Origin of the sequence: Flavobacterium sp. W1B, assembly GCF_047344965.1 — a bacterium.
Classification (GTDB): Bacteria; Bacteroidota; Bacteroidia; order Flavobacteriales; family Flavobacteriaceae; genus Flavobacterium.
In genome coordinates, this window is record NZ_CP178845.1 from 1,845,489 (window position 1) to 1,960,831 (window position 115,343).

General features: G+C 33.9%; 112 protein-coding genes (1 of these 112 only partly in view). 33 read left to right on the forward strand and 79 right to left on the reverse strand.

Translation table 11 applies throughout. The annotated features are described in order from the left end of the window. The 7 genes from ccoN to ACMDB5_RS08050 all read left to right on the forward strand — a co-directional run. Window positions 1-1,434 carry the 3' portion of a cytochrome-c oxidase, cbb3-type subunit I gene (gene ccoN, locus ACMDB5_RS08020; protein ID WP_413997737.1) on the forward strand. It extends 750 nt beyond the left edge of the window, so 1,434 of the gene's 2,184 nt are visible here — the last part of the coding sequence; the start codon falls outside the window, past its left edge; it ends in the stop codon at window positions 1,432-1,434. 11 nt (window positions 1,435-1,445) lie between these two features. Continuing rightward, window positions 1,446-1,616, forward strand: coding sequence for a CcoQ/FixQ family Cbb3-type cytochrome c oxidase assembly chaperone (locus tag ACMDB5_RS08025; protein ID WP_413997738.1), 171 nt, complete (start codon window positions 1,446-1,448; stop codon window positions 1,614-1,616). A 24-nt stretch (window positions 1,617-1,640) separates the two neighbouring features. Further along, window positions 1,641-2,525, forward strand: a complete 885-nt coding sequence (locus tag ACMDB5_RS08030) for a cbb3-type cytochrome c oxidase N-terminal domain-containing protein (protein ID WP_413997739.1) — start codon at window positions 1,641-1,643, stop codon at window positions 2,523-2,525. A gap of 38 nt (window positions 2,526-2,563) precedes the next feature. Continuing rightward, window positions 2,564-3,982: a cytochrome c oxidase accessory protein CcoG gene (gene ccoG / locus ACMDB5_RS08035; protein WP_413997740.1), complete on the forward strand. Its 1,419-nt coding sequence runs from the start codon at window positions 2,564-2,566 to the stop codon at window positions 3,980-3,982. A 49-nt stretch (window positions 3,983-4,031) separates the two neighbouring features. Beyond that, window positions 4,032-4,481, forward strand: a complete 450-nt coding sequence (locus ACMDB5_RS08040) for a FixH family protein (RefSeq protein WP_413997741.1) — start codon at window positions 4,032-4,034, stop codon at window positions 4,479-4,481. A 66-nt stretch (window positions 4,482-4,547) separates the two neighbouring features. Continuing rightward, the gene (locus ACMDB5_RS08045) at window positions 4,548-5,249 is read left to right on the forward strand and encodes a sulfite exporter TauE/SafE family protein (RefSeq protein ID WP_413997742.1); all 702 of its coding nucleotides are present in this window, start codon (window positions 4,548-4,550) and stop codon (window positions 5,247-5,249) included. 39 nt (window positions 5,250-5,288) lie between these two features. Then, the gene (locus ACMDB5_RS08050; RefSeq protein ID WP_413997743.1) at window positions 5,289-5,522 is read left to right on the forward strand and encodes a YdcH family protein; all 234 of its coding nucleotides are present in this window, start codon (window positions 5,289-5,291) and stop codon (window positions 5,520-5,522) included. A 113-nt stretch (window positions 5,523-5,635) separates the two neighbouring features. Here ACMDB5_RS08050 and hemN read toward each other — a convergent pair whose 3' ends face one another. Continuing rightward, window positions 5,636-7,003 carry an oxygen-independent coproporphyrinogen III oxidase gene (gene hemN, locus ACMDB5_RS08055; RefSeq protein WP_413997744.1) on the reverse strand — a complete coding sequence of 456 codons (1,368 nt, stop codon included), beginning with the start codon at window positions 7,001-7,003 and terminating at the stop codon, window positions 5,636-5,638. Between the two features lie 138 nt (window positions 7,004-7,141). Then, on the reverse strand, window positions 7,142-9,154 hold the full coding sequence (locus tag ACMDB5_RS08060) for a DUF349 domain-containing protein (protein WP_413997745.1): 2,013 nt from the start codon (window positions 9,152-9,154) through the stop codon (window positions 7,142-7,144). A 459-nt stretch (window positions 9,155-9,613) separates the two neighbouring features. Here ACMDB5_RS08060 and ACMDB5_RS08065 point away from each other — a divergent pair, with 459 nt between their 5' ends. Next, a complete protein-coding gene (locus ACMDB5_RS08065; protein ID WP_413997746.1) occupies window positions 9,614-10,048 on the forward strand; it encodes a WxcM-like domain-containing protein in 435 nt (144 codons plus the stop codon). A gap of 130 nt (window positions 10,049-10,178) precedes the next feature. Here the strand turns inward: ACMDB5_RS08065 and ACMDB5_RS08070 are convergent, their stop codons facing one another. The 11 genes from ACMDB5_RS08070 to rsfS form a co-directional block, all read right to left on the reverse strand. After that, on the reverse strand, window positions 10,179-10,928 hold the full coding sequence (locus ACMDB5_RS08070) for a shikimate dehydrogenase family protein (RefSeq protein WP_413997747.1): 750 nt from the start codon (window positions 10,926-10,928) through the stop codon (window positions 10,179-10,181). Next, window positions 10,928-12,325, reverse strand: a complete 1,398-nt coding sequence (locus ACMDB5_RS08075) for a tetratricopeptide repeat protein (protein WP_413997748.1) — start codon at window positions 12,323-12,325, stop codon at window positions 10,928-10,930. The genes ACMDB5_RS08070 and ACMDB5_RS08075 overlap by 1 nt, the downstream gene beginning before the upstream one ends. Window positions 12,326-12,454: 129 nt before the next feature. Then, the gene (locus tag ACMDB5_RS08080) at window positions 12,455-13,651 is read right to left on the reverse strand and encodes an aspartate aminotransferase family protein (protein WP_413997749.1); all 1,197 of its coding nucleotides are present in this window, start codon (window positions 13,649-13,651) and stop codon (window positions 12,455-12,457) included. Window positions 13,652-13,712: 61 nt separating this feature from the next. Then, window positions 13,713-15,350: an OstA-like protein gene (locus ACMDB5_RS08085; protein ID WP_413997750.1), complete on the reverse strand. Its 1,638-nt coding sequence runs from the start codon at window positions 15,348-15,350 to the stop codon at window positions 13,713-13,715. Window positions 15,351-15,596: 246 nt separating this feature from the next. Further along, on the reverse strand, window positions 15,597-16,373 hold the full coding sequence (locus ACMDB5_RS08090) for a superoxide dismutase (protein WP_413997751.1): 777 nt from the start codon (window positions 16,371-16,373) through the stop codon (window positions 15,597-15,599). Window positions 16,374-16,378: 5 nt separating this feature from the next. Beyond that, entirely contained in the window at window positions 16,379-16,651 is a 273-nt protein-coding gene (locus tag ACMDB5_RS08095) for an acyl-CoA-binding protein (RefSeq protein WP_413997752.1), read from the reverse strand. Beyond that, window positions 16,651-17,304, reverse strand: a complete 654-nt coding sequence (locus ACMDB5_RS08100) for a phosphatidylserine decarboxylase family protein (RefSeq protein ID WP_413997753.1) — start codon at window positions 17,302-17,304, stop codon at window positions 16,651-16,653. Before ACMDB5_RS08100 ends, ACMDB5_RS08095 begins: the two co-directional genes overlap by 1 nt. Beyond that, entirely contained in the window at window positions 17,294-18,184 is an 891-nt protein-coding gene (locus tag ACMDB5_RS08105) for a phosphatidate cytidylyltransferase (RefSeq protein WP_413997754.1), read from the reverse strand. Before ACMDB5_RS08105 ends, ACMDB5_RS08100 begins: the two co-directional genes overlap by 11 nt. 1 nt (window position 18,185) lies before the next feature. Next, window positions 18,186-18,788 (reverse strand): lactate utilization protein B/C, encoded by a 603-nt coding sequence (locus tag ACMDB5_RS08110; protein WP_413997755.1) that lies wholly within the window; start codon window positions 18,786-18,788, stop codon window positions 18,186-18,188. 112 nt (window positions 18,789-18,900) lie between these two features. Next, complete coding sequence (gene ftsH / locus ACMDB5_RS08115) at window positions 18,901-20,826, reverse strand: ATP-dependent zinc metalloprotease FtsH (protein WP_413997756.1); 1,926 nt, start codon at window positions 20,824-20,826, stop codon at window positions 18,901-18,903. Window positions 20,827-20,841: 15 nt separating this feature from the next. Beyond that, window positions 20,842-21,213, reverse strand: a complete 372-nt coding sequence (gene rsfS / locus ACMDB5_RS08120; protein WP_413997757.1) for a ribosome silencing factor — start codon at window positions 21,211-21,213, stop codon at window positions 20,842-20,844. A gap of 95 nt (window positions 21,214-21,308) precedes the next feature. On the opposite strand from rsfS, the gene ACMDB5_RS08125 reads away from it, so the two are divergent. Continuing rightward, on the forward strand, window positions 21,309-22,037 hold the full coding sequence (locus ACMDB5_RS08125; protein WP_413997758.1) for a biotin--[acetyl-CoA-carboxylase] ligase: 729 nt from the start codon (window positions 21,309-21,311) through the stop codon (window positions 22,035-22,037). 91 nt (window positions 22,038-22,128) lie between these two features. On the opposite strand, the gene ACMDB5_RS08130 is transcribed toward ACMDB5_RS08125, so the two are convergent. Both ACMDB5_RS08130 and pyrE read right to left on the reverse strand, forming a co-directional pair. Continuing rightward, complete coding sequence (locus ACMDB5_RS08130) at window positions 22,129-22,521, reverse strand: SRPBCC family protein (protein WP_413997759.1); 393 nt, start codon at window positions 22,519-22,521, stop codon at window positions 22,129-22,131. A 20-nt stretch (window positions 22,522-22,541) separates the two neighbouring features. Further along, the gene (pyrE, locus tag ACMDB5_RS08135; RefSeq protein WP_413997760.1) at window positions 22,542-23,186 is read right to left on the reverse strand and encodes an orotate phosphoribosyltransferase; all 645 of its coding nucleotides are present in this window, start codon (window positions 23,184-23,186) and stop codon (window positions 22,542-22,544) included. A 7-nt stretch (window positions 23,187-23,193) separates the two neighbouring features. Between pyrE and ACMDB5_RS08140 the strand changes: the two genes are divergently transcribed. Beyond that, window positions 23,194-23,796, forward strand: a complete 603-nt coding sequence (locus tag ACMDB5_RS08140) for an NUDIX hydrolase (RefSeq protein ID WP_413997761.1) — start codon at window positions 23,194-23,196, stop codon at window positions 23,794-23,796. Between the two features lie 54 nt (window positions 23,797-23,850). Next, complete coding sequence (locus ACMDB5_RS08145) at window positions 23,851-25,197, forward strand: DEAD/DEAH box helicase (protein WP_413997762.1); 1,347 nt, start codon at window positions 23,851-23,853, stop codon at window positions 25,195-25,197. A gap of 162 nt (window positions 25,198-25,359) precedes the next feature. Here the strand turns inward: ACMDB5_RS08145 and ACMDB5_RS08150 are convergent, their stop codons facing one another. The 3 genes from ACMDB5_RS08150 to ACMDB5_RS08160 all read right to left on the reverse strand — a co-directional run bounded on the left by ACMDB5_RS08150 (window position 25,360) and on the right by ACMDB5_RS08160 (window position 27,513). Beyond that, window positions 25,360-25,938 carry a PhnA domain-containing protein gene (locus ACMDB5_RS08150; RefSeq protein ID WP_413997763.1) on the reverse strand — a complete coding sequence of 193 codons (579 nt, stop codon included), beginning with the start codon at window positions 25,936-25,938 and terminating at the stop codon, window positions 25,360-25,362. Window positions 25,939-26,074: 136 nt separating this feature from the next. After that, a complete protein-coding gene (coaD, locus tag ACMDB5_RS08155) occupies window positions 26,075-26,530 on the reverse strand; it encodes a pantetheine-phosphate adenylyltransferase (protein ID WP_413997764.1) in 456 nt (151 codons plus the stop codon). A gap of 11 nt (window positions 26,531-26,541) precedes the next feature. Next, window positions 26,542-27,513 (reverse strand): D-alanine--D-alanine ligase, encoded by a 972-nt coding sequence (locus tag ACMDB5_RS08160; RefSeq protein WP_413997765.1) that lies wholly within the window; start codon window positions 27,511-27,513, stop codon window positions 26,542-26,544. Between the two features lie 291 nt (window positions 27,514-27,804). Between ACMDB5_RS08160 and ACMDB5_RS08165 the strand changes: the two genes are divergently transcribed. Continuing rightward, complete coding sequence (locus ACMDB5_RS08165) at window positions 27,805-28,422, forward strand: PASTA domain-containing protein (RefSeq protein WP_413997766.1); 618 nt, start codon at window positions 27,805-27,807, stop codon at window positions 28,420-28,422. After that, window positions 28,412-29,458, forward strand: coding sequence for an RluA family pseudouridine synthase (locus ACMDB5_RS08170; RefSeq protein WP_413997767.1), 1,047 nt, complete (start codon window positions 28,412-28,414; stop codon window positions 29,456-29,458). The genes ACMDB5_RS08165 and ACMDB5_RS08170 overlap by 11 nt, the downstream gene beginning before the upstream one ends. Before the next feature lie 190 nt (window positions 29,459-29,648). On the opposite strand, the gene ACMDB5_RS08175 is transcribed toward ACMDB5_RS08170, so the two are convergent. From ACMDB5_RS08175 to mgrA, 4 genes are all read right to left on the reverse strand, one after another. After that, window positions 29,649-30,053, reverse strand: a complete 405-nt coding sequence (locus ACMDB5_RS08175) for a hypothetical protein (protein WP_413997768.1) — start codon at window positions 30,051-30,053, stop codon at window positions 29,649-29,651. Between the two features lie 239 nt (window positions 30,054-30,292). Beyond that, entirely contained in the window at window positions 30,293-34,156 is a 3,864-nt protein-coding gene (locus ACMDB5_RS08180; protein WP_413997769.1) for a TIM-barrel domain-containing protein, read from the reverse strand. 225 nt (window positions 34,157-34,381) lie between these two features. After that, window positions 34,382-34,915, reverse strand: a complete 534-nt coding sequence (locus tag ACMDB5_RS08185; protein WP_413997770.1) for a hypothetical protein — start codon at window positions 34,913-34,915, stop codon at window positions 34,382-34,384. Between the two features lie 14 nt (window positions 34,916-34,929). Continuing rightward, on the reverse strand, window positions 34,930-35,919 hold the full coding sequence (mgrA, locus tag ACMDB5_RS08190) for an L-glyceraldehyde 3-phosphate reductase (protein WP_413997771.1): 990 nt from the start codon (window positions 35,917-35,919) through the stop codon (window positions 34,930-34,932). Window positions 35,920-36,118: 199 nt separating this feature from the next. Between mgrA and ACMDB5_RS08195 the strand changes: the two genes are divergently transcribed. Further along, on the forward strand, window positions 36,119-38,590 hold the full coding sequence (locus ACMDB5_RS08195; protein ID WP_413997772.1) for a zinc-dependent metalloprotease: 2,472 nt from the start codon (window positions 36,119-36,121) through the stop codon (window positions 38,588-38,590). Between the two features lie 74 nt (window positions 38,591-38,664). On the opposite strand, the gene ACMDB5_RS08200 is transcribed toward ACMDB5_RS08195, so the two are convergent. From ACMDB5_RS08200 to nhaA, 3 genes are all read right to left on the reverse strand, one after another. Then, a complete protein-coding gene (locus ACMDB5_RS08200; RefSeq protein WP_413997773.1) occupies window positions 38,665-39,474 on the reverse strand; it encodes a hypothetical protein in 810 nt (269 codons plus the stop codon). A gap of 162 nt (window positions 39,475-39,636) precedes the next feature. Beyond that, complete coding sequence (locus ACMDB5_RS08205) at window positions 39,637-40,944, reverse strand: TIGR00341 family protein (RefSeq protein ID WP_413997774.1); 1,308 nt, start codon at window positions 40,942-40,944, stop codon at window positions 39,637-39,639. Beyond that, entirely contained in the window at window positions 40,925-42,103 is a 1,179-nt protein-coding gene (nhaA, locus tag ACMDB5_RS08210) for a Na+/H+ antiporter NhaA (protein WP_413997775.1), read from the reverse strand. Before nhaA ends, ACMDB5_RS08205 begins: the two co-directional genes overlap by 20 nt. A 376-nt stretch (window positions 42,104-42,479) precedes the next feature. Here nhaA and yaaA point away from each other — a divergent pair, with 376 nt between their 5' ends. Next, a complete protein-coding gene (yaaA, locus tag ACMDB5_RS08215; RefSeq protein WP_413997776.1) occupies window positions 42,480-43,238 on the forward strand; it encodes a peroxide stress protein YaaA in 759 nt (252 codons plus the stop codon). A gap of 68 nt (window positions 43,239-43,306) precedes the next feature. Here the strand turns inward: yaaA and ACMDB5_RS08220 are convergent, their stop codons facing one another. The 5 genes from ACMDB5_RS08220 to ACMDB5_RS08240 all read right to left on the reverse strand — a co-directional run bounded on the left by ACMDB5_RS08220 (window position 43,307) and on the right by ACMDB5_RS08240 (window position 49,270). Then, window positions 43,307-44,887: an MDR family MFS transporter gene (locus ACMDB5_RS08220; protein WP_413997777.1), complete on the reverse strand. Its 1,581-nt coding sequence runs from the start codon at window positions 44,885-44,887 to the stop codon at window positions 43,307-43,309. A gap of 1 nt (window position 44,888) precedes the next feature. Then, complete coding sequence (locus tag ACMDB5_RS08225; RefSeq protein WP_413997778.1) at window positions 44,889-45,968, reverse strand: HlyD family secretion protein; 1,080 nt, start codon at window positions 45,966-45,968, stop codon at window positions 44,889-44,891. Between the two features lie 11 nt (window positions 45,969-45,979). Beyond that, on the reverse strand, window positions 45,980-47,308 hold the full coding sequence (locus ACMDB5_RS08230; RefSeq protein WP_413997779.1) for a TolC family protein: 1,329 nt from the start codon (window positions 47,306-47,308) through the stop codon (window positions 45,980-45,982). Then, window positions 47,298-47,924: a TetR/AcrR family transcriptional regulator gene (locus ACMDB5_RS08235; RefSeq protein ID WP_413997780.1), complete on the reverse strand. Its 627-nt coding sequence runs from the start codon at window positions 47,922-47,924 to the stop codon at window positions 47,298-47,300. The genes ACMDB5_RS08230 and ACMDB5_RS08235 overlap by 11 nt, the downstream gene beginning before the upstream one ends. A gap of 371 nt (window positions 47,925-48,295) precedes the next feature. After that, window positions 48,296-49,270 (reverse strand): bile acid:sodium symporter family protein, encoded by a 975-nt coding sequence (locus tag ACMDB5_RS08240; protein WP_413997781.1) that lies wholly within the window; start codon window positions 49,268-49,270, stop codon window positions 48,296-48,298. A gap of 240 nt (window positions 49,271-49,510) precedes the next feature. Here ACMDB5_RS08240 and ACMDB5_RS08245 point away from each other — a divergent pair, with 240 nt between their 5' ends. Beyond that, the gene (locus ACMDB5_RS08245) at window positions 49,511-50,062 is read left to right on the forward strand and encodes a DUF4494 domain-containing protein (RefSeq protein ID WP_413997782.1); all 552 of its coding nucleotides are present in this window, start codon (window positions 49,511-49,513) and stop codon (window positions 50,060-50,062) included. A 108-nt stretch (window positions 50,063-50,170) separates the two neighbouring features. On the opposite strand, the gene trpA is transcribed toward ACMDB5_RS08245, so the two are convergent. From trpA to ACMDB5_RS08350, 21 genes are all read right to left on the reverse strand, one after another. Beyond that, window positions 50,171-50,932 (reverse strand): tryptophan synthase subunit alpha, encoded by a 762-nt coding sequence (gene trpA / locus ACMDB5_RS08250; protein WP_413997783.1) that lies wholly within the window; start codon window positions 50,930-50,932, stop codon window positions 50,171-50,173. A gap of 64 nt (window positions 50,933-50,996) precedes the next feature. Beyond that, window positions 50,997-51,365, reverse strand: coding sequence for a four helix bundle protein (locus ACMDB5_RS08255; protein ID WP_413997784.1), 369 nt, complete (start codon window positions 51,363-51,365; stop codon window positions 50,997-50,999). An 89-nt stretch (window positions 51,366-51,454) separates the two neighbouring features. Beyond that, on the reverse strand, window positions 51,455-52,636 hold the full coding sequence (trpB, locus tag ACMDB5_RS08260) for a tryptophan synthase subunit beta (RefSeq protein ID WP_413997785.1): 1,182 nt from the start codon (window positions 52,634-52,636) through the stop codon (window positions 51,455-51,457). 12 nt (window positions 52,637-52,648) lie between these two features. Continuing rightward, complete coding sequence (locus tag ACMDB5_RS08265; RefSeq protein ID WP_413997786.1) at window positions 52,649-53,281, reverse strand: phosphoribosylanthranilate isomerase; 633 nt, start codon at window positions 53,279-53,281, stop codon at window positions 52,649-52,651. A 56-nt stretch (window positions 53,282-53,337) separates the two neighbouring features. Further along, a complete protein-coding gene (gene trpC / locus ACMDB5_RS08270) occupies window positions 53,338-54,117 on the reverse strand; it encodes an indole-3-glycerol phosphate synthase TrpC (protein ID WP_413997787.1) in 780 nt (259 codons plus the stop codon). Between the two features lie 66 nt (window positions 54,118-54,183). Continuing rightward, entirely contained in the window at window positions 54,184-55,179 is a 996-nt protein-coding gene (trpD, locus tag ACMDB5_RS08275; RefSeq protein ID WP_413997788.1) for an anthranilate phosphoribosyltransferase, read from the reverse strand. Window positions 55,180-55,246: 67 nt separating this feature from the next. After that, a complete protein-coding gene (locus ACMDB5_RS08280; RefSeq protein WP_413997789.1) occupies window positions 55,247-55,813 on the reverse strand; it encodes an anthranilate synthase component II in 567 nt (188 codons plus the stop codon). A 10-nt stretch (window positions 55,814-55,823) separates the two neighbouring features. After that, entirely contained in the window at window positions 55,824-56,285 is a 462-nt protein-coding gene (locus ACMDB5_RS08285; RefSeq protein ID WP_413997790.1) for a hypothetical protein, read from the reverse strand. 12 nt (window positions 56,286-56,297) lie between these two features. After that, on the reverse strand, window positions 56,298-57,698 hold the full coding sequence (locus tag ACMDB5_RS08290) for an anthranilate synthase component I family protein (RefSeq protein ID WP_413997791.1): 1,401 nt from the start codon (window positions 57,696-57,698) through the stop codon (window positions 56,298-56,300). 318 nt (window positions 57,699-58,016) lie between these two features. Then, window positions 58,017-59,294 (reverse strand): hypothetical protein, encoded by a 1,278-nt coding sequence (locus ACMDB5_RS08295; RefSeq protein WP_413997792.1) that lies wholly within the window; start codon window positions 59,292-59,294, stop codon window positions 58,017-58,019. Window positions 59,295-59,579: 285 nt separating this feature from the next. After that, on the reverse strand, window positions 59,580-60,146 hold the full coding sequence (locus tag ACMDB5_RS08300) for a YceI family protein (RefSeq protein ID WP_413997793.1): 567 nt from the start codon (window positions 60,144-60,146) through the stop codon (window positions 59,580-59,582). Between the two features lie 295 nt (window positions 60,147-60,441). Then, on the reverse strand, window positions 60,442-61,008 hold the full coding sequence (locus tag ACMDB5_RS08305; protein WP_413997794.1) for a YceI family protein: 567 nt from the start codon (window positions 61,006-61,008) through the stop codon (window positions 60,442-60,444). A 28-nt stretch (window positions 61,009-61,036) separates the two neighbouring features. Next, a complete protein-coding gene (locus ACMDB5_RS08310; protein WP_413997795.1) occupies window positions 61,037-61,669 on the reverse strand; it encodes an NAD(P)H-dependent oxidoreductase in 633 nt (210 codons plus the stop codon). 16 nt (window positions 61,670-61,685) lie between these two features. After that, entirely contained in the window at window positions 61,686-62,138 is a 453-nt protein-coding gene (locus ACMDB5_RS08315; protein WP_413997796.1) for a MarR family winged helix-turn-helix transcriptional regulator, read from the reverse strand. A gap of 206 nt (window positions 62,139-62,344) precedes the next feature. Beyond that, on the reverse strand, window positions 62,345-62,539 hold the full coding sequence (locus ACMDB5_RS08320; protein ID WP_413997797.1) for a DUF6132 family protein: 195 nt from the start codon (window positions 62,537-62,539) through the stop codon (window positions 62,345-62,347). Then, complete coding sequence (gene trxA / locus ACMDB5_RS08325; protein ID WP_413997798.1) at window positions 62,536-62,841, reverse strand: thioredoxin; 306 nt, start codon at window positions 62,839-62,841, stop codon at window positions 62,536-62,538. The genes ACMDB5_RS08320 and trxA overlap by 4 nt, the downstream gene beginning before the upstream one ends. Before the next feature lie 205 nt (window positions 62,842-63,046). After that, a complete protein-coding gene (locus tag ACMDB5_RS08330; RefSeq protein ID WP_413997799.1) occupies window positions 63,047-63,238 on the reverse strand; it encodes a hypothetical protein in 192 nt (63 codons plus the stop codon). An 11-nt stretch (window positions 63,239-63,249) separates the two neighbouring features. After that, window positions 63,250-64,080 carry a thiopurine S-methyltransferase gene (locus ACMDB5_RS08335; protein ID WP_413997800.1) on the reverse strand — a complete coding sequence of 277 codons (831 nt, stop codon included), beginning with the start codon at window positions 64,078-64,080 and terminating at the stop codon, window positions 63,250-63,252. A 34-nt stretch (window positions 64,081-64,114) separates the two neighbouring features. Next, window positions 64,115-65,530, reverse strand: coding sequence for an MBL fold metallo-hydrolase (locus tag ACMDB5_RS08340; RefSeq protein ID WP_413997801.1), 1,416 nt, complete (start codon window positions 65,528-65,530; stop codon window positions 64,115-64,117). Between the two features lie 82 nt (window positions 65,531-65,612). Then, window positions 65,613-66,398 (reverse strand): sulfite exporter TauE/SafE family protein, encoded by a 786-nt coding sequence (locus ACMDB5_RS08345; RefSeq protein WP_413997802.1) that lies wholly within the window; start codon window positions 66,396-66,398, stop codon window positions 65,613-65,615. A 71-nt stretch (window positions 66,399-66,469) separates the two neighbouring features. Further along, the gene (locus tag ACMDB5_RS08350; protein ID WP_413997803.1) at window positions 66,470-67,096 is read right to left on the reverse strand and encodes a Crp/Fnr family transcriptional regulator; all 627 of its coding nucleotides are present in this window, start codon (window positions 67,094-67,096) and stop codon (window positions 66,470-66,472) included. A gap of 299 nt (window positions 67,097-67,395) precedes the next feature. Between ACMDB5_RS08350 and ACMDB5_RS08355 the strand changes: the two genes are divergently transcribed. The 4 genes from ACMDB5_RS08355 to ACMDB5_RS08370 all read left to right on the forward strand — a co-directional run bounded on the left by ACMDB5_RS08355 (window position 67,396) and on the right by ACMDB5_RS08370 (window position 71,146). Then, window positions 67,396-67,707 (forward strand): rhodanese-like domain-containing protein, encoded by a 312-nt coding sequence (locus ACMDB5_RS08355; RefSeq protein WP_413997804.1) that lies wholly within the window; start codon window positions 67,396-67,398, stop codon window positions 67,705-67,707. Between the two features lie 63 nt (window positions 67,708-67,770). Continuing rightward, complete coding sequence (locus ACMDB5_RS08360) at window positions 67,771-69,351, forward strand: NADP-dependent glyceraldehyde-3-phosphate dehydrogenase (RefSeq protein WP_413997805.1); 1,581 nt, start codon at window positions 67,771-67,773, stop codon at window positions 69,349-69,351. Between the two features lie 160 nt (window positions 69,352-69,511). Further along, window positions 69,512-70,228, forward strand: a complete 717-nt coding sequence (locus ACMDB5_RS08365; protein ID WP_413997806.1) for a hypothetical protein — start codon at window positions 69,512-69,514, stop codon at window positions 70,226-70,228. 747 nt (window positions 70,229-70,975) lie between these two features. Then, window positions 70,976-71,146: a hypothetical protein gene (locus tag ACMDB5_RS08370; protein ID WP_413997807.1), complete on the forward strand. Its 171-nt coding sequence runs from the start codon at window positions 70,976-70,978 to the stop codon at window positions 71,144-71,146. A gap of 261 nt (window positions 71,147-71,407) precedes the next feature. Here ACMDB5_RS08370 and ACMDB5_RS08375 read toward each other — a convergent pair whose 3' ends face one another. The 8 genes from ACMDB5_RS08375 to truA all read right to left on the reverse strand — a co-directional run bounded on the left by ACMDB5_RS08375 (window position 71,408) and on the right by truA (window position 79,952). Next, the gene (locus ACMDB5_RS08375) at window positions 71,408-71,590 is read right to left on the reverse strand and encodes a hypothetical protein (protein WP_413997808.1); all 183 of its coding nucleotides are present in this window, start codon (window positions 71,588-71,590) and stop codon (window positions 71,408-71,410) included. 589 nt (window positions 71,591-72,179) lie between these two features. Further along, on the reverse strand, window positions 72,180-72,398 hold the full coding sequence (locus ACMDB5_RS08380; RefSeq protein ID WP_413997809.1) for a hypothetical protein: 219 nt from the start codon (window positions 72,396-72,398) through the stop codon (window positions 72,180-72,182). 192 nt (window positions 72,399-72,590) lie between these two features. Continuing rightward, window positions 72,591-73,616 carry a hypothetical protein gene (locus ACMDB5_RS08385; RefSeq protein ID WP_413997810.1) on the reverse strand — a complete coding sequence of 342 codons (1,026 nt, stop codon included), beginning with the start codon at window positions 73,614-73,616 and terminating at the stop codon, window positions 72,591-72,593. A gap of 322 nt (window positions 73,617-73,938) precedes the next feature. Further along, on the reverse strand, window positions 73,939-75,018 hold the full coding sequence (locus tag ACMDB5_RS08390; protein ID WP_413997811.1) for an acyltransferase family protein: 1,080 nt from the start codon (window positions 75,016-75,018) through the stop codon (window positions 73,939-73,941). A gap of 204 nt (window positions 75,019-75,222) precedes the next feature. Continuing rightward, the gene (locus ACMDB5_RS08395) at window positions 75,223-75,555 is read right to left on the reverse strand and encodes a DMT family transporter (RefSeq protein ID WP_413997812.1); all 333 of its coding nucleotides are present in this window, start codon (window positions 75,553-75,555) and stop codon (window positions 75,223-75,225) included. Window positions 75,556-75,716: 161 nt separating this feature from the next. Further along, window positions 75,717-77,105, reverse strand: coding sequence for a dihydrolipoyl dehydrogenase (gene lpdA, locus ACMDB5_RS08400; protein ID WP_413997813.1), 1,389 nt, complete (start codon window positions 77,103-77,105; stop codon window positions 75,717-75,719). Between the two features lie 254 nt (window positions 77,106-77,359). After that, window positions 77,360-79,114 carry an ABC transporter ATP-binding protein gene (locus tag ACMDB5_RS08405; RefSeq protein WP_413997814.1) on the reverse strand — a complete coding sequence of 585 codons (1,755 nt, stop codon included), beginning with the start codon at window positions 79,112-79,114 and terminating at the stop codon, window positions 77,360-77,362. Window positions 79,115-79,217: 103 nt separating this feature from the next. Next, window positions 79,218-79,952, reverse strand: a complete 735-nt coding sequence (gene truA / locus ACMDB5_RS08410; protein ID WP_413997815.1) for a tRNA pseudouridine(38-40) synthase TruA — start codon at window positions 79,950-79,952, stop codon at window positions 79,218-79,220. Between the two features lie 297 nt (window positions 79,953-80,249). Between truA and ACMDB5_RS08415 the strand changes: the two genes are divergently transcribed. Continuing rightward, window positions 80,250-80,750: a metallophosphoesterase family protein gene (locus ACMDB5_RS08415; protein WP_413997816.1), complete on the forward strand. Its 501-nt coding sequence runs from the start codon at window positions 80,250-80,252 to the stop codon at window positions 80,748-80,750. Window positions 80,751-80,760: 10 nt separating this feature from the next. Here the strand turns inward: ACMDB5_RS08415 and ACMDB5_RS08420 are convergent, their stop codons facing one another. The 3 genes from ACMDB5_RS08420 to ACMDB5_RS08430 form a co-directional block, all read right to left on the reverse strand. Continuing rightward, window positions 80,761-82,452 (reverse strand): ATP-binding protein, encoded by a 1,692-nt coding sequence (locus ACMDB5_RS08420; RefSeq protein WP_413997817.1) that lies wholly within the window; start codon window positions 82,450-82,452, stop codon window positions 80,761-80,763. Between the two features lie 96 nt (window positions 82,453-82,548). After that, on the reverse strand, window positions 82,549-83,211 hold the full coding sequence (locus tag ACMDB5_RS08425) for a response regulator (RefSeq protein WP_413997818.1): 663 nt from the start codon (window positions 83,209-83,211) through the stop codon (window positions 82,549-82,551). 131 nt (window positions 83,212-83,342) lie between these two features. Further along, window positions 83,343-83,756: a DUF4293 domain-containing protein gene (locus ACMDB5_RS08430; protein ID WP_413997819.1), complete on the reverse strand. Its 414-nt coding sequence runs from the start codon at window positions 83,754-83,756 to the stop codon at window positions 83,343-83,345. A 180-nt stretch (window positions 83,757-83,936) separates the two neighbouring features. On the opposite strand from ACMDB5_RS08430, the gene rho reads away from it, so the two are divergent. Continuing rightward, the gene (rho, locus tag ACMDB5_RS08435) at window positions 83,937-85,706 is read left to right on the forward strand and encodes a transcription termination factor Rho (protein WP_413997820.1); all 1,770 of its coding nucleotides are present in this window, start codon (window positions 83,937-83,939) and stop codon (window positions 85,704-85,706) included. Between the two features lie 120 nt (window positions 85,707-85,826). Here the strand turns inward: rho and ACMDB5_RS08440 are convergent, their stop codons facing one another. The 3 genes from ACMDB5_RS08440 to ACMDB5_RS08450 form a co-directional block, all read right to left on the reverse strand. After that, complete coding sequence (locus ACMDB5_RS08440) at window positions 85,827-87,071, reverse strand: RsmB/NOP family class I SAM-dependent RNA methyltransferase (RefSeq protein WP_413997821.1); 1,245 nt, start codon at window positions 87,069-87,071, stop codon at window positions 85,827-85,829. Between the two features lie 129 nt (window positions 87,072-87,200). Continuing rightward, the gene (locus ACMDB5_RS08445; protein WP_413997822.1) at window positions 87,201-89,162 is read right to left on the reverse strand and encodes a KUP/HAK/KT family potassium transporter; all 1,962 of its coding nucleotides are present in this window, start codon (window positions 89,160-89,162) and stop codon (window positions 87,201-87,203) included. A gap of 128 nt (window positions 89,163-89,290) precedes the next feature. Continuing rightward, window positions 89,291-90,562, reverse strand: coding sequence for a hypothetical protein (locus ACMDB5_RS08450; RefSeq protein ID WP_413997823.1), 1,272 nt, complete (start codon window positions 90,560-90,562; stop codon window positions 89,291-89,293). 371 nt (window positions 90,563-90,933) lie between these two features. On the opposite strand from ACMDB5_RS08450, the gene ACMDB5_RS08455 reads away from it, so the two are divergent. Next, entirely contained in the window at window positions 90,934-91,743 is an 810-nt protein-coding gene (locus ACMDB5_RS08455) for a WD40/YVTN/BNR-like repeat-containing protein (protein WP_413997824.1), read from the forward strand. Window positions 91,744-91,801: 58 nt separating this feature from the next. On the opposite strand, the gene ACMDB5_RS08460 is transcribed toward ACMDB5_RS08455, so the two are convergent. The 4 genes from ACMDB5_RS08460 to ACMDB5_RS08475 all read right to left on the reverse strand — a co-directional run bounded on the left by ACMDB5_RS08460 (window position 91,802) and on the right by ACMDB5_RS08475 (window position 94,566). Then, entirely contained in the window at window positions 91,802-92,263 is a 462-nt protein-coding gene (locus tag ACMDB5_RS08460; RefSeq protein WP_413997825.1) for a sensor of ECF-type sigma factor, read from the reverse strand. 53 nt (window positions 92,264-92,316) lie between these two features. Next, on the reverse strand, window positions 92,317-92,730 hold the full coding sequence (locus tag ACMDB5_RS08465) for a hypothetical protein (RefSeq protein WP_413997826.1): 414 nt from the start codon (window positions 92,728-92,730) through the stop codon (window positions 92,317-92,319). Between the two features lie 33 nt (window positions 92,731-92,763). Continuing rightward, window positions 92,764-93,306, reverse strand: a complete 543-nt coding sequence (locus tag ACMDB5_RS08470; RefSeq protein ID WP_413997827.1) for an RNA polymerase sigma factor — start codon at window positions 93,304-93,306, stop codon at window positions 92,764-92,766. Window positions 93,307-93,369: 63 nt separating this feature from the next. After that, complete coding sequence (locus tag ACMDB5_RS08475) at window positions 93,370-94,566, reverse strand: SRPBCC family protein (protein WP_413997828.1); 1,197 nt, start codon at window positions 94,564-94,566, stop codon at window positions 93,370-93,372. Window positions 94,567-95,324: 758 nt separating this feature from the next. Between ACMDB5_RS08475 and ACMDB5_RS08480 the strand changes: the two genes are divergently transcribed. Then, on the forward strand, window positions 95,325-95,711 hold the full coding sequence (locus tag ACMDB5_RS08480) for a hypothetical protein (RefSeq protein ID WP_413997829.1): 387 nt from the start codon (window positions 95,325-95,327) through the stop codon (window positions 95,709-95,711). Window positions 95,712-95,781: 70 nt separating this feature from the next. On the opposite strand, the gene ACMDB5_RS08485 is transcribed toward ACMDB5_RS08480, so the two are convergent. Beyond that, complete coding sequence (locus tag ACMDB5_RS08485) at window positions 95,782-96,849, reverse strand: branched-chain amino acid aminotransferase (RefSeq protein ID WP_413997830.1); 1,068 nt, start codon at window positions 96,847-96,849, stop codon at window positions 95,782-95,784. Window positions 96,850-97,151: 302 nt separating this feature from the next. On the opposite strand from ACMDB5_RS08485, the gene mnmD reads away from it, so the two are divergent. Next, on the forward strand, window positions 97,152-97,817 hold the full coding sequence (gene mnmD / locus ACMDB5_RS08490) for a tRNA (5-methylaminomethyl-2-thiouridine)(34)-methyltransferase MnmD (protein WP_413997831.1): 666 nt from the start codon (window positions 97,152-97,154) through the stop codon (window positions 97,815-97,817). 154 nt (window positions 97,818-97,971) lie between these two features. Then, a complete protein-coding gene (locus tag ACMDB5_RS08495; protein ID WP_413997832.1) occupies window positions 97,972-98,172 on the forward strand; it encodes a hypothetical protein in 201 nt (66 codons plus the stop codon). Window positions 98,173-98,207: 35 nt separating this feature from the next. Here ACMDB5_RS08495 and ACMDB5_RS08500 read toward each other — a convergent pair whose 3' ends face one another. Next, complete coding sequence (locus ACMDB5_RS08500; RefSeq protein ID WP_413997833.1) at window positions 98,208-99,149, reverse strand: LysR substrate-binding domain-containing protein; 942 nt, start codon at window positions 99,147-99,149, stop codon at window positions 98,208-98,210. Between the two features lie 94 nt (window positions 99,150-99,243). Between ACMDB5_RS08500 and ACMDB5_RS08505 the strand changes: the two genes are divergently transcribed. The 4 genes from ACMDB5_RS08505 to can all read left to right on the forward strand — a co-directional run bounded on the left by ACMDB5_RS08505 (window position 99,244) and on the right by can (window position 102,630). Further along, window positions 99,244-99,723: a Dps family protein gene (locus ACMDB5_RS08505; protein ID WP_413997834.1), complete on the forward strand. Its 480-nt coding sequence runs from the start codon at window positions 99,244-99,246 to the stop codon at window positions 99,721-99,723. A gap of 136 nt (window positions 99,724-99,859) precedes the next feature. Further along, a complete protein-coding gene (locus ACMDB5_RS08510) occupies window positions 99,860-100,150 on the forward strand; it encodes a hypothetical protein (protein ID WP_413997835.1) in 291 nt (96 codons plus the stop codon). Window positions 100,151-100,231: 81 nt separating this feature from the next. Continuing rightward, the gene (locus ACMDB5_RS08515; RefSeq protein WP_413997836.1) at window positions 100,232-101,887 is read left to right on the forward strand and encodes a SulP family inorganic anion transporter; all 1,656 of its coding nucleotides are present in this window, start codon (window positions 100,232-100,234) and stop codon (window positions 101,885-101,887) included. 107 nt (window positions 101,888-101,994) lie between these two features. Continuing rightward, window positions 101,995-102,630 carry a carbonate dehydratase gene (gene can, locus ACMDB5_RS08520; RefSeq protein WP_413997837.1) on the forward strand — a complete coding sequence of 212 codons (636 nt, stop codon included), beginning with the start codon at window positions 101,995-101,997 and terminating at the stop codon, window positions 102,628-102,630. Window positions 102,631-102,661: 31 nt separating this feature from the next. Here can and ACMDB5_RS08525 read toward each other — a convergent pair whose 3' ends face one another. Together ACMDB5_RS08525 and ACMDB5_RS08530 are read right to left on the reverse strand one after the other, a co-directional pair. Further along, window positions 102,662-103,864 (reverse strand): LETM1-related biofilm-associated protein, encoded by a 1,203-nt coding sequence (locus ACMDB5_RS08525; protein WP_413997838.1) that lies wholly within the window; start codon window positions 103,862-103,864, stop codon window positions 102,662-102,664. A 103-nt stretch (window positions 103,865-103,967) separates the two neighbouring features. Beyond that, on the reverse strand, window positions 103,968-104,495 hold the full coding sequence (locus ACMDB5_RS08530; RefSeq protein ID WP_413997839.1) for a superoxide dismutase family protein: 528 nt from the start codon (window positions 104,493-104,495) through the stop codon (window positions 103,968-103,970). 199 nt (window positions 104,496-104,694) lie between these two features. On the opposite strand from ACMDB5_RS08530, the gene ACMDB5_RS08535 reads away from it, so the two are divergent. The 3 genes from ACMDB5_RS08535 (at window position 104,695) to ACMDB5_RS08545 (ending at window position 106,219) form a co-directional block, all read left to right on the forward strand. Further along, window positions 104,695-105,126 (forward strand): META domain-containing protein, encoded by a 432-nt coding sequence (locus tag ACMDB5_RS08535; protein ID WP_413997840.1) that lies wholly within the window; start codon window positions 104,695-104,697, stop codon window positions 105,124-105,126. Between the two features lie 83 nt (window positions 105,127-105,209). Then, window positions 105,210-105,731, forward strand: coding sequence for a DUF4251 domain-containing protein (locus ACMDB5_RS08540; protein WP_413997841.1), 522 nt, complete (start codon window positions 105,210-105,212; stop codon window positions 105,729-105,731). 35 nt (window positions 105,732-105,766) lie between these two features. Beyond that, entirely contained in the window at window positions 105,767-106,219 is a 453-nt protein-coding gene (locus ACMDB5_RS08545) for a copper resistance protein NlpE (protein ID WP_413997842.1), read from the forward strand. Between the two features lie 88 nt (window positions 106,220-106,307). On the opposite strand, the gene ACMDB5_RS08550 is transcribed toward ACMDB5_RS08545, so the two are convergent. The 6 genes from ACMDB5_RS08550 to ACMDB5_RS08575 all read right to left on the reverse strand — a co-directional run bounded on the left by ACMDB5_RS08550 (window position 106,308) and on the right by ACMDB5_RS08575 (window position 114,694). Then, on the reverse strand, window positions 106,308-108,113 hold the full coding sequence (locus tag ACMDB5_RS08550; RefSeq protein WP_413997843.1) for an acyl-CoA dehydrogenase family protein: 1,806 nt from the start codon (window positions 108,111-108,113) through the stop codon (window positions 106,308-106,310). A 30-nt stretch (window positions 108,114-108,143) separates the two neighbouring features. After that, on the reverse strand, window positions 108,144-108,509 hold the full coding sequence (locus ACMDB5_RS08555) for a four helix bundle protein (protein WP_413997844.1): 366 nt from the start codon (window positions 108,507-108,509) through the stop codon (window positions 108,144-108,146). Between the two features lie 42 nt (window positions 108,510-108,551). Beyond that, the gene (locus ACMDB5_RS08560) at window positions 108,552-109,733 is read right to left on the reverse strand and encodes a thiolase family protein (RefSeq protein WP_413997845.1); all 1,182 of its coding nucleotides are present in this window, start codon (window positions 109,731-109,733) and stop codon (window positions 108,552-108,554) included. A 79-nt stretch (window positions 109,734-109,812) separates the two neighbouring features. After that, the gene (locus tag ACMDB5_RS08565; protein ID WP_413997846.1) at window positions 109,813-112,203 is read right to left on the reverse strand and encodes a 3-hydroxyacyl-CoA dehydrogenase NAD-binding domain-containing protein; all 2,391 of its coding nucleotides are present in this window, start codon (window positions 112,201-112,203) and stop codon (window positions 109,813-109,815) included. 40 nt (window positions 112,204-112,243) lie between these two features. Next, entirely contained in the window at window positions 112,244-112,723 is a 480-nt protein-coding gene (locus tag ACMDB5_RS08570) for a MarR family winged helix-turn-helix transcriptional regulator (protein ID WP_413997847.1), read from the reverse strand. A gap of 195 nt (window positions 112,724-112,918) precedes the next feature. Beyond that, the gene (locus tag ACMDB5_RS08575; RefSeq protein ID WP_413997848.1) at window positions 112,919-114,694 is read right to left on the reverse strand and encodes an AMP-dependent synthetase/ligase; all 1,776 of its coding nucleotides are present in this window, start codon (window positions 114,692-114,694) and stop codon (window positions 112,919-112,921) included. Window positions 114,695-115,343: the final 649 nt, after the last annotated feature.

The following is a 115,343-nucleotide window of genomic DNA, read 5'->3' on the forward strand; positions in this document are numbered from 1 at the left end:
ATCTGGGCTGGTCCACACCATTTATTATATTCTGCTTTGCCAAATTGGGCTCAGAACTTAGGTGTAGTTTTCTCTGTAATGTTAATTGCTCCATCTTGGGGAGGTATGATTAATGGTTTGTTGACATTGCGTGGTGCTTGGGATAAAGTTCGTGTAGAGCCAGTATTGAAGTTTTTTGTAGTTGCAATTACAGGTTATGGTATGGCAACGTTTGAAGGACCGATGTTGTCTTTGAAAAATGTAAACGCTATAGCGCACTTTACGGATTGGATTATTGCTCACGTTCACGTTGGGGCATTAGCTTGGAATGGATTTATGGCTTTTGGTTTGATTTATTGGTTGGTCCCAAGAATGTCAAAAGGACCATTGTACTCACTTAAATTAGCAAATTTCCACTTCTGGATTGGAACTTTAGGAATTATACTTTATACGCTTCCTATGTATGTGGCTGGGTTTTTACAAGCTTCTATGTGGAAACAATTTAATCCTGACGGAACATTAACATACGGTAATTTCCTTGAAACGGTAACGCAAATTATGCCAATGTATTGGATGCGCGCCGCCGGAGGTACTTTGTATATCATAGGAATGTTTGTCTTGGTTTATAATATTGTAAAAACGGTTAAGGCAAATGCAACTATCGAAGACGAATTGGCAGAAGCTCCTGAATTGCAAAAAATCAGTAGCGGTAGAGTAGCGGGAGAAAAATTCCATCCTTGGCTAGAAAGAAAACCAATTCAATTGACAATTTTGGCAACTGTAGCTATTCTGATTGGAGGAATTATTCAAATTGTTCCTACGATTATGGTGAAATCTAATATTCCTACCATTGCTAGTGTAAAACCGTATTCTCCTTTAGAATTAGAAGGTCGTGATTTGTACATCCGTGAAGGTTGTGTGGGTTGTCACTCTCAAATGGTGCGTCCTTTTAGAAGTGAAGTAGAACGTTACGGACCACAATCAAAAGCAGGAGAGTTTGTTTATGATCATCCTTTCCTTTGGGGATCAAAACGTACCGGACCCGATTTATTGAGAGTTGGTGGTAAATATAATGACAACTGGCATTTTAATCATATGTGGAATCCGCAAAGTACTTCGCCAGGATCAATCATGCCGGGTTACAAATGGTTGTTTGATAATAGCGCTTTAGATATTTCGGATATTGAGACTAAAATGAAAGTGATGAGAGACCTAGGGGTACCTTATTCTGATACTGAAATTGCCAATGCTAAAAATACAATCAAGGAGCAATCTCAAATGATTGAAGACAACCTTCATTCAGATCCGGACTTTGTAAAAAGTTATGAAAACAGCAAGAAAAAAGCAGAGGCCAAAGGAGAAAAATTTGTCCCTATGCATGAAAGAGAAATCATTGCATTAATTGCTTACATACAAAGGTTAGGAACCGATATTAAAGTAAAAGACAACAAGTAAAAACTAAAGTCATGTTCGAACAAATAAAACATAACATGGAAACAATCGCAGGTGTTGCGATTTATCCGATACTATCATTATTAATTTTCTTTTTCTTCTTTGTGGGACTAGGTCTATGGGTTGCATTCTATAAGAAGGACAAAATTAATGAATTGAGTCAAATTCCATTGAACGATAATTAATAGTATAATTTCAAAATAATTAAAATGAAAAAATTAATTCCAGCATATCTAAGAGTACTGTTGATTTTCTTCGCCATATTTGGTGCTATGGAATATTTTATTGACTCGGGTGATCGTCCGGCATTTTTAAAATACCCAATGGTATCGTTGTTTTTATTTGTATTTCTTTTTCTTTTGATAGCGATAGAAATTACAATAGGTGCTATTGATAATATTACTTATCAGTTGCTTACTGATGATCAGAAAGCAAAATTAGAGGAAGAAAATAATTTGAGCTATAGGGAAAAGGAATGGTATAAGAAATTAATGCGAAGCTTAACCAAAACGGAACCTATCGAAAATGAAGCCAGCCTATTGTTGAATCATGATTACGACGGTATCAAGGAATTAGATAATAATTTGCCGCCTTGGTGGGTTTATTTGTTCTACGGTTGCATTATTTTCTCGGCTGTTTACCTTGTTAAGTTTGAAATATTAGATGGTGATAACCAAGAAATGGAACTTAAAAAAGAGTTGGCTCAAGCCAAGATTGATGTTGCGGAATATATGAAAACCGCTCCCGATTTGATGGATGAAAAAACAGTGACCTTATTGACAGATCCAGCAGAATTCGCTTCAGGCGAAACAATATACGCAACGAATTGTGCTGCTTGTCATAGAGCAGATGGAGGAGGGCAAATAGGACCAAACTTAACTGATGAAAATTGGATTTTAGGTGGAGGAATTAAAGAAGTTTTCCATACTATTTCAAATGGTGGCCGTGACGGAAAAGGGATGATTGCCTGGAAAGGGAATTTAAAGCCAAAAGAAATTCAGGCTGTAGCCAGTTATATATTGTCCTTGAAAGGAAGCAACCCAAAAGATCCAAAAGCCGCAGAAGGTGAGGTTTGGGTCGAAGAAAATAAATAGCAGATAGTATTGCTTAATATAAGTTAAAACATTCAAAAATGTCAAAATTACCGGATCAAACATTTAGAGATACCATAGGTACAATTGATGGAGAAGGGAAAAGGAAATTTATTTTTCCAAAAAAACCTTCGGGGAAGTTTTATGAATACAGAAAGTGGGTTAGTTATTTTTTACTGATTGTTTTAATTGTTAATCCATTTTTAAAGATTAATGGCAATCAATTCATGATGTTTAACATTCTGGAGCGTCGTTTTAATATTTTTGGATTTCCATTTTGGCCACAGGATTTTTACATTTTCGTTCTTTTTATGATTGTAGGAGTGGTTTTTGTCATTCTTTTTACGGTGATTTTTGGTCGAATCTTTTGCGGTTGGATTTGTCCACAAACAATCTTTCTAGAAATGGTTTTTCGAAGAATCGAGTATTGGATTGAAGGTGACAGAGGCGCACAAATGCGATTGTCTAAACAAGAATGGAATACCGAAAAAATAAGGAAGAAAGGAATTAAATGGACGCTCTTTTTGTTGATTTCTTTTGGTATAGCTAATGTTTTTCTGGCTTATCTTATCGGCAGTGATGCCTTGATAGAAATGATAGAAGAAGGACCAAGGAATCATATTAGCACACTGATTGCTTTGTTCATTTTCACGGGAGTTTTCTATTTCGTTTTTGTATGGTTCAGAGAACAGGTTTGTATTATTGCTTGCCCTTACGGAAGATTGCAAGGAGTTCTTTTAGATAATAAGTCGATTAATGTTGCTTACGACTTCGTTCGAGGAGAAAAAGAATTAGGAAGAGCTAAATTTAATAAAAAAGAGGACAGATTTCTTTCCGGAAAAGGAGATTGTATTGATTGTAAGCAATGCGTCAATGTTTGTCCAACAGGTATAGATATCCGTAACGGAATTCAATTGGAGTGTGTGAATTGCACCGCCTGTATTGATGAATGTGATGTGATAATGGAAAGCGTAGGCTTGCCAAAAGGACTTATACGCTATGCTTCGGAAGATGAAATAGAGAAAAAAGAACCTTTTAAGTTTACGCCCAGAATGAAAGGTTATACCGCAATATTGACCATATTAGTAGGTATTTTGATAGGATTAATGTTTTTACGAACAGATGTCGAAGCAACTATTTTAAGATTACCGGGGCAGCTTTTTCAGCATAAAGGAGAGAGCATTAGTAATGTGTTTACCTATAAAATTATTAACAAGACCAATAATGATTTTAAAGATCTTCATTTCAAATTAATTGGATTGAAAGGAACATTAAAGGTTGTAGGAAACCAAACGCTTGCGGTGCCAAAACAAGGAATGAAAAGCGGGACGTTATTTGTTGAAATCCCCCAATATTTATTGGAAAGTGATAAGACGAAATTAAAAATCGAGGTTTATAATGGTGCAGATAAAGTTGAAACCACTACAACCACTTTTTTAAGTCCGCGAAATTTTGACTAAAAGAAACATTTAATTTGAAGATTTTTACTTCAAACTTTAAACTAGAATTATGAAAATTAATTGGGGAACAGGTATTGTCATTGCAATTGTGTTGTTTATGTCTTTCATTTTATATTTTGTTATTAAAGTACAATCAAATTCAAAATATGATAATGAATTGGTTGTCGAAGAATATTACAAACATGATGCTCGTTTTGACGAAGAGATGATACGAGCGCAAAATGCGCAAGATTTAGCTGAAAAACCTATTATAACAAATACAATAGAAGGAATTACGATTGTGTTTCCGGATGCGTTTGTGCCTAGTAAAATCAAAGGAAAAGTGTCCCTTTATAGACCGTCTAATAAAAAATTTGATTTCGAAATCCCAATTTCGATTTCTAATCCATCTTTGCTCATACCTAAATCAAATTTGGTAGGCGGTCAATGGGACCTTAATATGGAATGGCAATATGAAGGCAAAAAATACCTTAGCAAGAAAACAATTTATATCAATTAGTTTTCTTCCGGTTTTCGAGAATCGGGTTTGGTAAATTTATTTTCGACTTTAAAACTTTTGGCATAAATGCTCTATACAGCTTTAATATTTGGTTTAATCAGTAGTTTTCACTGCATAGGAATGTGCGGTCCAATAGCTATGATGTTGCCGGTTGATAGAAATAATCCTGCTAAAAAAGTTACTCAAATTCTTAGCTATCATATAGGAAGATTAACGGCTTATGCTTCTATAGGTTTAATTTTCGGATTAGTTGGCAAAGGTTTTTTTATGGCTGGAATGCAACAAAAAATGTCAATTTTTATTGGTGTAGCCATGATTTTAATTGTTTTAATTCCAGAGAAGACTTTTGCAAAATATAATTTTTCGAAGCCAGTTTTTCGATTAATTTCTAAAATTAAGCAAACTCTTGGAAGCCAATTTAAAAACAAGAGTTACAAATCATTATTTACAATAGGCCTACTCAATGGTTTTTTGCCCTGCGGTATGGTTTATGTCGCTCTATTTGGCGCTATAGCCATGCAAAGTGTCAGTTTTGGGGTGTTGTATATGATTCTGTTCGGTTTAGGAACCGTTCCCATGATGAGTAGCGTTGTCTATTTAAATTCTTTTTTGACCGTTGCTACCCGAAATAAAATACAAAAGGTGATTCCTTATATTGCGATATTAATTGGCGCTCTATTTATTTTGAGAGGCTTGGGATTAGGAATTCCTTACGTTTCTCCCTCCAATATGAGTTTATTTATACAGCAAACTCCTGATTGTCATTAGATTAAAATTTCTTATATTTAACTTAAATTTTAAGAAAGTATGGAAAGACATAATTTATTGCACGAATTTCCTGAATATCAGGATAAAATTCATCAGTTAAAAATAAGCAATTCTCATTTTAGAGAATTGTTTGATGAATACCATGAACTAGAACATGAGATCCACCAGATAAATAATGGTGAGAAAATTGTTATAGATGAGCATGCTCATGAATTGAAAGCTAAATTACTTTTCATGAAAGATGAGTTATTATCGATATTAGAAATTAAATAATTTTTTCGAAAGTTTTTTAAATTGTATTTTTTAAAGTACTATAATATTTCAAGATTAAAACAAACAAAGCACACTTCTAAAGTGTGCTTTGTTTGTTTTAATCTATTTCATCTCTAAATTGTCATTGAGAATAATTCGGTTTCAGGTGCTTTACGTTTTAAGAGTAAGTCAAATGCCATGCAAATATTACGTACATAAGGCTTTCCGGCTTCGGTGACTTGAATTTTATTTTCTCCAATGATAAGAAGTTTATCTTTTTCCATTTCTTTTAATTGGATCAAAATTTCCGGAATCTCCTCGAAATAAATAGATTTATCCTCCCAGGAAGTTTCAAATCGACACATTAAGTTAAGAATGTGTTTTCGGATGATTAGATCTTCATCAATCAATAAATGGCCTCTAAATATCGGTAATTTATTGGCTTCTAATAATTGGTAATATTCTTCTATTTTTTTTACATTCTGGGCAAAACTATACCAACTATCGCTTATGGAAGAAACGCCCAAGCCAATCATCAATTGGGTTTTTGAAGAACTATAACCCATAAAGTTGCGATGCAATCTTCCATTTTGAAAAGATTCAAATAAGCTGTCAGTTTTTAATGCAAAATGATCCATGCCAATTTCATGATATTCATTTTTGAACAATAATTTTTTTCCTATTTCATATAGCATGCGTTTCTTTTCATCTTTTGGGATGTCTTCATCCTTGAAGCCGCGTTGACCATTTCCTTTGATCCAAGGTACATGTGCGTAGCTGTAAAAGGCTAGTCTGTCTGGTTGTAGAGATTTTGTTTTTTCAATGGTATCTACTACATCTTCAATTTCCTGAAAAGGCAAGCCAAAAATAATGTCGTGACCAATAGAAGTATATCCGATTTCTCTTGCCCAAAAAGTGACTTTGGCAACATTATGAAAGGGTTGCTCCCTATGAATGGCTTTTTGTACTTTTTCAGAATAGTCCTGTACGCCAAAACTAACTCTCCTAAAGCCTAAATCATAGAGTTTTTGTAGATGTTCTCTTGTTGTGTTATTGGGATGACCCTCGAAACTGAATTCGTAGTTGTCAGCTTTATCTGCATATAAAAAAATACCGTTTATTAAAGATTCTAAATTTTCAGGAGAAAAAAAGGTAGGAGTGCCTCCGCCCAGATGAATTTCTTTAATCATTGGTTTTTCGGGCAATATTTTGCAATACAGCTCCCATTCTTTTAAAACAGCTTCAATGTAAGGGTTTTCTACTTCATGATTTTTTGTAATGCGTTTATTGCAACCACAAAAAGTACATAAACTTTCACAAAAAGGTAAGTGAATGTAAAGACTTATTCCGCCTTCCTTCGAATTACTTTCTGTGAATGTTTTTTTTAAGGTATCAATCCAGTTCTGATATAAAAAAGCTTCTTCATTCCAGTATGGAACAGTCGGATAACTGGTGTATCTTGGGCCAGGAACATTGTATTTCTGAATCATTGAACTTTTCATAGCAAAGAAATTAATTAAGTTCAAAAGTAATTTGATTTATGAAATATTAAAATGATAATTATCATGCTCAATACTTTATAAAAAAAGCCTCATGCTATTTCTAGGATGAGGCTTGTGTTTTATTCAGAATTGTTGATTTTATTCTTGGTTTAAATTTCTTAACTGTTTCAGTTTTTCTTTCCAAGTATCAAGGCTTTCTTTGTGAATGGCGATGTTTTTTCGAACTTCTAAAACAATAGAATTTTCTTTTTTGGCATTTCTGGTATTCGTAAAAAATTGAATGTTATTTTCTAATTGGAAGATTTCGTTTTGAACTTCATCTATTTTACGCATGATGAAAATCTTTTCGCCTTCCAGTTTTCGAGCATCATTATTTTCTGACAATGAGTCCATTCTATTGGCAAAACGGATCATATCGGTGTCTTTTTTACTCAAGCTTAGTTTGTCAAAAAGGGCATCTAAAATTTTATTAAACTTGCCTTCGATATGTCTTCTCGGAAAAGGAACTTTACCAAAAGTTTTCCAAGTTTCAATATGTTGTTTTATGGCATCCAAATCTGTTTTATGGTCACCTGTAAGTTGGAATTCTCTGAGCGTTTCTAGATAACTTTTCTTTTTGTCAAAAGCTTCCATCTCTTCGCCACTTTCCTCATTTTTTTGCTCTTTTAGTTTGTCAAAATAATGGTTGCAGGCGTCTTTAAATTCTTTCCAAACTTTATCAGAATACTTTCTAGGAACATGCCCAATTTTTTTCCACTCCTCTTGAATTTGTTTCATGACAGGTGTGGTTTTTTCAAAATCATCGCTGTCCTGCAATTCTTGAGCTTTGGCAACAAGAGCATTTTTTTTGTTCAAATTTTCGTTTTGATCTTTTTTAATGTCTTTGTAAAAAGAATTTTTGAAAGAGTTGAAGTTTCTTACCGCTGTTTTAAAAGCAGCCCAAGTTTCTTCATTAACATCTGAAGGCACTTTTCCGGTAGAGAAAAAGTTGGTTCTTAACGCTTCCACTTTTTCTATTTGAACAAGCCATTGGGAATGAGAATTCACTCTTATCGTTGCTAAAACTTCAATTTCGGCAACTATGTTCTTTTTCTTTTCTAAGTTTTCAAGTTCGCTACCTCTTAATTTTTCAAACAAAACTTCACGTTTATCGTGCATTTTTTTTGTCAAATCACTGAACTGATTCCATATTTGATCACGATTTTCTCTAGAAACAGGACCGATATCTTCTTTCCATATTCTGTGTAAATCTTGTAATTCTCTAAATGCTTTGTTCACATCTGCTTCGTGAAGTAATTCTTCTACACGAGCAACAATTTTTTGCTTTTGCTCTAAATTATGTTTGAAGTCCAAGTCTCTTGCTTCTCGGTCAAGATGCAAATAATCATAGAAATTCTCAACATGGAAATGGTAATTATTCCAAACGTGATTGTATTTGTCTTTAGGTATTGGACCCGCATTTTTCCATCTTTCTCTTAATTCATTAAAATGTTTTAAGGTGTCTTTGATGTTTTCCTGAGGGTTGATAAGCTCTTTCAATTCCTCGACAATAGCCAATCTGTTTTCTAAGTTTGATTTTAAGTTCGTTTGAAGACTCTTAAAATGGTTGTTTTTAGTATCTCTATAAAGAGAGTAATATTGGTCAAATTTTACTTTTAAAGGAGAATGATATTGAAAATCCTCAGTAGAATCAGGATTTTCAGTATGAAATTCTTCTTTTTTCTCTTCGATAAAGTGGTTGTATTTTGCTAAAAATGCTTTTTTTATTTCTTCGATATGATCTTTTATAGACATTACCTTTTCGGTAGAAACTAAATTTTTCAATTCGTCTACCAGTATTTCCATTGATAAAGTATCATAATCTTGCATTGGAATTTCATGGCGGCTTTTTAGCGTCTCATCTTCGCTTTCTTCTGCGTTAGTGTCTGCTATTGCGTCCAGTGCCGTTTGGTTTTCTGATATTGTAGCAGTTTCATTATTCGCCAATTCATCAGATGGAGGAATAACACTATTTTCCTCTGCGGGCACATTATTTGATTCAGTAAATTCTGATGTTTCCAACACTTCTGTATTGGACTGATTTGATTCAATTGAATCTTGAGCTAAATTTCCATCTGCTTCCAGCAGGTTATCATTCTTTTCTTCTAACATTTTTTCAATGTTTAAGGTTTTTACTAAAATCGAATGCGAAAGATAGTAAAGGCGTATTGAAATTCAAAATAAATCCTTTATTTATAGTTAGATTATGTTAAATTATTTTTCTTTTCGAAGCAATTTCTTGCTATTCGCTTTGATAGTTTTATTATTCGAAAAAGGAAAATAAAAATTGGATTGTAATACACGTAAAATTCAACTGAGTTCTATCGGATTAATATTTTGTTATGTATTAAGTGTTTGGTTGTTATGGTTTTAAATTCTAAACAATCAGTTCTCATTAGGATGTAATTTTGCTGATTCTATAATGGCTGCATTTAAATACACTATTTAATTTCTTAATGTTTTTATAAGAGAGAGAAGTATTTTGGTTCAAAGCTTTATTTTTGCTCGGAAGCCCTTTTTTTGGGTGTTCTGGGTTATTAATTAAGTTTTTTTAGATTGCAATTATAGATTATGAGTGAAATTGAAGTGATTAAAGGGGAGATTTTTAATGATCATCGCGGTCAGATCTCTTCCTTGAACAATTTTAAATTTGGAGAAGTGGAGCGTTATTATTTTATCCATCATCCAAATCCTGAGGTTATAAGAGGTTGGCATGCACACCAATTTGAAAAAAAGTGGTTTCAATGTATTAAAGGTTCATTTACGATGGCCTTTGTGAAGATTGATGATTGGGATGAGCCTTCAAAGGATTTAAAAGCTGAAATTTTTAAAATTTCTGAAGAAACAAGTGAGGTTATTTGTTTGCCAATAGGATATGCTAATTGCATTAAGGCACATGAAAAAGATAGTGTTTTGATGGTTTTCTCAGGAAAACGAATCCCAGAGGCTTATGAGGATTCTTGGCGGTATGATGCCAACAATTGGGTTGATTGGTCTAAAATATAGTTTAAAAGGATACGTTTTTAGTGCGTTGGCTTTAGTTCTAAAAAAATCACCGCAGTTTCGCAAGTTTTAATTTGCGAATCTGCGGTGAAAATTTATTATCCAAGCTGCTAGGCTTTCAGTTTATGGTGATTTATTTATTCCAAATAGTCCAAGCTTTTTCTGCCTGTAAAATTAGCATATCGAGACCATTTTTAATTTGAGCTCCCTTTTCTTTAGCCTTTTTAAGGAATTGGGTTTCTGCAGGATTATAGATTAAATCATATGCAATATGTTTCTCCGTAAAGAATTCATAGGGAATTAACGGAAACGATTCGATATTTGGACTGGTTCCCACCGGTGTCGAATTAATAATTATATGATAATCAGTAAAGGTTTTAGCATTAATTTGGCTATAATCAATTGCGTTTTCTGAAGGATTTCGGGATACAAAAACATAATAAATTCCCAGTTCGTCCAGAGCAAAAGCAACTCCTTTTGAAGCGCCTCCGGTTCCTAGAATCAGGGCTTTTTTATGGTGGGCTTGCAATAAAGGTTTTAGCGATTCTTGAAAACCGTAATAATCCGTATTGTAGCCTTTTAATTTTCCTTTTTTTGTTATTTTAATGGTGTTTACAGCACCTATTTTGGCTGCTTTTTTAGACAATTTATCTAAAAAAGGAATTACAGATTCCTTGTAAGGAATGGTAACATTCATTCCCTTTAAATCAGGATTGTTTTTTGTTAGTTCTGTAAAAGCACTGATGTCTTGTATGTCAAAATTCTCGTAAGTACAACTATCAAAATTTTCAGTATTGAATTTATCCGTAAAATATCCTTTTGAAAAAGAATAACTGATGTTACGACCTAATAAGCCAAAGCGTTTTCTTTCTGTTTGAACCATTATTCTTTTTTGTATTTAGCAACGTAATTTTGCACCATTTTTTTGGTCCAAACTACTGGGAATAAATCTTCAAGGAGAATATAATTTTCAAAATTCAATCGCAAGGCATTACTCAAATGGAATTTTGCTTTGGTATTGTCTTGAATCATAAAATACAATCCTGCCAAGCGGTATTCTACTTCGTTTTCTTCGGGATAATATTCTGAGGCCTGCAATAAAGTTTGTACCGCGCTTTCAAATTCACCCAGAAATTGAAGGATATCTACCCAAAATAACCAAGTGTCTAATCCGGTATCACCAAATTCAACGGCTTTTCTATAACCAAATTCGGCTTCTTCAAAGAAGTTCATTTGTTTGTTTATAGTAGCATATCGTTTCCAGTACAAGCGATTTTGATTGTCTATAGCTAATGCTTTGTTTACATAAAACAATGCTTTTTCAAAGTTTTTTTGACGTACATAGAAATCGGTAATGGCGACCCAGCCTTTGTCTAAAAGAGGATCTTCATGTACGGTTTCATTATAATATTTAAGAGCTAAGGCAGTATTTCCTAGTTTTTCGTGACATTTTCCTATGCGGAGTAAAGCATAAGAAGTGGCATCGTCTAATTCGATGGTACGGTTGTAACTTTCAATTGCCTCTTCGTATTTTTTTAAACGTTCAAAAGCTTTGGCTCTTTCCATGAAAGCACCCAAGAATTCATCGTCAATCAGTGTTGCATAATCAAAAGCACGGATTGCATTTTCATAATCTTTTACACCATAATACAAACGACCCATTTGATGCCAGGCGATTTCGCTGTATGGGTTTTTGTCGATGTATTTATTCAGATAAGCAATAGCATCAAGGTTTTGGTCTAAAAACTCGAAACAATAAACCACATTATACAAGGCAGATTGGTCTTCGAGATCTTCTTCCAAGCATTTGATGAAACTCTCTTTTGCTAATTCCAGATTGTCCATAAATAGGTATTCCATTCCTATTAAATTATAGACATCTGCGTAATCATCGGTATATTCTAAAGCTGTGTTTAGGTAAGCAACAGCTTTTTCGTGTTGGTCACGCTTAGAGCAAATATTGGCTTTCTGAATATAAATTTCTTCATTAGTAGGTTCAAAGGCATATAGCTCGTTGAGTAATTTCTCTGCTATATCCAGTTTATCGTCATACACAAGCATTTCTACCTGAACCAACTTCAATCCTGTCGATTTAGGATGTTGATCCAATGCTAGTTTTAATGCTTTTTTTGCCAAATTGGCCTTACCTATATCGAGATAATGAAGTATGATTTCTTCAAATTCTTCGGAGTCAAAAAAGAGCACTTTGTTTGTTTTTAACATTGACTCAAATTTTGACAGAGATAAGCTATAGTCTTCTTCTTCGTTGCTTAATTGCATGCTTTGTTTTTTTGAATTTGGCCTATTTAAAATTAGGCATCCTTACTGTTGTTATGAAGAAAAAGGAGAATTGTTGTGAACAATTTAATTAACAAAAATGAAATCCTGATTTATAATTACAGTTTTATGTTAATCAATTTTATTTGACAATTGAACTTCATTCATTACTTCTAACATTATTGCGCAACCTTCTCGTATTTCCTCTTCAGAAATTGTAAGCGGCGGCGTAATTCGAATCGCACATCCTTCAAATAGTAACCAGAATAAAATAAGTCCTTTGTCTTGACATTTTAATATCACTTCATCCGTTATTGCTGCGCTTTTTGTCATGGCGGCAAGCATTAACCCTTTTCCTCTAACTTCTTGTATCAAAGGATGTACCAAAAGTGATTTAAATAGTTTTTCTTTTTCTAAGGTCTCAGCCATTAGATTAGTTTCGGTAATTTCCTTCAAGGTTGCCAAGCAAGCTGCCGCAATGACAGGGTGGCCACCAAAAGTAGTGATATGTCCCAATTTTGGGTTTTCTGTCAGTAAATCCATCATTGCTGTTGAAGCTGTAAATGCTCCTACTGGCATTCCGGATCCCATTCCTTTTCCCATTACTATTACATCAGGAACTACGTCGTAATTTTGGAAACCAAAAAGTTTTCCTGTTCTTCCAAAACCGGGTTGAATTTCATCTAGAATCATCAAAGCGCCCACTTCGGTGCAGCGTTTCCGTACTTTTTGTAAAAAATCATTGTGAGGCTGAATGAATCCAGCTCCACCTTGAATAGTTTCTAATACTATTCCGGCTGTTTTTGTGGTTATCTTCTCTAAATCAGCTTCGTTATTGAAAGTAATAAAATCAACATCGGGAATAAGCGGGCGAAAAATTTGTTTGCGTTCTTCAAATCCCATGATGCTCATAGAGCCCATGGTGTTTCCATGATAGGCATTGTGACAAGAAATCAATTGGCTTCTTCCGGTAACGCGTCGCGCTAGTTTTAAAGCGCCTTCAATAGCTTCGGTACCAGAATTAACTAAATAAGTTTTGTCTAAAGGAGCGGGAAGGAGCGATGCCATGAGTTTGCAAAACTCTACGGCTGGGCTTTGGGAATATTCTCCGTAAACCATTACATGCGAATATTTGTCCAATTGCTCTTTTATGGCTTGATTTACTCTTTCCGGTTGGTGACCAAGTGTGCAGGCAGAAACACCTGCTACAAAGTCTAAATATTTTTTATTGTTGCTGTCGTATATATATGAACCTTTTGCGTAGGACACTTCCATTCCCAGCGGATGAGGAGAAGTTTGAGCTTGGTATTTTAAAAAATCGGGATTCATGTTTTTGTATTTTGTAAAATGTATTTTAAAGGCTGTTTTTGATTAACCTTTAATCTGAAATCTATTTCATATTCTTAGTTTTCTTCTTGTCGTAGTTCAGAGTTTCCTTTCGTATTTTCATCGGAACATTCTCTTTGGCATCTTCGGCTTTTCCTTCTTTGATTAATTTGTCATTGAGTTCGTTTTCTTCTGGAGGAAAGATATCGTCTTTAGATTTGACCTTTTCGTCTCCACGCCAGACTAATCCTCTTAGTTTTCTTGCGTTTTCTGGTAATTCGTCTTCGGGAAATATTTCGCCATCCACTTGGTTGAAAAAGGTGATTGTTTCAACGGCATTGTTTTCTATAATAAGATTGATTTTGCTACTTACGTTTTTGTTGATGCCGACGAGTTCCTGCGCGTCATTTCGCATATAGTAAATTACTTCGGCATTTTTTACGATATCCACATCATGCAATTTTCCTTCTTTGAATTTGCCATACAGATTCAGCCCTTTTACCTGATTATACCCGGTTCCAAGTGTGTCTTTCGAGACCAGAAAGGTGTTGTTTAAGACCTTCAGGGAATCGAGTTGTTGTGTAGTGTTATTTCCTATGAGATGCATTATATCACCGGTAATCTGGCTTTCTCCGTTCCATAGTACCGGATTGCCAATAAGTTTTGTCAGCGCAGTTTTTGAACTGGAATGAATAGAATCACATTTACCACTCATATCCGTTTTGTAAAACCGAACATTATTAAAGGCTCGGATGATACGGTTGCCTTCTTTACCGGTAACCATCAATTTCTTACCGTGGATGTAAACTGAGTCGTTTTCGACAAAATTGATGGCTACGGCTCTTTTGGTAACAAACATCGAATCTACTTTTTTGAAAACCTCGGCGTAATGCCCTTTAATAATTCCGCGATTGATAGAATCGGTTATTTTTACGTTGCGTGTTGCCGAAGCGAATTCTTTGGTTCGATCATAATACAGGCTGTCTCCTTGTATTAATCGGTCCTCGTATTTTATATAGGATTTTCGAAGAAAATGCCCGAGATTCTTTTTGGTGTCGTAAAATCCTTTTTCGGTATAGATATAATTTTTTTTGCTTGTAATTGTAGAAGGACCAAAAAGATAAGAATGCCCCGAATTACTGAAATAGTCCAGATGATTTGATTTTATGACGTAGGTTGGATTTGTGATAGTAACCGCTGTCAAGAATTGGAACTTTTTCTGGTCAACATAATATTTCCCGGATTTAGAGGTCAAAGTGTTTTCTTTATTGGTAATGACGCCTTTGGTGTTGTAATATACTTCTTGTGTGTTTCTGTTAAAGTTGATTGTGTCTGTTGCTAAAGTAGCATCGGGTGAACTCATAACTGCGTCTCCAGTTGCAAATGCTTGTTTTAGGTTACCATTGTATTCGGCATATTTACTATTCAAATATAAGGTGTCGCCTTGAACCAGTTGTACATTTCCAAAAGCTTTAAGGTAGTTTTCTTTTTGGAAAAAATACGCTTTATTACAAGTTAGCACAATTCCATCATGATTAACACGTACGTTTCCAGAAAGCAAAAAAGCATCAGGAATTTCTGCCTGATTTACATCTGCATAATCAGAATGTTCAATAATTATTTTTTTTGGAGCTTGTGCCAATACACTTTTTGAACAAAGTATCAGTAAACTACAACAGATAAAAAATAGTGATTTATTCAAGGGATTTATTTTTTGTCAAATTTATGAAAAAGGAAACAAACGCAGTTCATATTAGCATTTATTTATAAAATATGGTGGCTGTAGGAGTGTTTTTCTTTATTTCTTTAGCATATTAAAAAGCTATTTCTGGATTCTTGCAGAACGAATAAAATACTTGTAAAATATCCTGAATTTTCAAATAACGAAAAATGCTGATACTATAACAAGGTTATTGGCATCAGCATTTTTTATTATAACGAAAAGGTGTTAGTATTTTCTTCTTATGGCAGCTTCGTAATTCTCACCTACTTTTTTCCAATTGATCACATTAAAAAAAGAATCAATATAGTTTTGTCGTCTGTATTGGTATCCTAAATAATAAGCGTGTTCCCAAAGATCTAATGCCAAAATTGGAGTTCCTGGTACGTTCGCATTTCTCATTAATGGATTGTCTTGATTTTGGGTGCTTGTAATCTGTAGTTTTTTTGATTTGTCAACAACCAGCCAAACCCATGCAGAACCAAATTGTTTTGTGGCTTCGGTTTTAAAAGCAGAAACAAAATTTTCATAAGAACCAAAATCTCTTTTTATAGCAGTGGCTAAAGTGTCTTTAGGAGCGCCTCCTGCATTAGGTGCCATAGACTGCCAGTATAGCGTATGATTGTAATATCCTCCTGCATTATTTCTTAAATCGGCGTTGTTAAGATCAAGTTTTGCTAAGATATTTTCGATAGTTTCATTTTCAAATTCAGTTCCGGCAACCGCATTATTAAGATTGTTGGTGTATGTTAAATAATGTTTGGAATAATGCATTTCCATTGTTAACGGTGATATTGCTGGAGCCAAAGCATCGTAAGCATAAGGTAGTTTTTCCAGTTGAAAAGAGCCTTGACTGGCTCTTACATCATCCGGTAGTCCAATGGTTATCTTTTCTTGTGCTGTGGGTAGAGGTACTTCTACAACTTCAGTAAATTTTTTGTCATTACATGAAACTAAAAAACTAAGAAATAATAGACCTGAAAGTATAAAATTTATTTTTTTCATTTGTACTATTGTTTTTTCAAAAGAGAATTGATGGTTTCTATATACTGTTCTTTTGCTTCCTCGGCCGAAAGATGACTAATTTGCATCCAGGCATTAATTTTAAAAGCATCTCTTAAATGAAATGAGGTCGCCTGTTTTGGTTCTAAATTTCCAAAAGTGGCTTGTTTGTAATAGGCATAAAGACGCAACTGAACATCTTGGGGTAAAGAAGCTTGAGTCATTTTGGAAGCTGTAAAAACAGCTTCCTGAAATCTAGTGTCTAAATCTTTTTCGATCATTATGCTTTTGTTGCAATAACTGTTTTTCCTCCTATCGCCTTTTGATTTAATACAACATTGATAGGTGTGCCTAAAGGTAAGAATAAATCTACTCTAGAGCCAAATTTGATAAAACCAGCATCTGTTCCTTGAATAACTTGCATTCCTTCTTCGGCGTAGTTTACAATTCTTCTTGCCAAAGCACCAGCAATTTGACGGTATAAAACGGCTCCAAAAGTATTGTTTTCAATAACTACGGTTGTTCTTTCGTTTTCCTCGCTAGCTTTTGGATGCCAAGCTACAAGAAACTTACCAGGATGGTATTTGCTAAATTTTACAATACCACTAAGTCCATAACGAGTTACGTGAACATTTATTGGCGACATAAAAATAGAAACCTGTAAACGTTTGTCTTTGAAATATTCACTTTCATAAACTTCTTCAATTACAACCACTTTTCCATCTACTGGAGCCAGAATTTGGTTTTCATTTAAGATTACAGATCTTTTTGGATTTCTGAAAAATTGTAAAATGATTACCAATAACAAGAAAGCACTAATTTGAATTAGTTTTTTTAGCCAAATTGTGTCAATGAAATTGTCAGATAATAATAGTACAATAGATGTGAAAATTATACCTAGTAAAATAGTTTTGGTTCCTTCTTTATGAAACATAATTTAAAATTTGATAAAATAAAAATACAATTGGTGCTACAAAGATAACACTATCTAGTCGATCTAGAACGCCTCCGTGGCCGGGCATTATTTTTCCGCTGTCTTTGACTCCAGCAATACGTTTGAATTTAGATTCGATTAAATCACCTATGGTTCCAAAAACGCCTGCAATTAAGGCTATTGTTGTCCATATTAAAATTGATTTATCGCTAAAATTTGCATTTGGTTTGATGTATAATTTTGAAATTAAGAAACCGGCAAAAATTGCAAAAACAACTCCGCCAACAAAACCTTCAATCGTTTTTTTAGGTGAAATACGTTCCAATAATTTATGTTTTCCAATGGATTTCCCCACTAGATAGGCAAAGGTATCATTAGTCCATATTAGAATGAATAATCCGATAATGATTTTTGGGTTATAATCATTAATTCCAAAAGAGATTTTAATTATAAAAATAAAAGGCAGTATAATGTATCCTAATAAATAAATGTATTTTGATAGTTTACTTATGGATTGAATAGCATCATTAAATAAAAACACAATGGATTTTATAGATATTAATAATGTAATAATAAGTAGTACTACATTTAGATGGTTAATATTAATGATAAGTTGAATATTATCTCCTAAAATTCCATTGATATAGTTTTCCGTTTCAATTTTATAAAAACTAATCAAAATGATAGATGTATAAAAAAGAGAACCAAAGAAAAGTGGGAAAATTTTATTGATTTGAACTAAATTGCAAAACTCATAAGTAGCAATAATTAGAAAAACACCAAATAAGGCAATAAAACTTTCAGTAGAAAATAGGATAGAAGCTAATAACAATGCTATATAAACAGCACCAGATATGGCTCTCTTAAGTGTTTCGTTCATCTTAAAGATCTTCTAAAAGCAATAAATAAAGGTTTTTGGCAGAACTACCATATTGAGTAAAGTCCTCTTCTTTTGCTTTTTCAAAATATTTTATAGCGGTAATGTTTGTTGGAATATCTGTTCCGTATTTCTTTTTTATAGCGCTAAGACCATCGCTTTTCATAGCAAGTATCTGGCTCGTTTTTGCTAGAACTATAATATCAACAGGGAGTTCATTTGGTTTGTGCTGTTTTATTTGTTTCGAAGAAAATAAAATAGATCCTTCTTCGGCAATTAAATTTTCACAGCTAACAAAAAGGAATTTTGGATTCGCAGGTTTCTCATAGCTGAGTTTGTTTTCATCTAATAAGTTGAAAAGATTGGGGTTATAACAAAGTACTTCACTTTCATACCAATCATTTTCTTCTAGAATGTTTTCGAACTGTTCTTTTACTTCTTCTAAATTTTCACAATACAAAAATTTACCTCCATTTTTCTTAAAATTGAAGATAAACTGTTCGTCAATTGACATGGAATTGTCAATTGGTGAGTTGTTATATTCGTTTTCAGTTTCTTCTTCTGAAGCCGAATTAGTAGAACCAAAAAATTTTCTAAAAAGACTCATATTTTTGTTAAGGTGCTTTATATATTATTTGAAAACGTTCAAAGATAAAAAAATCTTAATTCAAAAGTAGCTTTTGAATTAAGATTTTAAAAACAATTAAAAATAGGATACCTTATGAGACTACTTCATCGAGGTTTTTGTCAAACATTCTTTTTCCGAAGATAGTTTCAAGATCATCTTTAAAAATAACTTCTTTTTCGATTAGAATATCAGCAAGCTGATTCAATTTATCTTTATTTTCTTCTAAGATTTGAATTGCTCTTTGATATTGACCTTCAATAAGTGCTGAAATTTCAGTGTCTATAACTTTAGCAGTTTCATCTGAATACGGTTTAGAGAAACTGTATTCACTTTGTCCTGATGAATCATAATAGGTAACATTTCCTATTTTTTCATTCAAACCATAGATGGTAACCATTGCGCGAGCTTGTTTAGTAACTTTCTCTAAATCACTCAAAGCACCAGTTGAAATTCGGTTAAAAGTAACTTTTTCAGCAGCTCTTCCTCCCATAGTAGCACACATTTCGTCTAGCATTTGATCCGGACGTACAATTTGACGCTCTTCAGGTAAATACCAAGCAGCACCCAGACTTTGTCCTCTAGGAACAATAGTTACTTTGATTAATGGTGCAGCATGTTCTAACATCCAACTCACAGTAGCATGTCCTGCTTCGTGAATGGCTATGGCTTTTTTCTCCTCTGGAGTTATGATTTTATTTTTCTTTTCAAGTCCGCCTACAATTCTGTCTACTGCGTCTAAGAAATCTTGTTTGTCAACGGCTGTTTTATTGTATCTGGCCGCGATTAAAGCAGCTTCATTACACACATTGGCAATATCGGCACCTGAGAAACCAGGAGTTTGTTTAGCAAGGAAATCTAAGTCAAGACCTTCTACTTTTTTCAAAGGAGCAAGGTGTACTTGAAAGATTTCGGCGCGTTCGCGAATGTCTGGTAAGTCAACAAAAATTTGTCTGTCAAAACGACCTGCACGCATTAAGGCTTTGTCTAATACATCCGCTCTGTTTGTTGCAGCAAGTACAATTACATTAGAGTTGGTTCCAAAACCGTCCATCTCAGTAAGTAATTGATTTAAGGTGTTTTCTCTTTCATCATTACCGCCTGACATATTGCTTTTTCCTCTGGCTCTACCTACTGCATCAATTTCGTCAATGAAAATAATAGCAGGAGATTTTTCTTTGGCTTGTTTGAATAGGTCACGAACACGTGATGCACCTACACCTACAAACATTTCTACAAAGTCAGAACCTGACAATGAGAAGAAAGGTACTTGCGCTTCACCGGCAACTGCTTTGGCTAATAAGGTTTTTCCTGTTCCAGGAGGACCTACAAGTAAAGCTCCTTTTGGTATTTTACCTCCAAGGTTGGTGTATTTTTCAGGGTTTTTCAAGAATTCAACAATTTCTTGTATTTCTTCTTTTGCACCTTCTAATCCGGCAACATCTTTGAATGTTGTTTTGATATCTGTTTTTTCGTCAAAAAGTTTAGCTTTTGATTTTCCGATATTAAATATTTGACCGCCACCACCAGCACCGCCACCAGACATTTTTCTCATAATAAAAATCCAAACACCAATGATGATGATGATAGGAAGTAAACTAATAAGAATGTCAGACCAGTTGCTTTTTGCCAAGAAATTAAAATCTTTAAGTTTTCCTTCGGCAACTGCTTTTTCTAGTTTGTTTTGGAATATTTGATCATTTCCGATTTCAAAAGTATATTGAGGACCTTTGTTGGGTCTGTCAAAAATGTCTTTTGCTACTTTTTGATGTTCTTTGTCTTTTAGCGCTTCAGCCTTTAAGAAAACTTCGGCTTCGGTTTTATTGTATACAATTACTTTTTCAATTTGTCCTTTTTCTAAATAGATATTGAATTTAGAAGAGGTTAATTGTGCCGGTTCTTGTAAGCTGGAGCTACCAGTTATAAAGCTTATAAAAAGGAAGATAAGTAAAATGGCAGTATAAACTAACCAAGGACTTATTTTAAATTTATTAGGATTTGGATTATTTTCTTTTGCCATTCTGAGTGTCTTTCTTTAATATTTATTAGCTATTGTAGTAATTTTTGCATCTCCCCACAAACTTTCGATATTGTAATATTCTCTGATTTGTTTTTGAAATACATGAACTACGATATGCACATAATCCATAAGTACCCATTCTGCATTAGAGGAACCCTCAACATGCCAAGGTTTATCTTTTAATTCTTTTGAAACTGTTTTTTGGATAGAGTTAACAATTGCATTTACCTGCGTATTTGAGTTACCGTTGCAGATAACATAATAGTCACAAACAGCGCTATCAATTTCTCTTAGATCGAGAATCTCAATGTCATTTCCTTTTACCTCTTCGATTCCTGCAATAATGTTCGCCAATAAAGCATCATTATCTATAGTCTTTTTTGCCATGAAATATTTTTATATAAGTTTGTAAAGTTACCATTTTTTGTGATTATTTTTGAACCTTAACATAATATTAAATTCTGTTACACAAATATTAGCTAATGAAACTAATCAAACTCGATGCCATAGATTCAACAAATGAGTTTCTTAAAGGCTTATCGAATACACAGGAACTAGAAAACTTTACTGTTGTTATTGCCGAAAATCAAACCAAAGGTAAAGGGCAAATGGGTGCTGTTTGGACTTCGGAAACGGGTAAGAATCTAATAATGAGTGTTTTTGTTAAGGATTCTTTGATTGGGATTAATCAGATTTATAACTTGAATATTGCAATGGCACTCGCTGTAGTTCAGGCTTTAGAGACGTTTAAGATTCCTGGATTAAGTATTAAATGGCCAAACGACATTATGTCATATAATTTTAAAATTGCTGGCATTTTGATTGAAAATAGCATAAAAAGTGACGGCACTGTTTGTTCAATTTTGGGTTTAGGGTTAAATGTGAATCAAATGAGTTTTGATAATTTACCAAAAGCTTCTTCTTTGGCGGTCATTTGCAATGCAGAATTTAATAAAGAAGAAATACTTTTTGAGATTATTGACAGAATGAAACATAACATAAAAATTTTACAAGAACAGCCAGATTCTTTGTGGGCAGATTATATTGATAGACTTTTTAAGAAAGGAGTTCCAATGCCATTTAAAGATAATAAGGATCAAAATTTTATGGGGATCATTAAAGGTGTTTCTCCTTTTGGGAAAATCCAGATTCTTCTGGAAGATGATACTGTGTCAGAATTCAATATCAAAGAAGTTCAGATGCTGTATTGATATTAACAGAATAAGAGTAAAAAAAATAGGGGATAAAAACATATCATGTATATATTTTTATCCCCTATTTTTTTATTTAAAATGTTTTTATTTACAATTTTGTCATATTGGTAGCCAAGGTTTCTATGAATTTACCAATTGGACCTTTGATCATCATTGCCATCATAGGATTGAAATCACCTTCGAAATCAAGTTTTACAGCACTTGAATTCTCAGATACTGAATCAATGTTAGCAACTAACGTAAATGGAAGTTTATCGCTTGCAGCACCCAAAACCACTTTATTTGGGGCTACTTTTTCTTTCATTTTTAATTTGATTTCAGGCATGCCTTTTAATCCAAAAATAAAAGCATCATCTCCGATGACTTCAAATTTGGCAATATTTTCAGGCATCAATCTTTCGAAGTTTTTTACATCAGACAATAAATCGAATAATTCTTGAGCTGATTTTCCAACATTAACTTTAGGACTTTCTAAGTTCATATTTTTTTCTTTTTTTATTTCTAAATCACGTCCCAAGTAGATGGAGTAACGCTCCATTCTCTTAAAGTTTGTTCTTCTTTTTCAGTAATATAACTTTTGGCAACAGCTAAATTTAATAAATTCTGATAATTGCTCAAAGTGTATAAATCAAGTTTGGCATTTTTAAAGTTTTGTTCCGCAACATCAAAACCATAGGTAAATATGGCGGCCATTCCTTTTATATTTGCTCCAGCGGCGCGTAAAGCCTCAACGGCCATTAGGCTGCTGTTTCCGGTGCTAATTAAATCTTCTACAACAACAACATTTTGTCCTTTTTGAAGAAAGCCTTCTACTTGGTTTTGACGACCATGTTTTTTGGCTTCAGGACGCACATATACAAATGGCAATCCTAAACTTTCGGCAACCAACATACCAATTCCTATTGCTCCAGTGGCTACACCGGCAATAACATCTGGCTTACCAAATTGTTTTTCAATGTTTTTAGAAAATTCATCACGGACATAATTTCTTATGGCTGGGAATGAGAGAATTAGCCTATTGTCACAATAAATAGGTGATTTCCATCCGGAAGCCCATGTAAAAGGATTTCCTGGATTCAATTTAATTGCATTTATTTGTAAAAGCAATTCGGCTGTTTTTTCGGCAGTATCTTTATTAAAAATCATAGTACAAATGTATAAAGTTTTTGTGAACGACAAACCACTTTTTTTGACAAATAAAATATCAAAAGAGACAGATTTTCAATTATTTTTGTTAGAAAGTGTTGATATAGTTCAGCTTATAGTTAAAATTTTCCAAAATAAAATTCAAAAAGCCTATCTCTATCATCCCGATGAAAAAGAGATTATGAAGACTTTAAAGACAAAAATTCCGGTATGCAAAGCAGGAGGCGGTTTTGTCTATAATAAAAGAGGTGAGGTTTTATTTATTTTTAGAAATGGAAAATGGGATTTACCTAAAGGAGGAATAGAAAAAGGTGAGGACATCGAAGACACTGCCATGCGTGAGGTAGAGGAGGAAACAGGAGTCAGCGGATTAAGGATTACCAACAAATTGCAAAAAACCTATCATGTTTTTAAACGCAATGGCAAATACAAACTAAAAATTACCCATTGGTTTGAAATGCACTCTGATTTTGATGGCACACCTCAAGGACAATTAGAAGAAGGAATAGAGAAAGTGACTTGGTTGAAACCGGAGGAAATCCCGGCAGCTTTAAAAAACTCCTACGAGAATATTAAATTATTGTTTGAAGAAGAAAAACTCCCTAAATAGGAGTTTTTTTTTATTTCATAACTTTTAATAAGGAATTGGTTTTACCTTTGCAAAATGAATAAGAAACACCATTCCAATAATATACTTTTGAATTTAGGTATCGAAAGCCTAAACGAAATGCAGGAAGTAGCGCAGGATGCTATTTTAAATGATAATAATGTTTTATTGCTTTCCCCAACGGGTTCGGGTAAAACCCTGGCTTTTTTGATGCCTGTTTTAGAAATGTTGCAACCCGAAATCCAATCGGTTCAATGTTTGATTCTGGTTCCTTCGAGAGAATTGGGATTGCAGATTGAACAGGTTTGGAAAAAAATGGGTACCGATTACAAGGTAAATGTTTGCTATGGTGGTCACTCTATTGACACCGAAATTAAGAATCTAAGCAATCCGCCGGCTGTTTTAATTGGGACTCCGGGGAGAATTGCAGATCATATTGATAGAGGAACTTTTCGTTTGGATAAAATACAGACTTTAATTTTGGATGAATTTGACAAATCTCTGCAACTGGGTTTCCATGAGCAAATGTCTTTTATCATTGGGAAATTGACAAAATTAAACAAACGTGTTTTGGTTTCGGCTACTTCTGATATTGAAATTCCAAAATATACCAGAGTCGTAAATCCAACTGTTTTGGATTTTATTCCTGAAAATGAAGAAGAAACGAATCTTTCGACAAAAATGGTCGTTTCGAAAGAAAAAGACAAAATAGGAAGTTTGTTCAACCTTATTTGTTCTTTAAAATCAGAATCGGCTATTGTTTTTTGTAATCACCGTGATGCGGCTGAACGTATAAGCGATACTTTGAATGAAAAGGGAATTTACTCTGTTTATTATCATGGCGGGATGGATCAGGATGAACGCGAGCGCGCTTTAATTCAGTTCCGTAACGGAAGCGTGAGCTATTTAATTACCACCGATTTAGCGGCACGTGGATTAGATATTCCTGAAATGAATCACGTTATTCATTATCATTTGCCAACCAAAGAAGACGAGTTTACTCATAGAAACGGTAGAACCGCGCGTATGACGGCTTCTGGAACGGCCTATGTCATTATTCATGAAAGTGAGAAAAAGATCGATTATATCGATTATGGTATGGAAGTTTTCAAAGTCGATAATGCTAATTCATTACCAAAACCGCCTCAATTTCAAACAATTTACATCAGCGGTGGAAAGAAAAATAAGCTGAATAAAATTGATGTTGTAGGTTTCTTTTCCCAAAAAGGAAAACTCGAAAAAGGAGATTTAGGATTAATTGAAGTGAAAGATTTTATTTCTTTTGCTGCAGTAAAATTCAATAAAGTAAAAGACTTGCTCCATAATATTAAGGACGAAAAAATGAAAGGCAAAAAATTCAAAATCGAAGTTGCCAGAAAGGTAATTAAGAAAGAGGAGGAGTAGTTTTTTAGTGTTCACTATTCAGTCCTTCAGTATTCAGTTGAATTTTCAGTATTGGATTGTGAATTAAATTAGATATGAAAAAAACGTTAGCAATTTATTTCTGCTAACGTTTTTTTATGTAAGTGACTGAAAACTCTTTTGACTGATCAGTGGACCACTTTTTTATGTTTTCTTAACGTATTGTGTAATAATTACGATAGTTTGGCCATCTACTTTTCCTTCAATATATTCGGCATTTTCATGGTCTAAACGGATGTTACGCACTGCGGTTCCTTGTTTAGCAACCATGCTTGATCCTTTTACTTTTAAGTCTTTTATCAAAACTACTGAATCTCCATGTTCTAAGATTACTCCGTTGCTATCACGGTGAATAATTTTATTGTCATCATCATCACCTTCACCAGTTGCCTGTGCCCATGCCAAGGTATCTTCATCAAAATACATTTGATCAATTAATTCTTGCGGCCATCCGGCAGAACGCAAACGGCTCAACATTCTCCAAGAAACTACTTGTACGGGAGTGTGTTCGCTCCACATACTGTCATTTAAGCATCTCCAATGGTTTAAATCTTCGTGACCTGGGTTTTCAATTTGATCTATACAAGTATTACAAGCCATTATTGCTTCGTCAATTCCGCCTTTTTTTGTTGGAAGAACTTCGTATACTTTTAGGTTTTCGGTTGCGCCGCAAAGTTCGCATTTGCCACCGCTGCGTTTATTTAATTCTCTTTCTATACTCATTGTTTAATGGCTTTTATTTTTTGCGAAAATACGCTTATTCGGCACTCATTGCAAGTTTATGGTTCTTATTTAGGTTTTAAAAAAGGTTAGTTGTTTTTTTACTACCTTCTTCTTTCTGTCTTCTGAATACTGAGCACTATTTAATTCTTACTGCTTTTGGAACCAACATCTGATACTCTCCACCATTTCGGATTACGTCTCTCACGATACTGGAGCTGATATACGACGTTCTAGCGGCTGTTAATAAAAATACGGTTTCTATTTTAGACAAATGCCTATTGGTATGAGCAATGGCTTTTTCGAATTCAAAATCGGCGGGATTGCGCAAACCACGCAATATAAAATCGGCTTTTAGCTTGTGGCATAAGTCAATTGTTAAACCTTCATAGGTAATCACAGAGACTTTAGGTTCGTCTTTGAAGGTTTCTTCGATGAATCGTTTTCTTTCTTCTAAGGGGAACATGTATTTTTTTTCGGCATTGACACCTATGGCAATTACAATTTCATCAAATAGAGAAACGCCTCTTTTGATAATGTCTTCATGACCTAAGGTGATGGGATCAAAAGATCCTGGAAATATGGCTTTTCTCATTTGGTGTTTATTTATGCCAAGGCAAGTTCTATTGCATTAGTGAACAAATCTTCTAGCGAAATTCCTGCAGCAGCAGCTTGTTGGGGAATTAAACTTTCGGAGGTTAAACCCGGAATGGTGTTCATTTCTAGCATGAATGGTTCGTCATTTACAATGATGAATTCGGTTCTGGAAAAACCTTTCATTTTTAGCAATTCATAAGCTCGTTTGGCGATAGCGCCTACTTTTTGAGTCATTTCATCGGAAATTCTGGCAGGCGTTATTTCCTGTGATTTTCCTTGGTATTTAGCCTCATAATCGAAGAAATCATTGTCCGAAACAATTTCGGTGATAGGTAAAACGATTATTTCTCCTTTATAATTGATAACACCTACAGTAACTTCGGTACCGTCAAGGAAACTCTCTATGATAATTTCGTTGTCTTCTTTGTAAGCTACTTCGATGGCAATTGGCAATTCGGTTTCGGTTTTTACTTTTGAAATTCCAAAGCTGGAACCGGCTTTATTGGGTTTCACAAAACAAGGCAATCCCACTTTTTGGATGATTTCCTCTGCGTTGATTTTGTCTCCTTTGTTTAAATAATAAGAAGTGGCGCTTTTTATACCATAAGGTTTTAAAACCGAAAGGAAATCTCTTTTATTGAAAGTCAGAGCCGATTGGTAATAATCGCAAGAGGTTTGTGGAACTTCTAGTAATTGAAAATAGGCTTGCATGAGTCCGTCTTCGCCCGGAGTTCCGTGAATGGCATTGAAAACACAGTCAAAGTTGATCTTGTTTCCGTTTACCATTACCGAAAAATCATTTTTGTCGATGGGGAATTCAGCATCTGAATCGTCTACATAAACCCATTTTTCTTTGAATATGTGAATGCGAAAGCCGTTGTATTTTGTTTTGTCCAGATATTGATATACGACGTTTCCGCTGATTAATGATATTTTATATTCGCTGGAATAGCCGCCCATGATAATGGCAATGTTTTTCATTTTTTAATTTATTGTGTTGTGAAAACGATTCTTTTTTAGCCCCGATAGCAGCGACATCCTTTTCTTGTTCCCGTTTTTTTGGCGGGAACAAGAAAAGATATAGCGTATAGCGGGAAATAGCTCCTTATAATATTCGTTAGATAAAGTTAAACTTATATTTGAAGCCTTATGGTTCAAAAAAGAAACTATTTTTTGCACGTTTTATCTTAGAAGCTAAATATTATTAAACAAAATTATCATTTTTTTTGAAACGAATTAGCTATATCTTTGTCCGATTATAAAAATAAATTTATGAGTTTACGTAATTATCTTACCAGCCGTGTGTTTCTGTTGCAAGTATTCCTTGCCGTTTTGATTATTGCCGTATTGGGATATCTTTTTATGCATTGGCTGACTTTTACGACGGATCACGGAAATGAGATTTCAGTTCCTAATTTGAGTAAGTTGACAGAGGAGCAAGTAGAGGAAAAACTGGATGCTTTAGATCTTTCTTATGTGCTGTTGGATAGTGTTGATTATAGAAATGATTATCCTAAATATACGGTTGTTCAGCAAGATCCTTTGCCGGGAGCGAAAGTAAAAGTGGGAAGAAAGGTGTATATAAAAATTAACAGTTCTGGATTTTCTTCGGTGAAAGTTCCGGATTTAATTGAAAAAACATACCGTGAAGCAGGACCAACACTAAGAGCTTTAGGACTAGAAGAAGGTACAATTACCTATATTCCAAATTTAGGAAAAGACATGGTTTTGGAAATGCGTTTCAAAGGAAGAAACATAAAAGCTGGAGATAAAGTATTGAAATCCTCTAAGATTGATTTGGTTTTAGGTGACGGAAAAGCGAGTTATGAAGAGGATATAATAACGGATAGCATTGCTAATCCAACACAAGAATTACCAAATGAACAATAATGTAGAGTCGATTGACTTAGAAGAAGAAGAATTATACGAACATTTTAAATTTGAGGTTCCTAAAGGCCAAGCGCCTTTGCGAATTGACAAATATTTGATGGGCTTGATTCAAAATGCCACCCGAAATAAAATACAGAATGCCGCCGCCGAAGGAAATATTTTTGTAAACGACGCCATTGTAAAGTCGAATTATAAAGTAAAAGCCTTTGATGTGGTTCGTGTGATGCTGACGCATCCGCCTTATGAAAATCATATTATTCCGGAGAATATTCCGCTGAATATCGTTTATGAAGATGACGCTTTGTTATTGATAAACAAAGAACCCGGTATGGTGGTGCATCCCGGTCATGGGAATTATACGGGAACTTTGGTTCATGCTTTGGCATATCATTTTGATAATTTGCCAATGAACAGCAGCGAACGTCCGGGATTGGTTCATAGAATTGACAAAGACACTTCGGGTTTATTGGTGATTGCCAAAACCGAAGCGGCGATGACACATCTTGCCAAACAATTTGAAGCCAAAACTTCTGAAAGGGAATATATCGCTTTGGTTTGGGGAAATGTAGCCGAAGAGAAAGGAACGATTGAAGGTAATTTGGCGCGTCACCTGAAAGACCGCATGCAAATGGCTGTTTTTGCCGATCCTGAGATTGGAAAATCGGCCGTGACACATTACAAAGTTTTGGAGCGTTTTGGTTACGTTACCTTGATTTCCTGCCAACTGGAAACAGGTAGAACGCACCAGATTCGTGCGCACCTGAAGCACATAGGTCATCCGTTGTTTAATGACGAGCGTTATGGCGGTCATTTGATCCTGAAAGGAACCACGTTTACCAAATACAAACAGTTTATAGACAACTGTTTTAAAGCCTTGCCAAGACAGGCTCTGCACGCCAAAACATTAGGTTTTGTGCATCCTACGACTGGCGAAATGCTGCGTTTTGATACCGAACTGCCACAGGATTTCCAAGATTGTATCGAGAAATGGAGAGGTTACTCTAAATCGCATGCGACAGAAGACGAAGAAAATTAAAATATATAAAGTAAGGCTGTTTTATAAATAGCAGGATTTGAAATAAACACAAAGCCCTCTTGATGGAAATCGAGAGGGATTTTTTTTGATTGTGTGTACGGAATGTAATTCCGCGTTATCGGTTGAGAAACTATTTTTTAAGAATGATAAAAATTGTAATTATACACTATTGTATATAGTAGCTTTAAACTTATTTTCTTCTTGGAGCGCTTCTAGTATGTGGTTTTACATACGTTCCGCTTTTTCTGTAGTAACCTTTAACTTGTACAGTTCCTCCTGATGAAGATTTAGTAGAAGAACTATTATAAGTAGAATTAGATAATGCAGATTTACTATTATAATTAGAAGTCGTTCCAATATTGTAAACTGGATTTATAGCCCATCCTTTATAATTTTTCCATTTGATTTTTCTATAGCTATTTGTTCTAGAAGAAATATAAACACTATAACCTTTGGGGGCTACAACTATAGCCTCACCACTAGTATTTGTTTTTTTATAAATTGGTGTATCCTCCTCAAGATTTACAAAATAATAGTTAGTTACACATGAGCTCGTGAGGAATAATAAGAATAAAAGAGATAATAATTTCTTCATTATGTAACTTTTAAAGTGAGTAATTATTTATAATTAGAGTTATGCTAATTAAAATTTTAAATGCTTGTAACTTGTTTGTATATAATGATATAGTTGTTTGTCGTTAAATTGAGGTTTCAAATGTAATAAAATTATTCCCACAAAACATTTCTTAAGTATTTAATAAAGAAAAAGCCCTTTCCACGAATGGGAAAGGGCTTTTAGAATTAATAGTTTGCTTTAAAAAGCAAAAATTAGTGTTACAGTTTTAGTGTATTTAAATTTTTATCCACCAACATCATTTGCATTGGTTTCAAATTGAAGTTCACTTTTTGTTTGGCTTTCAACTTGATGAAAAACAAATCCGAACTGCCTTCTAGCACTTCTTGTTTTCCTAGGTTTACAAAAGTAGGATACAATACTTTTTCGCCGTTAGAGTGTAAGCGGTCATTGGTTAGGTTCTCCATTTTTTTGGTGTTCAAAGATTGAATTCCTACAAATTCATAGTCTTTCGTGCTATATGGAAGTGCAAAACTCAAGGCGTTTACTGATTTCAGGTTTTTACCAGAAACTTTCACTTCGATAATTTCGTCTTTATTATAGCTTTGTTTCGCCGTTGTCAAGGCAATTTTACCGTCAAGTTTCGCAATTGTAGCATCGCTGATTCCACCATCTATTTTAGTGGCTACCACCGAAACATCATAAGCGTCGATCAGGTTGTTTTTGTTCACATCTCCATTGCTTACATAACCCTCAAAATCGGCATCACCTTTGCGTAATCCCATATAGTTGATGTAAGAGGTAAGGTCGTTTCTGTCAATCAAACGGTCATTGTTGATGTCGCCCGGACGGTAACTTTCTGTTCCCGGAACTTTGAAAACGTACAATTCACGTCCAGAACCAAAATTACCAACTGCTTCACTAACTGCAATTTTTATAAAACGTACCGTTGGCTGTTTGCTAAATTTAAAGGATTTTACCTCTCCATTATTTTTCCATTCAAATGCACCTGCCTCGGTCCAATCTTGTTTGTCATGACTGTAAGATACTTTTCCTTTTAGTAAATTACCGTTTCCGCCACTAGTTCTTGGTAAATAGTCAAAACGATCCAATTGATTTATAGTGTTTAGGTCGATAATCATTTCAAAAGGAATAGCGTTTGTGCCCCATTTTGTGTGCCATGAATTCGCTTCATCATAATCAAATAGTTTTGAAATTTCGTCACCTTCCTGATCTGCCACATTTAATGTAGCGGTGATTCCTTTTACTGCAAATTCCAAAGGATTGTTTTTAGTTTTTGCGTTAAAAGTCGTCCAGGCAGAATTTCCGCTTTTGTTCACCGCACGAACTTTAAAGCTATAATCTGTTTCGGCATTTAATCCGTCAAACAATAATTCTGTTCCCTTGATGGTTGTGTAAAGCATACCATTGAATTCCACTTCATAGAAATCGGCATTAGTTACTTTTTCCCAAGTAGGGTTTAAGGTATAAGCTTCGGTATTTGCTTCGCTTACCTGTGCGTTTTGTGGAGCACTTAAAGTTCCAGTAGTTTGTCTATAACTATCAACAGGCGTAAAACGGAATCCTTTGATGCCTAAGCTTACGGTGTTTTCGGTAACATTTGTAGCGGCCAATTTCACTAAAACCTGAGGGTTTTTGGTGATTTTTACGTTTTCGAATTCACTTCCTTTTGTCGCAAATTGGTTCAAATTTGGACTTGCATCGTAGAAATACACATTTTCCTTGTTTTGAAAATCAGCTAACGAATTTGCCTTAGTCAGTTTGATTTTTTGTGTACCAATTTTAGCCGTTATTTTTTTAGGCTCTTGGGTTACATTGATTTTAAATTCGGTTGCTTTATCTTTTACAAAACCATTAAAATCTCCTTTAGTAGCTTGTATTGTGATGGCAACATTATCCTTATTTACGTCAGATTCGATTAAAGTAAAAGCCCCTTTGCCTGATTTATAAGCTTCCGAAATTCCATCGTCATCATACTCGGTAAATGAAGATTTTCCTTCAGGATAGATTTCGTAAATGCGTAAATTTTTATTGATTTCAGCAACATTATTATTTGGATTTGTCATCGGAATAATGGCACCGCTTTTTACAAAAACTGGCAATTTCCAAACCGGACTATCAAACTCATTGATGATGCGATTTCCTTCGTATTTTTCTCCACTAAAATAATCTACCCAAGTTCCTTCTGGTAAATAGATTCCGTTGCGGATGTCATTTCCTTTATCATCGGATTTTGTTGCCTGATATATTGGAGCTACTAAGAAATTAGGTCCATACAAAAATTGATATTGGGTTGCTTTGCCTTGGGTATATGCATTTTGAGATTCCAAAAACATAGCCCTTATCATGGGTAAACCAGTTACGGCTTCTTTGGCAATACTGTAGGTGTATGGCATAAGCTCCGATTTTAATTTCAGATAATGTCTGTTGATGGAAGTTACAGGCTCACCTAATACATGAGGATATTTTGGGTTAGAACCCCATCCGTCCATATTCAATTGCATAGGAGTGAATGTTTTCCATTGAAAATCCCTAGTGTTCACAATTGGGTTTTTACCGCCAAAAATTCCATCCACATCCGAAGAAATATTAGGTTGGCCTGATAATCCCGAACCTAAATAAGTAGGGATGTGAAAACGAATGTATTCCCAAACACCGCCGGTTTGATCTCCTGACCAAATACCCGCATAACGTTGCGTTCCTGCCCAACCGTCAAGCGAAATGATAAATGGACGCGCATCATTACCATATTTAGGCATGATAGTTCCTACATCGGCAACACCGTTTAATCCAAAAGAATAACCTTCTCCAACCCAAGCCACATCGGTTTTCAAGACACGAACACCCGCATCTTTTACTTCTTTAATGATGTCTCTTTGCAATAGCGCGCTAATCCCTTCTTTTGGATGAAGATCTGATTGTGTCCAAAGACCAATTTCAACCCCATTTTTTCGGGCATAGTCACCTAAATTTTTCAAATTCTGGATGTTGTCATCTAAGGTTTCGGTTTGACCGTAACCCGCACCGTATCCGTCATTTGGTAAAATCCAACCCAAAGGCATATCGTGATTTTTGTAACGATCGATAACGCCACGTGCCGAAAATTGATAATTGTCTTTTTCGCCGTTCAATGATTCTTTGATTCCTGAAGCGTCTTTTTGGCTCTCAACATAAGTTTTACCGTCTTCAAATAATATTCCTTTTGGAGATTCCTTCCAATAATCACGATTGTAGGCATTCAAATGACCTTCGTAAAAACCAAATTTTGGTAATAATACCGGATTTCCTGTCAGTTGATAAAAATTGTTCAATAATCCCGTTAGCGGCTCATTGATCATGAAAAAGACATCCAGATAATCGGTGTCATGCGAAAGTTGTACACTTCCTTTTGTTTTGGCTCCAAAATCATATTTTCCTTTTTTGAAAGTATGCCACATCATTCCATATCCGTTCGAAGACCAATAAAATGGAGTTGGTGAAGCCACACCACCATCGGTCCAACTGTTTTGGTTTTCAATGGAAATCGTTTTTCCTTTATGCGAAAAACGACCGTTTTGAACTCCACCTCCGTAGAAATATTCTGTTGGATTTTCTTTTAAAGTTAAAATAACTTGTTTTTCTTCAAAAACAGGAAGTGCCGTTTCTTCTACGATTACAGCTTTCGTTTTCGAGTTGATGATTTTGAACAAAGAAGTGTTCTTGTCAAAAAGAATAGTGATTTCTCCGGTAATTATTGCCAACTCTTTTTGTTGGTCGTTTATGTTTAAAGAGGAAATTGGTTTTCTGGGATTATCAACTAATATCTGAGCTTGCGGTTTAGCTTCCGGAGCACGCATTGGTTTTCCGGAATTATCTTGGTACAATCTAAAAATATTTTCGCCATAAAAATCGAAAAGCATTTTTTGGTTGTTGGAAAAAGTAACGGCAATCGTGCTAGAATTAATTTTAGTTGCGCCAGTAATTTTTAAATTTGACTGTGATATCGTTTTAACTGTGGGATTATCGTTGGGTTGTTGCGCCTGAAGATTGCTGATTGAAACGGTCGAGGCAACAGCAAATAAAACACCGGCAATGGGTTTTATTTTCCTAAATTTTTTTTTCATTTTTTAGTTTTATTTATTGATGTTTTTAGTTCTTGGTAAAAATAATAATCGCAATTGAAGTAATGGCTTCTATTGATTGATTATTCGTTGATAAATCAAAGAAAATGGAGTTTTATTGTTATAAAAAAATGAGGCGCAATTATACAAAACGTTTAATGTTTTAAATTGTAACTAACAAAATATTTTTGGTGCTATTTGTGAGTTAATATATTTGATCTTTAGCTTTTAATTTCCGTTTATCTTATTATTAAATTCTTTTTCAATACTTTTCAATTTTATATAATTTGCTATTGAATGGAAAGGTGATTTAGTTTCGTTTCTACCCAAAGTGGTCAAGTTTATGAATATTTGATTTTCATCAAAGATGACTGTTAATAGTTTTCCCCAACTAAATGAACCATTACTTTTTTTACTTCTCAACATATATAAACCATTATCGTTGATATGTAATTCAGGGAATCTTTTTTTTAGAATTCCAACAAATAAACTCCTGTTCTTTTCAGGATTTGGAATTTCAATTTTAAGAAGTTTATAAATATAATACCAAGAAATTAAAAGTAGGATATTTAAAATAATTACTATTATTGTTGCGTATAGGCTTATTGCATTTTTTGGGTTAAGTATAAGTAAAATAGACGCAATGGTCCAAGTCGAATAGATGCCAATTTCGATTGTTTTTTCTAAAAAATAATCCCAATTTGGTTTAAATATTATTCTTTCTTTGTGGACGCTTTTTTGTTTGTCTATTTTGATACTCATTTGTTACCATTTTTTTATTGCAAGATCTTTTCAATTCGGCTTAGTTCGTTTTCGCTAAAAACGATATTGTTTAAGCACAAAAGAGAATCCTTTAATTGTTCCGGTTTACTGGCGCCCACAAGTACCGAGCTCACGCGTGGATCTTTCAGCAACCAAGCTAGTGCCATTTGCGCCAAGGATTGATTGCGTTGTTCCGCTATTTCATTCAGTTCTTTTATTTGTTGTAGGCGACTATCGGTAACTTCAGCTTGTTGTAAAAAACCATGGGCTTTGGCTGCTCTAGAATCGGCGGGGATTCCGTCAAGGTATTTATTAGTTAAAAGTCCCTGTGCTAAAGGAGAAAAAGGAATGCATCCTATTTTTTCTTTTTCAAGCACATCGAGCAGTTCTTCTTCGACCCAGCGCACGAACATAGAATATTTGGGTTGATGAATCAGGCAGGGAGTTCCCAGTTGCTTTAGGATATCGATGGCTTTGGCGGCTTCGGTAGCTGGATAATTGGACAAGCCCACATAGAGTGCTTTTCCTTGTTTTACGATAAGATCTAAGGCTCCCATGGTTTCTTCCAAAGGCGTATTTGGGTCGGGACGATGATGGTAAAAAATGTCCACATAATCCAGTTCCATTCTTTTAAGGCTTTGATCTAAGCTAGCGACCAAGTATTTCTTGCTGCCCCAATCGCCATAAGGTCCATCCCACATGGTGTAGCCCGCTTTTGTGCTAATGATCATTTCATCGCGATAGCTTTCAAAATCTTCTTGGAGTATTTTTCCAAAAACTTTTTCGGCACTACCCGGAGGCGGTCCGTAATTATTAGCAAGATCAAAATGGGTAATTCCGCTGTCAAAAGCCGTTTGTAGTATTGCACGACTGTTCTCCAATTCATCCAGCTGACCAAAATTGTGCCATAGCCCTAATGAAATTTCGGGAAGCAGGATGCCACTGTTGCCGCAACGGCGGTACTGCATTTGATTGTAACGGTTTGAATTGGGTTGGTATTCCATAAAGGAGTTCTATTTTAGGGTTGTATTTTTTTAATGGCAAAAAACCAAAATTAAGGATTTCGAATGAAGTGAGTCGTTTTTTCTTTTTTTAAAACAATGATTTTTTATTTGTTAATTATTTGTTAATTATATTAAGGCTGATCAATTTTGATGCGTTAAAAATTATTTTTGATTGTAGATAACCATTAAAAAACAATAAATGAAGAAGTTTTTTATTTTGACCGCTGTTAGTTCGCTGCTGTTGGTGCCCACGATCCAGTTTGCCCAATCGAAAAAAGATAAGGACAAAAAAACGGACACTGCCGTAGCCGCCCCGGAAAAGAAACCAGAATCGGCGATCAAGGAATACGGCAAAGTAATCACAAAAGACGCCATCTCGGATGATGGATTGTTTACTGTTCACAAAGTCGACAAGAAATACTATTTCGAAATTCCCAATAAACTCTTGGATAAAGACATGCTTTTGGTAAGTCGTTTGTCTAAGCTACCTTCTGATTTAGGCGGAGGATATGTCAATGCCGGATCCGAAACCAATGAACAATTGGTGGTTTGGAGCCGTTTTCAGGATAAGATCCTTATTAAAGTAAAATCGTATTCTTCTGTGGCTGATCCTAGTTTGCCTATCAGCATTTCGGTGAAGAACAATAATTATGAGCCTGTTTTATTTGCTTTTGATATCGTTGCTTTTAGCAACGATTCCGCTAACACGGTTATTGATGTTACCAAATTTTATAACAGCGATGTTAAGGCGATAAGTGGTTTGTCTGCTTCTATGAGGGACACTTACAAGGTAAAAGGAATGGATGATTCCCGCAGTTTCATCACAGCAATGAAGAGTTTTCCGATGAATATTGAAGTCATTCAGGATTTTACCTATAACGCATCCAATCCGCCGATGATGAAAGATGCCGAAACGATAAGCATCCAGATGAACCAATCGATGATTTTGTTGCCGGAGATGCCTATGAAACCTAGATTAGCCGACCCAAGAGTAGGCTGGTTTACGATGAACCAAATTGACTACGGAAGCAACGAGCTGAAATCGGACAGTAAGACTTTTATTCGTCGTTGGAGGCTGGAACCAAAAGATCCAGAGGCTTATGCCAGAGGAGAATTGGTCGAGCCGATAAAGCCAATCGTTTACTATCTGGATCCGGCTACACCCGAAAAATTGCGTAAATACATCAAGCAGGGAATCGAGGAATGGATAAAACCGTTTGAAACAGCCGGATTTAAAAATGCGATTATCGCTAAAGACGCACCCACTAAGGAGGAAGATCCTGATTTTAGCCCGGAAGATATTCGCTATTCGGTAATTCGTTATGTGGCAAGCACAACCCGAAATGCCGTTGGCCCTAGCGTTACCGATCCTAGAACGGGGGAGATTATCGAGAGTGATGTCATTTGGTACCACAACCATTTGCGTTCTTACAGAAATAGGTATTTATTGGAGACTGGAGCAGCAAATCCTTCGGCTCGAACTTTAAATACCAGCGATGAAGAGATGGGAGAGATGATGCGTTTTGTGATTGCTCATGAAGTAGGACATGCACTCGGTTTTCCGCATAATATGGGAGCGAGTTGCGCTTATGACACCGAAAGTTACAGAAATGCAGCATTTACACAGAAATACGGAATTGCAGCCAGTTTGATGGATTATGCCCGTTTTAATTACATCGCCCAACCTGGAGACAAAGGCGTTCGCTTCATCCGCCAAATGGGACCTTACGATCATTACGCCTTAAATTGGGGATATCGTGTGATTCCAAACTCAACTTCAGCTGAATCTGAAGTTCCTACATTAGATAAATGGATATTGGAAAAAGCAGGAGATCCTATGTACAAATTTGGAAAACAGAGTAGTACTTTTGATCCTACTTCACAAACCGAAGATATTGGTAATAATTCGATGAAGGCAAGTACTTATGGATTGAAAAATTTGCAATATGTGGCGGCACATTTATCCGAATGGACTAGCGAGGTGACCAACAATTATGCGGATTTGGATGAACTGTATAAGGAAATGTTGGATGTTTGGAGTAGGTATGTTGGTCATGTGGTGACGAATGTAGGTGGCTTGTATGAAAACACCAAAAAGCCAAACCAAAAAGGCAGTATTTATGATGTTGTGCCAAAAGCAAAACAACAAGAGGCTATGCAGTGGCTGCAAAACAATGCTTTTGATTTGCCAGGCTGGTTGGTTAACGTTGGGACTTTAAAAAATATCGATTATTCAGGATATGCGGAACGTTTCAGAAATTTGCAGGCAAGACATTTGAATAATGTGTTGAGTTTTGAACGTATTGGAAGATTAATGGATGCCGAAATAACGGGAACTAACAATTACAATGCTTTGGATTTACTCCAAGATATGCGAAAAGGAATCTGGAAAGAAGCTAATTCGGCATCGAATGTTAGTATTTACAGAAGAAATTTGCAACGCGCTTATATCGAAAGAATGAGTTTCTTGATGAATGAGGAACTAAGGACTGATCGAACAAAGGACTATTATAATGTGTCTCAATCGGATGTTAGGGCATTAGTCAGAGGAGAATTGAGCCGTTTGAAAGTGATCTTGTCAGCAGCCAAAAACGGAGCTGTAAATGCAGAGACAAAATACCATTACCAAGATTGTATTCAAAGAATTGAAAAGATTTTGAATCCGAAATAAGTTAAAAATAGACATCAGTTTGAAATGAAAAATCCGCTCTCGAGCGGATTTTTTTCTGGATATAGAAAACGTTTTTAATTAATTTTTGAGTTGTCTTTATTTGTAGGGAATTCAAAGGAATAACTTTTGCCAACGAGAAATACAATGCCGTGAACGATTGATTCGGGAAAAGCGGCCATTTTGTTCAGGAAAAAATCATAGGTTTTGTTGCAATAATTGGTAATTAAAAACGGATACGAATTAGTAATCAGGTATAAATTAGTTATCCTTTTGATATCAGGTTTTGTTTTTTTATTAAAATTATAAAATAGGATTTCTTTGTTTTCTTTTTTGAGATTGATGAGTTCAAAAACCGAAAGAGGTAATTTTGAGTCGGTATGGTAAAAATAGATTGATTTGGCAACATCTATAATAATCCATTTTTGGAGTTCATGGGAATAGATTTCATTAAAAGAATGTCCGCCATAAATACTGGGATCTTCTGAAATAATTCTCAATCCCCATTCTTTTACTTTGATGTCGTTAATAACACAGAAATTGTTGTAAACCTGAGAGAAATCGCTGCAAACACCTCCTTCACCATTCATCATTTTAAGCAGAGTCTTTCCTGAGGATTTTCCAAGACCTGGTCCGCCTTTGACTTGGATTCTTAGCCATTTTGCTATTGTAATGGCTTTTTTAAAATCGTTTGTATCTGAATTTATTTTGGGAAATATGGATGGATTTAGATCAAAATAAATTGCCGGTATGTCGTTTTTGGAATTAATAGAATTATAGCAAAAATTTTCGATGCGTGAGGCAGAAACTTTTTTAGAAACCATTCTGAATCTTATCTTATATAACAAAGAATGTCTCCTTAAATACCAATTTAAAGGTTTGCTCATTTTTTATAATTTAAGGCTTTTCGTTTTAAATATAAAAAATAATACCTTATAAAATGCAATTAAGCGTTCAAAGTCAATAACATACGATGAAGTTAGTTTTGCGTAGCAAAAAAGTCACATTCCTGAATTTTCGGAATTGTGACTTTTTATTTAGAGTGGATATTATTCTTGATTATAAATCTCAATCTGTTTTTTCTTCAAACGTTCTTGCAGCCAAAGTACCAGTTTCTTTTTTGAAGATGCATCTAATTCATTTTTGCTTTTATAAAGTAAGATGGGAACTGTTTTAGTGCTGTCTGTATTTTCATTAAAAGTGTGATTGGCAATAGAAATATTTTGAATTTCTGGAAATAAAATTTTCATTTCGGCCAATAAGGCTTCATTGTCATATTTGTTTACCGAAATCTCTTTTTTCAGGTTTAATATGGTGACATCCTGTTGACTTAAAGCGGTTTTGTTATTGTTGATTTCATTGAGGATATCGCTTTTAAGATCAGTCGTATCCTGTATAACCAATAGTTTTGTGTTATTGATGTGGTAGGATTTTAATTTCTCATTCAATTTTTTAATTTCATCCTCATTAAATCTTTTGCTAAGAAAAGCCAATTCAAGTTTTTTAGGGGTTTCATTCAGTTTTGTTTTTTTATACAAAATGGCAATTCCCTTATTGTTAAACTCGGTTTCCATAAAAGCATCAATCTGATATTGGTATTTTTTTTCTTCAAATAATTGATAGGCAAAATAAATACTGGGAATGATTAATATAAGTGTCAAACATGTGATGATGTATTTTACTTGTTTTTGATGTTTTTCATCCAGTTGTTTTTTGATAGGATACTTTAAATATTTGACAATTAAAAAAGTGGAAAGACAAATGAAAACACAGTTTATGGAGTATAAATACAAGGCTCCAAAAAAGAATTTAAAGTTACCAAGCGCTAAACCATAGCCTGCCGTACAAAGCGGCGGCATAAGTGCCGTTGCAATTGCCACTCCGGGTATTGGATTGCCTTTTTCGACTCTGGTTATTGCAACTGCACCCACTAAGCCACCGGCAAAAGCAATAAGGATATCATAAATATTAGGTGATGTTCTTGATAATAATTCGGGCAATGCCTCTTTGAAGGGACTTATATAAAAATAGATCGTAGAAACTACTAAGCTGACCACAGTGGCAACCAGAAGATTTTTTAGGGATCTTTTGAGTAAATTAAAATCATAAATACCTAAACCAAAACCGGCGCCAATAATTGGCCCCATCAAAGGCGAAATAAGCATTGCCCCGATAATGACCGCAGCTGAATTTACATTCAAACCTATAGAGGCTACGACAATGGCACAAGCCAAAATCCACAGATTAGATCCTCTAAATGAAATATTGGATATTACGGCTTCCAGTACTTTGTTTTTATCCTCTTCTCCTTTATTTAGATTGATGTAAGCGAAAAATTTATTTATTAATGTTTTCATCCGTTTTTTGAGTCAGATTAAATTTCAAGAAAATAAACCCAATCATTCCTGCAATTAGTGAAGAAAGCAGAATTACAAATTTAGCATTGTTTATTATAGTTTGATCATCAAAGGCAAGTAGGGTGATGAATATAGACATAGTAAATCCGATTCCTCCCAAAAAGCCTACTCCAATAACGGTTTTCCAGCTCATGCCTTTAGGTAGTTTACAGAATCCGGCTGAAACGGCCAAAAGGCTAAATAAAAATATACCTAATGGCTTACCTACAATTAATCCTAAAGCAATTCCTAGGCTATAATGTTGCGCTAAAGTTTCTCCTATATCTGAACTGATAACAATCGCTGTATTGGCCAAAGCAAATAATGGAAGTATGAAAAAACCAACAGGTTTGTGTAAAAAATGTTGAAGCTTGTATGAAGTTGAATTTTTGTCTCCATTTCCAAAAGGAATAACAAAAGCTAATAAAACACCTGTTACGGTAGCATGAATTCCGGAGTTAAGCATGAAGTACCACATGATAACTCCTCCAATTAGATAGGGGATTAAGCTTTTTACTTTCATGCGGTTAAGAATAAATAAGAACAACATAACACCTAAAGCAGTAGCTAAATTGCCCCAGAATATTGTTTTTGTATAAAAAATGGCAATTACCATAATGGCTCCTAAATCGTCAATTACGGCTAAAGCAGTTAAAAATATTTTTAGCGAAAGCGGTACTCGGTTGCCTAATAAAGATAGTATTCCCAATGCAAAAGCAATATCGGTTGCCATAGGAATTCCTGCACCTGAATGTGCCACAGTTCCATAATTTAGTAATAAATACAAGCCGGCGGGAACAAGCATTCCTCCTAAAGCTGCAAAAATGGGTAACATTGCATCTTTTATATTAGACAATTCACCCTGATAAATTTCTCTTTCCAGTTCTAGACCAATCAGCAAAAAGAAAATAGTCATTAAACCGTCATTAATCCAATATTCAATACTTTGTCCTGCAAATAAACTATGCCATATATGTTGGTATTGCTCTCCAAAAATAGAATTTGCGAGAAATAAAGAGATTAAAGTACAGCCTATTAATACAATTCCACTGGATTTTTCGTTTTCAAAAAATTCTTTAAATAAATCTGATTTGGAATTTTTTTTTATTGCTTTTTTCATATTTGTTTATTTGCCCAACAACTATTATTTGTGTCTAAAAATAATTAGTGATATGGTTTTTATATTTACAGGATAATTTGTTGAATTCACAAAAATAGCGAAAAACATAGAAAATTACTTAGGTAAAAGGATATTATTACTGAAAAAGTCTGGATTTAATATCTGAAAAACGGTTTTTTGGAGCTTAATTTTTACTGCAATGAAGGATGCAATTTTGTTAATATTTGATTTTTATTCGGAAAAAAGCATAAATAAAATAGGATTGATTTTTATAATTGATGTTGTCATCGAATAAATCAATTTACATCTCTCTATTTATTGTTTTCAATTTGTACTTTTGAATCATTACTAAAAAGACCCTCAAACAGGATTATTTATGAAAATTGTTATCTCGCCTGCCAAATCCTTAAACTTCGAAAAAGAATTACCTACAACCCAATATACTGAATCTTCATTTTTGAAAGAATCAAGACAGGTCCAGAAAGTACTAAAGCAAAAAACGGCACCGGAATTGTCTGAATTGATGCATATTTCAGATAAATTAGCCGATTTGAACTGGCAACGCAATCAGCAATGGAAAACTCCATTTGCCCCTGAAAATGCCCGTCCCGCTATTTATACTTTTGATGGTGATGTTTATCTGGGTTTGGATGCTTATTCGATTCCAAATGATAAAATGGAGGCTTTGCAAGATCGTTTAAGAATTTTATCGGGTTTGTATGGACTATTAAAACCTTTGGATTTGATACAAGCTTACCGATTAGAAATGGGGACAAAACTGCCAATAGGGAACCATAAAAATTTGTATGATTTTTGGAAATCAACAATCACCAAATCATTAAATAAAGAACTGAAAGAAGGGGAGTTGTTTGTCAATTTGGCGAGTAATGAATATTTCTCTGCCGTTGATACCAAGGCTTTAAAAGTTCCTGTTATTACTCCGGATTTTAAAGATTATAAGGACGGAAAACTTAAGATAATCAGTTTCTTTGCCAAGAAGGCAAGAGGAATGATGGTGCGTTATATTATAGATACGAATGCCGAAACGATTGATGATTTGAAAGGCTTCAACTATGGAGGTTATCAATTTGATGCCAATTTATCAAAAGGGAATCATTTGGTTTTTACGAGATAGTAGTATAAGTCTAAAATAAAAAAAACGCCGAATTCGTAATAAATTCGGCGTTTTTTTTGAAAATCAAATTAATGCATTGCATCTGCTGGATTGACTTTGTTTTTTCCTTTTTTGATGAAAAATATAATAGGTATACAACATAGAAAAAGAATGCCGAGATAAAGAAAAATATCCATATAAGATAAGACAGTGCTTTGTTTCAGTACCGAATAATCAATAACCTGATATGCTTTCTTCAAGGCTTCGTTGCTACTAAATCCTTTAGACATAAATCCTTTTTGCAATAGTGCTATCTTTTCTTGTACTTGGAGTTTGCTTTCGTCAAGATGAGCAACTAAATCTACTCGATGTTTCTGACTAAATCTGGTGATAAAAGTGGTAATGATTGCAATACCAAATGAACCTCCTAATTGCCTCATCATTCCGGTAAATGCGGCACCTTCTCCAATATGTTTTCCTTTTAATGTTGAAAGGGATAAAGTGGTTATAGGTACAAAAAGCAATCCTAATCCTACTCCTCTTAAAATTAATGGCCAAAATAAATGTTCCGTACCAGTATCTGGTGTCATATTATTGTACATCATAAGAGTAAAGAAAAAGAAGATTAAAAAACCAATACCCACCATATAACCTTGGGGAACTCCTTTTTGAATCAATTTACCGATAATTGGCATCATAAAAGCCGTGGTAATAGAACCCGGAATAAGCAATAGTCCTGCATCTGTAGCGGTCCAGCCTAAAATGGATTGGGTGTAAATAGGGATAATTAAAGTTGATCCGTAAAGTCCAAATCCAAGGATAAAACACATTATAGTTCCAATTCTTAGGTTTCCGTCTTTCAAAACGCTGAGGTTTACAATAGGATATTTATAGGTCATTTCTCTCCATATAAACAATATTAAACCAAAAAGAGATACAACACTCAATGTGGTGATGGTGCTATTGTTGAACCAATCATCTTGTTGTCCGTGTTCTAAAACGAATTGTAAAGAACCAATGAAAGTAGTCAAAAGAACAATTCCCCACCAATCGACCTGTTTTGCTTTTAGTTTTTCACCGTATTTTGGACTTCTTACAAAAGAGAAGGCTAAAATAGCGGCGATAATCCCAAGCGGAATATTGATGTAGAAAATATAAGGCCAAGAAAAATTATCAACCAGATAACCCCCTAATGGCGGCCCCAAAGTAGGACCTACAATTACACCCATTCCGTAAATAGCCTGGGCCATTCCTCGTTTAGCAATGGGATAACTTTCGGTTATGATGGTTTGGGCAGTAACTAATAATGCACCTCCACCAAGTCCTTGAATAAATCGAAAAATAATAAGTTCCCATATATTAGTGGCGTTACCACACAAAAAAGAGGCTGTTGTAAAAATAATGATGGAAACCACAAAATAATTACGCCTCCCAAATTGTTGGGAAAGCCAACTTGTCATTGGAATAACAATAACGTTGGCTATAGCATAGGCGGTAATTACCCAGGCAACATCATTCAATGTTGCACCAAGGCTTCCCCTCATATTCGTCAAAGCTACATTGACAATAGTGGTATCTACGATTTCCAGTAGCGCACAAAGCACTGCTGTTACTGTAATAATAACCCGTCTAAAGCCATATTCTACTAAATCGTCTTCAGTTCCTGTCATTTTATTTTACATGTACGTCAACATCAACATTCATCCCTGGCCTCAATAATTTTATTTTTTCAGCGTCATTTGAAGCATTTAAGTTTATTTTTACGGGTAACCTTTGAATCGTTTTTACGAAGTTACCAGTTGCATTATCTGGAGGTAAAATAGAAAAACGAGATCCTGTTGCAGGAGAAAAAGAAGTAATAGTACCTTCAAAGTCATAGTCTGGATAAGCATCAACTTTTATGGTTACTTTTTGTCCCATGACCATTTTGTTTAGTTGGGTTTCTTTAAAATTAGCAATTACCCAAGCTTCTTTGTTATTGATGATGTAAAACAATGATTGTCCTGGTTGTACTAATTGTCCTGGTTGAATGTCAATTTTTGAAACCTGACCGTCAATTGCAGCGGTGATAACGGTATAGGATAAATTTAATATTGCGGCATCTAGTAAGGCTTGTGCTCTTTTGATATTGGCAGCAGCCACTTCAGTTAGTTTATCCGAAGCTTTCGATTTAGCTACGATAACTGATTTTTGATAAGCGCTTGCTTTTTGTTGCTGTTGCAAAATGCGAACCTGAGTTTCGGCTTCTTGTTTAGCAGCCAAAGCTTGTTCGTACTGTTGTTTAGTGATAGTATGACTTTTATACAAATTGTTGTATCGTTCGTAATCACTAGTTATGCGCCCTAGTCTAATTTTAGCGGTTTCGATATTTCCACTGGCCGATTGTACATTGGCATCAGAGGCAGAAACACTGGCAAGTGCGCTACTGATATCTGCTTTTGAAACTTCAAAGTTTCCTTCGGCAGCAGCAAGAGCAGCAGTTGCTTCGGCAATTTTTAATTGATAGTCTTTTTTGTCGATAGTAAATAAGGTATCTCCTTTTTTTACATAATCGTTATCTTTAATATATACTTTGCTTACATAACCTGATACTCTTGGAATAATTGGGTTCATGTTTTTCTCAATTTGTGCATCATCAGTTTGCTCGTGAGCTAAAGAGTGCATGTATTTATAAACTCCATAAGTTCCTCCTAATACTACCAAGACCACTAGGATAATAATAAATTTTGTATTTGTTTGTTTGTTTTCCATGTGAGTATCGATTATATTTTTGAAAGATTGAAAGTTTGAGATAATTGTCCTGTTACTGAAAGTAACTCATAATATTTTTGTATTACATTGGCTTTGGCCAAAGCTTTATTGATTGTAGAATTTAATTGCTCTACATCGGCCTCTAATAAATCATTGGTATCTGATAAACCGTTGTCGTATTTGTCTTTTATAATTCTATAGTTTTCAGTAGATTGTTCTACTGCCTGACCATAAACAATACTTTGTTTGAGAGCTAGTTCATAGTCTTCTATCGCTTTTTGAACTTGTATTTTGATATAATCAGTAAGCATTTCTTGCGAATTTTGAACTTCGGATGCTTTACTTTGTGCCAGCCTTACCATGGTTCCGTTCTTTAAAATAGAGCTCAAATCATAGGAAATACCCAAGCCAAAGTTCATTGCATTTTCAACTGTGATTACATTTTTAAGATCCAATGCGGTATAGCCACCAATAAGAGAAATCGAAGGATAATAGGCACTTCGAGCCATTTTTACATTAGCAAGGCTAGCCTTTTCTTGAAATCTTATAGCTTCTAAATCTTTACGATTTTGAAGTGCAGGCTCCTCATTTGTTGGAATATTATCCATTCTAAAGTCAATAAAATCGCTTTCTCGAATTTGTAATTTTGTTTCAGAGGGCAATTTTAATAAGGTTGTCAGGTAAAAATTGACAATGTTTAGGTTGTTGTTGGCTTCGTCTAGAGACAATTGTATTTTAGAAACTTGTAATTGTGATTTGAGTAAATCGTTTCTAGGAATGATTCCGTTTTTTTCCAATTCGATAAAATCAATTACGCGCTGTTGGGCTTTCTTTTGATTTTCTTTAAGGAGTTGTACGGTTTTTTGCGCCTTATACAAACTTGTATAATAATTAACCACTTTCATGGCAACATCTTCTTTTGTTTGCAAAGAATTGGCTGTTTCTGCCAGATAGAGATTATCGTAAACTTTAATACTATTTTGTATTTTAAAACCTGCAAAAACTGGCAGATTGGCATTAACTTGTCCAATCATTAACTGATCAACAGTAGGAACAGTATTAGTTGTACTACTGTTTTGGTTAATTTTTAAATTTACGGATGCTTTTGCCAATCGTTGGTACTGTCCGGAAATTTTCAAATCAGGATATTGATTGTTCTTTACCGACTGTAATTCGTATTTCTTGGTGTTCACTTTCGTGTTTGCCAAGGAGACTTCGTTGCTCTTGGTCCAAGCCAAATGAATGGCTTCTTCTAAGGGAAAACTCGTTCTTTCTTGTGCTTCAATGGAAGAAATTCCCATGAAGAAGATTCCTAAGAACATTATTTGACTAACTTTCATATACCAGTAGTGCTTTTATTGTTTGTTGAATGTGTTTTGTAAGATTTGTTTTGATGTAATTGTTATATAGATCTTCGGTTTTCAAGTTTAATAAGTTTTCGAAAAACGGCTTATTCATATGAAAATAAAAGAATGTACCCAGAATGGTAGGAGCGATAAGCGGAATGACAATGTCTTTTCTGAAAATACCTTTAGTTTGGCCTTCCACAATAATGGCTTCCAGTGATTTAAGATTTCCTTTTTTGAGGTCTAAAAAAGCCTGATGGTTTAATTCTCTTTTTTTAGAAGTAAATTCGAAATGTATAATTTTGTAAATTCCTTTATTGCAATTAACACGATTGATGTAAAGTTCAATTAGTTTGTTTACTTTTTCAATAGGTTCAAGATCTTCTAATATTAAATGATCCAATTGTAGTTTTAAGTCCGAAGTTCTATAGATAATCAAAGATTCCAATAGTCGTTCTTTGGATCCAAAATAATAAGAAATCATGGCGATGTTTATTTTCGCCTCTTTGGATATATTTCTTATCGAGGTGCCATCAAAACCTTTTTCCGAAAATAGCACTTCGGCCACTTCCAGTATTTTGATTTGTTTATCGTTAAAATTAGCTTTCAAAGATTGAATTTTTTGTTAAACAAAATTAAACAACTGTTTAAATCAAACGATTGTTTAGTTTTATTTTAACATAATTTTAACATAGTAAATTGTTTTTTTTAATCTAAAATCAATTGATTTTTTAGTCTTTTATCTTTCTGTATGTCTGTTGTTTGTGTTTAATTGGGTTGTATTTAGTTGCCTTTTTTAGCAAATAACTATCTGTTTCTTTGTTCTTTTTATCATAAAATTTAAATGCGAAACGGATTGTTAATTTACGCTAAGTTCATGTTTTTTTCTGCTCCTTAACATGGTTAAATAGTATAGAGAATGCTAGTAAACTAAATTTTATGAATGCCTATTCTTTTTTGTGAATTTGCTTTCCGAAATAATTAAGAGGCTTCTTTTCTATTGGCTAATCGTGTAGCAATAAAGCTAACAATGAAAATTTGTAACGAATGAAAAAGCATAATTGGAAGTAGTATCATGCCCATTGTGCTGGTGTTTGGGAATAATATTTTTGCAAAGACGGTTCCGTGTACCAACGATTTTTTGGTGCCACAAAACTGAGCGGTGATTTTGTCTTCGGTATTAAACCCAAGTTTATTACTTAAAAAACCAGTAAGCAGGTATACCGAATAAAACAAACTAAAAACCGCTACAGAAATGATAATAAAATCGAGTGTGTTTATGCTACTAAATGCATTTTCTTCAAAGGAATTAGCAAAGCTTTTATAAATAATCAATAGGATAATTGATTTGTCAAACAGGCTAAGATAATGGTTGTATTGCTGAGCAATTTTTCCCCAATAACGATGTAAAAATAAACCTAAAGCTACAGGAGCCAAAACTTCTAAAAGCAATTTTGCGTAAACATCGCCTAAATTATAATTAGCCGCTGTTTCATTTAAAAATAATCCCAACCAAAGAGGTGTGATAATTATTCCTATTAAACCCGAAATACTTGCGTTAAAAATGGCAGCAGGAACATTTCCCTTAGCAATTGAAACCATCACCACCGAAGAGGAAACGGTAGATGGAAGGGAAGCCAAAAACAAAAAAGCAAACCAGACACTTTTATTGTACTCGGTCTGCATCAAAGGATAAAAACAGAGCACAATAATAGGGAATAGTAAAAAAGTACAGCCTTGTACCAAAAGATGTAATTTCCAGTTTTTTAATCCCGCCTTTGTTTTTTCGGGACTTAATTTGAGTCCATAGAAAAAGAATATTAAAGAGATTCCTATGCTTCCAATAGTATCGAGTGGTAATGGACTTGAATTACCTCCAAATTGAGGAAAAAGATAAGCTAAAAGTACCACAACAATTATTGAAAGAACGAATTTATCTATTTTGAATTTCATCATTATGTAATCTGGATTATAAATTAGGGTCGAGTTGCCAAATATACTAACTTATTAAACGGCTGAAAAGAGATTAGTTTATTTAACGATTCGGATGTGGATTGTCGAATTGTTATATATATAGGATGAATTAATGATTCAAATAAGAAATAAAGATTATCCAAAATTGTGAATATCTATTTTAGGAATCCTACGTTTATTTTGCTCTAAAATCTATCTTTGGCATCCTTAAAAAAAATAAATATGAGCACAACTTGGTATGAATGCAAAGTAAAATATAGAAAAACAGATGAGACTGGCGGACAAAAGATTACGACGGAACCTTATTTGGTAGACGCCTTATCTTATACAGAAGCCGAAAGCAGAATTAATGAAGAAATGTCTGCCTATATTAGTGAAGAGTTTAAAATCACCAATATAAAAGTGGCTAATTATGCCGAGATACATCCCTTCGAAAATTCGGATCGTTGGTTTAAATCAAAAATCTCTTTATTGGCTTATGACGAAGAAAGTGGTAAAGAGCGCAAAACGAATATGTATTTTTTAGTTCAAGCCAATGACGTTAAAGAAGCCTTTGACAACACTACTGCTATCATGAAAAATACGATGGGAGAATATGCCATTCCTGCCATATCTGAATCACCAATCATGGATGTTTTTCCTTATTTTTCGGGTGAAGAAGGTGAATTAGAAAAATTAGAACGATTCAATGTACTTAAAGCTTCTAAACCAGAAGTTACAGCAGAAATAGAGGACCACATGGAATTCGCTGTTGAAGAGGAAACGGTTTCTTAGCAATTATCATTTAAAAAATTACCGCAAATTCGCAAATTAAAAGTCCTAAACGGAATCTATAATTTGCGAATTTGCGGTTTATAATAAAAATGGTTTTGTAAAAATAATTTATCGGATTGCTTTTACAAAATCTGCAATTTTAGATGTTCCATTTTCGGTTAAATGCTGGATGAAAGCACTGCCTATGATGGCACCTTTGGCAAATTGTGTTGCCTGATTGAAAGTTTCGGCATTGCTGATTCCGAAGCCGATTATTTGCGGATTTTTCAGGTTCATATCGGCGATATGTTTGAAATAATCAGATTGTGCGCTTCCAAAACCGGATTGCGAACCCGTAACACTCGCCGAACTCACCATATAAATAAATCCGTTAGAAACGCTGTCTATAAAGTTGATTCGTTCTACTGAAGTTTGTGGCGTGATTAGGAATATGTTTTTTAATCCGTATTTCTCAAAAGTCGCTTTGTATTCGTCAGCATAAACATCAACAGGAAGATCAGGAATAATTAGACCATCGATTCCTATTTCAGCACATTTCTTGCAGAAATTTTCAATACCATATTGTAACATAGGATTAAAATAACCCATAATCACTAGTGGAATAGAAACGGTTTTGCGAATGTCTTTTAGCTGGTCAAACAAAACTTGCGTTGTCATTCCGTTATGCAATGCTTGGGTCGAGCTGGCTTGAATCGTTGGTCCATCGGCCAAAGGATCACTGAACGGTAATCCGATTTCGATCATGTCGATACCGCTTTTTTCCAAATCCTCTATGATTTGAACCGTATCATTTAGGTTGGGATAACCGGCAGAAAAATAGATGGAAAGTATCTTTTTTGTTTCTTGTAATTTTTGTTGAATTCTGTTCATTTAATATACGATTTTAGATATTGGATATACGATTTTCAAGGGTTGAAAAAAGATATGCAATTTTTTATTTAGCATTATTTATTCTGGCTGTTTTTATTGATGAAACTATGATTGCGATAATTTCATTTGCTTCTTTTTTAAGGATTTCTATATCTTGTTGTAAATCTATTTTTTCAATGATTGTAATGTCAAATAGTAACTCAAGGAAATATTGACTTTCATCGGCTTCTTCTTCAACAATTTTTAATTTATTGATAAAGTCCGCAGCTGATTTTGCTCTTTGTGAGGCTCTATAATTCGCACCAACAGAACTGGAACATCTAATTAGTTGATTGACATAAGCATTATATTCCCTCGATTTGGGTAACTTACTGCAAAGTATCCAAGAATCAATGGCAAACTTCCTTGTCCTTTTTAACATTACTTCCTTCATACTTTTTTATTTAGGTTTTACAATATTGAATATACGATATTTGTTTTTAGATTTTATATATTCCATATCGTATATCGTAATTCTAATATCTAAAGTTTAAAATAATCAATATAGGTATTCAAATCCTTGTCGCCACGACCGGAAAGATTGATTACGACAATATCTTCGGGTTTGAATTTCATTTCATCCAAAACGGCAAAGGCATGGGCGCTCTCGATGGCCGGGATAATTCCTTCCATTTTGGAGAGTTGCAGACCAAAATTCATAGCCTGCTCGTCTGTAATGGAAATGAATTCGGCTCTTCCGGAGACGAACAAATGCGCGTGCATAGGACCAACTCCCGGGTAATCTAATCCAGCCGAAATCGAGTAAGGTTCGGTTATTTGACCATCAGGAGTTTGCATCAACAGGGTTTTACTGCCGTGAATAACGCCTATTTTCCCCAAGGCTGAAGTGGCGGCACTTTCGCCGGAATCCACTCCCAAACCGGCGGCTTCAACGGCTATAATATTGACTTCCTTTTCATCCAGAAAGTGGTAGTAAGCACCGGCAGCATTGCTTCCGCCACCCACGCAAGCAATCACGTAATCGGGGTTTTCACGTCCTTCTTTTTCCAGTAATTGGGATTTGATTTCCTTGGAAATCACCGATTGAAAACGCGCTACCATATCCGGATAAGGATGCGGTCCCACGACAGACCCGATGATGTAATAGGTATCAACTGGATTGTTGATCCAATCGCGAATGGCTTCGTTTGTGGCATCTTTTAGGGTTTTGGAGCCCGAGAGCGCGGGACGAACTTCGGCGCCCAACATTTTCATGCGCGCCACATTCGGCGCCTGGCGCTTGATGTCGATTTCGCCCATATACACGATGCATTCCAGTCCCATAAGCGCGCAAACTGTTGCCGTAGCAACGCCGTGTTGGCCTGCGCCGGTTTCGGCAATGATGCGTTTTTTGCCCAATCGTTTTGCCAAAAGGATTTGCCCAATTGTATTGTTAACTTTATGCGCACCCGTATGACACAAATCTTCCCTTTTGAGGTAGATTTTGGTGTTGTATTTTTTGGATAAACGTTCCGCAAAATAAAGCGGTGTTGGCCGACCTACATAATCTTGTAGCAAGGCATCAAATTCTGCCTGAAACGCAGGATCGGCGGTAATTTTTAAATAATTTTGACGTAATTCTTCTACATTTGGATATAACATTTCAGGAATGTAGGCTCCTCCAAATTCTCCGTAATAGCCTTTTTCGTTGACGTGGTATGACATGATTTTTTATTTTTATATGTTATGGGTAGAGATGCACTGCAGTGCATCTCTACATAATTGTACATTTTTTAATCCCGGTTCTGTTTCAAATTTGCTGTTTACGTCGATGGCGTGTATGGGTAAATTTGTTTTTAAAATTTCTTTTACCGTTTCCAATTCATTAATTCCGATTCCACCGCTTAAAAAAAATGGCGTTGTCGACGGATATTTTTCTAATACTTTCCAATCAAAAACGGTTCCGTTTCCGCCCGGCAATTTTCCTTTGGTATCGAAAAGGAAATAATCACAAACGTTTTCAAAGGGTTTTAAAACATCAAAATCAAAATCGTCGGCTACTGAAAATACTTTTATAAGCTCGATTTCGGCTCCGATTTTATCTCTTAAATTTTGGCAAAATTCAACCGATTCCTGACCGTGTAACTGAATAGCTTGCAAATCGTGTTTTATTGCTTTTTCGAGAATTTCTTCTTGTGAAGCATTTACAAAAACCCCCACTTTTTTGATCGATTTGGGCAAATCCGGAATAATTCCGTCAAAATACCGAGCCGATTTTTCCCAGAATATGAATCCCATATAGTCGGGTAGGAGCGAGGCCAATTCGAGTATGTTGTCAGGATATTTCAGACCGCAGATTTTGAGTTTCATATTGTTATGTTTTTTTTGCTCGCAAAGATGCAAAGGCGCAAAGTTTTTAATTTCTTTTATAGCTGTGAAATAAATTCCTTAGCCGCTTCACCGGCATTTGCCGTTTTCATAAAGTTTTCTCCTATCAAAAACCCTTTGTAGCCGTAAGGTTTTAGTTCGTTGATGGCTTCAATTGATGAAATGCCGCTTTCGGAAACTTTTACGAAATCGTTCGGAATCTGTGCTGCTAATTGTTTGCTAAAATCCAAACTTACTTCGAAAGTTTTCAGGTTTCGGTTGTTTACGCCGATCATGTCCAAAGTAGGCATTATCGATTTTTCTAATTCTTCCTGATTGTGTACTTCGAGTAAAACTTCTAATCCCAAAGCTTTGGCGAATTCCGATAAGGATTTAATTTCGTCTCTTGTCAAAACCGCAGCGATTAACAAAATCAAATCGGCTCCGTGCGCTTTGGCTTCCAATATTTGGTATTCGTCAACGACGAATTCTTTTCGCAGAATTGGAATGTTTACTGAAGCTCTTGCCAAAAGTAAATCGTCCAATGAACCGCCAAAGTATTTACCGTCCGTTAGAACCGAAATCCCACAGGCGCCAGCATTTTCATAACCTTTCACTACTTCTTCAACGGTGAAACCGTAATTGATTTCTGCTTTTGAAGGCGAACGGCGTTTGTGTTCGGCGATGATTCCCGAATTGCTGTTTTTTAAATTGGTACTCAACGAAATAGTCTTTTTGCCAAAGAAAACCGAAGCTTCCAATTGTGAAACGGGAATGATTGATTTTTTGAGAATGACTTCCCTTTTTTTGTCAACTATAATTTTATCTAAAATATTCATTATTTCTTTGTTTGAAGTTTAAAGTTGCTCAGTCTATTATCAATAATGCAACAACTTTGAACTGTTTTAAATTTTACTTAACTCCTGCAATTTTTTCAAAGCCGCGAGTCCTTTTCCTGAAAGCAAACTTTCCTTTGCCAATTGAAATCCTTCCAAAGGAGAACATTTGGTAACCGTTGCTATCGCCATGGCTGCATTGGCACAAACCACATTATTTTGGGCTTGGGTTCCTTGGCCTGAAATAATATTGGTAAACATTTGAGCCGATTCATCGATGGTTTTTCCACCTTCTATTTCGCTTTGCGTCAAAAGGTGAACGCCAAAATCTTCCGGGTTCAGCATTCCTTCCATTGAGCTGGTAATGGTTTTTGTTGGTCCTGTCAAAGAAACTTCGTCATAGCCGTCAAGCGAGTGCAGGATGGTGAAATTCACATCGGTGTTTTGATACAGATAAGCATACATTCTTGCCATTTCCAAATTGAAAACTCCCACCAATTGATTTTGAGGAAACGACGGATTTACCATTGGTCCCAACATATTGAAAAAGGTTTTTACGGCCAATTCTTTTCGGATTGGACCGACATTTTTCATAGCCGGGTGAAACAAAGGCGCATGTAAAACGCTGATTCCCGCTTTATCGATACATTTCTCTAAAAAATCAGGGTCATTGCTGAATTTGATTCCCAGTTTTTCCATCACATTGCTCGAACCAGAAATGGATGAAACTCCGTAATTTCCGTGTTTGGCCACTTTTATTCCCGCACCGGCAGCCACAAAGGAAGCCAAGGTTGAAATGTTGAATGTGTCTTTTCCGTCACCGCCGGTTCCACACAAATCGATTGTATTATAGTCGGATAAATCTACTCGAATGCATAAATCCAATAGTGCTTCACGGAAACCTGAAAGCTCGTCAATGCTAACGCTGCGCATCATGTATACGGTAAGAAACGAGGCGATTTGGCTGGTATTATAACTTCCGTTGGAAATATTGACCAATACGTTTTTTGCCTCTTCTTTCGAAAGCATTTCGTGATTGATTAATCTGTTTAATATGTTTTTCATTTTGTTTTTATTTGCCACAAAGGCGTAATTTTTTTGCTACGAAAGCATATTTTTTTTAAACCGTTAATTAGGAATTTACCCAATTTTCTAGCATTTTCTTTCCGTTAGGTGTCAACACACTTTCAGGGTGAAATTGTACGCCGCGAACGTCAAATGTTCGGTGACGCAACGACATTACTTGTCCGTTTTCATCGAAAGAAGTGGCTTCTAGAACATCCGGTAAATTAGCATCAACAACCCAAGAATGGTAGCGCCCCACTTCAAATTCGTTTGCCAATCCTTCAAACAGAAGTTCATCATCGACCACCGTTTTTACCATTGTGGCAACGCCATGATATACTTTATCTAAGTTAGAAAGTGTTCCGCCGAAAACTTCTCCGATGGCTTGTTGCCCCAAACACACGCCAAAAATGCTTTTGGTTGGCGCATATTTTCGAATGACATCTTTCAACAATCCCGCTTCATCGGGGATTCCCGGTCCTGGAGAAAGTAATATTTTATCAAAATTTGCTATTTCATCAATATCAAATTCGTCGTTTCTGTATACGGTAACTTGACAATTTAAATCTTCGAGATAATGCACTAAATTGTAAGTAAAGCTATCGTAATTGTCTATGACTACTATTTTTTTCATTTTGTTTTTATTATTTTTCTCGAACGTATTTTTCAATTATGATTCGATCTATTCCCAATTTTTCAATTTTCTCAATTCCTTTCTGAACCAAAGTGTCGTTCTGAACTTTTACGACAAATTCAAATTTGTTATTTTCCCATTCTCTGATCGAAAAGTATTCAAGATTTTCTGTGTAAATACTGTCTTTCAAGGTGTATTTTCCTCCACCGGCAAAATATACAGGATTAGCGTCTTTTCCATTATTCAAATCATGGTTAAAAAAAGAAAAATGAGAGCCATTTATAATTTTAATCATTTTGGTTTTAGCATTGAAAGTAGAAAAAGTGCTGTCTTTTTCAGTTGTCATTGCCGAGATGAGTCGCCAGCTACCTTCAACTATACTTTTGTTTTCTTTTGTTTGTTCTAGTTTGTTAGTTACATTACAAGATGCGAAAAGTAGAATAAACAGTAAGGCGTTAATTGTTTTTTTCATGTTTTAAAAAGGTTAAATGGTTTCTGCTAGATCCAAAGCTGTATTCAAAGCTCTTAATTTATTATATACTTCTTGCATTTCACTTTCTTCATCAGAACTGGCAACAATTCCGGCACCGGCCTGCGAATGCAATTGATGGTTTTTGCTCAGGAAGGTTCGAATCATAATGGCATGATTAAAATTTCCTTCAAAATCCATGAAACCTATTGCTCCGCCATAGAAATTACGGTTGGTTTTTTCATACTCTTCAATAAGTTGCATCGCCTTGTGTTTTGGCGCGCCACTTAATGTTCCGGCGGGAAAAGTGTCAGCAACTACTTGCATAGTTGTGGCTTTTTCGTGTAAATGGCCTGTCACTTTTGAAACTAAATGGATAACATGAGAGAAAAACTGTACTTCTCGGTATTTTTCGACATTCACATCATGGCCATTTCGGCTCAAATCATTTCGGGCTAAATCTACAAGCATTACATGTTCGCTATTTTCTTTTTTATCTTCGGATAATTGTTTGGCAAGAACGGCATCCTGTTCGTCATTTCCGGTTCTTTTGAAGGTTCCAGCTATGGGATGGATTTCGGCTTTTCTGTTTTTTACGATAATCTGAGCTTCGGGCGAAGATCCAAATATTTTGAAATTTCCATAGTCAAAAAAGAACAAATAAGGCGAAGGATTGATGCTTCTTAAGGCTCTGTAAACATTAAATTCATCTCCTTTGAAACCTTGGGTAAATCGTCTAGATAAAACTAATTGGAAAACATCGCCTCTAAAACAATGTTTTTTGGCCAAAGCTACATTGTGTTTGAATTCCTCATCCGTCAAATTAGAAAAACCTTCTCCTTCTTTCGAAAATTTATAAGAAGGAATATTTCTGGATTGCAATAATTGTTCAATTTCAGAAATATTGTTTTTTCCATCTACGCTGTGGCAAAAGATATAGGCTTCATTCTTGAAATGATTGATGGCTATGATGTTTTGGTACACCGCATAATAGACATCAGGTATCGAAATACTATTGTCTTTTTTGGAAATGTTTAGCTTTTCAAAATAACGAACAGCATCATAGGAAATATAACCAAATAAGCCATTATTGATGAATTTGAAATCATTTTTTTTGGATTCAAATTGATGTGAAAACTCTTGAATTACCTGCGGAATATCGGTATTGGAATCAATTGCTATTTTCTCAGAAGTCCCGTCAGGATAAGTTTTAAAGATAGTTTCGTTTTCTATTTTTATCGATGCAATAGGATTGCAACAGATATAGGAAAAACTGTTATCATTGCCGTGATAATCACTACTTTCCAGCAACAAGCTATTTGGAAATTTATCGCGTATTTTAAAATAAACACTTACCGGAGTCATTGTGTCAGCAAGTATTTGTTTGTATTTTGTATTTAATGTATAATGTTTCAACTGGAATAAATTTGATTGTTAATATTTTATTGGCACAAAAAAAAGGCTTGTCGTGATGACAAGCCTTTTTATATTTATAGTTTAAATAATACTATAGGAGCTTAGTTCACGACGACTGACGTAAATTATTCCACCACCAAGTATTGTTTAAAATTGTGTTCATATTGTTTTTTATTGGAGCAAATATATAAATGAAATTTGACTAGACCAAACTTATTAAATAAAATAATAAAACATTAGTTTGTTTTTTTGTTTAATAATTTACCACTAAACTTTTAATATTTCATTTTTAGATAATTGATAAATAGTTGTTTGTGTTTAGTACCCTTTGGCTAAAATGCTGTTTGTTTTTAATCTGAAGTCAGGTGTTTTTTTATTATTTGGTTCTAAAAAAAGGACTGAATTATTTTGTTTAGAGTATTCTATTGAGAATGATTCATTGTTGTACCAATTTTTTATTTCAGAATCATTTTCTGCTAATTCGCTCTGAATTCCTCCGGCACAATTATTAATAAGTACATTTTGTAAATTAATTTTTGCCAAGTTTGCCGAAATATTAGCTATTTTATTATCCAATAAAACACAAAGTTTAAACCCCGAAACGATACTGTTATTAAGGTTGAAATAGCTTTTGTCTTTTATGAAAATGGCTTCTCGAACTAAACCTTGGTTGTTTTCTTCTAAGTTGACCAAGGTGATGTTGGAAGCTGTTATTTTGGTTAATTTTTTTGTTATATCTAGATTTTCAATTTTATCAAAAGAGTCTATTTCAAAGCATCGGGATCCGGATATATCAGATGAATAAGGATAGCGAATTGCGGCGCTGTTATTGATATTACATTGTGCACCTTGTGTAAAATCGAAATCATCGTCAGTTGCTCTGAATGAAATGAGGTTTTCAAAATTTACATCACCCCCATAGCATTCAAAAGAATCATCATTGGAATAACTGATTTGAATAAAATTAAATTGGGTTTTCCGTCCTACTCCTGCCAGCGATAAGCCGTTGAGTTCTTTTGTAGCATTGAGTTTTCTTCCTGAGAATTCAATGCGAACGTATTTTAATATTCCAGAGTCACTATCTTGATTCTGCCCTCCATAATGACTAATCATATGGTCTAGATTGAAGTCTAAAAAACTTACTCCGCCGATTTTATTTATAGGAGCATCTCCAAGTATAATGATACCTCCCCAATCTCCGGGTTTTCTAGTGAAGGAGGCTTTGTCCGAAGTAAAAACAATAGGGTCGGTTTCTTTGCCTTCCGCTATTATTTTAGCCCCTTTTGTTATAACGAGAGTGCCACATGTTTCTACATCACCTCGTATGATTGTTCCGGGTTCTATAGTAAGGACGGCATTATTTGTAACGTATACTACGCCAATTAATCGATAAGTTTGTTTTTTATTTAGTGTAAGATCTTTGTCTATTTTACCGGTCAAAATGATTGTTGCTTCGGGGTATTCTTCGGTCGCTGGTTTGAAGTTAGTCCAGTTTTTTAACCAATTGTTTTGACCAATAATCCCTTTTGTTTGCTGGGCGTTTATTGATGTTTCACTTATCAAACAGATGATTATGATGAATAATACTTTTTTCATGATTGAATTTTTATTTTAAATTTTATCATAAAACACAGAAAGACTGTCATTGCCTTTGTTCCATAATTTTATTTTTTCAAAAGTAAGAGGCGCATATTAATTGAATAATTATAAATTATTAAGTATTTGTTATGATAAGATTAATAATGCTAGTTTTGGTAATGTTGTTTTTAATGAGATGAAAAAGCTAAATAAAAAAGCCTTTGCAAAGGCAAAGGCTTGGTTTTGTATTAAAAGTAAACTTCAATGATTTTATTAAAGTTTAGTATGTTTTTAGCAAAAGAATTACATTTTCAAGGAAATGTCCAATTCAAAATCATTATAAATGGTTTTGTCTCCTAAATCCTCAAAGTAGCTTCCAGAGCGATATTTAATGTCATATTTTGTACGATCTATAGTTAGTTTTGCCGTAGCGGAATCGTCTTTTACCATTAAATCAAATTTAACAGGTTTTGTGATTCCTTTGATGGTCAAATCGGCAGTTATACCATAAATACCGTTTCCTTTACCCTCAATGTTTTTAAAAGTTAATGTTGAGGTGGGAAAATTTTGTGTTCCAAAAAAGTCATCTGATTTAAGATGGCCTTCAAGATTTAGTTTTGATTTCCCTGTTTGATCTGTATTAACCATTGAGGTCATATCTACAACAAATTTCCCTCCGGTAAGCATGTTGTTTTTCATAACAAGATGGCCTTCTTTAAAATTGATAGTTCCTTGATGTTCTCCTGTTATTTTTTTGCCAGTCCAAGTAATTTTACTTTTTGAAGTATCAATTTTGTTCGTTTGAGCCTGCGTGCTTCCAATTATTAGAAGAACGGTCAGGATAATTCCAATGGTTTTTAGTTTTTTCATCTTGGTACACATTTAATGTTAAAAATAGTTATCGCTTTCAATTGGTTGTTTTATTAGCGACTAGTTTTCCCAAAGTTAAATAAAAAACATTAATGTTTTTGTAAATAAATGATTATTAGTGTTTTAAATAAGTCTTAAAAAATGACATAAAAAACGGAGTTAAATTTTAGTGCTGAGGCTTTTTTTTAAGAAACTGGAAGAGTTTCTTTTGACTAGGCTAAGTTTTAATTTAAAAAAAAACGTCCCCAACAATTTTCTTGTTGAGGACGTTTAAAATATTTTTTGGAATGTTTGATTACATTTTCAAAGAAACTGCTAATTCAAATTCGTCAGAAATAGCTTTGTCTCCTAAGCTGTCAAAGAAGCTTTTAGAACCATATTTAATGTCGTATTTTGTTCTGTCAACATTAAAAGTTGTAGTTGCAGTATTTCCACTTACAGTAATGTCAAAGTTTACTGGTTTAGTGATTCCTTTGATAGTTAAATCAGCAGTTACTGTGTAAACATCTTTTGCTTTTACTTTAATAGTTTTGAAAACTATTGTTGAAGTTGGGAATTTGTCAGTTCCGAAAAAATCGTCAGCTTTCAAGTGCCCGTTCAATTTTCCTTGGTATTCTCCTTTTAAGTCAGTTGCTGTTAAAGATGTCATATCAACAGTAAAAGCTCCACCAGTTAATTTTTTTCCTTTGAACACTAAAGCACCTTCTTTGAAGTTTACAGTTCCATTGTGTTGACCTGTTACTTTTTTTCCAACCCAGTTGATTGTGCTTTGTGCAACATCTATTTTTTTAGATTGTGCTGTTACTGATGCAGTTGATAAAACTACTACTAATGCTAATGCAATTGCTTTTAAATTTTTCATTTGTTTAAATTTGATTTGTGATTAATAATTATAGTGTAATAAATAATTCGTTGTTTGATTTTCTAATTTTTTTGTGATGTTGTGTTGCGTCTTCATCATGACGGTATCCTATAGTTGCCATAACCGAAGCATTAAGTCCCAGTTGTTCTAGACCTAATATTTCATTTACTTTAGCAGGTTCAAAGCCTTCCATTGGAGTAACATCAATTCTTAATTCGGCTGCTGCATTCAATAGATTTCCCAAAGCTAAATAAGTTTGTTTTGATGTCCAATTATTTCTTACTTCTTCAGGAAGAGTGGTAATAACTGATTTAACAAAATCATGGTATCCTTTCATGTTTTCTAAAGGAACATCTCTTGTTTCACTAACATTTTTAAAGTAATTGTCTATTCCTACTTCGCCAAAGTTAATTTCATTTGCAAAAATCATTAGATGAGAAGCATCTACAAGTTGTGATTGTCCCCATGCTGCTTGCTGCAATTGTACTCTTAATTCAGGATTTTCAACAATAATAACTTTGTAAGGTTGAAGTCCATAAGAAGAAGTACTTAATCGTATTGCTTCTTTTAGAGTATCTAGATCTTCGGTAGATATTTTTTTTGTTGCATCAAATTTCTTTGTTGCATATCTCCAATTTTGATTGTTTATAAAAGTATTCATGATTTATTTAAAGGTATTAATTTCTGTATTTTTCTAATAAAATATTCAATTGTTCTAGTTCTTCGGCACTTAGTTTTCTAGAGAAAAGATTTTCGTGTTCAATTACTTTAGGGTCTATTTCTGTTAGAATTTCAATCCCTTTTTGAGTAATTAAAACTTCAATTTTTCGTCTGTTTTCTGGGCAAACATTTCTTGTTACTAGATTTTTAAGCAATAGCTTATCCACTAACCTTGTGGTATTACTCGTTTTGGCTAGCATGCGTTCTTGAATCATGCACATATTGGCCGGGTTTCCTTTTTGTCCTCTTAATATCCTTAAAACATTATATTGTTCGCTTGAAATATCGAAAGGCTTCAAAATTTCATTAAATTTTTCTGTAATAACGTTTTGTGTGTATAAAACGTTCAGAATAATCTTTTTTGAAATGTTTAAAGAAACAGTGCTTTTTATTTCATCTTCAATTTTCATATTTGTATATATGTAATTTGTTGGTACAAATGTAACATGTTTTTTATTTGTATATACAAGTTTGGAATTAATTTTTTGTTAAATTTTGATTAAGCTACAATGAATAGGGGTTGAATCTTTATAAATATTGGAGAAATAATAGGAGCTATAGTTTGAAAACTAGTAGTATATAAGTTTTAATAGGTGCGATTTTAATTTGTTCTAATTTATTTTTTATTGTCTTTCACAAACATATTAAATAGTAATCCTCCTGTAAAGCTTCCGTATAAGGTAGAATTCAAGGGTTTCGAAGTTATGGCACAAGTTCCTGAGGCACAACCTACAAAATAATAGTAGAAATATCCGGCAACGGCACCAATTACAATTCCTATACTTGTGATAATGATCGCTTTTTTTGTCATTCGTTACTTTTTTCTAATATGATTTCGATTATTGCGCTTTTTTCTAAAACACCGGATTGTCTCCATAATTGTTTTCCGTTTTGAAATAAAATCATAGTTGGTACACCACGAACTTGATATACGGAAGCCAATTGTTGGTTTTTATCGACATCAATTTTTATGATTGAAATTCGATCTCCAAGATTGTCTTTTACTTCTTTCAAAATAGGACCAAGCATTTTGCAGGGACCACACCATGTAGCGAAAAAATCAACTAACACAGGTTTTTCTGAATTTATGATACTGTTGAAACTAGTGCTCATTGGTTGCTTTTTTATTGTTTAGAATCTAAGCGTAATTGACGTTTTGTCTAAGGTTTATGAGGTTTGTCAAAATTACAAAATTTATTTCTGAATGATAAAGGTCTTTGTGATTAAAAAAGGTTTTTGTGTTTTCTTAAAATCTTTAATCAGGATTAAAAAAAAGTGTGTAAAAAGGATTTGAATTCTTGTTACACACTTTTTTAATTTATTTTTTGTTTGGAATCTTACAACCATTGGCTCCACAACCAAAGTTAAATAGAGCTTGAAACAGAAAAAAGAAACCAAAGGCGATAAAAAACCATTCTTTACTGACGTAGGCTTGATAAAATAGAAAACCGGCAAAAGCCAAACGGAAAAAACGCATAACATGCCAGTTTCGAAATAATACTTCTTTCATTGTCTACACTTTTATGATTTCTTTATTTTGTATTTTTCATCATAAGAAACTATGTTTTGTAGTTTCTGTAATTGGATTTCTTTGTTGCTTACAATCAAGACTTCGGCAAAATTAGTGCTCATACTTACATTAAGAACCTCACTTATTGCGGCAAACTTTTGAGTTACCGTATTCATACAACCACTACAAGTAATTCCTTCAAATTCATAAAGAATAACTTCAACTAGATTGTTTTTTTTGAATTCAAAAAACAATTCGGAATTGGCTCTTGGTGTAACAGAGTTTTGAGCTTTTTCTAATTTTAAAAAATCAAAAGCGTCTTTAAAAAGCATTTCATATTCTTCTTGGCTTCCGCCAAAAGGAGGACTTACTTCAAATGTTCTATTGAATAACAAGCCGGTTAAAATTCCATTTTCGGCCAAAAGGTGGTGCATTTTCCAAGCATATTTCTGGCGCATAGTAGGAGGCAGAGCACAGAAAAAAGTTTGTTCGATAATCAAATTGTATTTTCCTTGATGCTCGAAGAAATCACCCAATATGATTTTTATATTGGAATTGGTCGCAAACTTCTGTTTCAAATTGGTAACCAAGCTTGGCGCAATATCGATAACGCTAATGTTGGTAAATCCTTTTTCCAAAAGATATTCCGCTTCATAGCTGTTGCCGCATCCTGGAATTAAGATGGCAATATCTTTATTCTCTAATGTATCAATATAGGTTTTAATGGGAGGTGATACTTCGCCTAAATCCCATGCTGTTGTTTTTGCTTCGTATTGGGCTTCCCAATAGGCTGCGTCAATAGGTTTTTCACAGGATATTACACAACATTGTATTTTTTCCATTTTGATGTTTTTTTTCAATGATGTTATATTGTCATTATTTCAAAACCTTACTTTGGCATACAAAATCGGTTTTGGGCACTGTCGTTTTTGCAATAGCGTTAAAACCGCCTTCTACTTCCGAAAAGTTTCTGAACCCACGAGCCTGTAAAATAGAAGCAGCAATCATACTGCGGTAACCACCGGCACAATGAAGGAAAAACGGTTCTTTAGGATCGATATCTTTCAGCCATTCGTTTATGGTTGCCAATGGTTTACTGAAAGCTTCTTCTACGTGTTCGGCACAATATTCGCTTTCTTTACGAATATCTATTATTTTGCTTTCCCCAATTTTTACTTCTTTAGAAAATTCCTCGGCTGTAATTCGGTTTATGGTATCAATTTCTTTCGCTGCTTTTTTCCAAGTCTCAAAACCACCTTCCAAATGACCAATTAGTTTGTCAAAACCCACACGACTCAATCGAGTCACTGATTCTTCTTCCTGACCAATTTCAGTCACCAGAATAATTGGCTGTTTTACATCGGCAATCAAAGCACCAACCCATGGGGCAAAATCGCCTTCAATGCCTATGTTTATCGATTGAGGAATAAAGCCTTTGGCAAAAACGCCATTTTTTCGAGTATCTAAAATTAAGGCTCCGGAATCTTCGGCAACGGCTTCAAAATCATTTGCTTTAATGGCTTTCATTCCATTGTTTAAAACGGTGTCAAAGCTTTCATATCCTTGTTTGTTCATCGCCACGTTCATACCAAAATAGGCTGGTGGAGGCAATAAACCTTCGGTCACTTCATTTATGAATTCTTCTTCGGTCATATTGGCTCTCAAAGCATAATTAGTTGCTTTTTGGTTGCCAATTGTCCCAACGGTTTCTTTGCTCATATTTTTACCACAGGCACTACCAGCACCGTGCGCAGGATATACGATAACATCATCGGCGAGAGTCATTATTTTGTTTCTTAGCGAATGAAACAATATTCCGGCCAATTGTTCTTGTGTCATAGAAGCGGCTTTTTGAGCCAAGTCAGGTCTTCCTACATCGCCAATAAATAAGGTGTCTCCAGAGAAAATAGCATGCTCTTTTCCGTTTTCATCAATCAATAAATAAGTGGTACTTTCCATGGTGTGACCTGGAGTATGCAATGCTTTTATTTTGATTTTACCAATAGTAAATTCCTGTCCGTCAGTGGCTATAATTGCTTCAAATTCAGGATTAGCACTTGGTCCATAAACGATTGGTGCTCCGGTTTTTTTGCTTAAATCAACATGACCCGAAACAAAATCGGCATGAAAATGAGTTTCAAAAATGTATTTCAGTTTTACGTTATCTCGCTCTAATCGATCTAGATAAGGTTGTATTTCGCGTAAAGGATCAATGATGGCGGCTTCACCATTTGAAGTTATATAATAAGCACCTTGTGCTAAACATCCGGTATATATTTGTTCTATTTGCATTATTTATGATTTAAGATTCTTGTACAAAGGTAATTCTTGTGTTTTAATTTGACAGTGACTATTGTTACACAAAGCATTTCATTTAAAAGAAGATTTCTTTGGTGATAATATATATTCCCATCACTAATATAAACCAACCAAAGAGTGGTTTTAGCTTAGCTCCATCTATTTTTTTTGAAAGTTTGATACCAATAACCATTCCTATCAGTGCGATGCCTGAAATTGTCAGTAAAAACGAATAATCGATTGGTGTGCCAATATATAAGTCACCAGCAAAACCAATAGTCGAGTTTATGAAAATAATTAATAATGAGGTGCCAACAGCTTGTTTCATTGGTAAATTAGCAAAAAAAAGCAATGCCGGTATGATTAAAAATCCGCCTCCTGCTCCTAAAAAACCTGTTACAATTCCAACCAAAAACCCAATTATTCCCAGCTGTGTGTAATTTGTTTTTGGAGGATTCGTTACCGTTTTTGTTTTTCGTATCATTGATATGGCAGCAGAAATCATCAGCACCGAAAAAACAATCATTATCAAGAAATTTTTTGATACCTGATAGGAAGCAATGGAGAAAATTGTTGATGCTATTTTGGGGAAAATAACTTCTCTAATAATCAGTATCGAAAAGATCGAAGGAATGGCAAAGTACATTGCCGATTTAATTTTAAGATTTCCCATTTTATAATGGCTAATACAGCCAAATAAAGAGGTAATTCCCACTATAAAAAGAGAATAACTCGTAGCATTTTCGGGATTTATTTTAAAGAGATAAACCAGGATGGGTATGGTGAGTATTGATCCTCCTCCGCCTATTAAACCCAATGAAAGCCCAATGACAATTGAAGCTAAATAACCTAAATATTCCATTTGTTAAATTTTATTACAAAGGTTGTTTGTATTTCGTTTACAAACAGTAACATTTGTCACATTGAGCATCTTTATGTCAAAAGTTCAATATTATTGCGGTGTAATTTTACTAATCCGCGTTGTTCCATCTTTTTGAGTAAGCGGGAAATTACTTCTCTCGAAGTATTTAGTTCCGTGCCAATTTCCTGATGGGATAGTTTCAAATCTTTGCATCCACAGGCTTCTGCATGGCGTTTTAAATAAAATTCCAAGCGCTCATCCATAGCCCTAAATGCGATGCTGTCTATAACTTCCAAGACTTCCTCAAATCGGGTGCGGTAAGTAAAGATTACAAATTCATACCAACTGCGGTACTCCATCATCCATTTTTCCATTAAGGAAAGCGGAATCATTATCAGCTCAACATCTTCAACCACTTTTGCCGTAATTTGACTTGTTTGGCTTTTGGTCGCACAAATCATAGAAACAGCGCAAGCTTGTCCCGGTTGCAAATAATACATAAAAAACTCACCTCCGTTTTCTCCCTCACGGTAGGTTTTAATTTGACCTTTAGTAATCAAAATAGTGTAGTTGATGTACTGGCCTGTGCGCATGATGACATCACCGGCTTTATAAGTTTGCCAAATTGCATTAGTTTCAATCTCTTTGATAAGATCGTCTGAAAATGAGGGGAATATTTTTTTTATGGAATGCTGCATTTTGGGTATTTTAATTTTCTTTTTTTGATGGAGATAGCGTAAAAGTAAGTTAAAAAATGAATATGACATAAAAACTGTCGGTTATCAAAAATGAAAATGGAATTAAAAAATCAATAATTATTTTTTATCTATTGTCTATAGATTTAATGGGGTGATTTTTATGGATTTAATAATTAATTTTATAGTTAGTTGATTAATAAGGTTTAACGAAAACGTTTTCTTCGAATTATTCTCTAATTCATAAAATGGGCGCAGATTGTTTGATTAAACATTGTAATTTTACAAAAAAAAAACACACTATGAATTTAACACAAGAAGATTGGATTTCTCAACTTGAAGCTGATGGGAATTCGGTAATATTAGATGTGAGAACTGAGGATGAGTATAATGATGGAATTATACCTAATGCGATAAATATAGATATTTATAAAGGTCAAGGTTTTATTTCGGAACTGGAAGCTTTAGATAAGGATAAAAAATATTTTGTGTATTGTCGTTCTGGAGCCAGAAGTGCAAAAGCATGTGAAGTTATGAACCAACTAGGTTTTGAAAACGCTTTTAATTTAGTTGGAGGAATCTTAGAATGGAACGGAGATATCGTTGCACCATAAAACTGAAAGGAGGCAAACGCCTCTTTTTTATTTAGAAAATTAAAAAACCAAAACAACCAAAAAATGAATTTAATACCAGAAGAATTTCAGATTACTACTTTGCTTAACCAAGATTCCTATTTAATAAATGGAGAATTAAAAAAATGGGAAGGACAAACATCTGCAGTATTCTCAACGATATCATCAAGCGAAAAATACGAACCAACCTTGTTAGGGTCGATTCCTTTTATGGTAGAACAAGAAGGATTGGATGCCGTAAATGCTGCCGCTGCCGCTTATAATAACGGACAAGGAGATTGGCCTACGATGAAAGTGGCTGATCGAATTAAATGCATGGCAAACTTTGTTTCACAAATGAAAGAAAAGCGTGCTGAGGTTGTTAAGTATTTGATGTGGGAAATTGGAAAATCACTTCCTGATTCTCAAAAGGAATTTGACAGAACAGTAGAATATATTTACGATACTATCGAGGATTACAAACAACTGGATCGCAACAGCGCCCGTTTTACAAAGAGTCAAGGCATAAATGCTATGATTCGTCGTGGTCCTTTAGGAGTTGTATTGTGTCTTGGACCATACAATTACCCTTTAAATGAAACTTTTTCATTGCTTATTCCGGCATTGATTATGGGAAATACAGTGATCTTTAAACCGGCTAAACACGGTGTTTTATTGCTGTCGCCTTTATTAGAAGCCTTTAGAAGCAGTTTTCCAAAAGGGGTTATTAACGTTATTTACGGTAGAGGTCGCGAAGTAGCTTCGCCTATTATGGCTTCTGGTAAAATTGATGTATTGGCTTTGATAGGAAACAGTAAATCGGCTATTGCCTTACAAGATTTACATCCTAATAAAAACAGATTACGTTTAATATTAGGCTTGGAAGCTAAAAATCCTGCTATAATCCTTGCTGATGCTGATTTAGATTTGGCTATCCAAGAATGTATTACGGGTTCTTTATCTTTCAATGGGCAGCGTTGTACTGCTTTGAAGGTTTTGTATGTTCACGAAACAATTGCCGAAGAATTCAACAAAAGATTTGCTGCTAAGGTAGATGCACTTCCTTTTGGAAATCCTTGGGACAATGGAGTTACTTTAACGCCATTACCTGAAAAAGAAAAACCGGCATATATCCAGGATTTGATTGATGATGCCAAGAGCAAAGGAGCTAAAGTGATTAATGCAAAAGGCGGAGAAAAGAGTCCTAATTATATCTTTCCGGCGGTTTTGTATCCTATCAATAAGGAAATGCGCGTTTACCACGAAGAGCAGTTTGGTCCCGTGGTGCCTATTATCGCTTTTAAAGACATACAAGAGCCTTTGAATGATATGGCCGAATCTAATTATGGACAACAGGTAAGTTTGTTCGGAAAAGATATTAAAACCATTGCACCGCTGATTGATACTTTGGTGAATTTAGTATGTCGTGTAAACTTAAACAGTTCTTGCCAGAGAGGACCAGATATTTATCCATTTACAGGAAGAAAAGATTCTGCTGTGGGAACCTTAAGTATCCATGATGCGCTGCGTTCTTTCTCAATACGAACTTTTGTCGCTTCAAAAGACAATGATTATAACAATGAAATTTTGCAGGCTTTGTTGAATAGTGATCAATCTAATTTTATTACTACCGATTATATCTTGTAATCTTTTTTTTCAGAATAGAAACCGTCTCGTTTATTAAATGAGGCGGTTTTTTTATGAAAGAATCTTAATTGTTTCTTTTGATTAAAATAGAGTGTAAGTAATTGATTTGCAGTGTTTTTATGATTATATTTACGTAGTAAAATAACATAAAAATAATAGTATGGAAAAGTGTAAAAATTTTTTGAGCCCCATTTTAATGGTATTTTTTATCGTTGCCGTTTTCTCTTGTAAAAATGATAAAAAGGAAGTGAAAGAGGAAGTTCCTAAAATGGAGGAAATGAATACCAGCAGTATGCCATTTAAACCTTTTAAAATCATTGGTATTAAGCATAAAGTAGCTGATTATGAATTATGGCGTATGGGATATGATGCCCATGATTCGGTTAGGAAAGCTTATGGCATTACACATTTTGTAATAGGTAGAGGAATGGATGATCCTAATACAGTTATCATAATGGACAAGATGGAAGATGTGAAAAAAGCAAAAGAGTTTAGCGTGCTTCCTAATCTTAAACAAACCATGGCAAAAGCGGGAGTTATAGGAATTCCTGAATTTTCATTTTATGAGGTAATACGAGAAGATAATTCCAAAATTAATCTAAGAGATCGCCTGATGGTAACGCATCGCGTTAAGGATTTTGATGCTTGGCTCAAAGTGTATGATGCCGAAGGAATCGATAAAAGAATGGCCGAAGGACTTATTGATAGAGGAATGGCTCGCGGTATTGATGATCCTAATATGGTAACTTTAGTATTTGCAATTTCCGATTTAGAAAAAGCCAAGGCAAGCATCAATTCCGAAGCCAAGAAAAAATTGATGACAGAAGCAGGAGTAGAAGGGAAGCCAGAAATGTTTTACTATAAGTTAGTGGATTAATACACAGACTTTAATTTTATAAGAAGCCGTTTTGTTTTGACTAACAAAACGGTTTTTGTTTTATTGGATTAGCTAGGAATCTAAAAACACGGCAATACTATAGCCGTATTTTTTAGGGTTATGTATTCCTTTATGTTAAAATAATTCCTTAATTTAGAGTATCAAAAAACAATTTGACTGTTTTTGTTTATTGTTTAGACATTCTAAAAAAACGCGGAATTATCAAAAAGAAAATTAAAATAGCAAAACAAAATATTCACCAGCGACTGCATCGGGAGCCTTATTATACCCATCCCAGATTGAAGTTTATCCCTAATATTGTCCTTAATCTGCTTAGTTTTTTATTGTCTTTTGCCGTTGTTATAAGCTTGCTTTATTTAGTATTAAGCTATCTGATTAAAAAGTTCTATCATTTAGATTAAAGAACATTTTAATGCTATTTTAGATTGCGGACAAAAAAACCATAATAATTTCACGGCTTCCTAAATCACTTTTATTTAAGTTTTTTTTTACATTATCTTCTTTTTTTTATTTAAAATATCACTAAAAGTGGGTATTGCTATAAATAGTTAATCCATGTATTTTTGGAAAAATAAATAAAAAGATATTGCCTTTTCCTTTAATTATAAGTTACTTAATTAGCAACATATCTCTATGTAGGAAATGCTGTCTAAAGACAAAAAAGAGTTTAACAATTGAACAATAATAATGATGACAAATTTAGAAAAAATTAAAAAGGTTAATGAATTGCTGATCGAAGTAATTAAGGACGAAGAAAATCAAAACGAAACTTCTTTGAGCGGTTTAAAAGATGTAGTGTTAAGTATACTTGTAGAACATTGGCATACTGTCAGAGAACCTGAAATTTTCATGGAGTCTTGTAGGATTGAAAACGAAGAACTTGAATACAGCAATTAAAAAAATAACTAAATCAATTATTTTTTATTCATGAAATTGTCAGAATATTAAAACACTGTTTTTTGCTTTCTTCTTTTTAAGAAGCCTAAATTTGAATTCAAAAAAAAAGCCTCGTTTATTCCGAAGTTCGGAATTTTAAACGAGGTTTTTTTATGCAATTTTATTTCTTTTTTATAAATTGAATTACAGCTATACCAGCTAAATATTTGCGAAGCAACAACATATACTAGATATAGTACAAGCTGATTATTTATAATTTATTTACTCTTTTTTATGTTGTTGTTCAGTATGATTCTGGTTTCCATTAACCATTTTATCTTCGTGATACATTGCATTGGACATTCCAATCATAAAGGTGCTAATGATCAAAATAAGTTTTCTTTTTATCCAATAGCCGAAATGCTTGGATTGCTCCAAACGGATTTTGTTTTTTAGCTTATACATTTTAGTGATGATAAATGATTAGGTATTTGTTTTATCATTTTATGCAGCAAAGTGCATATTAGCATAGAAAATAAATCAGTTCTATGCTATGTATAAACTTTAATATTGGTTATTGGACATGAATTTTTCGTTCAAAAAAACATGCTGAGCTATCATTGAATTTATTGTTTGATAAAGCTTAATTCGTAATTTTAAAACCGTTTGAATTTGATTACTATATACATCTCGTAGATTGCGATATGTAATTAGGGCATTAAGTGAAGCCTTTTCTGAAAGAATTTTTCCAGTGTACACATACAATTTTGAATGTTTGTGACTAAATTCTTTTCGGGTATTGATGTAGGATAGCTGATGATAACTTGCGGAATTTGTACTAGAATATATAGAACATTCGTTCACCGTCAGACCGAAAATCAGAAGGAAGGAAATTAGATATTTTATATATTTTGTCAATTTATGTAGTTCAAATTATCCATTCTTGTCATATATTAATTTACTAATGCTTGGCTAGTTTGGAGGCTAAAGATGCGATATTTTTTCATTAAACAATATTTTTCAATTGATATAAATTCCGAAATAATTTTATTTTTTACACGATAGCAATTCCTATCCAATGCATAATAAGCATTATTACAGCTGTTATCCCAAAACTGCACAAAGTAAGAATACGCCAATACGTAGAGCGTCCATTCCCAAATCTCCAAATTCTTTCGCCAGCTTCTTTTCTGTTTGTTTTTAAAGTAAATTTCGACAGTAGGTATGTTGAAACAATAAAAAGCAATATTGCAATTATCCAAAATTTTATCATAATTTATATCTTTTAATAATGAAGTTAAATTTACGTTTTTTTCTAAAAATTATCGGCTAATGTTCTGGCGCTTCAAGAAGTTGGGGAATTTTGTTTCCAAACCATTCCATTATGACTGAAGTTAAATATATAAAATCACCTTTAAATTTTGCATAAAACCCCAATTTCTTAAAACAGATGTTAGCGGCTGCTTTAGATATATTCTATTATCATTTTAACTGTAAATCCTAATGCAAATAAAATTCCAGAACTGATAAATGATATTAATAGCTTCATATAAATTTCTCGCCTTAATCCTTTGTTTTTACTTTCAATTTTTTCCTGCTCGTTTTTATCGCCAACAGTAAACATGAAAATTGGTTTATCTCTTAATTTACTCATAGTTATATTAAATTTTTGAGCATAAAAAGCAGAAACTCGAGTAAAAATTGTATAAGATAAAAACACACCATTTATTATGAAAAAGGAATATTTTAAATATTTTGTGGTAGTCATTGGGCTAGATTCTGAATTAATTATAAAAAATGTCGCAATAGGATAGAACAATAACAAACCTGATAAAATAATCAATATTTCCATTACCATTCTAAGCTTTACACCGTGCTTTTCTAAAAATTCATTAATGTCTTTCTTTGCAACGTTTTCAGGTAGTAAATTATACCAATCATTTACAATTGCCAAAAGTTCTGTGGCAATCCTGTCATTTACAAAATCTACTTTTGCAACCATTTGCGCTTGACTTTCCTCAAGCTCAAATTCATCACCTCCAACTATCATCATATGAAATATCTCATTGGGTTTTAACTCGTTTCCAAGCCTCACTTTTAAACTATGAGTTTGGGGTAAGGTATGAACTCTATTTGGCAAAATCATTTCGAAATCCCAATTAATTGTTATTGTTTCCGTTTTTTCTGATGTTTCCCAAGTTTCACATAGAAATTCATTCCAATTTCCATAAGATTTAATGTTATTACCAGAAAGATTTATGCTAATTGATGTAAGTTTGTTAGAAACAGAATAGTTTAATAATTTTTTTTCGATTTTATCATTTAAATCAATAACATTTTGTCTGCAAAAAACTTTGTTGCCTGTATAAAGCTTTATTTGTGTGTCTCGTTTCCCCTTTGCTAAGTAAAATATTGCTTTAAATTGTTCTAATGTATCATTTAAAATTGATACTGAATTGTGATTATTAGCATTTTGTACTTCTGAACTCATATATTTATTTTTTAAAAGTTTGTAGTGTTAAAGTTGCAGCCAACTAGCATATACAATCAAATATATTGATCTTTTTAGATTTTTATAAATAAAAATTAAGTTTTTTCTTATTTTTATTTCAATACTGTGTTTGATTCGTTAATTTTAGATAGTAATTGTTGCGGTTTTTGTATTGGGTGAGGGATGGAAGCGGCATCCTTTATGGCGGTTCTTAGAGCCATAAAGATAGAGCGTACAGCCCGACGCTGCTGCAACGAAAGTGGAAGCAGGGGCACGCCCATAAAAAAAAATCCGACTTGCTTTCGCAAATCGGATTTTGGATTTATATTTTCTTTCTTCTTTCGGTTAAATACTTTCGAACCGGAATGTCATAGAATTTCATCGTCAGATAAGCTATGCCAACTAAAAACAATGTTCCGCTTATGATAATGAAAGTAAGCTGGGCTGTTCCTGGTTTATTGCTGATGTAATAGCTCGCGAACATCCACATCACAGCATAATGCGTCATGTATAAAGGATAGGATATTTTTCCGAGGAAGATACATATTTTTTCTAATCCTTGATTTAGTGTCGATCCTGCACCTATGGCAATCAATAACGGAAAATAGAACAATACAATGAAAGGTTCTGTTAGCCAATTCAAATCCGAAAAAGGAACTAAGAAGGCTATGAGTAGTAATACGGATACACCGGTAAAACCTATTTTTGATTTAATAATCCAATTGGAACGATAAATCAGCATACCTGCTAAAAAGGAATAGGAGATACGAGCACCACCATCCCAAAAGGTAGTGTCATTCCATCCACCCAACAACGATCCACCCGCGTGGTTACTGGTAAAACAGAGTCCAACGCCAGCAATAACGGTTAATAGTAAGAGGGCACGACGGCTCAATTTGTGGAGGAAAAGTGCATAAAGAATATTGGCAACATACTCCCAGAACAACGACCAGGCGGGAGCATTTAGACCAAACAAGTTGAAGTATCTGTCGGGCATTACCGCAAAAGGAACTAGAAATAGGGAACTCAGAAATATCAAAATCAATTTACCGGTTTCGTAGGTTTCGGGATGACTGCTAAATGGATCAAATAGAAAAGTTAACAAACCCAATACGGAACCAAAAACAACCAAAGGATGCAATCGGATTATTCTGGATTTAAAGAACTCAATAGTTCCCATTTTACCAATGCGATCATGATAGGCATAAGCAATTACAAACCCAGATAGACAAAAGAAAAAATCGACGGCAAGAAAACCGTGGGCGATAAAATTTTTGCTGGGTTCATAAACGATTTCCATAAAATGAAATATTACAATGGCCAAAGCGGCTATTCCTCTTAATCCATCGAGGATTTGAAAATGTTGTTTGGTTTTTAAAACGTCAGTGTTTGTATTTTGCATTTGAATAAAAGGTTTGGGGTTTTAGGTTAGTTTTTTAGTTTAAAATGTTCTTAGATTTCCAAAAATAGATAAAAAAGACTACATTATTCGAAAGGAATAAAAAAATTGTGTTCGAAAACAAAAAAGGATATTACCATTGAAAGGGAAATATACAGCGGTAATAGTAGTATTTTAAAGGAGTTATGTTTAAGTGGAACCAATGTTTTAATGCGCTGTAGTTTTTGAAAAAACATTGATCACTATCACACCAATCAGGATGAAAGCCAAACCAATTATTGCAGCTAAATCCAGTTTTTGCTTAAAAACGAAGAATCCGACTAAGGTGATTAATAGTATACCAATTCCAGACCAAATGGCATAAGCAATCCCAATAGGAATCGTTTTTAGGGCTAAACTGAGAAAATAGAACGCAGCAAAATAACCAACAATTGTAATAAGGGAAGGAAGGAGTTTTGTAAATTGTTCAGAGCTTTTCAAAGTTGAAGTTGCTATTGTTTCAAATAGAATAGCTATAGCTAAAAAGAAGAAGTTTTTCATTATTTGTTTTTTTTGCAAAGACCGATTTTGTGACGAGACAAAACAATCCGAATATAGTTTTGAAAGATAAGAGATAAAAAAATCCGATCTGCTTTCGCAAATCGGATTTTTTATATTTTATGTCGTCGAGATGCACCGCAGTGCATCTTTACAGGGTGTATTTACAAATGTATTACCTCGCCATAAGCATCAGCAACGGCTTCCATAACGGCTTCGCTCATTGTTGGATGCGGGTGAATTGCTTTAAGGATTTCATGTCCTGTAGTTTCCAGTTTACGCGCTACAACTGCTTCAGCAATCATATCAGTAACTCCGGCACCAATCATGTGACATCCTAACCATTCGCCGTATTTGGCATCAAAAATTACTTTTACAAAACCATCTGGAGTTCCAGAAGCTTTTGCTTTTCCAGATGCTGAGAACGGGAATTTTCCAATTTTTAATTCGTATCCTTTTTCTTTGGCTTGTTTTTCGGTCAAACCAACTGAAGCAATTTCAGGAGTAGCATAAGTACAACCCGGTACGTTACCGTAATCGATAGGTTCTACATGAAGACCTGCGATTTTTTCAACACAGTTGATTCCTTCGGCAGAAGCTACGTGAGCTAATGCTTGTCCTGGTGTAACATCGCCAATAGCGTAATAACCTGGAACATTAGTTTGGTTGTAAGCGTTTACAAGAATTTTGTCTCTGTCAGTAGCAATTCCCACTTCTTCAAGACCGATGTTCTCGATATTTGTTTTGATTCCAACAGCCGAAAGCAAGATGTCAGCTTCTAAAATTTCTTCTCCTTTAGCTGTTTTTACAAAGGCTTTAACACCAGCTCCAGTAGTATCAATTCTCTCTACAGAAGAGTTGGTCATGATTTTTACTCCCGCTTTTTTCATCGAGCGTTCCATTTGTTTCGAAATGTCTTCGTCTTCAACAGGAACAATATTTGGCATGAATTCTACGATGGTTACTTCAGTTCCCATAGAATTATAGAAATGTGCAAATTCAACTCCAATAGCTCCAGAACCAACGATAATCATCGATTTTGGTTGTGTTGGTAAAGTCATTGCTTGACGGTAACCAATTACTTTTACACCATCTTGTGGCAAGTTTGGCAATTCACGAGAACGAGCTCCTGTAGCAACAATAATATGATCAGCGCTGTACTCCGTAACTTTATTGTCTTTGTCAGTAACATCAACTTTTTTACCTGGTTTTAGTTTTCCAAAACCATCAATTACGTCGATTTTATTTTTTTTCATCAAGAATTGAACTCCTTTGCTCATTCCTTCAGCAACACCACGGCTGCGTTGTACTACGGCCGGGAAATCTTTATCAAATGAGGAAACAGTCAATCCGTAATCAGAAGCGTGTTTTAGATAATCAAAAACCTGAGCTGATTTTAGTAATGCTTTGGTTGGGATACATCCCCAGTTTAGGCAAACTCCACCTAAGTTTTCTTTTTCAATTACGGCTACTTTAAAACCTAATTGTGATGCTCTAATGGCAGTAACATATCCGCCTGGGCCACTTCCTAAAACAATGATATCGTATTTCATTTTTTGCTGTTTTATTTTTTTAAATTGTAAAAATGGAATTCGCAAAAGCGCATTTCATTTTATATAAGATTTTCTAAATTAATTGAGATTGCGAATTTAAGGATTTATTTTTAAAATTGAACTTAGTATTTTGGGACATTAAAAACTTTTCAGGACTACAAATAATGAGATATAAAATAGGATTTCATTTTTAATTTTTAATGTCTGTTAAGTTAGTGCGTCCATAAATAAGCTTGTTTTAAAGATTCCTAATTTTATTCAGACATCGAGAACTGAGAATCATACAGGTTTTTATAGTAACCGCTTTCTCGGTTGATTAATTCCTGATGCGTTCCTTGCTCTACAATCAAACCTTTGTCCATAACCACGATTTTATCGGCATTAACAATGGTTGCCAATCTATGTGCAATAACAATTGAGGTTCTTCCTTGGGTGATTGTTTCTGTGGCACGCTGAATCAATTCTTCCGAATAAGTATCGATTGATGAAGTTGCTTCGTCCAAAATAAGAATACTCGGATTACTGACATAGGCTCTCAAAAAAGCAATTAGTTGTCGCTGCCCTGAGGACAACATCACGCCGCGTTCTTTGACATCAAAATCATAATTATCTGGCAAGCTCATGATAAAATCATGAACGCCAATTTCTTTGGCTGCCTCTAATACATCTTCCCTTGTTATTGCGGGATTGTTCAGGGTGATATTATTGAAAATAGTATCGGCAAAAAGGAATACATCTTGTAAAACCACGGCAATTTGCTTGCGCAAAGAACCCAAAGTATAGTTTTCTATATTTTGGTTATCGATAGAGATAGTACCGCTGTTGATTTCGTAAAAACGATTCAATAAATTGATAATAGTCGATTTTCCGGCACCTGTCGAGCCTACAATGGCTACGGTTTCGCCTGCTTTTACATCTAGATTGATCCCTTTGATTACTTCTTCTTCCGGAATATAACTAAAGTGAACGGAATCGAATTGTATGTTTCCGAGGAAAACCGAAGCTTCAATTTTTCCTGTATCCTGAATTTGATCTTGAGTATCTATAATTTCAAAAACACGATTGGCTGCAATCATTCCCAGTTGCATTTCGTTGAATTTATCTGCAATTTGGCGCAACGGATTAAAAAGCATTCCGATGAACATGGTATAAGAAAATAAATCTCCAAAAGTGGTGAAATTATCCCCGTTCAAAATTTTAATTCCGCCATACAATACGATAAAACCTAAAGTTAGTGACGAAATAATATCAGCAATAGGAAAAAAGATGGAGTTGTAAAGAATGGTTTTTATCCATGCTTTTTTGTGTTTTTCATTGATGTTTTTAAATTTTTCAGATTCAATTTCTTCTCGATTGAACAACTGCACAATTTTCATTCCCGTAACGCGTTCCTGAACAAAGGTGTTCATATTGGCAATTTGGGTACGCACTTCCTCAAAAGCAACTTGCATTTTTCGTTGGAAGATTCGGGTGATGAAAACTAAAACTGGCATCGCTACAATTACAATCCAGGTGAGTTTCCAGTTCATGTAGAACATGAAAATAAGTACGACAATCATTTTCATCAGGTCACTGATAATCATAAACAGACCTTGGCTGAAAATACGCGCAATCGATTCGATATCGGATACCGAGCGAGTTACCAGTTGACCCACAGGAACCATGTCAAAATATTTCATTCTAAAACTCAGAATGTGTTTAAACAACTTGATTCGAATGTCTTTTACGATATCTTGCCCGAGCCAGTTGGCCCAAAAAACAAAGTAGAACTGCGAAAAAACTTCACACAGTAACACAACTCCCATTAAGGTGATATAGAACAAAAGACCTTTGGCATCTTCGGTTTGGATGTATCCATCAACGGTTTGTTTTAATAAATAAGGACGCAATGCCGCAAAAACGGACAAAGAGACAGCAAACACAATAACGCCATTAAAACGCCATTGATAGGGTTTTGTATATTGTAATATTCGCTTGAATAATCTGGTATCGAATGCTTTTGCTTTCATTTTTTTATTTAGGATTTAGGATTTTAGATTTAGGATTTTTGTAATCGTTCCTCTAATTTTATCCTCAATATTCTCTATATTTTATGATCTCTGACTTTAAATCTTACAAATAATCGTAATCAATTTCGGTTAAATATAATCCATGCGCCGGAACCGAAAATCCGGCTTTATCTCTGTTTTTACTTTCGATAATGGTGTTAAAATCATCTAGAGTAATTTTATTTGTGCCAATGTTTACCAAAGTTCCTACTATGGCGCGAACCATATTTCTCAAAAAACGATTGGCAGAAATGGTAAAAATCAATTTGTTGTTTTCTTGTTTCCAGTACGCTTCAAAAATAGTACAATCAAACGTATTTACATCTGTATTTACTTTCGAAAAACATTGAAAGTCGGTGTGTTTGAATAATAGTTGCGCCGCTTCATTCATCAAATCAATATCCAGTTTTTGATGAAAGTACCAACTTTGCTCTTGCGAAAAAGCGTCCTTAAAGGTATTGATATGGTATTCGTAAGTTCTTTTGGTGGCATCAAAACGCGCATGCGCTTCATCGCTAACGGGAATAATATCAAAAACGACAATGTCTTTCGGCAAGAAGGAGTTGAGCTTATGTACTGTTTTCGAAATGTCAAAAGGAGTTTCAAAATCAAAATGGGCATACATTTTTTTGGCATGAACTCCTGTATCTGTGCGTCCGGCGCCCATCAGATTGATTTCTGAATGCAACAATGTGGAAACCGCTTTGTTCATCGTTTCCTGAACAGAGGAAGCATTGGGTTGGTATTGCCAGCCATGATAATGGGTTCCGTTGTATGCTAATTTTATAAAATATCTCAATTCGGATTTTGATTTTAGATTTCAATCCCGATGCTTCGGAATCAGATATTTCTGGAAGAAATCGTAATTTGTGCTTTTGAAGTTGCAAAGATACTTATTAATTTTTTTTGAAGTTGAGGCAAAGTCATAATGTTTTTTTTGAGAAGAACTTATTTTTTATTTGGTTTTGGAATGTCTAATTTTACCACAAAATCCTAGCCCTGATAGTAGCGAAAATCCTTTTTTGTGCGCCTTTTTGGCGCAGAAAAAGATTGTAGCACATAGCAGGAAATAGCTCCTTAAAAAAAATATAAAATTGTGAGTAAAAAAATCCTCTTGCTTTCTGATACACATAGTCATATTGATGATACTATTTTAAAATACGTGGCTCAGGCTGATGAAGTTTGGCATGCAGGAGATATAGGTGATTTGGCGGTAACGGATACTTTGAAAAAATTAAAGCCATTACGAGCCGTTTATGGTAATATTGATGATGCCCAAGCGCGTTTAGAGTTTCCTTTGCACAACCGTTTTATGTGTGAAGGAGTTGATGTTTGGATCACGCATATTGGTGGTTATCCCGGGAAATACAATCCTAATATTAAAGCCGAAATGGAGGCAAATCCTCCCAAGTTGTTTATTTGCGGACATTCGCATATTCTGAAAGTAATGTTTGATAAAAAACACAATTTTTTGCACATGAACCCCGGTGCTTGCGGAAAAAGTGGTTTTCATCAGGTGCGTACCATGTTGCGTTTTGTCATTGACGGTGACAAAATAAAAGATTTGGAAATTATTGAAATCGAGAAACGGGTTTAATAATTGATTTTTATAAAAAAGGTGCTTTTATGTAAATTACCGTTCCTGAATTTAGTTGGGAATTAATTGTAATTTCTCCGTCAATATTGTTGATTCTGGCTCGAATTCTATTAAGTCCGAAACCTTCAATCATATCGAATTCACCTGTATTAAATCCTTTTCCGTTGTCATCAACATGAATGTGTAATTCGTTGTCTTTTTCCTTGATTGATAATTTTGCATTCGCAGCCTGACTGTGTTTTGTGATGTTGTTAAAAAGTTCATTTACAATGAAGTATATTTTTAATTCAAATTCTTCTCTGTAGCGTGTTTTTGTAGCCACTGAACTCGAATATTCGAAATTGATATCTGAATTTGAATTTTTTTCGCATAGATCATTAAGCGCATAAAACAGACCGAATCGAACCAATAAGGATGGCACAAGTTTATGAGACAAGTCTCGGACTTTGTCGTGAGCATCGTTAAGGATTGTCTTTGTTTTTTTTATTTCTTCACAATCTGTTATTTGGTTTTTTGCGCAAAAAACACTCAAATGCAATCCCGCCGAAGACAGTAGGGCGCTAATATTGTCATGCAAAAAAGCTGATATTTTTTTTCGTTCCATTTCTTGCCCGTTTATGGAAGCGTTTAAGATTTTTAATTGAATCTTGCTCTGCACATCTTTAAGGTCATTTTTTTGTTTAAGTCTTGCGTTTTGGAAGAAAAAATAAAAAAGGATGATAATTAGAAGTAATATCGAAATTATAATAATACTAATTTGCTTGTTTTTGGACTGTTTTTCTAAAAGTATTTGTTGCTCTGTTTTGTATTTTGTTTCAATATTGTCAATCTCTCTTTTGTATTCGTCTAATTCCAGATTGATACCAGCAACTTTGACTTTTTTTAATTTTTCTTCATCGTTAAGTTCATTCGTGATTTTATTGAACAGTATTAAATTTTCATATGCTTTTTTATAATTGCCACTTTTCATTAGAAATTTGGAATATTCTTCATGTGCAAATGATAAGTCTGATTTTTCATCTCCCAAAGACCCTTCTTTGATGGCTTTTTCAAAATAAACGTTGGCTTTTTTAGGATTGTTATTATATGCTTGATACATGCCATTGAGCATATTTAAAACAACAAGGATTGATTTATCTCTGGATTCTATGTGATTTTGGTTAATATATTCTAGATAAGGAAGTCCTTTTTTATAATCTCCGATATCAAAATAAGCCCAGGTTATGTTGAGTTTTGTGAAAATAATTTGAACAGAATCTTTTGTTTTTGTGCTGAATTCTAATGATTTTTTGTAATAGAAAATTCCCTTTTCGTATTCCTTTTTGTCGAAAAAATAAATATTTCCTAAGTTGTTATTCAGCCAATTTTTTAGCTCATCGCTATTGGTTTTTTCAGCATAGATTAATCCTTTTTTATAGTAAAAAAGGGCTTTTTCAGGTTCTGATATTCCATCAAAATTTGCCGCAATGGTATTGTAACAGGAAGCAATTAGATTATCGTCTTTGATGATGATTGCATATTTTAAGGCAAGTCTGGATTTTATAAGTGACTTTTCAAAATTTTCTTCATGCATCAGAGTTGTAGCCTCTTCTGCAAGCTTGATAATTGCTTCTTTAGAGGGAATTTTATTATGAGAAAAGACGGTATTGCTAAAGATACTTAGTAATAGCAAAAGGAATAAAATATTTTTTTTTGGAAGCATAAAATGGAACTAAGCAATTTTTTTAAAAAACTTTTAGGGTTTAGGATGGTATCTTTTGAACTATTTCCTGCCTTTTGCGACTTTGTATTTACTAATTTAAGATTTAATTAAATTATTTTTAATTGCAAATTTAACCAAACTGATGGTGTTCTTGGCATTCAGTTTTTTTATTATGTTTTTGCGGTGCGTTTCCACGGTATTGGTGCTAATAAACAGTTGCTCGCTGATTTCTTTACCGCTATATTCCAATGCAATTAATGTAATGATTTCGAGCTCTCGTTCCGTTAATAACGAATTGATATTTGGTTTTTGTTTATTTAATTTTGAAATGTTTTTGGTGGCCGTATTAAATATTTTTTCCCGTACTGATTTACTGAAATATTCTAGCCCGTTAGATACGGCTTGAATAGCTTCTACGATGTTTTCTCCCGCGCATTGTTTTGTCAAATAGCTGCTGACGCCCAACTTCATGACTTCTTTTACGATTTTTAAATCGTCATAACTGGAAAGGATGATGACTTTGCATGGGAATCCATTTTCGGCAAATTCTCTGATGACTTCAATACCGTCTTTCTTGGGCATACTGATGTCTAGCACAAGAATATCTGCTTTGTTGTTTGTAACTTCTTCAAAAAGAGTGCTACCGTCTAATGAAAATCCGACAACCTCAAAGTTTGGAACGGTTTGTAATAAAGTTCTCATTCCGTCAATAAGCACTTGGTGGTCATCTGCAAGATGTATTCGTATTTTTGGTATCATTTTTTAGTGCACTTTGCCCAAATTTATAAAAAAATAGACTAATTATTCATTTATAGGTTTTTATTTTACAAAAAAACCCGAACGGTTAGGTTCGGGTTTTCTTCGCACTAAATAAACTAATGTTTATAGGTTTACCTCAATCTGTCCACAGATTTTACAAGATCCTCATCCTTCTTGATGGCTTTATTAGCCAAAACTAATAATACGATAGCCAAGATAGGTAGAAACATCCCAATACCTTTCTCAGAAACAAGGACTGTTTCTCCAGATAAGTTTAGTGAACGATATACAAATAATCCTAATAAAATTAAATTTAATATGATATTCAATCTGCCAATTACAAATTGAAGTTGTCTTTTTTTGAACGAAATAATACTTATTATCGAAAGAGTTGTACTTAAGCCCAATAAAACAACATAAATCTGGTTTTGTACAAAGAAATAATCGGTTGCATTGTTCATTGTCCAAAGCGGAAATAAAAATGGTAATATTCCTGTAACTACAAATGCTAGAAGTAAATATATGGTTTGAATTCTTTGTATCATTTTTTTTATTTGATACACAAAAATATAGTTTCTTTTTTAAAAATACTATTGTACGGTAAAATTTTATTCGTAATATTGCATAACAATACCGTAAGCACTTCATACTGCGGTCAATTCAAAATAATTATTTACTACCTATCTTTTAGAGTATTTCCAAATTAATTTAACTCAAGAACATTCATGTTTGATATTTCTGCATTAAAAGAAATGAAGCTTGCTGAGCTCCAAGAAATAGCTAAGGCAGCTAAAACCATAAAATTTAACGGTGTAAAAAAAGAAACCTTAATAGGTCAGATTTTAGAGCATCAAGCTACACATGTAGATTCTAAGCCAGATAATAATAACACGGAAGCTATTGCTGATGATGGCAAGCTTAAAAGGGCTCGCATTGTACCGGTTAAAAAAGCGGCTATTCAAAAAAATAAAACAATTGCTGCTGTTGCAAAAGAAGAGCCTCAAGTTGAAATTAGTACTCCCGAGGAACTAAATTTTCCTGCAGCTGAAGTAGCCTCAGAGCAAGTACCGAATGAAGAGCCACAGGTTGAAAAAAAAGTAGGTAAAATTATTAAATTCAATAAGTCAGCTTACGAAAAGAAAATTGCCTTAAAAAAGGATAAAGAACAAGAAAAAGAAGCGGCTGTAGAAAAAGAAGCTGTTACAGATAAAGAAATTGTTGCCGAAAATGGCATCATTGCGACTACAGAAGCTGTAGTTCCTGCTAAAAAAATTAATCCAAATCAATTAAATAAGCAGAATCAGAACCCAAATCAAAATCTAAATCAAAACCCCAATTTTAAAAATAAAAAAAATAATTTTAGGGACTCTGATTTTGAATTTGACGGAATAATAGAAAGCGAAGGCGTTCTTGAAATGATGCCCGATGGTTATGGTTTTTTACGTTCTTCGGATTATAATTATCTAGCCTCACCGGATGATATTTATTTATCGACTTCTCAAATTAGATTATTTGGTCTTAAAACCGGAGATACGGTAAAAGGAGTAGTAAGGCCTCCAAAAGAAGGAGAAAAATTTTTTCCTTTAGTACGAGTTTTAAAAATAAACGGACACGATCCACAAGTAGTTCGCGATAGAGTTTCATTTGAACATTTGACTCCTGTTTTCCCTTCTGAAAAATTTAAATTAGCTGAAAAGCAAAGTACGATTTCTACAAGAATTATCGATTTGTTTTCACCTATAGGTAAAGGACAGCGTGGTATGATCGTTGCCCAACCTAAAACGGGTAAAACGATGTTGCTGAAAGAAATTGCAAATGCAATTGCTGCTAATCATCCTGAGGTTTATCTTATTGTTTTATTGATTGATGAGCGCCCAGAGGAGGTTACGGACATGCAACGTTCTGTACGAGGTGAAGTAATTGCTTCTACTTTTGACAGAGAGCCGCAAGAGCATGTTAAAATCGCTAATATCGTGCTAGAAAAAGCAAAACGTTTAGTAGAATGTGGACATGATGTTGTGATTCTTTTAGATTCAATAACTCGTTTAGCAAGAGCTTATAACACGGTGCAACCTGCTTCAGGAAAAGTATTGAGTGGAGGTGTTGATGCTAATGCTTTGCAGAAACCAAAACGTTTCTTTGGAGCCGCGCGTAATGTTGAAAATGGTGGTTCATTGAGTATTATTGCAACTGCTTTGACAGAAACTGGTTCTAAAATGGACGAGGTTATTTTTGAAGAATTCAAAGGTACGGGTAATATGGAATTACAATTGGATAGAAAAATTGCCAATAAACGTATTTTCCCTGCAATTGATTTGACTTCTTCAAGTACTAGACGTGATGATATGTTATTGGATCAAAAAACATTGCAACGCATGTGGATTATGAGAAAATACCTTTCTGACATGAATCCTATAGAAGCGATGGATTTTATCAATGATCGTTTTAAGAAAACAAGAAATAACGAAGAGTTTTTAATCTCTATGAATGATTAAATTTTTCTTTTTCAAGATAAAAAAGTCCCGGTTGCGGGACTTTTTTGTTTTTAGAAAAGTTTATAACACAAAAAAGTCTTCCGTTTTTGGAAGACTTTTTAATTTATATAAGAAAGCTATTTAAGCCTTAACTTCTTTGATTTCCTTAACTTGCTCTTTTCGTTCTAACAACGCCATATAGAAACCGTCAAAACCAGATTCTGAAGCCAGAATTTTTTGGTCTTTTATGAAATTAAATTGTTTTCCAATGTCTGTAGTTAAAAAACGGGCCACTTGTTCTTGGTTTTCCGAAGGCAAAATAGAGCAGGTAGCGTAAACTAGTTTACCACCTGGTTTTACAATTTTAGAATAACTTTCTAAAACCTCAGATTGTACTTTGCGAATATTATCAATAAACTCTGGTTTCAATTTCCATTTGGCATCGGGGTTTCTTTTAAGAACACCTAAACCGCTACAAGGAGCGTCTATCAATACACGATCCGCTTTTTCATGCAGTTTCTTAATGACTTTTGTAGCGTCAATAATGCGGTATTCAATATTAAAGGCGCCATCTCTTTTAGCTCTTAATTTTAACTGCTTTAATTTACTTTCGTATAAATCCATTGCAATTAATTGTCCTTTGTTTTCCATCAAAGCGGCAATATGTAATGTTTTTCCACCAGCACCGGCACAAGTATCTACTACGCGCATACCAGGTTTAACATCAAGAAAGGCTGCAACAAGCTGTGAATTGGCATCCTGAACTTCAAAGAAACCTTGTTTGAAAGCGTCAGTCATAAAAACATTGGCTCTTTCTTTTAAAACTAGAGCATCAGGCTGATTTTTTAAATAGTCAGTCTCAATGTCTAAATCCATTAAGATTGCTCTTAATGTTTCTTTAGTAGTTTTTAGGGTGTTAACTCTAAGAATTACTTTGGCTGGTTGGTTTTGAGCAGCAATTTCAGTAGCCCAAACTTTCTCACCTAATTCTTTTACTCCCAATTCGTCCATCCAATCCGGAATAGATTCTTTTAGGGCTCTTATTTTTGAAAGTTCATCGAATCTTCCTTTTATTTTTCTTTCTGGAGTTCCTTCGAGTTGACGCCAATCCGGAATAGGATAGCCTCTTAAAACTGCCCAAACCGAAAACATTCTCCAAAGATTGTCTCTGTCAAATGGTTCTTTTACTTCAGCAATTTCAGCATATAATCTTTTCCATCTTACAATTTCGTAGATCGTTTCGGCAACAAACTTTCTGTCTGAGCTTCCCCAACGTTTGTCTTTTTTTAAGGCTCTTGCAACCACTTTATCGGCATATTCTCCTTCGTTAAATATTGCATTTAAGGAATCAATAGTGGTATAAACTAAATTTCTGTGTAATCTCATTTTAAATAATTGAGGTGCAAAGGTACTATTAATTGGTTGAAAGTTAAATTTTTAATAATGAATGTTGGGTTTATATTTTTTGCATAAAAAAAACACTGCTTAAAACAGTGTTTTTCTTTTATTTATAGTTTATTTAATTCGGGTTAAACCAATGTTTTCTGGTGGATGAAGTACCATTGGAAATTTTTCTATTTTCACAGAACTGCTGTCCAAACCAAAAGCACCTTCTTCTGACAGACTTAATTTCTTGATAGAGAAATACGAATTCATGATTATTTTTTCATGCCATCTCAAATCGCTGTCATTAGAAAGGAATTTTTCAGACAATACAAATTTGAAATCACCGATAATATTGTTTTTATTTAAGGATTCGTATCGGCTGGTGATATCAACCTCTCCTTTTTTAACCATATCCTTGATTACTTCTCTAAACATTAAGCTTATCTTAGTAGGCTCTCTAAATCCTAAATTAAAATCCACACGATACAAGTCGTCTTTGATGATTTCGGTTACTTTATATTCAGTTTTGTAGGGTTCGCTTAGGATGTTAACATGAACAAACCAGTACAAATCAGCTCTTTTTGGTCTTTTTTGTAAGATAGAATACATTACCTTTTCTTCTATTTCATCAATTCTATTGGCGTTAGTCATGTAAACTAGATGAGTAGCATATTTTGGAATGGTTAAGTCGGCACTTAATTCCATTAATACTTTTTTGTAGTCTTGTATTTTTACAATTTTGGTGTAGCTCTTGCTTATTTTTTTAGCTAAATACCAAATAGTCATTACTGATATTAATATCATGGCAATGATCAGAGTTACATAACCGCCTTCGGAAAATTTAGTGATATTCGCTGCCAAGAAACTTAATTCAATAGCCAAATAAATTGATATCAATGGGACTATAAAATACAATTTAACCCTTTTCATAATCAAATAGAAATTGAGTAAAATAGTGGTCATAATCATGCATAAAATAATGGCTAACCCATAGGCATGTTCCATATTTCCAGATTCTTCAAAGTGCAATACAATGCCCACACATCCAAAGAAAAGCAACCAGTTTATTGATGGAATATAGAGTTGTCCTTTTAATTCGGTAGGGTATTTAATTTTTACTTTTGGCCAAAAATTTAATCGCATTGCCTCGTTAATTAAGGTAAATGAACCACTAATAAGTGCTTGCGAAGCGATAACAGCAGCAAGTGTGGCGATTACAATTCCAATTGGTTGGAACCAATCGGCCATTATTAGATAAAATGGATTTCCATTGGAACCTCCCAGACTTTTTAAGGTTTCACCTTCATGGTGAATTAAGAAAGCCGCCTGTCCAAAATAATTAAGAACCAAAGTAGTTTTTACAAAAATCCAGCTAATTCTAATGTTTTTTCGTCCGCAATGTCCCATGTCTGAATACAAGGCTTCGGCTCCTGTGGTACACAGAAATACAAAACCCAAAACAAAAAAACCATCCGGATGAACAGATAGTAAATGGTAAGCATAATATGGATTAAAAGCCTTAAAAACTTCAGGGTATTTTGCAATTTGTATAAGACCTAGTATTCCAAGCATACTAAACCAAATAAGCATCATAGGAGCAAAAAATTTACCAACTAATTTTGATCCAAATTGTTGGATGCTAAAAAGAACAAACAGAATACCAATTACAATAGGAATAGTATTTATTTGTGGATAATAGGTTTTAATTCCTTCAATAGCAGATGAAACAGAGATGGGAGGGGTAATGATTCCATCGGCCAGTAAGGCACTTCCTCCAATAATTGCGGGGACAATCAACCATTTTATTTTTGTTTTCTTGACTAGGGCATATAATGCAAAAATTCCTCCTTCGCCATGATTATCTGCACCCAGAGTAATAACTACATATTTGATTGTAGTTTGTAGGGTAAGAGTCCAAAAAACACATGATATTCCTCCTAAGACAATATCAGCATCAATAGTATGATCTCCTAAGATGGCTTTCATAACGTATAATGGAGAAGTTCCAATATCTCCATAAATAATACCTAATGTAACTAATAGACCACCTAATGTTAATTTGGTATGCAAGTTTTTATGCGAAGTGCTCATGTATTATTTTTAAAAAACTCGTCAAATTTACTCTTTTTAAACAAACTTAGCTTGTTTATTTATAAAAAGACATTTAAAAAAAAACACGGTCAATGGACCGTGTTTAAAATTGCTTTTTTTGAATAGTTTTAAGACCTTCTGTTGTTGTCTCTAGATTGATTTTCTCTTCTCTGTTCTGTTCTTTGCGGAGCAGACTCTCTAGATTGATTTACTCTATTTTGAGAAAAATTTCTTGGTGTTTCTGTTCTTTGCGGAGCAGATTCTCTAGATGGATTTACTCTATTTTGAGAAAAATTTCTTGGTGTTTCTGTTCTTTGCGGAGCAGATTCTCTAGATGGATTTACCCTGTTTTGAGAAAAATCTCTTGGTGTTTCAGTTCTTTGTGGAGCAGATTCTCTAGATGGATTTACCCTGTTTTGAGAAAAATCTCTTCTCTGTTCTGTTCTTTGTGGAGCAGATTCTCTAGATGGATTTACTCTGTTTTGAGAAAAATCTCTTCTTTGTTCTGTTCTTTGCGAAGCATTATCTCTAGAAGAGTTAATTCTGTTTTGAGAATTGTCTCTTTGGTTTTCATTTCTTCTTGACGCAATTTCTCTAGTGTTATAAGTTCTGTTTCTAGAATAGTTTACATCGTTTCGAGCGTTAATATTTCGGCTTGTTCTTCTTTGATCTAGTTCATAACGATTTGCAATATTACTGTTTCTTCTTGAAAAATTGCGATCAGGATATTGTCTTTCGTAGCCATTAGAGCGTCTTGAATTGTATATAATAGTAGCATGGTTGCTTCTTCTATAATTTACATAGTTATAATTGTTGTTTATGTTCAGACTAAGACGGATGTTATTTCTGTATCTGTAAACCGGATACGGATTCCATGCATAGTAGTAGGATGGGTAATAGTTCCAATACCAATTTGATACATAAGGACGATAATTATTTAACCAAAAAGAAGCATAAATAGTAGGAGTGCTATAATAAACTGGTTCGTAAATGTAGTTTGCGCCATACATGTATTCGTTACCTACAATCTGAATTTGAACTTTATTGTAACGGTCTCTTTCTACTTCGATTGTCGCAACATCTTGATAAACATCTCGGTCAAGAACGGATTGTACAATAATCACGTGGGTGTTATTATCAACAGTTTCTATAACACGCAGATAATCTACTTCGTTATCGTTATTCAAATCTAGATTTGAGATTTGAAGTTTTGGATCATTTAAGCGTCTTTCAAAATCCTGAAGATTTTTAGAATCTCCAAAAATATCAGCAACGGCTCTAAGATCTAGGTTATCACTTATTTCATCGCTCATAGCGTTTACTCTAGTGCCATTTTGTGCTTGTATCTGACCTGCAAAAAATGAGGTCATTAGGCTTAGAAAAAGTATTTTAGTTTTCATAATAAGTGTATTTAATTATTATATTTTCGAATATTCAATTACTGTGCCAATTAATTTTATGTTCAAACGCTATTCTTGTATTTAATTGTAAATTAGCCTCAAATAAATTGATAATAATGCGAAAAGTCTTTTTAATACTGTTGAGTTTGTTTTTTTTAAATTCTTGTAAAACAATTGAGTATAAAAATAAAAGTAAGGATAGGATTATTTTTAAATCCGTTCAAATAGATACTCTGTTTCAGGACAATATAAGTATTAGGGCCATAGTCGTTGACGAAAATAAAATTTGGTATGCAGCAAATAATTCACGATTTGGTTTTTTTGACGTGAGAAAAAAAAGAAAAGAGGAAAGAGTTGCTACAATTGATAGTATGAAGTTAGAATTCAGAAGTATAGCCCAAACTTCAAAAAATATTTTTATGCTGAGTGTCGCTAATCCAGCGCTACTTTATAAGGTTTTAAAAGAGGATTTAAATCCAAGTTTAGTATATAAGGAAAATAATGAAAAGGTTTTTTATGATAGTATGCAATTCTGGAATGATAAGGAAGGTATTGCTATAGGTGATCCGGTTGAAGATTGTCTTTCAATAATCATTACAAGAGATGGAGGAAATACTTGGAATAAAATACCATCGAACGCACTTCCTAAAATTATTGATGGCGAAGTGGCTTTTGCTGCAAGCAACACTAATATTGTGCTAAAAGGCAATCAGGTTTGGGTTGTGTCTGGAGGTAAAAAATCCAGAGTTTTTCATTCTGCTGATAAAGGAAATAGCTGGGAAGTTTATAATACTCCAATTGTGCAAGGAAAAACAATGACGGGGATTTTTACTGCCGATTTTTATGATTCTAAAAAAGGATTTGTAGCAGGAGGAGATTATGAAAATCCGACTCAGAATTTTGGTAACAAAGCCATTACTGTAGATGGAGGAAAAACATGGAAGCTGATAGCGGAAAATGATGGTTTTGGTTATGCTTCTTGTGTGCAATATGTTCCGAATAGCGGAGGAAAATCATTGGTAAGTGTAGGAGCAACCGGAATTTATTATTCCTATGACAGTGGGAATTCTTGGAAACAATTAGCTACAGATCCTGATCTTTTTACCATTCGTTTTATAGATAATAATTCCGCAATTGCCGCTGGGAAAAATAAAATGATCCGAATTCAATTTTTAAAATAAAACCCAATCCAATATAATCTTATATTGAATTGGGTTTGTATTATGTTTTAAAAAAAAACTACTCTTTTTTCGGAGTTCTGTCTCTGTATTGGTGCAATAATTTTCTATTAAAGTTTTCTTCAGATTTTCTGAGTTTTAGAATTTTTACGGCAGGAAGAATGGGTTTTAAATCTTTAATGAATTTTTTTCGCAATAAAAACACTTCTTCATCTGCGTTTTCGATTTGATTCAACAAAATAGCAGCATCTTTATCACTCATCGTATCTAAAGCGTCATTATTCATTCGGCTCATATAAGCTTTAATTTTTGTATGCCTTATTTCAAATTGCTTATCATCAAACCGATTATAGATAGGCCAAAATTTTTCAGACTCATTAGCCGTCAAATCTAGTTCAGTTGTAAAAAAAGCTACTTTTAAGGCTTTAATTTGTTCTCTTTTTTCTTTCATTCTTTCGCCTTGAGCGTAAAAATTAAAAGAAGTGAGTAACAAGAGTATTGGAAGAATTTTTTTAATATTCATTTTTGTTTGTGTTTATTATTTTTAACTCAAAGTGTAAAATACTTTGTTAAGATTTATTCAAGTATAAGATGCTCTAAATTAGCATTAGATGTTAGGATGTCTTCGATGGTTTTGTCTTCCAGTGCAACGTTTGTTTGTATTTTATCGATATCATCAGGATCTAAGTCGTTTATCAAATCATATTGATTCATGTTAGACTGATAACTCAAATAAGTTTCGATCGTATTTTCATCTAATTCTTTCGAATTTTTCAAAGAAATAGTAAAAATAGGAATCATCAATGCAATGACCAAAACAGCTGCTGCCATCATCAGCATTGTTTTTCTTTTTTGGAAAAGTGAAATTAGCTTTGGCTCTTCTTTAGGTAATTGCAGCATTACTTTTTCTGAAAAATTTTCAAAATAATTCGCTGGAGTGGTAAATCCAGATTCAATTTTGGTCTCGTTTTCTAATTTAAATGTTTTCATAACAAATGTTAGACTTAATTATTGACAAAAGGTTTAATCTGTCGTTACAAAAGCTTCTATTTTTTTTACGGCAATATGATAGGAAGCTTTCAAACCTCCAACTGAAGTTCCCAGTATTTCTGATATTTCTTCATATTTAAGTTCTTCAAAATATCGCATTTTAAAGACCAATTGCTGTTTTTCGGGAAGAGCAGCAATTGCCTTTTGTAATTTTATTTGGATTTCATTTCCGTCAAAATACGGATCCGATTTTAAATTATCGATGGTTTTATTCTGTAAGGTTTCTGATGAAATTCCGCTTTTTCGTGCTTTTTGGTTTAAAAAGCTAAGGGCTTCATTTGTCGCTATGCGATACATCCAAGAAAACAGTTTGCTTTCTCCTTTAAAGTTTTTTAAATGCTGAAATACTTTAATAAATGTGTTTTGCAAGACATCATCCGTATCATCATGATTCAAAACAATGTTGCGTATATGATTATAAAGCGGCTTCTGATAGGCAAGCAAGAGTTTTTGAAACGCTTCATTTTGCGTTTTAGGGTTCAATAACAGTTGAATAAATTCCTCTTCTTCTGGCAAAGCTACTTTTTATGTAATTAGAATCGAATTCTTTGAATTGGTTTAATCAAGTCTATAAAAGAATTAAAATTCCGATTGTCCTTCTTCAGTTGTTTTAGGAGCCGGTACTTTTTTAGGTTCAGTACTTTTTAGAACAGTTTTGTTTCTTTTTATAGGTTCAACGGAGTTAGAAATCGTTGGATCTTCATCAATATCACCGGTTTGTAGAACCGTTTGAGTCGGCGTGTTTATTACAGGCGCTACTTTTGGGATTATTGGCATATAAATTTCAGTAACCCATTCAGAAGGTTTTTTTGCTTCGTCTTTTCCGATAGTGTAAACTTCAATATGAGAAATTAAAGGGGCATGACTGATTTGGTTCTTAATAAGGTATTCAACGGTCTTATTGTATGCCTTTTTTAGGTGCGAATAATCTCCGGTAAGTGTAGTTTTTACCGCTTCAAACGCCTCAAGTTTTCCTGATGCAATATCGCTTCCCGCGCTGATGAATATTTCGTTTTTTATCGGAACGCCAATAGATACTCTTGCTAATCCTTTTTGTGCGTCATAAGTGTGGTATATCACAAATGGTTTTCCACTCATAGCGATGTTATTGTCTTTGCAGAAATCAATAATTTTTGGAGTTACTATTTTAAAGTTTTTGTTGATTTTTGCTATTTCGCTAGTAAAAGTTTGGCATAAATAAAAACTTAGCGGTTTTCTGACTAGTCCATTTTCTTTTATAGAATAGGTATTTATTTCATAAACTAGAGCTTTGTCAAGATTAATTAAGGTTTTTTCATAAATTGTGCCAATAACTTTATCTGCTCCGCCGTTCAAAGCGGTATAGATTTTAAAGAAAAAACTCATTTTTCCTTTTGTTTTCCAAGTCACTTTTGTACCGCCAATAGTATCTTTGAATATCCATTGAATAGAAGAAATTGTTCCTTCTGAATCCACTTTTTGAGAAATGCTATCATTTTCTTTGGCATAAAGAGTCTGTATTTCGCCATTGGTATCTTTACCTTCCCAAGAGTAAGAAGCATCTTTTCCGATAGTATTTTGAGAATAATTTATCTTTATTTCAGGATCTTGTAAAGTCCAAGAGCCGAAATCGGCCCAATTTCTATAATCGTTAACATAATTAAATACAGCGGATTTTGGTGAATTTATTATTCTGCTTCGTTCAACTGTAAAATCTCCTTTTTGAGTAGCAATAAAAATGGTAAGGGCTACTAAACTTAGCAATAATAAAAGAAATATATATTTTAAAATCCTCATGATGTATCGGTTATTTTCAGTCGTAAAGTTAGAATTTTTATTAATATGTAGGACGAATCATAAATAAATATGCTAAAGTTCCATTATTTATTTTGGCATTAAGTTTTAGGATGGTATTACGCAAATGGATGCAAATTACTATTTCAATTATTAATGAGCAAATGAGTCTCAATATAATGTTTTTTTATTAGAATCGGAGTTGTTCTAAGTATAGACTGCTAATGAAAATGTCTTATGAAGGAAAAATCAATCGGAAAGCATTTTTAACGAAAGTTAAATGACCGATTTGGATTTTTATTATGAGCGGCGCAAATTGCAGTCTGTTTAAGAAGTGGTTAGCTGAATTTAGCCTGTGAATATGGAATCAGAATGAGAGCCCTGAAGTTTTAGAATTTCTCGATGCAAATTGTATTTCCAAGAAATAAAAAACACTTCAGGAGAAAACTTAGGGTTATTCTAATTATCTTTTGCTGTTTTTGGAATTCTTGAACTAACGTTTGAAAAATATTTTTATCATAAAAAGAATTCCGATAAAAATTATAAAACCGATCAGTACCTTGTGGTTTCCTTTGTAAAAAAGCTTATGTATTTTAATGTCTTTTCGGTAGCAAAAAATGATTGCAATAACAAAAGCAATAAAAAAACAGAGTGCAAATATCAATTGTCCTTGGCTAAACATAGTTTAATTTTTTTGGCAAAAATAGGCAATTGTTTGAGAATAGTTACTAATTTGCCTTTTCATTTAACAAATAATAATCATGCAAAAACAAATCAATTCAGTTAAGGAATTTCATACCGCATTTAAAATAGGGCATAGCGAAACTCCGATTGCCGATTTGGGAGAAAATAAAAATACTCTTCGTTATCATTTGATGAAAGAGGAAAATGAGGAATATTTGGAAGCTGTTCAAAACAATGATTTAATTGAAATTGCTGACGCTTTAGGGGATATGATGTACATCCTTTGCGGAACTATTATAGAGCATGGTTTGCAACATAAAATTGAAGCGGTTTTTGACGAAATTCAACGCAGCAATATGAGTAAACTGGGAGAAGATGGAAATCCTATATATCGCGAAGATGGTAAAGTAATGAAAGGACCTAAATATTTTAAACCGGATTTTTCGAAGATATTAGGAGTGTAGTTTTGTTTTGATGTCAAAAAAAAACCATTTAATTAAAAATGGTTTTTTTGTAAACAGTATAATTAGTGACTTATATTTTAACAGTCCAGCCAAAGGTATCTTCGGCTAATTTATTTTGAATATTTGTCAATTTATCTTTAAGCTGTGATGCAGTTGAGTTTTCAATTTTTGGCAAATCGTAATAAACATCTTTATATGAAAAACCAGAAATAGGACTTATTACCGCAGCGGTTCCGGCTCCAAAAATTTCTTTTAGGCTTCCGTTTTCTGAAGCTTCAACTAATTCAGATACTAGAACGGAACGAATCTCTACCTCGATACCTTCTCTTTTTGCAAGATCGATAAGTGTTTTTCTTGTTACACCATCCAGAATTCTTTCGCTGGTAGGAGCAGTAAGTAAAGTATTATTAATTCTAAAGAACACATTCATTGTTCCTGCTTCTTCTAGTTTTGTATGAGTAGCATCATCAGTCCAAATTACCTGTTGGAAACCTTCTTTATTAGCTAAAGTTGTTGGGTAAAATTGTGCAGCATAATTTCCTGCAGCTTTTGCAGCTCCAATTCCGCCATTAGCAGCCCTACTGAAATGTTCAGCAATCACAACTTTTACATCACCTGAATAATAAGAAGTTACTGGAGATAAAATGATCATGAACTTATAATCATCCGATGGATTTGCAATTACACCTGTACCAGTTGCAATCATAAAGGGTCTGATATACATGGCATTTCCTTTACCTTTTTTTACCCATTCTTGATCAATTTTTAACAATTGGTTCAAACCATCCATAAAAACAGATTCTGGAACTTCCGGCATAGCCATTCTCACAGCTGATTTATTGAAACGATTGTAATTTTCATCAGGTCTAAAAAGCCAAATATCATCATTGTCATCTTTGTAAGCTTTCATACCTTCAAAAATGGCTTGACCATAATGGAAAACTCTTGTAGATGGATCTACTAAGAAAGGTGCATACGGTTTAATAACCGGTGTTTGCCATTCTCCATTTTTGAAATCACATTCTAATAAGTGATCCGTAAATACTGAGCCAAAGCTTAAGCTTTCAAAATCTACTTCATTTATTTTTGAAGTAGCAGCTTTTGTGATGTCAATTTTGTTGGTTTGAGTTGTACTCATAATTTATTTATTGTTTTTTACTTTTTTAAGAGATTAGAAAAAAACTAAAACATCATTTTTTTTATCAAATGAACTTTAATCCATGCAAAATTAAATAAAAACTTAATTAATCTTTGCTAAAACTACATTAATTGTTGCCTTTATGCTTGATTTGTTTATATAGTAAAAAATGAACAAAATTGAAGTCATTTCTATAGTATGTTTAACAAATTGGATTTGTTTTTAAATTAATTATATGTTTTTTTGTTTAAATTTGGCAAAAATCAATCTGGTGCTTAATAAGTACCCTCATAATAAAGACTTTGGAAAGAGAAATTATACAAACTCACGATGGTTCAACAACTATTCATATAAAAGAATGGGATGAATGTTATCATTCTAAACATGGTGCTATTCAAGAAGCGCAGCATGTTTTTATTAAAAACGGACTTTCTTTATTTCAAAACAGAGAAGTTTCTATCTTAGAAATTGGATTTGGAACAGGATTGAACACTTTTATTACTTTTTTGGAAGGTCAAAAAATGAATCAATCTATTGATTATGTTGGAGTAGAGGCTTATCCTATTTCGTCAGAGGAATTGGTTTCGATGAATTATGTTGAAGAATTAGGCGCCAATGAGCAAAAAGAGATTTTTGAAAAAATGCATACTTCCAATTGGGAGGAAAAAGTAATTTTGAGCGATCATTTTTCATTGACTAAAAGGAAACAATTTTTTGCAGAAATTGATGATGTAGATAAATATGATTTAATTTATTTTGATGCTTTTGGATACCGAGTGCAGCCAGAATTATGGAGTACAGCCATTTTTGAAAAAATGTTTGCCGCTCTTAAGAATAATGGAGTTTTGGTTACTTATGCCGCAAGAGGTGTTGTTAAAAGGAGTATGATTGAAGTAGGATTTACCGTTGAAAAATTGGCAGGGCCTCCAGGTAAGAGGGAAATGTTTCGTGCAACGAAATCTATTTGAGTTTCTTTTTAGAGCATTATAAATAGTTTGTAAATTTGTTTTTGTATGAAATATAATTCACAATTCAACGTTAAATTGGTGTGATATATCTATAAAAGGTGTATTTTTACAAAGAGTTAAAATAAAATACTAACCCCAAATCTCTTATTTTATTATGTCGAAAATTATGTTTGATTACACTAAATCAATTCTTGAAAGAGTAAGTTTCGATCCGTCACTTTTTTGTAAAGAATTAGAAAAAGCTATAAAAACATTGTTGCCTTACGAAATGGAACAGTTAAAAGAATGGTTATCAAGTTTTATAATCGAAAAACCAGAATTAAAGCAATGTTTATTAATTGTAAAGCATAAATGATAAAAAAAAAGGAACCTTAATTAAGGTTCCTTTTTTTATTTCTTCTGAATTGGACTGATGATTTGTACATTTTGAAAAACAATAGCTCCTTTTATTACTCCGGCAATAGTGCTTCTTAAGGCATCAATTATCTGAATTTTTAATTCGTTTTTAGGAAATAGTAAACTCACTTCACGAGCCGGTCTTGGTTCTGTAAAATGGCGTAGTTTTCTTTTATCGGATTCTTTTAAATCTAAGGTGTGTAAATAAGGCAATAGAGTAGTTCCTAAACCTTCATCGGCTAGTTTTATTAAGGTTTCAAAACTTCCACTTTCTATTCGGAAATGGTCAAATTCGTTTGTCGCTTTTCTTTTGCACAAATTTAAAATTCCATCTCTAAAACAATGACCGTCTTGAAGTAAAAGAATTTCGTCTAAATTTAAATCTTCGATTTCGATTTCTTCTTTTTTAAAATGCTGATGTCCTTCAGGAATGTAAGCAACAAAAGGTTCAAAGTACAAAACAATTTCCTTGATTTTTTCTTCCATCAAAGGTGTTGCAGCAATTGCTGCATCGAGATGACCATTATTGAGTTTTGTAATTATTTCCTCAGTGTTCAGTTCTTCAATTATGAGTTTTACTTTAGGATATTTTTTGATAAAATTATTCAAGAACATTGGCAATAGAGTAGGCATAATAGTTGGAATAATACCCAATCTAAATTCGCCTCCAATAAATCCTTTTTGTTGCTCTACAATATCCTGTATTCTGCCTGCTTCATTAACAATGTTTTTGGCTTGGTTAACGATTTTTTGACCAATTTCAGTAAGTTGAATTGGTTTTTTGGTTCGATCAAATATTATGATACTTAATTCTTCTTCAATTTTTTGAATTTGCATACTCAACGTAGGCTGAGTGACAAAACATTTTTCGGCAGCGAGGGTGAAATTTTTATGCTCTGCTACGGCTAGCACATATTTTAATTGGGTAATAGTCATAGATAGTATTTTATGATGTAAATATAAAAACAATCAATTTAATTTATAGTACAAATTACTCTTTTCTTTGGTACTTTTGATAAAAATAGAAATTATGAAAACAAACATTTTAGGGTTACCGCTAGAAGCATCAGAATTGATAGTGAAAGAGCTCAATATATTATTATCAAATTATCAGGTGTATTATCAAAATTTAAGAGGGATTCACTGGAATATTAAGGGAAAACGTTTCTTTGATCTGCATGTTAAATTCGAGGAATTATACAACGACTCTCAATTAAAAATAGATTTGATTGCTGAACGAGTTCTTACTTTGGGGGGAATTCCACTTCATACATTTGAAGATTATATGAAAAATAGTACGGTAGTTGTTGGTAAAAATGTTTTTAATGATGAGAAAGCAATTCATTTGATTGTAAACTCATTATCCCATTTATTGACGATTGAAAGAGCAATTTTTAATAAATCGGCAGAAATTGATGACGAAGGAACAACTTCAATGGTAAGTGGTTTTATTGGAGAACAGGAAAAAACAATTTGGATGATGCAATCTTGGTTAGAAGAAGGGATTTAAAAGAATATTTATTATGAAAATATGAAACAGAATGCTAGGTATTTGGCATTCTGTTTTTTTTTGGGTTATGTTAAATTTATTTAAAATTTTTAATTTTTTTTATTGATTTTCTTCTTTTCGACCTATTTTTGCCGCAATGAAATTAATAGCAAGTCTTTTTTTATTCTTATTTATTGCCTTTTTATCAACGCCTACAATTGTAACAATGATAGAAAAGTCTTGCGATACTTCAATGTTTTTTAATATATCCGAAGAGGAGCATCATTCTCATAAGGAAATTAAAAACTTTGTTTACACTAATAATTCTTCTTACATCGGTTTCAACGATGGAAAAATAAACAAGTCTAGTTTAATACTTTCTGAAAACTTATCGAAACACGATAATGTTTCGGCATCCATTTTTGCCCCTCCACCAAATTTCGCATAATATTTCGATTAAATTTTAAAATTAAATTACTGCATTCTTTTTAGATATGCAGGATATTAACATGCAATTTACTGTAATATTATGTCAAAAAAAATCAATCTTTTTGCCAATCTAAAATCTGATTTTGCTTCAGGTTTAGTAGTTTTTTTAGTTGCACTTCCTTTGTGTTTAGGAATTGCAATGGCCTCAGGTGCGCCATTATTTTCGGGAATTATCTCCGGAATCATTGGTGGTATCGTTGTGGGGTATTTGAGTCAGTCTCATATTAGTGTTTCCGGTCCTGCTGCGGGTTTAACAGCAATCATATTAACAGCAATCACTGATCTTGGTGCTTTTGATGTTTTTTTAACCGCCGTTTTTATTGCGGGATTAATTCAGCTGGGTTTAGGTTTTTTAAAAGCAGGAAGTATTTCTAATTATTTTCCAACGAATGTAATTGAGGGAATGCTAGCTGGTATTGGGGTTATCATTATCTTAAAGCAAATTCCGCATGCTTTTGGTTATGATACCAATTTTGAAGGAGACCAGTCTTTTGTTCAGAATGACGGGAATAATTCATTTTCTGCCTTAGTTGAAATTTTTAACCATATTCAATTGGGAGCAGTTGTCATCACCGCAGTTTCTTTGATTATCCTTATTTCATGGGATAAGGTTTCTTTTTTGAAAAAACTGAAATTAGTTCCGGGCGCTTTGGTCGCAGTAATTATCGGAATTCTTTTGAATGAATTTTTTATACAGACCGGTAGTTCGTTAGCAATTAACAAAGAGCATTTAGTTAGCTTGCCAATTCCTCAGTCTTTTGATGAGTTTAAGGCTATTATTGTAACTCCTAATTTTGCCGGAATTACCAATCCGCAGGTTTGGGTTGTTGGTTTAACCATTGCCATAGTTGCTTCTATAGAAACATTGTTATGTATTGAAGCCTCCGACAGAATGGATGTCCAAAAAAGATATACAAATACCAATATTGAGCTTAAAGCACAAGGAATTGGTAATATAGTAAGTTCTCTTTTGGGAGGATTACCAATGACATCTGTAGTTGTAAGATCATCTGCAAATAATAATGCAGGAGCAAAATCAAAAATGTCATCAATTATTCATGGTGTGCTTTTATTGATAAGTGTATTAGCTATTCCTGTTATTTTAAATAAAATTCCATTGGCAACTTTGGCAACGATACTTATTTTAGTAGGATACAAACTGGCTAAACCAGCAACTTTTATGCATTTCTGGGAAAAAGGAAAGTATCAATTTGTTCCTTTTATTGCCACTTTAGTAGCAGTTGTTGTTACTGACTTGCTTAAAGGAGTGTTGTTGGGGATTGTTATCAGCGTTATTTTTATCCTAAGAGGAAACTTAAAAAGAGCTTACAGTTTCAAAAAAGAGGAATATGTTGATGGTGATATTATTCATATCGATTTAGCCCAAGAAGTGTCTTTCTTGAATAAAGCGGCGATTAAGTTGACTTTGAGTGAAATACCCGAAAATTCTAAGGTGATTATCAATGCGCACGACACCGTTTATATTTCTCATGATATTTTAGATTTAATACGAGAATTTAAAGTAACAAGAGCAGTTGACGAGAATATTAAAGTAAAATTAAAAGGCTTCAAAAAAGCTTATGAGCTTGAAAACACGCCTGAATTGACTAACCATGTTACGTTTGAGCATTATTATGATGTTGCCAAAAGAGTAATGGTTAAGAAAGAAACATTTAAAGAAGTTTATCAAAATTAATAAAAAACAAATACGAGGCTAATGTAATTAGAACTTTAAAAAGGGATTTACTTTATGTGTCTCTTTAAGGTTTTATGGCCAAATTCAAATTAAAAAATATATACAAGATGAGTAATTTTTATAAAAAAATATTAGAGAATAATAAGAAGTGGGTTGAAGATAAATTAGCAATAGATTTAAACTATTTCGAAGATTTAGCCAAAGGACAGAAACCGCCATTATTATGGATTGGATGTTCTGATAGTCGAGTTCCTGCTAATGAAATTATTGGAGCTAAACCGGGAGAAGTTTTTGTTCATAGGAATATTGCCAATATGGTCGTTCATTCTGATATGAATATGCTGAGCGTATTAGATTATGCAGTAAATGTTTTGAAAGTAAAGCATGTTATCGTTTGTGGGCATTATGGATGCGGAGGTGTAAAAGCCGCAATGGGCAATGATTCTATTGGTATTATTGATAACTGGATCAGGCATATCAAGAATGTGTATCGTTTGCATAATGTTTATCTGGACTCTATTGTTGATGAAACAGAACGCTTTAACGCTTTTGTTGAAATTAATGCAAAAGAACAGGTTTTTGATTTGTCTAGAACGTCAATAGTGCAAAACGCATGGAAAAACGGACAGGATTTAACCTTACATGGTTGGGTTTATGGTTTGAATTCCGGTTTTGTAACTGATTTGAATGTGAATGTAAGTTCAAATAATGAGTTGGATGAAGTTTACCAATTGAATCTATAAAATAAAAAAATCGCCTTAGGGCGATTTTTTTTTATTCATTTTCGTCAAGATTTTCATTAAAAGCCGAGGGTAATAATTTAGGGATAAACTTGATTAATATTGGTAATAATAAGCTTCCTCCCGGTAGTAAGAAAATGGTTAATGATGGAATTGTTTTGCAAATATCCAATAATTGTTTTTTTACCTTTTTCTTTTCCTTTTCATCCAAATCTCTTCGAGTTGAATAGGCTAGTAACAGCATCAGTTCTTTGCTTTGGATGATTTCTTTTATCAGCCTGTTTTTATTGCGTGTAATTAATGTGATTACACTTTGTGTGGTTTGATCATAAAAATGTTTTACCGGATTTGAGTATTTAAAATAGGGTATTTCATTTTTATGTGTCGTTATGAATTCGTCGGTACTTTTGATACTTTCGGTTACAAAGGCATCGGGAACCGAAACAAGTTCGGCTAATTTGTGCAGGAAGTAGGCTTCTTCATTTTCAATCTTCCCATCGCTCCATAGCGCCATTCCGGCCATGTCAATCAAATAATATTTTTCTAATTCAAAGCTGAAATAGTCTAGATTGAGTCCTTCCAAATTTTGAGCACTTACTTTTGAAAACTTACTGTAACGAACGGATGCTTCAAAAAGCTTGATCAATAAATCATCATAATGGGATTTATGGGATTTGGTTTTTAATGCAAGAGAAACAACACTGATAACGGCCTCTTCAATTTTTTTTAAATATTTTTCAGGAATTATTCCATGGATTAAATATTGGCGGAAAGCCAATACATCTATAAATAATAAAGCATTGGTTACAATGTGAGAAAAATTTTTACTGATAATGTCAATATTAGTTTGAACCCTATCATCAATAATTTTTTCTAAATTTAAAGAAGGAGCGCTATTGGGTAATACTTTTTTTAACAAATTAAATCCTTGCGGATTCATCGTGTTGTAAAAGTCTAATGTTTTAGAAATAAAATTTTCAGGATCAGTTTCCTTAGTTGTTAAGCCATAAATAGCATATAAGGTATTTAATAAGGCAACTTTAGGAATTTCATTTTGCATCCAGCCTTTGGTTTCTATTGGAACAGCAGTTTCAAAAGAAACAATATGACCATATATGAATCCTGTATTTCGTATGTTTTGATAAAACAAATCAGCATCGCTGTAAACAGTTTGCGGTACTGTTTTTTGTTTTGAAAAATACTTGTCTATCCAACCTGAAGCAGAAGGGTTAATCATTTTCTATTTTTGAAGCTGCAAAGCTATGTTTTTTTTAGTTTGTTTATTAAATTAAATAACCATCTTATTTTAAATTCAATAGGATGGTTATTTATGAAATAATTTATTTGATGATTGCTGAACAAGCTACTCTAGCTCCTGCATTTCCTGCTGGTTGTGAAACAAAATCATCAATTCCTTGATGAACGATCAATCCTTTGCCTAGAATATCTTTGGCTGGATCTTCGCCACCAATACTCCACTCATCTGTAGTCATCGATATAGTTCCGTTTCCATTTGCATCAGCGGTAAAATTTCCTATATCACCTCTATGATATTCTCCCACACCCCATTTTCCGTGTTTTTTAAATGTTGGATTCCAATGTCCACCCGCTGAACTTCCGTCGGCTGCAGAACAATCTGATTTTTCATGAATATGAATGGCGTGAAGACCGGGCGTTAAACCTGATAATTTGGCTACGAAAGTCACTTTGCCATTTTTTTCTACAAAAGTTGCGGTACCCGAAACGGTACTATTGCTTTTTGGTTCAAATGCAATATTGAGTTTTTGTGAATCATTTGAACTGTTACTTGTCTTACATCCAATTACAATCGTTAAAATTAGAGCAATTGTTATGATTAGTTTTTTCATTTTAACTATTTAAAAAATTAATAAATTAGTACGTAAAGTTACTTTAAATTTGGTTGAAATCATTGACCAGATTGAAAAAAAAATAATTTACTGCTCGTCTCTATTTAACAATTCTATAGTACAAGTTAATAAAATTAACACCTAATTTTGTACTAGTTTTTAACGAGTTTTTACTCAAAATCATTTAATAATATTAAGTATGAAAAAGGTATTTTTATCTCTAACAATTTTATGTTTGGCATTTATGTCTTGTAATTCCACTAAATCAACGGTTAAGAATGTTGCTTCACTAGAAGGAACATGGGAATTGAATTATATCACAGGGCCAAGAATTGCTTTTGAAGGTTTATATCCAGACAAAAAACCAAGCATTGTTTTTGATTTAAAAGAGAACAGGGTTTCGGGTAACAATAGCTGTAACAATTTTATGGGACCATTGAATGTAAAGGATAATAAAATAAACTTTAAAGACGCTAAAATGGGAATGACCATGATGGCTTGTCAAGGTTCTGGAGACAGTGTTTTTATGTCGACACTAGATAAAGTTCAAACATATTCTATCTCTGAGGATGGAAAAACCTTAAGCTTTATCATGGGAGATATCGCCATGATGCGTTTTACTAAGAAATAAGTTTACTAATGATGCCCTTTTTAGGGCATTATTTTTGTGTTTTCATTTTAGTTGAAATAATGTTAAACTGAAAAATAACAGCCATGAAATCAAAAAGTAGAATCTTATTAGTATTTCTTTTATTTGTAGTTACTATGGGCTTTGCCCAAGAGAAAACCAGAAAACAGTTAAGGGAAGAAAGGAAAATTGAAAAAGAAAAACAAACAGCGATTTTGGTAAATTCCAAAGAATTTGTTTTCGTTGGTCAAAAAGCTTTGCCTCAAGGATTCAGAAATATAGATTTGACCACGAATCCTAATTTTATCGAATTTAAGCCTGATTTTATCAAAAGCGAAATGCCTTTTTTTGGCCGCGGGTATATGGGTATTGGATATGGAGGAGATAAAGGATTGAAGTTTGAAGGAAAACCAAGCATATTTACGGTTGAGAAAGCTAAAAAGACTTATGAAATAAAAGCCACCGTTAGAGGCGAACAGGACGTATTTAAAATCTCACTTTCTGTTTCTTTTGAAGGAAGTGCAACACTTACGATTAATTCTAATAATCGCAGCTCAATTTCCTATTATGGCGAAATATCTAAAATTGAAAAGAAAGAGGATAAGTAGCGTTTTAAAAATGAAAATTTAATTAAAATACTATTATGAAATATAGAATTGTTTTACTTTTTTGTTCCTCGCTGTTTTTTTTGAGCTGTAAAAATGGGACTAATAAAAATGATATTGAAGTTGTAGCGACTAAAGCTAGCGATGCTAATGCGGTCGATGAACATAATTCTCAAAATTCTTTGGATTGGTCAGGAACTTACAGTGGGGTAGTACCTTGCGCTGATTGTGAAGGAATTGAAACTGAAATTATCCTAAATAAAGACATGACTTTCATTAGGAGAACAAAATATCTAGGTAAAGGAGACCAAAAAGTAGCCGAAGAAATAGGCAGTTTTGTTTGGGATAAAACAGGATCGATTGTTTCTTTAAAAGGAATAGACGAAGCTCCCGGTCAATATAAAGTGGGCGAAAACAAGCTGATGCAGTTAGATATGGAAGGCAAAGTTATTACCGGATCCTTGGCAGATAACTATATTTTGAAAAAATAAATATTGATGTTACGATATAAAAAAAACCGTCTCGTTATTTAAAACTTGACGGTTTTTCAACATTTTGAATTAGTATCGGTTTTTGCTATTAGAAGCAATATTCGTTTTCAGCGACTATTTTCGTAGTAATCAATTCTCTTAATGCAACAATATTCGGCATGTTGGTATATTTAGTGAAACGTCTCAAGCCCATTAGCATCATGCGTTGTTCATCACCTTCGGCAAATGAGATTACACTTTCTTTTCCTTTTTGGGTCACAATATCAACCGCTTTGTATAAATAAAGTTTAGCCATAGCAATTTGTTCTTGCACTTTAGCTTCTCCTTCTTTTTTGGCTAATTTCTCGGTTCTAAGAATAGTAGATTCAGCCATATAAATTTCGATTAAAATATCAGAAGCCGCCATTAATAATTGTTGGTGTGCCTCTAAATCGGGACCGTATTTTTGAACCGCACCACCGGCAACCATCAGGAATGCTTTTTTCAATTTTCCGATCATTTCTTTTTCTTCGGCAAACAATTCAGAATAATCAGGTGTGTCAAAAGAAGGAATTCCCATTAATTCTTCTTGTACTTTAGAAGCTGGTCCTAGTAAATCAACATGCCCTTTCATGGCTTTTTTGATTAACATTCCTACCGAAAGCATTCTGTTGATTTCGTTTGTTCCCTCATAGATACGGGCAATACGAGCATCTCTCCAGGCACTTTCCATCGGGGTGTCTTCAGAGAATCCCATTCCGCCAAAGATTTGGATTCCTTCATCGGCACAGTTTTGAATGTCTTCAGAAACGGCTACTTTTAGAATAGAACATTCAATAGCATATTCTTCAACACCTTTCAATTCCGCTTCCTGATGTGTTGATCCTTCTGCTTCACGAGCTATAATGCGATCTTCGATATCTTTTGCTGCACGATAGGTTGCGCTTTCTCCGGCGTAACAACTCGTTGCCATTTCGGCTAATTTTGCACGGATAGCTCCAAATTGAGAAATAGGGGTGTTAAATTGAATTCTTTCGTTAGCATATTTTGCTGATCCGGAAATCACTCTGCGTTGTGCATCCAAACAAGCAGCTGCTAATTTGATACGACCCACATTTAATGCATTCATTGCTATTTTGAACCCATTTCCTCTTTCTGAAAGCATGTTTTCAACAGGAACTTTGGTTTCATTAAAGAAAACTTGACGAGTAGAAGAAGCTCGAATACCTAATTTATGCTCTTCTTCATTCATCGAAATTCCGTTATCAGCGGTGTTTTCTACAATGAATCCAGTAATGTTTTTATCGTCGTCTATACGTGCAAAAACAATGAATACGGAGCAAAAACCGGCATTCGAAATCCACATTTTTTGACCTGTTATCGAATAATATTTTCCATCTTCAGATAAAACGGCTTTTGTTTTTCCAGAGTTGGCATCAGATCCTGCGCCTGGTTCTGTCAAACAATAGGCACCAAACCATTCGCCAGAAGCTAATTTGGGTACATATTTTTGTTTTTGTTCTTCCGTCCCGTACAAAGTAATTGGCATGGTTCCAATTCCGGTGTGCGCTCCAAAAGCTGTAGAGAATGAACCCGTTGCTCCCGAAATATAATCGCAAACCAAAACAGTATTTACAAATCCCATTCCCATTCCGCCATAAGCTTCAGGAACGGCCACGCTTAGAAATCCTAAGTCACCGGCTTTTTTCATGGACTCTTCGGTAAAAGCATAGTCCTTTTTCTCAAAACGGTCTTTGTTAGGCCACAATTCTTTATCGACAAACTCTTTTACAGAGTCACGCATCATTAATTGTTCTTCATTGAAATCTTCTGGAGTGAAGATATCTTCGCATTTTGTTTCTTTAACGAGGAATTGTCCTCCTCTTGTTACGTCTTTTTGGATTGTATCAGCCATTTTTTGTTTTTTTAATAAAAGATGAAAGAATCAAGAAGAAAGATTGTAGTCTAACTTGTTTATGAAACCTGTTGTCATCTTTTGAAATTCAATTATTTTGTTTTCTATTTTTTCTGTTAGTTCTTTTGATAAATATTCATTTTGGGAAGCAATCAACAATTGTGTCTGCAATTCAAATGATGATCCTAAACTGATATTCAAATAATGTTTAAAATGCTTATTCTCTCTATTTGAACCTTCTGCAATATTAGAAGGTATTGAAACTGAACAACGATTCATTTGACTAGCTAAACTATAGATTTCAGATTTCGGAAAAGTAGAAGTCAGTTTGTAAATATCATTAGTGATATCCATTGCTAAAATCCATATTTTCAAATTCTTAAAATTATGTCTCATTTAGTTAAAATCTATATTCTTTCTTCTTTACTCTATTTTCTTTTAAAGCACCTCATAAATACCAGCACTTCCTTGTCCGGTTCCAACACACATACTCACGATTCCATATTTATTACCTCTGCGTTTCATTTCGTCAAATAATTGAACAGAAAGTTTAGCTCCTGTACAACCTAGCGGGTGACCTAAAGCAATCGCTCCACCGTTTACGTTTACGATTTCAGGGTTGATATTTAATTCACGAGTAACTGCTAAAGCTTGAGAAGCAAACGCTTCGTTCAGCTCAATTAATTCGATATCATTCAAAGTCAATCCAGCTTGTTTCAACGCTTTCGGAATTGCTTTTACCGGACCGATACCCATAATTCTTGGCTCAACTCCAGAAGAAGCAAAGTTTACTAATCTAGCGATTGGCTCAAGGTTTAATTCTTTTACCATTTCTTCGCTCATGATTAAAACAAAGGCAGCACCGTCACTCATTTGAGAAGAGTTACCAGCAGTTACACTTCCATCAGCAGCAAAAACAGGTCTTAATCCGGCCAAAGCTTCTTTAGAAGTTCCGGCTCTTGGTCCTTCGTCTTGTTTTACAACGTATGATTTAGTTTCTTTTTTACCATTTTCATTGATGAATGTCTGCTCAACAGTAATTGGAACGATTTGTTTGTCAAATTTACCTTCGGCTTGTGCTTTCAAAGCTTTCATATGAGAATTGTAAGCAAACTCATCCTGATCTTCTCTGGAGATTTTGTATTGATTGGCAACCGCTTCAGCCGTTAAACCCATTCCCCAGTAATAATCTTCGTGACCTGCAGCAGCGACTTTATAATCCGGAGTTGGTTTGTAACCTCCCATCGGAATAAAACTCATACTTTCTGCACCACCAGCAATAATACAATCTGCCATTCCAGACTGAATTTTTGCAGTAGCCATTCCGATAGTTTCTAATCCAGAAGCGCAATAACGGTTTACGGTTACACCCGGAACGTCTTCAATTTTTAATCCCATCAAGGAAATCAATCTTCCCACGTTTAAACCTTGTTCGGCTTCCGGCATGGCATTTCCTACCATCACGTCATCAATACGTTTTTTGTCGAAATCAGGCAACTCATTCATCATAAACTCGATGGTTTCTGCTGCCAATTCATCAGGACGTTTGAATCTAAAAACACCTTTTGGAGCTTTCCCCACGGCTGTTCTGTATGCTTTAACTATATAGGCTGTTTTCATAATTATTATTTTGAAATCTGAATTTTAAATTTTGAATTGCTTCTGAGAACATTTAAAATTCATAATTTATAATTTAAAATTAGTTGCGAAGCGGTTTCCCTTTGGTTAACATAAATTGGATGCGTTCCAATGTTTTTCTTTCTGTACATAAACTCAAGAAAGCTTCACGTTCGATATCTAATAAGTATTGTTCAGAAACTAAAGTCGCTTCAGATAAATCACCACCAGCCATTACGTAAGCCAGTTTGTTTGCAATTTTCTTATCGTGCTCAGAAATGTATTTACCAGCTTCCATTTGATCTGTTCCTACTAAGAACATCCCTAAAGCTTGTTTCCCTAATACTTTCACATCAGTTCTTCTGATTGGCTGCGTATAACCCGCTTCTGCCATTAACAAAGCATGTTTCTTAGCTTCAGCTATTTGACGATCTTTGTTTACTACAATAATATCTTTTCCGTGTTGTAAAAGTCCGGTATCAAAAGCTTCGTAACCAGAAGTCGAAACTTTAGCCATAGCGATAGTCAAGAAATATTCTTGAAGAACATTCAGCTCCACATCGTTTTTTCGGAATAAATCAGAAGCTCTTAAAGCCATTTCTTTAGATCCACCACCACCAGGAAGTACACCAACACCAAATTCAACTAATCCCATGTAGGTTTCAGCAGCAGCAACCACTTTATCAGCATGTAAGCTCATTTCGCATCCACCACCAAAAGTCATTCCGTGAGGTGCCACAACTACAGGAATTCCTGAGTAACGAACACGCATCATAGTATCCTGGAACATTTTGATCGCCATGTTCAATTCGTCGTATTCCTGCTCAACCGCCATCATGAAAATCATACCGATATTAGCACCAACAGAGAAATTCGCTGCCTGGTTACCAATAACTAAACCTTGGTATTCTTTTTCAGATAAGTCGATTGCTTTATTGATCGCTTGAAGTACATCGCCACCAATTGTATTCATTTTAGATTGGAATTCTAAATTCAAAATTCCGTCTCCTAAATCTTGGATAATTGCTCCACTATTACTCCAAACTTTTTTGCTTTCGCGGATATTGTTCAAAATAATGAATGAATCTTGTCCAGGAACTTTAGTTTGTGATTTTGTTGGAATATTGTAGAAAAAAGTGGCTCCTTCTTTTACAGAATAGAAGCTTTTGCTTCCAGAAGCCAACATATCATTTACCCAAGCAGCTGGTTCAAGACCTTCCGCTTTCATGATTTCAATTCCTTTTGCAACACCAATTGCATCCCAAATTTCGAAAGGACCATTTTCCCATCCAAAACCGGCTTTCATCGCATCGTCAATTTTGTATAATTCATCTGAGATTTCAGGGATTCTGTTTGAAACATAAGCAAACATTCCGGCGAAACTCTTACGGTAAAATTCACCTGCTTTGTCTTTTCCTTTAACCAAAACTTTAAAACGATTGATTGGTTTATCGATAGTTTTAGTTAATTCTAAAGTTGCAAAAGAAGCTCTTTTAGCTGGACGGTATTCTAAAGTATCTAAGTCCAAAGACAAAATATCCTTGTCTACTTTTTTGTAAAAACCTTGACCTGTTTTGCTTCCCAACCATTTATTCTCCATCATTTTATTGACAAAATCTGGAAGTTTGAACAACTCGTGTTGTTCGTCATTTGGACAGTTTTCGTAGATTCCGTTGGCAACATGTACCAAAGTATCCAATCCAACCACATCTACCGTACGGAAAGTAGCCGATTTTGGACGACCAATAACAGGACCAGTCAATTTATCAACTTCTTCAATCGTAAGTCCCATTTCTTTTACCAAATGAAATAAACTTTGAATTCCGAAAATACCAATTCTGTTTCCAATAAATGCCGGAGTATCTTTAGCAACAACCGGAGTTTTGCCTAAGAATTTAGATCCGTATTCGTTTAAGAAATCCAATACTTCAGTCGAAGTTTTTGGACCAGGAATGATTTCGAATAATTTTAAATAACGCGCAGGGTTAAAAAAGTGTGTTCCGCAGAAGTGTTGTTGAAAATCTTCGCTTCTTCCTTCGCTCATAAAGTGAATTGGAATTCCAGAAGTATTAGATGTAACCAAAGTTCCCAGTTTACGGAATTTCTCGATTTGTTCGAATACCAATTTCTTAATATCCAAACGCTCCACAACAACCTCAATAATCCAATCTACATTGGCAATTTTTGCCATATCATCGGTCGTATTTCCAGTAGTAATTCGGTTTGCAAATTTTTGGCTGTAAATAGGAGAGGGTTTCGATTTTAGAGCATTTGCAAGGTGTTCGTTTACTAAACGATTACGTACAATTTTGCTTTCAAGAGTCAATCCTTTTTTTGTTTCTGCTTCGGTAAGTTCTCTCGGAACGATATCGAGAAGTAATACTTCGAGACCAATGTTAGCAAAATGACAGGCAATCCCCGAACCCATAATACCAGATCCGACTACTGCAACTTTTTTAATTGTGCGTTTCATATATAGTTAATATTTGTTTTTTTATTTGAAGATGATATTGCTATTGTTTATTGTTTTTTTGAATCATAGCGATTTCATTTTCTGTTTGATTAAATATATTTTTATCTTGAATTAATTCATTGATTATTCCGGCGACTTCCATGAAATGTTCTAATTTTTCTTGCTGAACATGCTGTTTGACGGTTTCGTTAAATTTCAGAACGGTACTTTTAGACAGCTCTCTTTTTTCTTTGCCAAACTCAGTTAGATAGATTAGTACTCCACGTCCGTCATCTGGATTTTTTTTCCTAATGATTAATCCTTTTTCTTCCATTGACTTTAAGGTTCTCGTTAGGCTGGTCGCTTCCATACCCATTTTTGGACCTAATGAAGTAGAAGGAGTTCCTTTGTTCTTGTCCATACTTAGCAATGCAAATCCAGTTGCCATCGTAGCCCCATATTTAGAAGCCTCTTCATTATACATTCTTGATACTGCTTGCCAAGTGGCTCGTAAAGCATAATCGATCGTTTTATCTTTCATAATCTAAATATATGGATTTCAAATATAATAAAAAATACTATGCATGCATAATATTTTTTGAATTATTTTTTTTATAAAAAATATAAATATAAAAAAAACTCCTCTTGGTAAGAGGAGTTATCTATTGAAAAAGAATTGTTTAGCTTTTTATTTGTGTTTATTCGATGTTTTATTAAGGAATAAGAGCAAAAAGGCTTAACCGTATATTTTTTGGAATAAATTTTTATACTTTTCCATTATTATTTTTCGTTTTAATTTCAACGTTGGAGTTAGTTCTCCGCCTTCAATAGACCAAATTTCAGATGTGAGTTCAAAACGTTTTATTTTTTCCCAATTACCAAATTTTTCGTTAAAACTATCGATCTCTTCTTGAATCCTTGCAATAACTTTTTCATTGGAAACAATTTCTTCATTGCTGATTCCGATGTTATACTTGTGAATATTTGCCCATTCTTTTAAGAAATCAAAATTAGGCTGGATGAAGGCAGCAGGCATTTTTTGTCCGTCACCAATCACCATGATTTGATCAATGAAACGAGATTGTTTCATGGTGTTTTCGATAATTTGAGGCGCAATATATTTTCCTCCCGAGGTTTTGAACATTTCTTTTTTACGATCTGTAATTTTCAAAAAGCCGTCTTCGTCTATAACTCCAATATCGCCTGTGTGGAAATAACCACCTTGTAAAGCTTCGGCTGTTTTTTCCTCGTCTTTGTAATAGCCTATCATCACATTAGGACCTTTACACAGGATTTCGCCGTCTTCGGCAATTTTTACTTCTACATTACTGATTACTTTACCTACCGTTCCTACTCTGAATCCTTTGTTTCTCATATCGTTTACCGATATAACGGGAGAGGTTTCGGTCAAACCGTAACCTTCCATAACAGGAATGTTTGCTGCAGCAAAAATTTGAGTTAATCTAGGTTGCAAGGCGGCGCTTCCGGATACCAATAAATCCAAGTTTCCGCCAAGACCTTCTTTCCATTTGCTGAAAATTAATTTTCGAGCAATTTTAAGTTGGAATTCATACCAAAAACCATTGGCTCCATAAGGCTCATAACGCAATCCTAAATCGATAGCCCAAAAGAATAATTTCTTTTTGATGCCTTCAAGTTCAGTTCCTTTAGCATAAATTTTATCATATACTTTTTCAAGTAATCTAGGAACAGCAGTCATTACATTAGGTTTTACCTCTTTAAGGTTGTCGCTAATTTTATCTATCGCTTCTCCAAAATAAACCGAAACACCATAATATTGATATAAATACAGAATCATTCTTTCGAAAATATGGCATATTGGAAGAAAACTTAAGGCACGATTAGATCCAGCTTCAAATGGGATTCTTGATGCGCTATTTAATACATCCGAAACAATATTATTGTGCGAAAGCATTACACCCTTAGGTTTTCCTGTTGTACCGGAAGTGTAAATGATAGTCGCTAAATCGTCTGCTTTTACACTGTTTTTTCGGGTTTCAACCTCTTCTTGATTGCTTTGATCTTCACCAAGCACCAATAATTCTTCCCAGCTCTTGCAACCTTCAATAGGATTAAAAGAATAAACTTCTTTCAGACTAGGTACTTTATCTTTAATTAAATTTACTTTTCTGAGCACTTCTTCATCCGAAACAAAACAATATATAGCTCCTGAATGATTCAGTATATATTCGTAATCATCTTCAGAAATTGTTGGATATACCGGAACTGTTTGAGCTGCCGTTTGTAAAACACCAATATCCATAATATGCCATTCGGTTCTATTATTGGTAGAGATGATGGCAATTTTATCATCTTTTTGAATATTCATTCGCAAGAGCGCTCTAGAAATTGTATTGGACTTAGCTATGTATTCTTGGGTAGAGGTTTTCTCCCAAACACCGTTTTGCTTTGTCACTAGCGCATCAGGAATCGAATTGAATTTTTCTTGTTGGTAATACGGGAAATCAAAAAGTCTGGTTACTGAAATCATTATAAAAAGATTGAATTTTATCGCAAATTAAATAAAATTTAAGAATAAAGGTTGCTTTTTTAAGTTTTAAATATGAAAATTAAGTTGTACAACTAATAATTTACGAAATCGATTTTTTTATAATTCTCAATTTAGATTTATTTCTTAAGTCTCTTTGATTTTTTTAGTTAGAGAAGTAGTCTTGTTAAAAGTTGGAGATATAGTTGTAATGAATTGTATGTGAGTGGTTAATGCGTTTTGTGATTGTTCTTTTATCGAAATTAATCTGATAGGAGGACTTTTTAACGAAAAAAAATATTCAAGCAATTGTAATATCTGTTTCAAATTACTTTTAAAGATGAACTTAAATTAAAATTGTAAATATTAATAAGGAATGATTTTTTTTGCTGGATAATGCTGTTGATTTGATAACAATCTATGTTCGCAAAGTTATGGTCCTTATATAGAAAAGTTGTAAATTTATAATGCACTACAAATAAGTGCCTTGAATTAATTTGAAGATGTAATATTTAAATTCTGTTTGGTAGTCATAATAACTAATATGATAGGTTGGCGTAATGGCATCAAGGACATAGAGGTTTTCCAGCCTTCCGTCTATGACCAACGAAATGGTAAACGAGCTTGATACCCATTTATTAGTTTTTAGATG

Bases quoted from the DNA above. Each gene is read 5' to 3' on its own strand.
- ACMDB5_RS08025 (WP_413997738.1), top strand. From the start codon at position 1,446: ATGTTCGAACAAATAAAACATAACATGGAAACAATCGCAGGTGTTGCG.
- ACMDB5_RS08030 (WP_413997739.1), top strand. From the start codon at position 1,641: ATGAAAAAATTAATTCCAGCATATCTAAGAGTACTGTTGATTTTCTTC.
- ccoG (WP_413997740.1), top strand. From the start codon at position 2,564: ATGTCAAAATTACCGGATCAAACATTTAGAGATACCATAGGTACAATT.
- ACMDB5_RS08040 (WP_413997741.1), top strand. From the start codon at position 4,032: ATGAAAATTAATTGGGGAACAGGTATTGTCATTGCAATTGTGTTGTTT.
- ACMDB5_RS08045 (WP_413997742.1), top strand. From the start codon at position 4,548: ATGCTCTATACAGCTTTAATATTTGGTTTAATCAGTAGTTTTCACTGC.
- ACMDB5_RS08050 (WP_413997743.1), top strand. From the start codon at position 5,289: ATGGAAAGACATAATTTATTGCACGAATTTCCTGAATATCAGGATAAA.
- hemN (WP_413997744.1), bottom strand. From the start codon at position 7,003: ATGAAAAGTTCAATGATTCAGAAATACAATGTTCCTGGCCCAAGATAC.
- ACMDB5_RS08060 (WP_413997745.1), bottom strand. From the start codon at position 9,154: ATGTTAGAAGAAAAGAATGATAACCTGCTGGAAGCAGATGGAAATTTA.
- ACMDB5_RS08065 (WP_413997746.1), top strand. From the start codon at position 9,614: ATGAGTGAAATTGAAGTGATTAAAGGGGAGATTTTTAATGATCATCGC.
- ACMDB5_RS08070 (WP_413997747.1), bottom strand. From the start codon at position 10,928: ATGGTTCAAACAGAAAGAAAACGCTTTGGCTTATTAGGTCGTAACATC.
- ACMDB5_RS08075 (WP_413997748.1), bottom strand. From the start codon at position 12,325: ATGCAATTAAGCAACGAAGAAGAAGACTATAGCTTATCTCTGTCAAAA.
- ACMDB5_RS08080 (WP_413997749.1), bottom strand. From the start codon at position 13,651: ATGAATCCCGATTTTTTAAAATACCAAGCTCAAACTTCTCCTCATCCG.
- ACMDB5_RS08090 (WP_413997751.1), bottom strand. From the start codon at position 16,373: ATGAAAAAAATAAATTTTATACTTTCAGGTCTATTATTTCTTAGTTTT.
- ACMDB5_RS08095 (WP_413997752.1), bottom strand. From the start codon at position 16,651: ATGATCGAAAAAGATTTAGACACTAGATTTCAGGAAGCTGTTTTTACA.
- ACMDB5_RS08100 (WP_413997753.1), bottom strand. From the start codon at position 17,304: ATGTTTCATAAAGAAGGAACCAAAACTATTTTACTAGGTATAATTTTC.
- ACMDB5_RS08105 (WP_413997754.1), bottom strand. From the start codon at position 18,184: ATGAACGAAACACTTAAGAGAGCCATATCTGGTGCTGTTTATATAGCA.
- ACMDB5_RS08110 (WP_413997755.1), bottom strand. From the start codon at position 18,788: ATGAGTCTTTTTAGAAAATTTTTTGGTTCTACTAATTCGGCTTCAGAA.
- ftsH (WP_413997756.1), bottom strand. From the start codon at position 20,826: ATGGCAAAAGAAAATAATCCAAATCCTAATAAATTTAAAATAAGTCCT.
- rsfS (WP_413997757.1), bottom strand. From the start codon at position 21,213: ATGGCAAAAAAGACTATAGATAATGATGCTTTATTGGCGAACATTATT.
- ACMDB5_RS08125 (WP_413997758.1), top strand. From the start codon at position 21,309: ATGAAACTAATCAAACTCGATGCCATAGATTCAACAAATGAGTTTCTT.
- ACMDB5_RS08130 (WP_413997759.1), bottom strand. From the start codon at position 22,521: ATGAACTTAGAAAGTCCTAAAGTTAATGTTGGAAAATCAGCTCAAGAA.
- pyrE (WP_413997760.1), bottom strand. From the start codon at position 23,186: ATGATTTTTAATAAAGATACTGCCGAAAAAACAGCCGAATTGCTTTTA.
- ACMDB5_RS08140 (WP_413997761.1), top strand. From the start codon at position 23,194: ATGTATAAAGTTTTTGTGAACGACAAACCACTTTTTTTGACAAATAAA.
- ACMDB5_RS08145 (WP_413997762.1), top strand. From the start codon at position 23,851: ATGAATAAGAAACACCATTCCAATAATATACTTTTGAATTTAGGTATC.
- ACMDB5_RS08150 (WP_413997763.1), bottom strand. From the start codon at position 25,938: ATGAGTATAGAAAGAGAATTAAATAAACGCAGCGGTGGCAAATGCGAA.
- coaD (WP_413997764.1), bottom strand. From the start codon at position 26,530: ATGAGAAAAGCCATATTTCCAGGATCTTTTGATCCCATCACCTTAGGT.
- ACMDB5_RS08160 (WP_413997765.1), bottom strand. From the start codon at position 27,513: ATGAAAAACATTGCCATTATCATGGGCGGCTATTCCAGCGAATATAAA.
- ACMDB5_RS08165 (WP_413997766.1), top strand. From the start codon at position 27,805: ATGAGTTTACGTAATTATCTTACCAGCCGTGTGTTTCTGTTGCAAGTA.
- ACMDB5_RS08170 (WP_413997767.1), top strand. From the start codon at position 28,412: ATGAACAATAATGTAGAGTCGATTGACTTAGAAGAAGAAGAATTATAC.
- ACMDB5_RS08175 (WP_413997768.1), bottom strand. From the start codon at position 30,053: ATGAAGAAATTATTATCTCTTTTATTCTTATTATTCCTCACGAGCTCA.
- ACMDB5_RS08180 (WP_413997769.1), bottom strand. From the start codon at position 34,156: ATGAAAAAAAAATTTAGGAAAATAAAACCCATTGCCGGTGTTTTATTT.
- ACMDB5_RS08185 (WP_413997770.1), bottom strand. From the start codon at position 34,915: ATGAGTATCAAAATAGACAAACAAAAAAGCGTCCACAAAGAAAGAATA.
- mgrA (WP_413997771.1), bottom strand. From the start codon at position 35,919: ATGGAATACCAACCCAATTCAAACCGTTACAATCAAATGCAGTACCGC.
- ACMDB5_RS08195 (WP_413997772.1), top strand. From the start codon at position 36,119: ATGAAGAAGTTTTTTATTTTGACCGCTGTTAGTTCGCTGCTGTTGGTG.
- ACMDB5_RS08200 (WP_413997773.1), bottom strand. From the start codon at position 39,474: ATGAGCAAACCTTTAAATTGGTATTTAAGGAGACATTCTTTGTTATAT.
- ACMDB5_RS08205 (WP_413997774.1), bottom strand. From the start codon at position 40,944: ATGAAAACATTAATAAATAAATTTTTCGCTTACATCAATCTAAATAAA.
- nhaA (WP_413997775.1), bottom strand. From the start codon at position 42,103: ATGAAAAAAGCAATAAAAAAAAATTCCAAATCAGATTTATTTAAAGAA.
- yaaA (WP_413997776.1), top strand. From the start codon at position 42,480: ATGAAAATTGTTATCTCGCCTGCCAAATCCTTAAACTTCGAAAAAGAA.
- ACMDB5_RS08220 (WP_413997777.1), bottom strand. From the start codon at position 44,887: ATGACAGGAACTGAAGACGATTTAGTAGAATATGGCTTTAGACGGGTT.
- ACMDB5_RS08225 (WP_413997778.1), bottom strand. From the start codon at position 45,968: ATGGAAAACAAACAAACAAATACAAAATTTATTATTATCCTAGTGGTC.
- ACMDB5_RS08230 (WP_413997779.1), bottom strand. From the start codon at position 47,308: ATGAAAGTTAGTCAAATAATGTTCTTAGGAATCTTCTTCATGGGAATT.
- ACMDB5_RS08240 (WP_413997781.1), bottom strand. From the start codon at position 49,270: ATGATGAAATTCAAAATAGATAAATTCGTTCTTTCAATAATTGTTGTG.
- ACMDB5_RS08245 (WP_413997782.1), top strand. From the start codon at position 49,511: ATGAGCACAACTTGGTATGAATGCAAAGTAAAATATAGAAAAACAGAT.
- trpA (WP_413997783.1), bottom strand. From the start codon at position 50,932: ATGAACAGAATTCAACAAAAATTACAAGAAACAAAAAAGATACTTTCC.
- ACMDB5_RS08255 (WP_413997784.1), bottom strand. From the start codon at position 51,365: ATGAAGGAAGTAATGTTAAAAAGGACAAGGAAGTTTGCCATTGATTCT.
- trpB (WP_413997785.1), bottom strand. From the start codon at position 52,636: ATGTCATACCACGTCAACGAAAAAGGCTATTACGGAGAATTTGGAGGA.
- ACMDB5_RS08265 (WP_413997786.1), bottom strand. From the start codon at position 53,281: ATGAAACTCAAAATCTGCGGTCTGAAATATCCTGACAACATACTCGAA.
- trpC (WP_413997787.1), bottom strand. From the start codon at position 54,117: ATGAATATTTTAGATAAAATTATAGTTGACAAAAAAAGGGAAGTCATT.
- trpD (WP_413997788.1), bottom strand. From the start codon at position 55,179: ATGAAAAACATATTAAACAGATTAATCAATCACGAAATGCTTTCGAAA.
- ACMDB5_RS08280 (WP_413997789.1), bottom strand. From the start codon at position 55,813: ATGAAAAAAATAGTAGTCATAGACAATTACGATAGCTTTACTTACAAT.
- ACMDB5_RS08285 (WP_413997790.1), bottom strand. From the start codon at position 56,285: ATGAAAAAAACAATTAACGCCTTACTGTTTATTCTACTTTTCGCATCT.
- ACMDB5_RS08295 (WP_413997792.1), bottom strand. From the start codon at position 59,294: ATGAAAAAAGTATTATTCATCATAATCATCTGTTTGATAAGTGAAACA.
- ACMDB5_RS08300 (WP_413997793.1), bottom strand. From the start codon at position 60,146: ATGAAAAAACTAAAAACCATTGGAATTATCCTGACCGTTCTTCTAATA.
- ACMDB5_RS08305 (WP_413997794.1), bottom strand. From the start codon at position 61,008: ATGAAAAATTTAAAAGCAATTGCATTAGCATTAGTAGTAGTTTTATCA.
- ACMDB5_RS08310 (WP_413997795.1), bottom strand. From the start codon at position 61,669: ATGAATACTTTTATAAACAATCAAAATTGGAGATATGCAACAAAGAAA.
- ACMDB5_RS08315 (WP_413997796.1), bottom strand. From the start codon at position 62,138: ATGAAAATTGAAGATGAAATAAAAAGCACTGTTTCTTTAAACATTTCA.
- ACMDB5_RS08320 (WP_413997797.1), bottom strand. From the start codon at position 62,539: ATGACAAAAAAAGCGATCATTATCACAAGTATAGGAATTGTAATTGGT.
- trxA (WP_413997798.1), bottom strand. From the start codon at position 62,841: ATGAGCACTAGTTTCAACAGTATCATAAATTCAGAAAAACCTGTGTTA.
- ACMDB5_RS08330 (WP_413997799.1), bottom strand. From the start codon at position 63,238: ATGAAAGAAGTATTATTTCGAAACTGGCATGTTATGCGTTTTTTCCGT.
- ACMDB5_RS08335 (WP_413997800.1), bottom strand. From the start codon at position 64,080: ATGGAAAAAATACAATGTTGTGTAATATCCTGTGAAAAACCTATTGAC.
- ACMDB5_RS08340 (WP_413997801.1), bottom strand. From the start codon at position 65,530: ATGCAAATAGAACAAATATATACCGGATGTTTAGCACAAGGTGCTTAT.
- ACMDB5_RS08345 (WP_413997802.1), bottom strand. From the start codon at position 66,398: ATGGAATATTTAGGTTATTTAGCTTCAATTGTCATTGGGCTTTCATTG.
- ACMDB5_RS08350 (WP_413997803.1), bottom strand. From the start codon at position 67,096: ATGCAGCATTCCATAAAAAAAATATTCCCCTCATTTTCAGACGATCTT.
- ACMDB5_RS08355 (WP_413997804.1), top strand. From the start codon at position 67,396: ATGAATTTAACACAAGAAGATTGGATTTCTCAACTTGAAGCTGATGGG.
- ACMDB5_RS08360 (WP_413997805.1), top strand. From the start codon at position 67,771: ATGAATTTAATACCAGAAGAATTTCAGATTACTACTTTGCTTAACCAA.
- ACMDB5_RS08365 (WP_413997806.1), top strand. From the start codon at position 69,512: ATGGAAAAGTGTAAAAATTTTTTGAGCCCCATTTTAATGGTATTTTTT.
- ACMDB5_RS08375 (WP_413997808.1), bottom strand. From the start codon at position 71,590: ATGTATAAGCTAAAAAACAAAATCCGTTTGGAGCAATCCAAGCATTTC.
- ACMDB5_RS08380 (WP_413997809.1), bottom strand. From the start codon at position 72,398: ATGATAAAATTTTGGATAATTGCAATATTGCTTTTTATTGTTTCAACA.
- ACMDB5_RS08385 (WP_413997810.1), bottom strand. From the start codon at position 73,616: ATGAGTTCAGAAGTACAAAATGCTAATAATCACAATTCAGTATCAATT.
- ACMDB5_RS08390 (WP_413997811.1), bottom strand. From the start codon at position 75,018: ATGCAAAATACAAACACTGACGTTTTAAAAACCAAACAACATTTTCAA.
- ACMDB5_RS08395 (WP_413997812.1), bottom strand. From the start codon at position 75,555: ATGAAAAACTTCTTCTTTTTAGCTATAGCTATTCTATTTGAAACAATA.
- lpdA (WP_413997813.1), bottom strand. From the start codon at position 77,105: ATGAAATACGATATCATTGTTTTAGGAAGTGGCCCAGGCGGATATGTT.
- ACMDB5_RS08405 (WP_413997814.1), bottom strand. From the start codon at position 79,114: ATGAAAGCAAAAGCATTCGATACCAGATTATTCAAGCGAATATTACAA.
- ACMDB5_RS08420 (WP_413997817.1), bottom strand. From the start codon at position 82,452: ATGCTTCCAAAAAAAAATATTTTATTCCTTTTGCTATTACTAAGTATC.
- ACMDB5_RS08425 (WP_413997818.1), bottom strand. From the start codon at position 83,211: ATGATACCAAAAATACGAATACATCTTGCAGATGACCACCAAGTGCTT.
- ACMDB5_RS08430 (WP_413997819.1), bottom strand. From the start codon at position 83,756: ATGATACAAAGAATTCAAACCATATATTTACTTCTAGCATTTGTAGTT.
- rho (WP_413997820.1), top strand. From the start codon at position 83,937: ATGTTTGATATTTCTGCATTAAAAGAAATGAAGCTTGCTGAGCTCCAA.
- ACMDB5_RS08440 (WP_413997821.1), bottom strand. From the start codon at position 87,071: ATGAGATTACACAGAAATTTAGTTTATACCACTATTGATTCCTTAAAT.
- ACMDB5_RS08445 (WP_413997822.1), bottom strand. From the start codon at position 89,162: ATGAGCACTTCGCATAAAAACTTGCATACCAAATTAACATTAGGTGGT.
- ACMDB5_RS08450 (WP_413997823.1), bottom strand. From the start codon at position 90,562: ATGAAAACTAAAATACTTTTTCTAAGCCTAATGACCTCATTTTTTGCA.
- ACMDB5_RS08455 (WP_413997824.1), top strand. From the start codon at position 90,934: ATGAAGTTAGAATTCAGAAGTATAGCCCAAACTTCAAAAAATATTTTT.
- ACMDB5_RS08460 (WP_413997825.1), bottom strand. From the start codon at position 92,263: ATGAATATTAAAAAAATTCTTCCAATACTCTTGTTACTCACTTCTTTT.
- ACMDB5_RS08465 (WP_413997826.1), bottom strand. From the start codon at position 92,730: ATGAAAACATTTAAATTAGAAAACGAGACCAAAATTGAATCTGGATTT.
- ACMDB5_RS08475 (WP_413997828.1), bottom strand. From the start codon at position 94,566: ATGAGGATTTTAAAATATATATTTCTTTTATTATTGCTAAGTTTAGTA.
- ACMDB5_RS08480 (WP_413997829.1), top strand. From the start codon at position 95,325: ATGCAAAAACAAATCAATTCAGTTAAGGAATTTCATACCGCATTTAAA.
- ACMDB5_RS08485 (WP_413997830.1), bottom strand. From the start codon at position 96,849: ATGAGTACAACTCAAACCAACAAAATTGACATCACAAAAGCTGCTACT.
- ACMDB5_RS08495 (WP_413997832.1), top strand. From the start codon at position 97,972: ATGTCGAAAATTATGTTTGATTACACTAAATCAATTCTTGAAAGAGTA.
- ACMDB5_RS08500 (WP_413997833.1), bottom strand. From the start codon at position 99,149: ATGACTATTACCCAATTAAAATATGTGCTAGCCGTAGCAGAGCATAAA.
- ACMDB5_RS08505 (WP_413997834.1), top strand. From the start codon at position 99,244: ATGAAAACAAACATTTTAGGGTTACCGCTAGAAGCATCAGAATTGATA.
- ACMDB5_RS08510 (WP_413997835.1), top strand. From the start codon at position 99,860: ATGAAATTAATAGCAAGTCTTTTTTTATTCTTATTTATTGCCTTTTTA.
- ACMDB5_RS08515 (WP_413997836.1), top strand. From the start codon at position 100,232: ATGTCAAAAAAAATCAATCTTTTTGCCAATCTAAAATCTGATTTTGCT.
- can (WP_413997837.1), top strand. From the start codon at position 101,995: ATGAGTAATTTTTATAAAAAAATATTAGAGAATAATAAGAAGTGGGTT.
- ACMDB5_RS08525 (WP_413997838.1), bottom strand. From the start codon at position 103,864: ATGATTAACCCTTCTGCTTCAGGTTGGATAGACAAGTATTTTTCAAAA.
- ACMDB5_RS08530 (WP_413997839.1), bottom strand. From the start codon at position 104,495: ATGAAAAAACTAATCATAACAATTGCTCTAATTTTAACGATTGTAATT.
- ACMDB5_RS08535 (WP_413997840.1), top strand. From the start codon at position 104,695: ATGAAAAAGGTATTTTTATCTCTAACAATTTTATGTTTGGCATTTATG.
- ACMDB5_RS08540 (WP_413997841.1), top strand. From the start codon at position 105,210: ATGAAATCAAAAAGTAGAATCTTATTAGTATTTCTTTTATTTGTAGTT.
- ACMDB5_RS08545 (WP_413997842.1), top strand. From the start codon at position 105,767: ATGAAATATAGAATTGTTTTACTTTTTTGTTCCTCGCTGTTTTTTTTG.
- ACMDB5_RS08550 (WP_413997843.1), bottom strand. From the start codon at position 108,113: ATGGCTGATACAATCCAAAAAGACGTAACAAGAGGAGGACAATTCCTC.
- ACMDB5_RS08555 (WP_413997844.1), bottom strand. From the start codon at position 108,509: ATGAGACATAATTTTAAGAATTTGAAAATATGGATTTTAGCAATGGAT.
- ACMDB5_RS08560 (WP_413997845.1), bottom strand. From the start codon at position 109,733: ATGAAAACAGCCTATATAGTTAAAGCATACAGAACAGCCGTGGGGAAA.
- ACMDB5_RS08565 (WP_413997846.1), bottom strand. From the start codon at position 112,203: ATGAAACGCACAATTAAAAAAGTTGCAGTAGTCGGATCTGGTATTATG.
- ACMDB5_RS08570 (WP_413997847.1), bottom strand. From the start codon at position 112,723: ATGAAAGATAAAACGATCGATTATGCTTTACGAGCCACTTGGCAAGCA.
- ACMDB5_RS08575 (WP_413997848.1), bottom strand. From the start codon at position 114,694: ATGATTTCAGTAACCAGACTTTTTGATTTCCCGTATTACCAACAAGAA.